Annotated in this window: 117 protein-coding genes (2 of these 117 cut by a window edge); 64 read left to right on the forward strand and 53 right to left on the reverse strand. The window is 48.6% G+C overall.

What is annotated here, in order from left to right; all coding sequences use genetic code 11:
- Positions 1–279: the final stretch of an acyltransferase gene (locus tag LRP49_RS12510; RefSeq protein ID WP_274142555.1), read on the forward strand. It extends 723 nt beyond the left edge of the window; 279 of the gene's 1002 nt are visible here — the last part of the coding sequence; its start codon lies off the left edge, out of view; the stop codon is at positions 277–279.
- On the opposite strand, the gene LRP49_RS12515 is transcribed toward LRP49_RS12510, so the two are convergent.
- A complete protein-coding gene (locus LRP49_RS12515; RefSeq protein WP_274142557.1) occupies positions 280–618 on the reverse strand; it encodes a DUF2500 domain-containing protein in 339 nt (112 codons plus the stop codon).
- 205 nt (positions 619–823) lie between these two features.
- On the opposite strand from LRP49_RS12515, the gene LRP49_RS12520 reads away from it, so the two are divergent.
- From LRP49_RS12520 to LRP49_RS12535, 4 genes are all read left to right on the forward strand, one after another.
- Complete coding sequence (locus LRP49_RS12520) at positions 824–1186, forward strand: DUF4145 domain-containing protein (protein ID WP_274142558.1); 363 nt, start codon at positions 824–826, stop codon at positions 1184–1186.
- 271 nt (positions 1187–1457) lie between these two features.
- Entirely contained in the window at positions 1458–2087 is a 630-nt protein-coding gene (locus LRP49_RS12525; RefSeq protein ID WP_274142560.1) for a lysoplasmalogenase, read from the forward strand.
- Between the two features lie 10 nt (positions 2088–2097).
- The gene (locus LRP49_RS12530; protein ID WP_274142561.1) at positions 2098–2412 is read left to right on the forward strand and encodes a putative signal transducing protein; all 315 of its coding nucleotides are present in this window, start codon (positions 2098–2100) and stop codon (positions 2410–2412) included.
- Between the two features lie 79 nt (positions 2413–2491).
- A complete protein-coding gene (locus tag LRP49_RS12535; RefSeq protein ID WP_274142563.1) occupies positions 2492–2734 on the forward strand; it encodes a YecH family metal-binding protein in 243 nt (80 codons plus the stop codon).
- A 50-nt stretch (positions 2735–2784) separates the two neighbouring features.
- Here LRP49_RS12535 and LRP49_RS12540 read toward each other — a convergent pair whose 3' ends face one another.
- Entirely contained in the window at positions 2785–3060 is a 276-nt protein-coding gene (locus tag LRP49_RS12540; RefSeq protein WP_274142565.1) for a DUF1145 domain-containing protein, read from the reverse strand.
- Positions 3057–3692 (reverse strand): 16S rRNA (guanine(966)-N(2))-methyltransferase RsmD, encoded by a 636-nt coding sequence (rsmD, locus tag LRP49_RS12545; RefSeq protein WP_274142567.1) that lies wholly within the window; start codon positions 3690–3692, stop codon positions 3057–3059. Before rsmD ends, LRP49_RS12540 begins: the two co-directional genes overlap by 4 nt.
- Positions 3693–3936: 244 nt before the next feature.
- On the opposite strand from rsmD, the gene ftsY reads away from it, so the two are divergent.
- The 8 genes from ftsY (at position 3937) to glpD (ending at position 12175) form a co-directional block, all read left to right on the forward strand.
- Positions 3937–5526 (forward strand): signal recognition particle-docking protein FtsY, encoded by a 1590-nt coding sequence (ftsY, locus tag LRP49_RS12550; protein WP_274142569.1) that lies wholly within the window; start codon positions 3937–3939, stop codon positions 5524–5526.
- Positions 5527–5531: 5 nt separating this feature from the next.
- The gene (gene ftsE, locus LRP49_RS12555; RefSeq protein WP_274142571.1) at positions 5532–6197 is read left to right on the forward strand and encodes a cell division ATP-binding protein FtsE; all 666 of its coding nucleotides are present in this window, start codon (positions 5532–5534) and stop codon (positions 6195–6197) included.
- A complete protein-coding gene (gene ftsX, locus LRP49_RS12560; protein WP_274142573.1) occupies positions 6190–7098 on the forward strand; it encodes a permease-like cell division protein FtsX in 909 nt (302 codons plus the stop codon). Before ftsE ends, ftsX begins: the two co-directional genes overlap by 8 nt.
- A 118-nt stretch (positions 7099–7216) precedes the next feature.
- Positions 7217–8077 (forward strand): RNA polymerase sigma factor RpoH, encoded by an 861-nt coding sequence (gene rpoH, locus LRP49_RS12565; RefSeq protein ID WP_274142574.1) that lies wholly within the window; start codon positions 7217–7219, stop codon positions 8075–8077.
- A gap of 323 nt (positions 8078–8400) precedes the next feature.
- On the forward strand, positions 8401–8733 hold the full coding sequence (glpE, locus tag LRP49_RS12570) for a thiosulfate sulfurtransferase GlpE (RefSeq protein ID WP_274142575.1): 333 nt from the start codon (positions 8401–8403) through the stop codon (positions 8731–8733).
- Between the two features lie 12 nt (positions 8734–8745).
- Entirely contained in the window at positions 8746–9591 is an 846-nt protein-coding gene (gene glpG / locus LRP49_RS12575; RefSeq protein WP_274142576.1) for a rhomboid family intramembrane serine protease GlpG, read from the forward strand.
- Positions 9592–9700: 109 nt separating this feature from the next.
- Positions 9701–10462, forward strand: a complete 762-nt coding sequence (locus tag LRP49_RS12580; protein ID WP_274142577.1) for a DeoR/GlpR family transcriptional regulator — start codon at positions 9701–9703, stop codon at positions 10460–10462.
- Positions 10463–10660: 198 nt separating this feature from the next.
- On the forward strand, positions 10661–12175 hold the full coding sequence (gene glpD / locus LRP49_RS12585) for a glycerol-3-phosphate dehydrogenase (RefSeq protein ID WP_274142579.1): 1515 nt from the start codon (positions 10661–10663) through the stop codon (positions 12173–12175).
- Between the two features lie 59 nt (positions 12176–12234).
- Here the strand turns inward: glpD and LRP49_RS12590 are convergent, their stop codons facing one another.
- Positions 12235–12642, reverse strand: coding sequence for a flagellar basal body-associated protein FliL (locus LRP49_RS12590; protein WP_274142581.1), 408 nt, complete (start codon positions 12640–12642; stop codon positions 12235–12237).
- Between the two features lie 157 nt (positions 12643–12799).
- Here LRP49_RS12590 and LRP49_RS12595 point away from each other — a divergent pair, with 157 nt between their 5' ends.
- Both LRP49_RS12595 and ubiA read left to right on the forward strand, forming a co-directional pair.
- Positions 12800–13336: a chorismate--pyruvate lyase family protein gene (locus LRP49_RS12595; protein WP_274142582.1), complete on the forward strand. Its 537-nt coding sequence runs from the start codon at positions 12800–12802 to the stop codon at positions 13334–13336.
- On the forward strand, positions 13337–14194 hold the full coding sequence (gene ubiA, locus LRP49_RS12600) for a 4-hydroxybenzoate octaprenyltransferase (RefSeq protein ID WP_274142584.1): 858 nt from the start codon (positions 13337–13339) through the stop codon (positions 14192–14194).
- A 57-nt stretch (positions 14195–14251) separates the two neighbouring features.
- Here the strand turns inward: ubiA and plsB are convergent, their stop codons facing one another.
- On the reverse strand, positions 14252–16681 hold the full coding sequence (gene plsB / locus LRP49_RS12605) for a glycerol-3-phosphate 1-O-acyltransferase PlsB (protein ID WP_274142586.1): 2430 nt from the start codon (positions 16679–16681) through the stop codon (positions 14252–14254).
- A gap of 243 nt (positions 16682–16924) precedes the next feature.
- On the opposite strand from plsB, the gene lexA reads away from it, so the two are divergent.
- The 5 genes from lexA (at position 16925) to LRP49_RS12630 (ending at position 22216) form a co-directional block, all read left to right on the forward strand.
- Positions 16925–17548 carry a transcriptional repressor LexA gene (lexA, locus tag LRP49_RS12610; protein ID WP_274142587.1) on the forward strand — a complete coding sequence of 208 codons (624 nt, stop codon included), beginning with the start codon at positions 16925–16927 and terminating at the stop codon, positions 17546–17548.
- Between the two features lie 435 nt (positions 17549–17983).
- Entirely contained in the window at positions 17984–19138 is a 1155-nt protein-coding gene (gene coxB / locus LRP49_RS12615; RefSeq protein ID WP_274142589.1) for a cytochrome c oxidase subunit II, read from the forward strand.
- Between the two features lie 12 nt (positions 19139–19150).
- The gene (gene ctaD / locus LRP49_RS12620; RefSeq protein WP_274142590.1) at positions 19151–20743 is read left to right on the forward strand and encodes a cytochrome c oxidase subunit I; all 1593 of its coding nucleotides are present in this window, start codon (positions 19151–19153) and stop codon (positions 20741–20743) included.
- An 8-nt stretch (positions 20744–20751) separates the two neighbouring features.
- The gene (locus LRP49_RS12625) at positions 20752–21303 is read left to right on the forward strand and encodes a cytochrome c oxidase assembly protein (protein ID WP_274142591.1); all 552 of its coding nucleotides are present in this window, start codon (positions 20752–20754) and stop codon (positions 21301–21303) included.
- Positions 21304–21319: 16 nt separating this feature from the next.
- Positions 21320–22216 (forward strand): cytochrome c oxidase subunit 3, encoded by an 897-nt coding sequence (locus LRP49_RS12630; protein WP_274142592.1) that lies wholly within the window; start codon positions 21320–21322, stop codon positions 22214–22216.
- A gap of 13 nt (positions 22217–22229) precedes the next feature.
- Here the strand turns inward: LRP49_RS12630 and LRP49_RS12635 are convergent, their stop codons facing one another.
- A complete protein-coding gene (locus LRP49_RS12635) occupies positions 22230–22436 on the reverse strand; it encodes a DUF2909 domain-containing protein (RefSeq protein WP_274142594.1) in 207 nt (68 codons plus the stop codon).
- On the opposite strand from LRP49_RS12635, the gene LRP49_RS12640 reads away from it, so the two are divergent.
- From LRP49_RS12640 to dinF, 6 genes are read left to right on the forward strand one after another with little or no spacing between them, the layout of a single operon-like run.
- Positions 22426–23202 carry an SURF1 family protein gene (locus tag LRP49_RS12640; RefSeq protein WP_274142595.1) on the forward strand — a complete coding sequence of 259 codons (777 nt, stop codon included), beginning with the start codon at positions 22426–22428 and terminating at the stop codon, positions 23200–23202. The two genes, LRP49_RS12635 and LRP49_RS12640, sit on opposite strands and share 11 nt — an antisense overlap.
- Complete coding sequence (locus LRP49_RS12645) at positions 23199–23732, forward strand: hypothetical protein (RefSeq protein WP_274142596.1); 534 nt, start codon at positions 23199–23201, stop codon at positions 23730–23732. The genes LRP49_RS12640 and LRP49_RS12645 overlap by 4 nt, the downstream gene beginning before the upstream one ends.
- A gap of 2 nt (positions 23733–23734) precedes the next feature.
- Positions 23735–24790, forward strand: a complete 1056-nt coding sequence (locus LRP49_RS12650) for a COX15/CtaA family protein (RefSeq protein ID WP_274142597.1) — start codon at positions 23735–23737, stop codon at positions 24788–24790.
- On the forward strand, positions 24783–25694 hold the full coding sequence (gene cyoE, locus LRP49_RS12655; protein WP_274142599.1) for a heme o synthase: 912 nt from the start codon (positions 24783–24785) through the stop codon (positions 25692–25694). The genes LRP49_RS12650 and cyoE overlap by 8 nt, the downstream gene beginning before the upstream one ends.
- Positions 25695–25722: 28 nt before the next feature.
- Positions 25723–26241 (forward strand): GNAT family N-acetyltransferase, encoded by a 519-nt coding sequence (locus LRP49_RS12660; protein WP_274142600.1) that lies wholly within the window; start codon positions 25723–25725, stop codon positions 26239–26241.
- Between the two features lie 39 nt (positions 26242–26280).
- Entirely contained in the window at positions 26281–27621 is a 1341-nt protein-coding gene (gene dinF, locus LRP49_RS12665; protein ID WP_274142602.1) for an MATE family efflux transporter DinF, read from the forward strand.
- A gap of 51 nt (positions 27622–27672) precedes the next feature.
- Here dinF and nfuA read toward each other — a convergent pair whose 3' ends face one another.
- The gene (gene nfuA / locus LRP49_RS12670; RefSeq protein ID WP_274142603.1) at positions 27673–28257 is read right to left on the reverse strand and encodes a Fe-S biogenesis protein NfuA; all 585 of its coding nucleotides are present in this window, start codon (positions 28255–28257) and stop codon (positions 27673–27675) included.
- Positions 28258–28336: 79 nt separating this feature from the next.
- On the reverse strand, positions 28337–29029 hold the full coding sequence (locus tag LRP49_RS12675; RefSeq protein WP_274142604.1) for a ComF family protein: 693 nt from the start codon (positions 29027–29029) through the stop codon (positions 28337–28339).
- A 39-nt stretch (positions 29030–29068) separates the two neighbouring features.
- Here LRP49_RS12675 and bioH point away from each other — a divergent pair, with 39 nt between their 5' ends.
- The 3 genes from bioH to LRP49_RS12690 all read left to right on the forward strand — a co-directional run bounded on the left by bioH (position 29069) and on the right by LRP49_RS12690 (position 30869).
- A complete protein-coding gene (gene bioH / locus LRP49_RS12680) occupies positions 29069–29848 on the forward strand; it encodes a pimeloyl-ACP methyl ester esterase BioH (RefSeq protein ID WP_274142605.1) in 780 nt (259 codons plus the stop codon).
- 101 nt (positions 29849–29949) lie between these two features.
- On the forward strand, positions 29950–30282 hold the full coding sequence (locus tag LRP49_RS12685) for a hypothetical protein (RefSeq protein ID WP_274142607.1): 333 nt from the start codon (positions 29950–29952) through the stop codon (positions 30280–30282).
- Positions 30283–30395: 113 nt separating this feature from the next.
- Positions 30396–30869 (forward strand): ATP-dependent Lon protease, encoded by a 474-nt coding sequence (locus LRP49_RS12690; protein ID WP_274142608.1) that lies wholly within the window; start codon positions 30396–30398, stop codon positions 30867–30869.
- A 74-nt stretch (positions 30870–30943) separates the two neighbouring features.
- Here the strand turns inward: LRP49_RS12690 and LRP49_RS12695 are convergent, their stop codons facing one another.
- A complete protein-coding gene (locus LRP49_RS12695; protein WP_274142609.1) occupies positions 30944–33277 on the reverse strand; it encodes a Tex family protein in 2334 nt (777 codons plus the stop codon).
- 41 nt (positions 33278–33318) lie between these two features.
- Positions 33319–33804 carry a transcription elongation factor GreB gene (gene greB / locus LRP49_RS12700; RefSeq protein WP_274142610.1) on the reverse strand — a complete coding sequence of 162 codons (486 nt, stop codon included), beginning with the start codon at positions 33802–33804 and terminating at the stop codon, positions 33319–33321.
- A 309-nt stretch (positions 33805–34113) separates the two neighbouring features.
- Between greB and ompR the strand changes: the two genes are divergently transcribed.
- The 3 genes from ompR to LRP49_RS12715 all read left to right on the forward strand — a co-directional run bounded on the left by ompR (position 34114) and on the right by LRP49_RS12715 (position 36708).
- Positions 34114–34830 carry an osmolarity response regulator transcription factor OmpR gene (gene ompR, locus LRP49_RS12705; protein WP_274142611.1) on the forward strand — a complete coding sequence of 239 codons (717 nt, stop codon included), beginning with the start codon at positions 34114–34116 and terminating at the stop codon, positions 34828–34830.
- A 3-nt stretch (positions 34831–34833) separates the two neighbouring features.
- Positions 34834–36180 (forward strand): two-component system sensor histidine kinase EnvZ, encoded by a 1347-nt coding sequence (gene envZ, locus LRP49_RS12710; RefSeq protein ID WP_274142612.1) that lies wholly within the window; start codon positions 34834–34836, stop codon positions 36178–36180.
- Between the two features lie 150 nt (positions 36181–36330).
- Positions 36331–36708 carry a GntR family transcriptional regulator gene (locus tag LRP49_RS12715; RefSeq protein ID WP_274142613.1) on the forward strand — a complete coding sequence of 126 codons (378 nt, stop codon included), beginning with the start codon at positions 36331–36333 and terminating at the stop codon, positions 36706–36708.
- A 45-nt stretch (positions 36709–36753) separates the two neighbouring features.
- On the opposite strand, the gene recG is transcribed toward LRP49_RS12715, so the two are convergent.
- The 6 genes from recG to LRP49_RS12745 all read right to left on the reverse strand — a co-directional run bounded on the left by recG (position 36754) and on the right by LRP49_RS12745 (position 43902).
- The gene (gene recG, locus LRP49_RS12720) at positions 36754–38835 is read right to left on the reverse strand and encodes an ATP-dependent DNA helicase RecG (RefSeq protein ID WP_274142614.1); all 2082 of its coding nucleotides are present in this window, start codon (positions 38833–38835) and stop codon (positions 36754–36756) included.
- A 38-nt stretch (positions 38836–38873) separates the two neighbouring features.
- Positions 38874–39566, reverse strand: coding sequence for a tRNA (guanosine(18)-2'-O)-methyltransferase TrmH (trmH, locus tag LRP49_RS12725; RefSeq protein ID WP_274142615.1), 693 nt, complete (start codon positions 39564–39566; stop codon positions 38874–38876).
- Positions 39567–39683: 117 nt separating this feature from the next.
- Positions 39684–41789 (reverse strand): bifunctional GTP diphosphokinase/guanosine-3',5'-bis pyrophosphate 3'-pyrophosphohydrolase, encoded by a 2106-nt coding sequence (gene spoT, locus LRP49_RS12730; RefSeq protein WP_274142617.1) that lies wholly within the window; start codon positions 41787–41789, stop codon positions 39684–39686.
- A gap of 22 nt (positions 41790–41811) precedes the next feature.
- Positions 41812–42087 carry a DNA-directed RNA polymerase subunit omega gene (gene rpoZ, locus LRP49_RS12735; RefSeq protein WP_067412613.1) on the reverse strand — a complete coding sequence of 92 codons (276 nt, stop codon included), beginning with the start codon at positions 42085–42087 and terminating at the stop codon, positions 41812–41814.
- Between the two features lie 103 nt (positions 42088–42190).
- The gene (gene gmk, locus LRP49_RS12740) at positions 42191–42814 is read right to left on the reverse strand and encodes a guanylate kinase (protein ID WP_274142618.1); all 624 of its coding nucleotides are present in this window, start codon (positions 42812–42814) and stop codon (positions 42191–42193) included.
- Positions 42815–43038: 224 nt separating this feature from the next.
- Positions 43039–43902: a YicC/YloC family endoribonuclease gene (locus LRP49_RS12745; RefSeq protein WP_274142619.1), complete on the reverse strand. Its 864-nt coding sequence runs from the start codon at positions 43900–43902 to the stop codon at positions 43039–43041.
- A gap of 192 nt (positions 43903–44094) precedes the next feature.
- On the opposite strand from LRP49_RS12745, the gene rph reads away from it, so the two are divergent.
- The 3 genes from rph to LRP49_RS12760 all read left to right on the forward strand — a co-directional run bounded on the left by rph (position 44095) and on the right by LRP49_RS12760 (position 46141).
- The gene (rph, locus tag LRP49_RS12750) at positions 44095–44811 is read left to right on the forward strand and encodes a ribonuclease PH (protein WP_274142620.1); all 717 of its coding nucleotides are present in this window, start codon (positions 44095–44097) and stop codon (positions 44809–44811) included.
- A 124-nt stretch (positions 44812–44935) separates the two neighbouring features.
- Complete coding sequence (gene pyrE, locus LRP49_RS12755; RefSeq protein ID WP_274142621.1) at positions 44936–45577, forward strand: orotate phosphoribosyltransferase; 642 nt, start codon at positions 44936–44938, stop codon at positions 45575–45577.
- 312 nt (positions 45578–45889) lie between these two features.
- On the forward strand, positions 45890–46141 hold the full coding sequence (locus LRP49_RS12760) for a hypothetical protein (RefSeq protein WP_274142622.1): 252 nt from the start codon (positions 45890–45892) through the stop codon (positions 46139–46141).
- A gap of 98 nt (positions 46142–46239) precedes the next feature.
- Here LRP49_RS12760 and slmA read toward each other — a convergent pair whose 3' ends face one another.
- The 3 genes from slmA to coaBC form a co-directional block, all read right to left on the reverse strand.
- Positions 46240–46830, reverse strand: a complete 591-nt coding sequence (gene slmA, locus LRP49_RS12765; RefSeq protein ID WP_078752121.1) for a nucleoid occlusion factor SlmA — start codon at positions 46828–46830, stop codon at positions 46240–46242.
- Positions 46831–47016: 186 nt separating this feature from the next.
- Entirely contained in the window at positions 47017–47472 is a 456-nt protein-coding gene (dut, locus tag LRP49_RS12770; RefSeq protein ID WP_274142623.1) for a dUTP diphosphatase, read from the reverse strand.
- Positions 47469–48710 carry a bifunctional phosphopantothenoylcysteine decarboxylase/phosphopantothenate--cysteine ligase CoaBC gene (gene coaBC / locus LRP49_RS12775; protein ID WP_274142625.1) on the reverse strand — a complete coding sequence of 414 codons (1242 nt, stop codon included), beginning with the start codon at positions 48708–48710 and terminating at the stop codon, positions 47469–47471. Before coaBC ends, dut begins: the two co-directional genes overlap by 4 nt.
- Positions 48711–48934: 224 nt before the next feature.
- Here coaBC and radC point away from each other — a divergent pair, with 224 nt between their 5' ends.
- The 5 genes from radC (at position 48935) to mutM (ending at position 51700) form a co-directional block, all read left to right on the forward strand.
- Positions 48935–49609, forward strand: a complete 675-nt coding sequence (gene radC, locus LRP49_RS12780) for a RadC family protein (RefSeq protein WP_274142627.1) — start codon at positions 48935–48937, stop codon at positions 49607–49609.
- A 188-nt stretch (positions 49610–49797) separates the two neighbouring features.
- Positions 49798–50034, forward strand: a complete 237-nt coding sequence (rpmB, locus tag LRP49_RS12785) for a 50S ribosomal protein L28 (RefSeq protein WP_078752150.1) — start codon at positions 49798–49800, stop codon at positions 50032–50034.
- A gap of 13 nt (positions 50035–50047) precedes the next feature.
- Entirely contained in the window at positions 50048–50215 is a 168-nt protein-coding gene (gene rpmG, locus LRP49_RS12790) for a 50S ribosomal protein L33 (protein WP_005371942.1), read from the forward strand.
- 164 nt (positions 50216–50379) lie between these two features.
- On the forward strand, positions 50380–50886 hold the full coding sequence (locus LRP49_RS12795) for a hypothetical protein (protein WP_274142639.1): 507 nt from the start codon (positions 50380–50382) through the stop codon (positions 50884–50886).
- A gap of 4 nt (positions 50887–50890) precedes the next feature.
- Entirely contained in the window at positions 50891–51700 is an 810-nt protein-coding gene (gene mutM, locus LRP49_RS12800) for a bifunctional DNA-formamidopyrimidine glycosylase/DNA-(apurinic or apyrimidinic site) lyase (protein ID WP_274142641.1), read from the forward strand.
- A gap of 42 nt (positions 51701–51742) precedes the next feature.
- On the opposite strand, the gene coaD is transcribed toward mutM, so the two are convergent.
- Positions 51743–52237: a pantetheine-phosphate adenylyltransferase gene (gene coaD, locus LRP49_RS12805; RefSeq protein ID WP_274142643.1), complete on the reverse strand. Its 495-nt coding sequence runs from the start codon at positions 52235–52237 to the stop codon at positions 51743–51745.
- A gap of 194 nt (positions 52238–52431) precedes the next feature.
- On the opposite strand from coaD, the gene LRP49_RS12810 reads away from it, so the two are divergent.
- Positions 52432–53469, forward strand: coding sequence for a glycosyltransferase family 9 protein (locus tag LRP49_RS12810; RefSeq protein WP_274142645.1), 1038 nt, complete (start codon positions 52432–52434; stop codon positions 53467–53469).
- 5 nt (positions 53470–53474) lie between these two features.
- On the opposite strand, the gene LRP49_RS12815 is transcribed toward LRP49_RS12810, so the two are convergent.
- Together LRP49_RS12815 and LRP49_RS12820 are read right to left on the reverse strand one after the other, a co-directional pair.
- Positions 53475–54260: a glycosyltransferase family 2 protein gene (locus tag LRP49_RS12815; RefSeq protein WP_274142647.1), complete on the reverse strand. Its 786-nt coding sequence runs from the start codon at positions 54258–54260 to the stop codon at positions 53475–53477.
- Positions 54257–55312 (reverse strand): glycosyltransferase family 9 protein, encoded by a 1056-nt coding sequence (locus LRP49_RS12820; protein WP_274142649.1) that lies wholly within the window; start codon positions 55310–55312, stop codon positions 54257–54259. Before LRP49_RS12820 ends, LRP49_RS12815 begins: the two co-directional genes overlap by 4 nt.
- A gap of 117 nt (positions 55313–55429) precedes the next feature.
- Here LRP49_RS12820 and LRP49_RS12825 point away from each other — a divergent pair, with 117 nt between their 5' ends.
- Positions 55430–56131 (forward strand): 3-deoxy-D-manno-octulosonic acid kinase, encoded by a 702-nt coding sequence (locus tag LRP49_RS12825; protein WP_274142651.1) that lies wholly within the window; start codon positions 55430–55432, stop codon positions 56129–56131.
- 13 nt (positions 56132–56144) lie between these two features.
- On the opposite strand, the gene waaA is transcribed toward LRP49_RS12825, so the two are convergent.
- The 5 genes from waaA to waaF form a co-directional block, all read right to left on the reverse strand.
- Positions 56145–57413, reverse strand: coding sequence for a lipid IV(A) 3-deoxy-D-manno-octulosonic acid transferase (gene waaA, locus LRP49_RS12830; RefSeq protein WP_274142653.1), 1269 nt, complete (start codon positions 57411–57413; stop codon positions 56145–56147).
- A gap of 77 nt (positions 57414–57490) precedes the next feature.
- Positions 57491–58780 carry a 3-deoxy-D-manno-octulosonic acid transferase gene (locus LRP49_RS12835; protein ID WP_274142654.1) on the reverse strand — a complete coding sequence of 430 codons (1290 nt, stop codon included), beginning with the start codon at positions 58778–58780 and terminating at the stop codon, positions 57491–57493.
- Between the two features lie 15 nt (positions 58781–58795).
- Positions 58796–59191 (reverse strand): GtrA family protein, encoded by a 396-nt coding sequence (locus LRP49_RS12840; RefSeq protein WP_274142656.1) that lies wholly within the window; start codon positions 59189–59191, stop codon positions 58796–58798.
- Positions 59188–60138, reverse strand: a complete 951-nt coding sequence (locus LRP49_RS12845) for a glycosyltransferase family 2 protein (protein WP_274142658.1) — start codon at positions 60136–60138, stop codon at positions 59188–59190. The genes LRP49_RS12840 and LRP49_RS12845 overlap by 4 nt, the downstream gene beginning before the upstream one ends.
- A 178-nt stretch (positions 60139–60316) precedes the next feature.
- Positions 60317–61360 carry a lipopolysaccharide heptosyltransferase II gene (gene waaF, locus LRP49_RS12850; RefSeq protein WP_274142660.1) on the reverse strand — a complete coding sequence of 348 codons (1044 nt, stop codon included), beginning with the start codon at positions 61358–61360 and terminating at the stop codon, positions 60317–60319.
- Positions 61361–61479: 119 nt separating this feature from the next.
- Here waaF and LRP49_RS12855 point away from each other — a divergent pair, with 119 nt between their 5' ends.
- Genes LRP49_RS12855 through LRP49_RS12865 form a run of 3 tightly spaced genes read left to right on the forward strand, consistent with a single transcriptional unit; the run spans position 61480 to position 64916 of the window.
- Positions 61480–62610, forward strand: coding sequence for a glycosyltransferase (locus LRP49_RS12855; RefSeq protein ID WP_274142661.1), 1131 nt, complete (start codon positions 61480–61482; stop codon positions 62608–62610).
- Positions 62603–63907, forward strand: coding sequence for an O-antigen ligase family protein (locus LRP49_RS12860; protein ID WP_274142663.1), 1305 nt, complete (start codon positions 62603–62605; stop codon positions 63905–63907). The genes LRP49_RS12855 and LRP49_RS12860 overlap by 8 nt, the downstream gene beginning before the upstream one ends.
- The gene (locus LRP49_RS12865) at positions 63888–64916 is read left to right on the forward strand and encodes a glycosyltransferase family 9 protein (protein ID WP_274142664.1); all 1029 of its coding nucleotides are present in this window, start codon (positions 63888–63890) and stop codon (positions 64914–64916) included. The genes LRP49_RS12860 and LRP49_RS12865 overlap by 20 nt, the downstream gene beginning before the upstream one ends.
- A gap of 35 nt (positions 64917–64951) precedes the next feature.
- On the opposite strand, the gene LRP49_RS12870 is transcribed toward LRP49_RS12865, so the two are convergent.
- The 3 genes from LRP49_RS12870 to rfaD all read right to left on the reverse strand — a co-directional run bounded on the left by LRP49_RS12870 (position 64952) and on the right by rfaD (position 68026).
- Complete coding sequence (locus LRP49_RS12870; protein ID WP_274142665.1) at positions 64952–65917, reverse strand: WaaS/CpsH family glycosyltransferase; 966 nt, start codon at positions 65915–65917, stop codon at positions 64952–64954.
- A 153-nt stretch (positions 65918–66070) separates the two neighbouring features.
- The gene (gene lpxM, locus LRP49_RS12875) at positions 66071–67015 is read right to left on the reverse strand and encodes a lauroyl-Kdo(2)-lipid IV(A) myristoyltransferase (RefSeq protein WP_274142667.1); all 945 of its coding nucleotides are present in this window, start codon (positions 67013–67015) and stop codon (positions 66071–66073) included.
- A gap of 66 nt (positions 67016–67081) precedes the next feature.
- On the reverse strand, positions 67082–68026 hold the full coding sequence (gene rfaD / locus LRP49_RS12880; protein ID WP_274142669.1) for an ADP-glyceromanno-heptose 6-epimerase: 945 nt from the start codon (positions 68024–68026) through the stop codon (positions 67082–67084).
- A 152-nt stretch (positions 68027–68178) separates the two neighbouring features.
- Between rfaD and LRP49_RS12885 the strand changes: the two genes are divergently transcribed.
- From LRP49_RS12885 to tdh, 3 genes are all read left to right on the forward strand, one after another.
- A complete protein-coding gene (locus LRP49_RS12885) occupies positions 68179–68826 on the forward strand; it encodes a TetR/AcrR family transcriptional regulator (RefSeq protein ID WP_274142670.1) in 648 nt (215 codons plus the stop codon).
- Positions 68827–69027: 201 nt separating this feature from the next.
- Positions 69028–70224 carry a glycine C-acetyltransferase gene (locus LRP49_RS12890; RefSeq protein ID WP_274142671.1) on the forward strand — a complete coding sequence of 399 codons (1197 nt, stop codon included), beginning with the start codon at positions 69028–69030 and terminating at the stop codon, positions 70222–70224.
- Positions 70225–70232: 8 nt separating this feature from the next.
- Positions 70233–71273, forward strand: a complete 1041-nt coding sequence (tdh, locus tag LRP49_RS12895) for an L-threonine 3-dehydrogenase (protein ID WP_274142672.1) — start codon at positions 70233–70235, stop codon at positions 71271–71273.
- Between the two features lie 178 nt (positions 71274–71451).
- Here the strand turns inward: tdh and LRP49_RS12900 are convergent, their stop codons facing one another.
- From LRP49_RS12900 to gpmM, 3 genes are all read right to left on the reverse strand, one after another.
- Positions 71452–72192 (reverse strand): divergent polysaccharide deacetylase family protein, encoded by a 741-nt coding sequence (locus LRP49_RS12900; protein ID WP_274142673.1) that lies wholly within the window; start codon positions 72190–72192, stop codon positions 71452–71454.
- Positions 72193–72208: 16 nt separating this feature from the next.
- Positions 72209–73348 carry a peptidoglycan DD-metalloendopeptidase family protein gene (locus LRP49_RS12905; RefSeq protein WP_274142675.1) on the reverse strand — a complete coding sequence of 380 codons (1140 nt, stop codon included), beginning with the start codon at positions 73346–73348 and terminating at the stop codon, positions 72209–72211.
- A 201-nt stretch (positions 73349–73549) separates the two neighbouring features.
- A complete protein-coding gene (gene gpmM, locus LRP49_RS12910) occupies positions 73550–75088 on the reverse strand; it encodes a 2,3-bisphosphoglycerate-independent phosphoglycerate mutase (RefSeq protein ID WP_274142677.1) in 1539 nt (512 codons plus the stop codon).
- Positions 75089–75521: 433 nt separating this feature from the next.
- Here gpmM and LRP49_RS12915 point away from each other — a divergent pair, with 433 nt between their 5' ends.
- The 4 genes from LRP49_RS12915 (at position 75522) to cysE (ending at position 78661) form a co-directional block, all read left to right on the forward strand.
- Positions 75522–75962, forward strand: coding sequence for a rhodanese-like domain-containing protein (locus LRP49_RS12915; protein WP_274142679.1), 441 nt, complete (start codon positions 75522–75524; stop codon positions 75960–75962).
- 99 nt (positions 75963–76061) lie between these two features.
- Entirely contained in the window at positions 76062–76532 is a 471-nt protein-coding gene (gene secB, locus LRP49_RS12920) for a protein-export chaperone SecB (protein ID WP_274142681.1), read from the forward strand.
- Positions 76533–76556: 24 nt separating this feature from the next.
- A complete protein-coding gene (gene gpsA, locus LRP49_RS12925) occupies positions 76557–77573 on the forward strand; it encodes an NAD(P)H-dependent glycerol-3-phosphate dehydrogenase (RefSeq protein ID WP_274142683.1) in 1017 nt (338 codons plus the stop codon).
- Positions 77574–77815: 242 nt separating this feature from the next.
- Positions 77816–78661: a serine O-acetyltransferase gene (cysE, locus tag LRP49_RS12930; RefSeq protein WP_274142806.1), complete on the forward strand. Its 846-nt coding sequence runs from the start codon at positions 77816–77818 to the stop codon at positions 78659–78661.
- A 75-nt stretch (positions 78662–78736) separates the two neighbouring features.
- On the opposite strand, the gene pfkA is transcribed toward cysE, so the two are convergent.
- The 3 genes from pfkA to LRP49_RS12945 form a co-directional block, all read right to left on the reverse strand.
- Entirely contained in the window at positions 78737–79699 is a 963-nt protein-coding gene (gene pfkA, locus LRP49_RS12935; protein ID WP_078751535.1) for a 6-phosphofructokinase, read from the reverse strand.
- A 263-nt stretch (positions 79700–79962) separates the two neighbouring features.
- Positions 79963–80859 (reverse strand): CDF family cation-efflux transporter FieF, encoded by an 897-nt coding sequence (fieF, locus tag LRP49_RS12940; protein WP_274142685.1) that lies wholly within the window; start codon positions 80857–80859, stop codon positions 79963–79965.
- Between the two features lie 143 nt (positions 80860–81002).
- Positions 81003–81470: a CpxP family protein gene (locus LRP49_RS12945; protein ID WP_274142687.1), complete on the reverse strand. Its 468-nt coding sequence runs from the start codon at positions 81468–81470 to the stop codon at positions 81003–81005.
- A gap of 185 nt (positions 81471–81655) precedes the next feature.
- On the opposite strand from LRP49_RS12945, the gene LRP49_RS12950 reads away from it, so the two are divergent.
- The 3 genes from LRP49_RS12950 to LRP49_RS12960 all read left to right on the forward strand — a co-directional run bounded on the left by LRP49_RS12950 (position 81656) and on the right by LRP49_RS12960 (position 85557).
- Entirely contained in the window at positions 81656–82351 is a 696-nt protein-coding gene (locus tag LRP49_RS12950; protein WP_274142689.1) for a response regulator, read from the forward strand.
- Complete coding sequence (cpxA, locus tag LRP49_RS12955) at positions 82351–83733, forward strand: envelope stress sensor histidine kinase CpxA (protein ID WP_274142807.1); 1383 nt, start codon at positions 82351–82353, stop codon at positions 83731–83733. The genes LRP49_RS12950 and cpxA overlap by 1 nt, the downstream gene beginning before the upstream one ends.
- A 153-nt stretch (positions 83734–83886) precedes the next feature.
- Entirely contained in the window at positions 83887–85557 is a 1671-nt protein-coding gene (locus tag LRP49_RS12960; protein WP_274142690.1) for a methyl-accepting chemotaxis protein, read from the forward strand.
- A gap of 54 nt (positions 85558–85611) precedes the next feature.
- Here LRP49_RS12960 and LRP49_RS12965 read toward each other — a convergent pair whose 3' ends face one another.
- Positions 85612–86076 (reverse strand): tRNA (cytidine(34)-2'-O)-methyltransferase, encoded by a 465-nt coding sequence (locus LRP49_RS12965; RefSeq protein ID WP_274142692.1) that lies wholly within the window; start codon positions 86074–86076, stop codon positions 85612–85614.
- Between the two features lie 129 nt (positions 86077–86205).
- The gene (tpiA, locus tag LRP49_RS12970; RefSeq protein ID WP_274142693.1) at positions 86206–86976 is read right to left on the reverse strand and encodes a triose-phosphate isomerase; all 771 of its coding nucleotides are present in this window, start codon (positions 86974–86976) and stop codon (positions 86206–86208) included.
- A 279-nt stretch (positions 86977–87255) separates the two neighbouring features.
- On the opposite strand from tpiA, the gene LRP49_RS12975 reads away from it, so the two are divergent.
- Positions 87256–87609 (forward strand): 5-carboxymethyl-2-hydroxymuconate Delta-isomerase, encoded by a 354-nt coding sequence (locus tag LRP49_RS12975; RefSeq protein ID WP_274142695.1) that lies wholly within the window; start codon positions 87256–87258, stop codon positions 87607–87609.
- A gap of 38 nt (positions 87610–87647) precedes the next feature.
- Here LRP49_RS12975 and LRP49_RS12980 read toward each other — a convergent pair whose 3' ends face one another.
- The 3 genes from LRP49_RS12980 to LRP49_RS12990 all read right to left on the reverse strand — a co-directional run bounded on the left by LRP49_RS12980 (position 87648) and on the right by LRP49_RS12990 (position 89651).
- Positions 87648–87986 carry a DUF3135 domain-containing protein gene (locus LRP49_RS12980; protein WP_274142697.1) on the reverse strand — a complete coding sequence of 113 codons (339 nt, stop codon included), beginning with the start codon at positions 87984–87986 and terminating at the stop codon, positions 87648–87650.
- 281 nt (positions 87987–88267) lie between these two features.
- Entirely contained in the window at positions 88268–89011 is a 744-nt protein-coding gene (locus LRP49_RS12985) for a ferredoxin--NADP reductase (RefSeq protein WP_274142699.1), read from the reverse strand.
- 19 nt (positions 89012–89030) lie between these two features.
- A complete protein-coding gene (locus LRP49_RS12990) occupies positions 89031–89651 on the reverse strand; it encodes a helix-turn-helix transcriptional regulator (RefSeq protein WP_274142701.1) in 621 nt (206 codons plus the stop codon).
- A 382-nt stretch (positions 89652–90033) separates the two neighbouring features.
- On the opposite strand from LRP49_RS12990, the gene LRP49_RS12995 reads away from it, so the two are divergent.
- Positions 90034–91059, forward strand: a complete 1026-nt coding sequence (locus tag LRP49_RS12995; protein WP_274142703.1) for an HlyD family secretion protein — start codon at positions 90034–90036, stop codon at positions 91057–91059.
- Positions 91060–91105: 46 nt separating this feature from the next.
- Positions 91106–92590 carry a DHA2 family efflux MFS transporter permease subunit gene (locus LRP49_RS13000; RefSeq protein ID WP_420791570.1) on the forward strand — a complete coding sequence of 495 codons (1485 nt, stop codon included), beginning with the start codon at positions 91106–91108 and terminating at the stop codon, positions 92588–92590.
- A 51-nt stretch (positions 92591–92641) separates the two neighbouring features.
- Here the strand turns inward: LRP49_RS13000 and glpX are convergent, their stop codons facing one another.
- Both glpX and glpK read right to left on the reverse strand, forming a co-directional pair.
- On the reverse strand, positions 92642–93649 hold the full coding sequence (gene glpX, locus LRP49_RS13005) for a class II fructose-bisphosphatase (protein WP_274142706.1): 1008 nt from the start codon (positions 93647–93649) through the stop codon (positions 92642–92644).
- Between the two features lie 164 nt (positions 93650–93813).
- Positions 93814–95319 (reverse strand): glycerol kinase GlpK, encoded by a 1506-nt coding sequence (gene glpK / locus LRP49_RS13010; RefSeq protein ID WP_274142708.1) that lies wholly within the window; start codon positions 95317–95319, stop codon positions 93814–93816.
- Between the two features lie 613 nt (positions 95320–95932).
- Between glpK and zapB the strand changes: the two genes are divergently transcribed.
- Positions 95933–96175 (forward strand): cell division protein ZapB, encoded by a 243-nt coding sequence (zapB, locus tag LRP49_RS13015; protein ID WP_274142710.1) that lies wholly within the window; start codon positions 95933–95935, stop codon positions 96173–96175.
- Between the two features lie 59 nt (positions 96176–96234).
- On the opposite strand, the gene rraA is transcribed toward zapB, so the two are convergent.
- From rraA to priA, 7 genes are all read right to left on the reverse strand, one after another.
- Entirely contained in the window at positions 96235–96720 is a 486-nt protein-coding gene (rraA, locus tag LRP49_RS13020) for a ribonuclease E activity regulator RraA (protein ID WP_274142711.1), read from the reverse strand.
- Positions 96721–96869: 149 nt separating this feature from the next.
- Positions 96870–97775 carry a 1,4-dihydroxy-2-naphthoate polyprenyltransferase gene (locus LRP49_RS13025; protein ID WP_274142713.1) on the reverse strand — a complete coding sequence of 302 codons (906 nt, stop codon included), beginning with the start codon at positions 97773–97775 and terminating at the stop codon, positions 96870–96872.
- 143 nt (positions 97776–97918) lie between these two features.
- Positions 97919–99253, reverse strand: coding sequence for an HslU--HslV peptidase ATPase subunit (gene hslU / locus LRP49_RS13030; RefSeq protein WP_274142715.1), 1335 nt, complete (start codon positions 99251–99253; stop codon positions 97919–97921).
- Positions 99254–99268: 15 nt separating this feature from the next.
- A complete protein-coding gene (hslV, locus tag LRP49_RS13035) occupies positions 99269–99793 on the reverse strand; it encodes an ATP-dependent protease subunit HslV (RefSeq protein WP_274142717.1) in 525 nt (174 codons plus the stop codon).
- 153 nt (positions 99794–99946) lie between these two features.
- Positions 99947–100507, reverse strand: a complete 561-nt coding sequence (locus LRP49_RS13040; RefSeq protein ID WP_274142719.1) for an SPOR domain-containing protein — start codon at positions 100505–100507, stop codon at positions 99947–99949.
- Positions 100508–100647: 140 nt separating this feature from the next.
- A complete protein-coding gene (gene cytR, locus LRP49_RS13045) occupies positions 100648–101679 on the reverse strand; it encodes a DNA-binding transcriptional regulator CytR (protein WP_274142808.1) in 1032 nt (343 codons plus the stop codon).
- Between the two features lie 153 nt (positions 101680–101832).
- Positions 101833–104028, reverse strand: a complete 2196-nt coding sequence (priA, locus tag LRP49_RS13050) for a primosomal protein N' (RefSeq protein ID WP_274142721.1) — start codon at positions 104026–104028, stop codon at positions 101833–101835.
- Between the two features lie 246 nt (positions 104029–104274).
- Here priA and rpmE point away from each other — a divergent pair, with 246 nt between their 5' ends.
- Both rpmE and LRP49_RS13060 read left to right on the forward strand, forming a co-directional pair.
- Entirely contained in the window at positions 104275–104487 is a 213-nt protein-coding gene (gene rpmE / locus LRP49_RS13055) for a 50S ribosomal protein L31 (RefSeq protein ID WP_274142723.1), read from the forward strand.
- 599 nt (positions 104488–105086) lie between these two features.
- A complete protein-coding gene (locus LRP49_RS13060) occupies positions 105087–106337 on the forward strand; it encodes a malic enzyme-like NAD(P)-binding protein (RefSeq protein ID WP_274142724.1) in 1251 nt (416 codons plus the stop codon).
- A 69-nt stretch (positions 106338–106406) separates the two neighbouring features.
- Here the strand turns inward: LRP49_RS13060 and metJ are convergent, their stop codons facing one another.
- Positions 106407–106724 carry a met regulon transcriptional regulator MetJ gene (gene metJ / locus LRP49_RS13065; protein ID WP_067412787.1) on the reverse strand — a complete coding sequence of 106 codons (318 nt, stop codon included), beginning with the start codon at positions 106722–106724 and terminating at the stop codon, positions 106407–106409.
- Positions 106725–106933: 209 nt separating this feature from the next.
- On the opposite strand from metJ, the gene LRP49_RS13070 reads away from it, so the two are divergent.
- The 3 genes from LRP49_RS13070 to metF all read left to right on the forward strand — a co-directional run bounded on the left by LRP49_RS13070 (position 106934) and on the right by metF (position 111635).
- Positions 106934–108100, forward strand: a complete 1167-nt coding sequence (locus tag LRP49_RS13070) for an O-succinylhomoserine (thiol)-lyase (RefSeq protein WP_274142727.1) — start codon at positions 106934–106936, stop codon at positions 108098–108100.
- Entirely contained in the window at positions 108097–110541 is a 2445-nt protein-coding gene (locus LRP49_RS13075) for a bifunctional aspartate kinase/homoserine dehydrogenase II (RefSeq protein WP_274142729.1), read from the forward strand. The genes LRP49_RS13070 and LRP49_RS13075 overlap by 4 nt, the downstream gene beginning before the upstream one ends.
- A gap of 203 nt (positions 110542–110744) precedes the next feature.
- Positions 110745–111635, forward strand: a complete 891-nt coding sequence (metF, locus tag LRP49_RS13080; protein WP_274142731.1) for a methylenetetrahydrofolate reductase — start codon at positions 110745–110747, stop codon at positions 111633–111635.
- 46 nt (positions 111636–111681) lie between these two features.
- On the opposite strand, the gene LRP49_RS13085 is transcribed toward metF, so the two are convergent.
- Together LRP49_RS13085 and ppc are read right to left on the reverse strand one after the other, a co-directional pair.
- Complete coding sequence (locus tag LRP49_RS13085) at positions 111682–112254, reverse strand: PadR family transcriptional regulator (protein ID WP_274142733.1); 573 nt, start codon at positions 112252–112254, stop codon at positions 111682–111684.
- A gap of 339 nt (positions 112255–112593) precedes the next feature.
- Positions 112594–113771, reverse strand: partial view of a phosphoenolpyruvate carboxylase gene (gene ppc, locus LRP49_RS13090; protein WP_274142735.1) — the 3' end only. The gene runs 1453 nt beyond the window's last position; 1178 of the gene's 2631 nt are visible here — the last part of the coding sequence; the start codon falls outside the window, past its right edge; the stop codon is at positions 112594–112596.

The raw sequence follows: 113771 nt of genomic DNA on the forward strand, positions 1-113771 counted from the left end.
AATACCGTGCTCATCGCGGCTATGATTTTTGCACTTTGTCAGTATTGGGCAGGAAAGGTCTCGGAAAAGGGGCAAAAAAGGGTGGCTGAAATTGCGCAGCATTCGTTGGGTATCTACTTAATTCATCCCGTATTTTTGTGGCCGATAAGGGAGTTGGGAATCGTGCTTCCATGGGCATGGCTGACGATTCCCCTCGTGACTTTTGCCGTCTTTATTCTGTCTTATTGGACGAGTAAATGCTTGGCAAAATGGCGCATGACAGCGTGGCTGGTGCCGTAATTACTGGCTACGTTGCCACTTGGCAAAATGAAGGAAATTCGACCCGCGGTAGCTCATGGTTCCGCAGTCACCTGGCTGGAGCGCGTGATAGTAATGCACGCCGACTTGAAACTCGCGTTTAGGGCCACCGTCGACAGGCTCAACGTAAATCCAGTATTCCTCTGGGTCTTCATGCATACCTGGGTTAGGAATGGCGACGGATTGTTTGTCGAGAATTCGAATATCGACAGTACGCTCTTCGGCACCTTTGCCCAGCGTGTGTTTTTGGAAAATAAAGAAAAAATATGCACCAGCGATAACGGCGAGCGCAACCACGAGTAAAAACAGCGAAATAGGCACGGGGTTCTCCTTGTTCCGGCCACAAACTATCGGAGCCAATACTACTTCAGACATTAAATTGGCAAACCTTCGCCCCGACGAATTCGTGATCGAAAGCACTTATCGACGTCAGAAATGACGCTAATGTAAACAAAATTAAAGACATTTCTCTTTTGTAAGCCTTTATAATTTAATAAGGGACGTTGAAGGCGTTACGGAGGTCTGCATGGATGACATTGGCAAAGTAGTGAGACAGAGTCGGCGTCTGGAGAGGCTTCTCAAAGAGCACTATCATGCTCAAGGACGCGGATTACATGAATTGGTGAGCAGCTGCCAAGAGCGGCTACCTCATGACGTGATCGCGAAACTGCGGTTTGTCGCCACCATCAGAAATAAGGCCGTGCATGAAGACGGCTACGAAGTCGATGATATGCGTGGCTTCTTGAGTGCGTGTAAACAGTGTGAAAAGGAGTTGCAGCCGCGCAGTAGTCGTATGATCTGGCGTGTTGCGCTATTTCTGATCTTTGCGGTGACCGCAGGGGCTGTTTGGTTCTATATCGAAAATTGGCGACACATTGTTGGGCAGTGACCCGCACGCGAGAAAAGCACCCAGATAGGTGCTTTTTTTGTCCCTCAATAATCTCACCCCTGCCTTTGCAGATTGCGTGGGTATACCAAGGCTTTTTCCGTCACGTCGCTGAAAAGAGACGATGAAACCGCTACAAACACCTAAGAATGTTAGGGTTAAGGTTGGCGTTTTAGTCGCATTTGGTGTGCGTTTCTCTTTCTGAGATCTGGGACGTGGACTTTATATGGTGCATCTCTAGACTTGGTTGGCTCGAAATGTAAGGGATTAAGTCATGTTGAGTTGGTTTGCTGTCTGTTGCTCAGGGCTTCTACATATCAATGCTGCCTACAAAGGTCCTCGTTGGCAGTTTTATCTTTTTAAACCATTGACCATTGCAATCCTCATCGCGATTGGACTCATGGGCGGGCAAGAGAGCAGTTACACCCACTGGATTGTGGCAGGGTTAGCATTTTCTTTGGTAGGTGACATTTTCTTGATGTTACCCAAAGACCGTTTTATTCCCGGGCTCGTCAGTTTTCTTGTCGCACATATTTTGTATAGCGTAGCGTTTTGGCAACAATTTGATGGCCCAATGGTATGGTGGTTACCCGCGTTACTTGGTGCGGCCAGTGTCTTAATTTTCCTCCTTTTACTTCCAAATCTTGGGGCACTGCTGATTCCTGTGGGCTTGTACATTGGGGTCATCGCGCAGATGGCGTGGGGGGCGGGTGAGTTTTGGATGGCAGAGCGCACACCAATGGCGGCCTACGCGTTTGGCGGTGCCTTGCTGTTTATGTTGTCAGACACTGTGCTTGCCTTTGACCGATTTAAAGGCCCTTTTCGCACGTCAGTGTTGTTAATCATGAGCTCGTACTTCTGTGCTCAAGGGCTGATTACTGCATCGGTATTGTTCGCCCAGTAAGGAGTTATTCATGTCATTGGTGCAAGTGTATAGTGCCAGTAATTCACTAGAAGCTCACAGCCTGAAAGGGATGTTGGAGACAGAGGCGATAGACGTGGTGCTTAAAGGAGAGACGCTCTCCAGTGCAACGGGAGAACTGCCAGCCGATGTATTAGCAGTCACACTGTGGGTTGATGTCGTGCAGGAAGCGGTGGCACGAAAAGTCTTAGCGCACTATGAAGCGCAGTCGAATGCCGTATGGTGGTGTTCAGCCTGTCAGGAAGAAAGTGGCGGAAATTTTGAGATCTGTTGGCAATGCGGTGTGCCACGGGCGGAAATCGAGTGACCATTGCGGCATATCAAAAATTTTAGTGCATGGCTGTGTTTGTATGTCCCCAGCGAACAACACAGCCACGGACAAAACTATGCAAGCATCTATTCATGTTCATCAGATCCTCAATCATTTAAAAAGTGAGCCGATGTCGGAGTACGCGTTAACCGATTGGGTTACTCGGGAGTGGGGAGATGAGGCGAGATTTCACACATGCAGCCAAAAAGACATGACGTTCAGTGATGTGTTAGTGTTTTTACGTCGTCGTAAGAAAATTCTCGAAAGTGCAGGTGCGCTGGTGGTCAATGAAGCGCGAATCTGCAATCACGGCGAATAATACGTACTAAAAAGGCCTCTAAGAGAGGCCTTTTGGCACTTAATTACGGGTTATTCTTTTCCGACCATGTATTTGCGGCGGATATCGAGAAGCGCAAAAATACCAAACAGGAGAATCGACCATTTCTCCCAGCGCGTCATGCTGATTTTGTCGCCGAAGGCACCAATGAAAATCAGCATTTGTAACCCATGCATACAGAACAGGAAAGCGGTCATGATATACAGTGCCATTGCCGCTACGCCTGGAAACGGTTGGACGATATTAGCAATCAACACGAACCAGACAAAACCAATGGCTGCTTTTGCTAATAAGATAAGTGCTCTCATTTTTCCTCTCTTTGATACAACCGAAAACTTACTTGTCCGGCGTGTTTTTCCTTAACCATGTCCCAGTGGTTTGGCACCACAGGAAGTCCAAACTCTTTCTCTGCTTCGATATAGATCAGTGCATTAGCACTTAACCAGCCATTTTTTTCTAGCTTGTCGATAGCATCATTCAGCAACTCTTTGCGAAAGGGTGGGTCGATAAAGACCACATCAAAGGCCTGCCCAGTTTGCGACAAGAACTGTAACGCATCGACGTTTTTCACCGTTGCATTTTCTGCTTTCAATGCCGACAGGTTTTGATTGATTTGCGCGGCTGCCCCTTTGTCTAGCTCCAGAAGGGTGACATGTTCGGCTTGTCGCGACAAGGCTTCTAACCCTAGGCCACCGCTTCCTGCAAAAACATCGAGGCACTTAGCGTCGTAAAGATCGGCAGCTAACCAGTTAAAGACAGTTTCCTTCACGCGATCAGTTGTTGGGCGCAGCCCTTCCACATTTTTTACCGGCAGTTTACGGCCACGCCATTTACCGGAAATGATGCGAACAAATCCTGAGCCACCCCCGCTATTTGCGGAAGATTGATTGCCCCGACCACTATTTTGCTTCACAGGGTTTTTTGGGTTACGTCGTACCATAGATTTTTTGACCGCCAAGAAGGTGTTAGACTATGCGAGTTCGGTAACTGGACTGCATATTCCTCAAATATTTTAAGGTTAGTGACGTTAGAGTGTATATCCTCTTTCGCCAGTATTTCTGCGTCATAAGCAATGCAGAAATAGTTTAGTTACCACACTGCATTTATAAGGCGCAGTGGCCACAGTTTTTGATCAGCTCGCTGTTATCGCGCCGATTGTACCAATCATGCTTTAGGATTTGCCAATGGCAGAAAAAAAGAAACGCGGATTTATGTCCTGGCTGGGTTTCGGCCGTAAGAAAGAAGATGAGCAACAGGCGGAGCAAGAACGCCTCCAAGCAGAAGCTGAAGCGAAAGCGGCGGCCGAAGAAGAAGCTCGTTTAGCTGCAGAAGCTGAAGCGCAAGCGGCAGCCGAAGAAGAGGCACGTTTAACTGCAGAAGCTGACGCAAAAGCGGCAGCTGAAGAAGAGGCCCGTTTAGCAGCGGAAGCTGGAGCGAAAGCGGCGGCAGAAGAACAGGCTCGCTTAGCAGCGGAAGCTGAAGCGAAAAAAGCGGCAGCCGAAGAACAAGCTCGTTTAGCTGCAGAAGCCGAAGCGGCAGCCGAAGAACAAGCCCGTTTAGCAGCGGAAGCCGAAGCGAAAGCGGTAGCTGAAGAAGAGGCTCGTATCGCTGCAGAAGCCGAAGCAAAAGCGGCAGCTGAAGAAGAGGCCCGTTTAGCAGCGGAAGCTGAAGCGAAAGCGGCAGCGGAAGCTGAAGCGAAAGCAGCGGCAGAAGAGCAAGCTCGTCTCGCAGCCGAAGCTGAAGCGCAAGCGGAAGAAGATCGTTTAGCCGCCGAAGCATTGGCCGCCGAAGACGCAGCGCGATTGGCAGAAGAGCAAGCGTCTGCGCAGGCTGAACAAGAAAAACCGAAACGTGAAGGCTTTTTTGCGCGTTTGAAGCGTGGCCTTCAAAAGACCAAAGCCAACCTGGGTGCAGGTTTCTTTAGCCTATTTAGCGGTAAAAAAATCGATGACGAGCTCTTTGAAGAGCTGGAAGAGCAATTGCTTATTGCTGATGTTGGTATGGATACAACCACCAAGATCATCGACAGTCTGACCGACAAGGCGTCACGTAAAGAGCTTAAAGATGGTGAAGCACTGTTTGGTCTTCTTAAACAAGAAATGGCAGAGATCCTGAGTAAAGTGGATCAGCCGTTGGAAGTGAAAACAGAAAGCGGTCCGTTTGTTATTCTGATGGTCGGCGTAAACGGTGTGGGCAAAACTACCACGATTGGTAAACTTGCCAAGCAATTCCAGCAACAAGGTAAATCAGTCATGTTGGCCGCGGGTGACACTTTCCGCGCGGCAGCAGTCGAACAACTCCAGGTGTGGGGTGATAGAAATAATGTCCCTGTTATTGCGCAGCACACAGGCGCGGACAGTGCATCAGTGATCTATGACGCGATTGAGGCAGCAAAAGCGCGTAATGTTGACGTGGTTATTGCCGATACGGCTGGTCGTCTTCAAAACAAAGCTAACCTAATGGAAGAGCTGAAGAAGATCGTTCGCGTGATGAAAAAGCTCGATGAAAATGCGCCGCATGAAATCATGCTAACGATTGATGCGGGGACCGGGCAAAACGCGATCAGCCAAGCACGACTGTTTAATGATATCGCGCCACTGTCTGGTATTACCCTGACCAAGCTGGATGGTACAGCGAAAGGTGGTGTTATCTTCGCTGTGGCTGATCAGTTCAACATTCCTATTCGTTACATCGGTGTCGGTGAAGGTATCGACGACTTAAGACCGTTTGTCGCGGAAGACTTTATCGAAGCTCTGTTTAGCCAAGAGGACTGATAAGCGTGATCCAATTTCAGCAGGTGAGTAAGGCCTACCGTGGTGGGCACCAAGCGTTACAGAAGGTGAATTTTCACCTACCCAAAGGGGATATGGCATTCCTCACCGGACATTCTGGTGCGGGTAAAAGTACCCTGCTGAAATTACTGTGCGCGATTGAGCGGCCGAGCGACGGGAAGATCCTGTTTAACGGTCATGATATATCGCGCATTGATCGCAAAGACATTCCTTTTTTACGTCGACACATTGGTATCATTTTTCAAGATCACAAGCTGTTGATGGACCGCTCAGTTTTCGACAATGTGGCGTTACCACTTCGAATCGAGCAGACCCCCGAGGCTGACATTAAAAAGCGTGTTTCGGCGGCGTTAGACAAAGTGGGCCTATTGGACAAAATGAACTGTTTGCCCATGCAGCTTTCAGGTGGTGAGCAACAACGCGTGGGCATTGCTCGCGCTGTGGTGAATCGACCTCAACTGCTTATTGCAGATGAACCAACCGGTAACCTTGATGCTGCTCTGTCTCAACAGATCATGGAGTTGTTCCGTCAGTTTAATCAGGTGGGTGTGACCGTGTTGATGGCTACACACGATACATCACTACTGAGTAAGTACGACATGCGTCGATTTGATTTGAATCAGGGCCATTTGTCGGAGGTGGCGCGTGGCTAATTTTCTTACATTGCATAAACAGCAAGGTGGTCAGGCTCTTCGTGATCTGCTTGCGCGTCCGCTTGGCAACTTGCTGACCGTGCTGGCTCTAGCATTTTCTCTGGCTCTGCCAGCGACACTCTTTATGCTGGCGAAGAACATTGTTGCTGTCACGGAAGAGTGGCAAGCACCGAATCAGATCACAGTTTACCTACAGCCGATGCAAGATGAGCGAGCGAAAGCGTTTTCTGACGAGATCAGTGAATGGCCGGAGGTGGCGTCGACCAGCTATATTTCGCCAGATGATGGCCTGCAGCAACTTCGTCAGATTCAAGGGTTTGATGCGGCAGTAAGTTTGCTTGACGATAACCCGTTGCCGTCAGTGATTGTGATTACACCGAGTGCTGATGATGCTGCATCGGCGACTGCCCTTGCTTCGAAACTTCGCACCGATAACAACGTTGACGAAGTTCGCTTAGACAGTGACTGGTTGCAACGCCTGGCGGCAATTGAAAGTCTGGTGCTAACACTCACGACGGTATTCTCTGCGCTCATGTTGATGGCGGTTTTTCTTATCATTGGCAATACCCTGCGTTTGCAGGTGTTGAACCAAAAAGAAGAAATTCAAGTCATGAAGCTGGTTGGGGCAACGGACAGTTACATCTTGCGTCCTTATATCTATACAGGCGTCTGGTTGGCACTTTCTGGTGCGGTTGTCGCGTGGGTTGTCGTGCAGGTGAATGCGTTAATGCTTGATACTGCAGTCGAAAAATTGGCTACATTATATAGCAGTGCTTTCCAACTTTCGGGACTGGGCGTAGAGGAAACCTTTCTTCTTCTGATGGTTACAGGTCTGATCGGACTGCTTGCAGCGCGTCTTGCTGCAGGAAAACACTTAAAAGAAATTGAACCTGTTTCATAGTTCAATGTCTCAAAAATGGTGATTTTGTGCTCAGGCTTGCAGTTTTTTTAATCTTGAGTAGAGTATTGCGAGAGCTGATCGCAGCTCACAAAGTCGATTTATTCGAAAAGAGGTGAAAATGACAACAGAGATGTATGCACTAGCCCCGATCTCTCAAGACAGTCTTGATAGTTATTTACGTCAGGTAAATAGCTACCCGATGTTGTCTGCTGATGAGGAACGAGAGCTGGCAGAACGTCTTCATTATGATGGCGATTTGGACTCGGCGAAAAGCCTGATCCTGTCACATCTGCGATTTGTTGTTCATATCGCCCGTGGTTATTCCGGTTATGGATTGCCAGTTTCTGATCTCGTGCAGGAAGGTAACATTGGCCTGATGAAGGCGGTTAAGCGCTTTAACCCTGAAGTGGGTGTGCGTCTTGTTTCCTTTGCTGTTCACTGGATTAAAGCCGAAATTCACGAATACGTCTTGCGTAACTGGCGTATCGTGAAAGTGGCAACCACCAAAGCGCAACGCAAGTTGTTCTTCAACCTGCGTAAGTCGAAAAAGCGTCTTGGTTGGTTTAATGCTGAAGAAGTAAACATGGTTGCTGAGCAACTGGGGGTTGATGCATCTGAAGTCCGTGAGATGGAGTCCCGTCTTGCCGCTCAGGATGCAGGTTTTGATGCCGGCGCAGATGATGAAGAGCGTGACGGCCCTGTCGCCCCTGTGTTTTATCTGGAAGACAAGAGTTCAGATATCGCCACCAACTTGGAATCAGAGAATTGGGAAAATCACGCTAATCACAGACTGGCAACTGCTATGTCAGGATTAGATGAGCGAAGCCAGCATATTATTCGTTCGCGCTGGTTGGATGATGACAACAAAGCAACGCTGCAAGAATTGGCGGATCAGTATCAGGTATCTGCTGAGCGTATTCGACAATTAGAAAAGAATGCGATGCGTAAGTTGAAAGAGGCAGTTGGCGACGTATTGTGATCGCTGTCCTGCTAAGATCGTAAAAACCGGCATGTTGCCGGTTTTTTTGTACCTGTAAAACCCTTGTGGTGATTGGGCTGAGATCAGTTTTCCACAGGTTTATTATGATCAACACTAGATGTTGTGGATCCAAAAGTCTGATCCTACCTTATCAACGCAATCCACAGACTTTTCCACAGGTGGTGTAAAAGTGTACAAATCCCATTATATTCCCATGGAATTACTCACGCTAATCTCAGGTACAATGCAGTTTTTCAGGCAGTTTTGCGGTGTGGCCTCGAGTCAGCTACACCTACTTTATTGATTAGGGAGTGGAATAACCCATGGAACAATTTGCGCATATCTCTGTAAATGACGCTTGGCAACTTCTTCAGAGCAAGGATCAGGAGGCGGTTTTAGTGGATATCCGGGATCCTCAGTCTTTTCAGCTATCTCATCCACAGGGGGCGTTTCACCTGACAAATGACTCGATTGTGCAGTTTACGCAAGCGGTTGATTATGAGCAGCCTATCTTGGTGATGTGTTACCACGGTGTCAGTAGCCAAGGTGCGGCACAATATTTAGTTAACCAAGGCTTCGAGCAGGTGTACAGTGTAGATGGCGGTTTTGAAGCTTGGCATCGACAAACACTTCCTGTTGAGTCTGGCGTTAATTAATTCAGAGGTACCATGATACGGCTGATCGCAATTCCCAACCCCAGAGCGGGCCAAGCATTTATAGATTATATGGCGTCAAGAGACATCGATATTCAGATGATGCCGGAAGGTGAGGGGCTATTTGCGCTCTGGCTTGTTGATGAACAGCATCAGATAGAAGCCGAGGCGGAGTTGAATACCTTTCTCAATAACCCTACGGCGCGTCAGTATCAGTCTGCCTCTTGGGATATGGCAGAAAGCCGCACAGCACGTTTTTATTACCCTCGCGAGGGTTTGATCGCGTCACTCAAACAAAACTCTGGCCCGTTTACACTATCGATCATGATCGTGTGTATCGTGGCTTATGCCGGTCTGATGCTTGGCTTTGGTAACGATGTCTTTTCGTTGCTTCACTTCCCTGCGACGGAAGAGCAGCAGTGGCAGATATGGCGTTTATTTACACACGCACTTCTTCATTTTTCGGCCATGCATATCGTGTTCAACCTACTGTGGTGGTGGGTGTTAGGTGGAAAGATAGAGAAACAATGTGGCAGTGCTAAGCTGGTACAGTTGTTTTTGCTGACTTCACTCTTTTCTGGACTTGGGCAATATGCTTTTGAGGGGCCAGCATTCGGAGGAATGTCGGGTGTGGTGTATGCCTTACTTGGTTACCTATGGTTAATGGGGGCATTGGCTCCACAGCGAGGCTTGTCGATTGAGACGGCCTATGTCGGCTTTATGTTGCTGTGGCTTGTGGTTGGCTTCTTTGAACCATTCGGTATGGCAATTGCCAACATGGCACATTTATTTGGCTTGATCTCTGGGTGTGCAATTGGTGTCTTTGATGCCAAGTTCTCGAGAGCAGCGAGACATTCTTAATGTGATGCACGACGTCGTTCACGGGCTTATCGTTGGCTTTAATGCTTGACGCCATTACACTAAAAACGTCCCAGATGGGGCGTTTTTTATTATGGGAGCCAAGGACGCCGTGAAACAGACCCAGCGACATCAGGAAATTCTCGATTTAGTGCGTAGCCAAGGGTATGTCAGTACCGACGACTTGGTGCTGCATTTTGATGTCAGTCCGCAGACGATTCGGCGTGACCTCAACGAATTGGCCGCTGACAACAAGATCCGGCGCCAACACGGTGGAGCCACATTGCCATCAAGCTCCGTCAATGCCGCATATGATGCGCGTAAAATCATGCAGCAGGAGGAAAAGAACCGTCTTGCACAGGCCCTTGCTGCCCATATCCCAGACGGTGCAACGCTGTTTATTGATATAGGGACAACACCTGAAGCAGTGGCTAGAGCGTTACTCAATCATCAAGACCTGCGTATTGTCACCAATAACCTCAATGCCGCGAGTATTCTGATGACGAAGGAGGACTTTCGGATCATCATGGCGGGCGGAGAAGTCCGTAACCGTGATGGCGGCATTATGGGTGAGGCGACCGTCGATTTTATTTCTCAGTTTCGTTTAGACTTTGGCATTCTCGGGATCAGTGGCATCGATCTTCAGGGCGGTCTGTTAGATTTTGATTACCACGAAGTGCGGGTGAAACAGGCAATCATGGAGAATAGCCGTTTGGTTATGCTAGCGGTTGATCACACCAAGTTCGGGCGAAATGCCATGGTAAATGTAGGGGATTTATCGCAGGTTGATATGCTCTTTACCAACGCCCCATTGCCGCCAGACATAGAAAAAACACGCCGTGACAGTGAGGCGCATGTGGAAATCATTTCCTAATTAAACCAATCAGTTGAAGAATGAAAACCGCCGATGGCGGTTTTTTTATGCGCGAATGGGACAACTTTTCATCACATTGCTATTTTGCCTGTGCACTTTTTGCACTAAACTGCTCGTAAACGAAAGTAAAATGTTCGAATGAGCATTTTAGGGTCCAGATACAGTTCGTCATGAATGAAAGGGATTGTGGGGGTTAGAATGAGCGACAATGTGTTTGACGTGTTGGTAGTCGGCGGCGGTATCAATGGTGCTGGCATTGCCGCAGATGCTTCTGGGCGTGGCCTGAAAGTTGGGTTATACGATGCAGCCGACTTTGCATCAGCCACCTCGTCAGCAAGCTCTAAACTCATTCATGGCGGGCTACGTTACCTTGAACACTATGAGTTTCGGCTCGTGAGTGAAGCGTTGGCAGAGCGCGAAGTGTTACTTAGAAAAGCCCCGTTTCTTGCCTGGCCAATGCGGTTTCGATTACCACATCGCCCTCATCTTCGCCCTGCTTGGATGATCCGTGCAGGACTATTCCTTTATGACCACCTCAGCACTCGCACGACACTACCGGCAAGCAAAGGAATACGTTTTGATCAGCACTCCGTCCTAAAACCTGAAATGACCAAAGGGTTCGAATATTCAGATTGTTGGGTAGATGATGCGCGTTTGGTGATTCTTAACGTGATGGATGCGGCGGAGCGTGGTGCGGAAGTGCGTAACCGCTGCAAAGTGGTGAGCGCAGAGTGTAAAGATGGGTTGTGGGAAATTGAAGTATTTGATGAGGTAACGCAAACGCAATTTACTCGTCAGGGTAGGGTTCTGGTCAATGCCGCGGGTCCTTGGGTAAAGCAGTTTTTCGATGAGAGTACGTCAGAAACCTCACCACGCAATATTCGTCTTATCAAAGGCAGCCATATCGTTGTTCCCCGTGTGCATGAAGAGAAGGCGGCTTATATTCTTCAAAATGAAGATGGGCGCATTGTTTTCGTTCTGCCTTATTTAGACCGCTTTTCGGTTATTGGCACGACGGACGTCGAGTTCAATGGCGATCCGAGAGACGTCGATATCGAAGACAAAGAAATTGCCTATGTTCTCGATGTCTACAACCAACATTTCAAAAAGCCGTTGAGCAAAGATGATGTGGTTTGGACTTATAGTGGTGTTCGCCCCTTGTGTGACGATGAGTCTGACTCTCCGCAGGCGATCACGCGTGATTACACTTTGGAGTTGAACGCGCAAGCGGGACGGGCTCCTATGCTGTCAGTGTTTGGTGGGAAATTAACGACGTATCGCAAGCTCGCTCAGGCGGCCGTTAATCAGTTGGCCCCGTTTTTTGCCGATTGCGGAGATGCGTGGACGACGACTCAGCCTTTGCCGGGAGGAGAAGATATCTCATCGTTTGAAGACGTTGAAAATGCGCTTCGCCTTCAATTTCCGTGGATGGACAATTTTATGGCCAACCGATTGGCGATCACATACGGCAGTCGGGTCTGGGTGTGGCTGGGTGATGTGAATGATTTGGACGATCTGGGGCAGCAATTTGGTGCTAGCCTGTCTCAGCGTGAGGTCGATTACTTGATGACTGCGGAGTACGCGCAGACGGCAGAAGACATTTTGTGGCGCCGAACCAAGTTAGGGTTGTATCTATCAGACGACGAGAAAGCGTCCGTGATTGCCTATCTTGCGCGCAAAGAGAAAGTGAATTCGAGCGTTGAGTTGGCGTAATCCTTTTCGAAGTCACGCAAAAAGGCGCATCTCAGCGCCTTTTTATTTTAACGTTGGGACTACTGATACAGATACTTGGTAAACAGCAAGTCAGCTAACACTTTTTGGTTGGTTTCTGCCAACAGCATCTCATTAACCTTCTCCAGGCATGCTTTACGTATGGCCTCTCGTCCAGCGAGCGACTTCACCCTGACTTCATTTTCCTGACTTAACACTTCAATAATAGTGTCGCGTATCAACGGCTGGTGGTACTCAAGTTGCTGTATCAATGAGGCGTCATCAACCATCAGGTCTACACGTACATTGATAAATCCGAGCTTACGTCCGTCTGTTATAAAGTTGGTTGTGATTTCAGGCTCTAGCGTAAAATAACTGAAAGCTGCGGCTGGCTCCTCCTTCGCAGAAGAAGGCATTGATACTAACAGTGTCATTATTAAGGTGAAAATGGCGGTAATGTTTTTTTTCATGGTTTTTGCCAAACCCCGGATTTAATGAATCTCTTATGGTAGTTTAGCTGCGCGTGAGTGAGCACAGCCGTGTACAATAGCGCACTATTAATACTAATCATTAATAGCCGATTCGGCGAAAGTTTTATGTTTTTTTTGCTCTTTGGCTCAGGATAAAATGTCAGAATTCAAACGATTACATGTATCAGCCCTGATGGAGGCAAACTGGGAGGCCCCTGATTGGCAACAGCTGGAAACAACAAAAGTCGGTGAATGGCTGCTTGAACGCCACTCAATGACTGAGCGCCTGAAAGCGTGTTGTGAAACGCTGACCGTTGAAGTGATTGGTTTGCACGACGTTGATAAAACCAGCTTGTCTGACTCGGAACGCGCTTTGCTGGGTGATGGGGCGTGTTTAGTGCGTGAAGTGGTTTTGTCAGGTGATGACTGCCCTTGGCTTTGCGCCCGAACCTTAGTGCCTATGTCGACACTGACAGAGCAGGAAAAAGACATTGCAGACTTAGGTGCGGTCCCCCTTGGACAGCGCGTATTCAATCAGGCGAACGCACGACGAGACGCAATCGAAATTGCGAGTCTTGTTGTTGATGGACAAGAATTATTGGCACGTCGCTCACGGTTGTGGGTGAACGATAAGCCTATGCTAGTTTCAGAATTGTTTTTACCTCATGCGCCGATTTATCAGGAGGAAGGCTAAATGGATGCGGCCAAAGCGAGAGCATTTTGGCAATTGACGCGTATGGACAGGCCAATCGGCAGTTTGCTGCTACTTTGGCCAACGCTATGGGCGTTGTTTTTGGCAGCAGACGGCATGCCAGATCCGCACGTGTTGGTGGTATTTGTTCTGGGTGTGGTGATGATGCGTGCGGCAGGGTGTGTGATAAACGACTTTGCTGATCGAAATTTTGATGGCCATGTAAAACGGACCAAAGCGCGTCCCCTTCCATCTGGCACGATTACCGCAAAAGAAGCATTGGCCTTGTTTGGCTTGCTTATTCTCGGTGCCTTCCTGCTTGTGCTGACGTTGGATATGCTGACGATTCAATTGTCGGTAGTCGCCGTTATCCTCGCCTCTGTTTATCCTTTCATGAAGCGGTATACCCACATGCCTCAGTTAGTACTGGGGATGGCATTTAGCTGGGCAATTCCTATGGCTTATGCGGCACAAGCGGGTGAGCTGCCGCCAGTCGCGTGGATGCTGTTTATTGCCAACGTTGCTTGGACGGTGGCGTATGACACCCTTTATGCCATGGTCGACAGAGATGATGATTTAAAAATTGGGATTAAGTCATCCGCCATTTTGTTTGGCAAATTTGATAAAGCGGCTGTAGGCGTGTTGCAACTGGTTACGCTATTGCTGTTGTTGCTGGTTGGGTATTTAAGCGAGCTCTCTACCGTCTACTATTGGTTTCTACTTGCTGCCTCTGCGTTGTTCGTTTATCAACAATGGTTGGCGAGAGCGCGTGAAAGGGATGCTTGTTTTAAAGCGTTTTTGAACAACAACTACGTAGGCATGCTGGTTTTTGTTGGTATTGCTTTTGCAGTGATGACCTAGACAGGATTTCTTTGCGCATGAGATAAAAAAATCCCCCGCCAAGGCGAGGGATTTTTTTTACTCTGCGGACTGGTTCAGAATCGCCTGGATGGTGAGCTGAACTTCCGGGGAAATCAGACCAAAGATACTTTCCAGTAATGCTTCAATCTGTTCAGTGCGCGCGTGATCATCATGATTGAGGTAACCTTGCTCACGGAGCGACGTCACCAGAGTGCTGAACACGCCTTTGTCGAAGAATTCCGGTGCATTGATACCGTGCAATCGACTTAGACGCTGCGCCATCATTTGGCTTTGTTGCTCAAGATCAGATCGTGAAACATCGGATTCGTGGCAGAACAGCGTCAAGGTGATCGCATAGCGTTGAAGCGTTTCAGCGATGGTGCGACCCAAAAGCTGAAGCTGCGTTAACTTCGCTGGGTTTCGGTGCAACATATCACCATCAACGGTCAGTAACTGTTGGCGATTCAATTCAACCACAACGGCATCAAGGTAGCTTTCCAGCGCAGCCTCATCAAAGCTCATGTAAAGCTCTGCTTTGAGTAGCGGGTAAAGCTGTTTCACCGTGTTATTGAGATCTTCACGACTTACGCTGTTTCTAAACACCAGCATCTGCGCCACCAAAGATGGGATAGCGAACAGGTGAATGATGTTGTTGCGATAGTAGGTCATGAAGATTGCCTGTTGGCGATCCAGTGAAATAACATCGCCTAGCGAATCTTTCTCGACAACAAACTTGTTCAGGCTAACGGCGTGCTCAACCAACTCTTTCGCGGAGTCTTCTGGCACTGTACTGGTCGATGAATACGGCACTGCACGGAGCATTTCCAGATAAATGGTTAGTTGCTCTTCCAATGCCTCTCGGCTCAGCGCACGTTGGCGTGAAGCGAGCAGAGCCGTTGCACATAAGGTCAAGGCGTTCGCGGCTGCAGCATCGTTAATTTTGGTCATCATGCGATCGGCCAGTTCATTCACGACCGGGTTTAACCATTCTGGACGCTGAGGCTCAATCGGATCAATGTCCTGATGCCACGTTGGGGCTTTTTCGTTCAGGAAGTGATTGACCGGAATAGGCTCACCAAAGTTCACGTAGCCTTTACCGTAGTTTCGAAGCTTGCGAACGATGCCCAATACCTGACCGAAGTTTTCTTTTTCTTTACGCTCGCCTTGTAGCTCTTTGGCGTAGGTGCTGACTTCCATTACGTGTTCGTAACCGATGTACACTGGCACCAGCGTAACAGGACGTTTGAGACCACGAAGCATGGCTTGAATGGTCATCGCCAACATACCCGTTTTCGCGGGAAGCAAACGCCCTGTGCGTGAACGGCCACCTTCAGAGAAGTATTCCACCGAATAGCCTTTGGCGAATAGCTCAGCTAAATACTCACGAAATACTGTGGAGTACAGGCGGTTACCTTTGAACGTACGGCGCAAGAAGAATGCGCCCCCACGACGGAAAATCGGACCGGCAGGGAAGAAGTTCAGGTTCACGCCCGCCGCGATGTGTGGCGGTACTAGGCCTTCTTTATACAAAATGTAGGAAAGCAGCAGGTAGTCCATGTGCGAGCGGTGGCAAGGCACATACACAATCTCGTGGCCGTCTTGCGCCAATTTGCGTACACGTTCTGAGTTGTTGACGTTAATGCCTTGATACAGCTTGTTCCACAGCCACGTCAGTACACGATCGCCATAGCGAATGAGACTTGGGGAGAAATCAGCTGCGATCTCCTCCATCATATCGATGGCTTCTTTACGCACTTTCTCTACTGGGACGTCGCGGCTTTCTGCTTCTTCTTGCACCACTTTGTCGATGGCTTTCGATGCCAACAAACGCTTAAACAAGGCTTGTCGATTTGGCAGGCCAGGGCCGGATGCCGCCATTTTTTGGCGAGAAAAGTGAATTTTCGCGACGCGAGCGAGTTTGTTCGCGATGGTGGTATCCGTGCCATGCTTGTCCGCCATGTAACGCAGTGATACGGCGTTGCTAAAGCGAACCATACTGTCTCGACCTAAGGTCAAAATCGTAAAGCATTTTTGAATGCCATTCATTGCAGTCAATGCTGGCATTGCAGGGCGAGATTCGTTACCTGGGTCGCGGTTCCAGACGACAGACGCCGGTACGAGCTGGATATCTAACTCAGAGTCACGTTTGTGCAGTTCCAACAACTCGGTGAACACTTCGATAGATTCGAAGGGGACAGGGTCGCTGTTGTTGAACATACGCTTGCCTTGGGAAATAAAGACGTAGCGTGGCAACGACTTTCCGCCAAGCTCAAGCGGCTCTAAAGGATCGGGTAACCCCAATTGCAAGCAGCTGTTACGCAGTGTCAGCAAGTCAGAATGAGAGCGAAATGGTAATACGTATACGATTGGACGATTTAGGTCGAAACCTAACTGGCCAACGGGATCTGACGGAATACTGATGGTTTTCACCAGTACCGACAGCGGTAAATTCAATAATTTATGATAGATCGATTGGCAAGCAGACATCTGATCGCGGCCTCTTATATTTTGTGCGTGGCAAGTCTAGCAGAAAACGTCTTTGAACTTGCAGCGAAATGACACTATTGCGCACGGTTAAGAGAAGTTTTGCAGCTATGCACCCGTCAAATGTAAACCGAAAAGTGTGAACTGTGTACGGCTTGTTAGCCTCTCGGATTCGATCTGTGCCTTTTCAAGTGGTTAAACACTGGATATACTCACAGTTAACTGTATAAAAAGACAGGTCTGATTATGAAGCCGTTAACCGCGAGACAACAGCAAGTCTTTGATCTTATCAAAGCAAAAATCGACGACACCGGTATGCCGCCAACGCGTGCTGAGATCGCGAAAGAACTGGGTTTCCGCTCTGCGAATGCTGCGGAAGAACACCTAAAAGCGTTGGCGCGTAAAGGCGTGCTTGAAATCGTACCTGGCGCGTCGCGTGGTATCCGTCTGTTAATTGACACGGAAGCTGCGAACGACGACGTAGGTTTGCCATTGATCGGTCGTGTGGCCGCAGGTGAGCCTATTCTGGCGCAGGAACACGTTGAAACCCATTACCAAGTCGACCCGTCACTGTTTAAACCGCATGCGGATTTCCTGCTGCGAGTGAATGGGATGAGTATGAAAGACATTGGTATCATGGATGGCGATTTGCTGGCCGTGCATAAAACTCAGGATGTGCGCAATGGGCAAGTGGTTGTCGCGCGTGTAGAAGATGATGTGACCGTTAAGCGTCTTGAGCGAAACGGGAATCAAGTTCTACTGCATGCAGAAAATGAAGAATTTTCACCGATTGTTGTCGACCTGACGCAACAGCACCTCACCATTGAGGGTATTGCAGTGGGTGTGATCAGAAACACTGACTGGATGTAATACGTTACATCCATTCATCAAACTCCAAAAAAAGATGACTTCAGTGAAAAAGCTGAACGTTATCTTTTTTTTGGGGTATTTTATGTGCCTCAAGCCCTGATAGACGCCTACCTATACATTCTTTTCGTTTCACATTTCTTTCTGTATTAAGCGATAAAGTCACCATGTTTGCCTTTCTTTTACAAGGCTTAGCGCGGGCAGAAAAAGATTTTTGCATCAGCTAAATTCATCAAAATCTCACATCCTGAAACAGTTGTCTTTATCTCGTAAATTCGTGGATGGGTTCATGTTTTAGTGCATTTTGCGGTTCATTTTTTGTTCTTTTACCATTCTTTGCCTAGCTTTATTTGTAAACAAAGTGTTAATCGCTGTTTCTGAATATTTTCTGCAGCTACTGGCTCACTGCATAGCGTAGAGATTTTGAGGAGGGATCCGGTGAAGAATCGCCAACTTCTATCCACGCTCGCACTACTTTCCATGTCTTCGTTTGCCGCTCAGGCGTCAAGCGAAGCGTCCGCGTTTAATTTAACGCCGGGTGTCACGGAAATAAGTGCCAAGGTTTATGACCTTCACATGACCATCCTTTGGATCTGCGTCGCCATTGGCGTTGTGGTGTTTGGTGCTATGTTTTGGGCCATTATCCACCATCGCAAATCGAAAGGCGCCGTTGCTGCAAATTTCCACGAAAGTACCAAAGTGGAAATCCTCTGGACGCTTATACCTTTCTTAATCCTCATCAGCATGGCGGTCCCTGCCACTCAGGTGCTGCTAGAAATGGAGGATCCGACCGACTCGGAACTTACCATTCAGGTCACTGGCTCTCAGTGGAAATGGCATTACCGCTATTTCGACCACGACGTTGAGTTTTTCTCTTTGCTGGCGACATCCGCTGCACAAATCGATGGTGATGCGAAGAAACGTGAAACCTATTTGCTCGAAGTCGATAGACCTTTAGTCGTGCCGATCGGCCAGAAAGTGCGTTTCCTTATTACCTCGGAAGACGTGATTCACTCTTGGTGGGTTCCCGATTTTGCAGTGAAGAAAGATGCTAACCCTGGCTTTATTAATGAAGCGTGGACGCGTATCGACAAACCGGGAATCTATCGTGGGCAATGTGCAGAGCTTTGCGGAAAAGACCATGGCTTTATGCCGATTGTGGTTATTGCCAAACCGGTTGATGAGTTTGAAGCTTGGGTTCAAAAAACTGCCTCTGAGCAAGCACAGGTTCGTGAAGAAGAGCAAAAACTTCTGGCAATGAACATGGACATGGAAGAGCTGATGACGCTGGGTGAGGAAGTGTATAACTCGCGTTGTGCAGCATGTCATCAGGTCAATGGGTTGGGTTTACCCGGTGTGTTCCCTGCACTTGCGCAGCAAGGTATTTCGGCTGACCCCGAGAAGGTGCTCGAACACCTCAATATTGTTATTCACGGCAAACAAGGCACCGCAATGCAGGCGTTTGGCGCACAGTTGGGCCTGAAAGAGTTGGCTGCGGTTATTACGTATGAGCGTAATGCGTGGGGGAACGATACCGGAGACACGATTCAGGCTTCCCAAATCAATGCAGTGCTTAACGGCGATGATCTTTAAGGAGAGATGGCAATGACAGATATGACGCCAGATCAGGTAGGTCACGACGACCACGACCATGATCATAAACCCCGAGGGTTGATGCGTTGGCTGTTAACAACCAACCATAAAGACATTGGTACCATGTATCTGGTCTTCAGCTTCACCATGTTCTTGGTGGGTGGCGCGATGGCACTGATCATTCGTGCTGAGCTATTCCAGCCGGGGCTGCAACTTGTTGATCCAAACTTCTTCAACCAGATGACGACGGTGCATGGGTTGATCATGGTATTTGGTGCTGTCATGCCGGCCTTTACCGGGCTGGCCAACTGGATGGTACCCATGATGATTGGTGCGCCTGATATGGCATTGCCTCGCATGAACAACTGGAGCTTTTGGATTCTGCCGTTTGCCTTCTTCATGCTGCTGATGTCGCTATTTATGGAAGGGGGCGGGCCTAATTTTGGTTGGACCTTCTACGCGCCGCTTTCAACCACGTATTCACCTGACAGTACTGCTCTGTTTGTCTTTGCTGTGCACATTATGGGTATCAGCTCCATCATGGGGGCGATAAACGTTATCGTTACCATCATGAACCTGCGCGCGCCGGGCATGACGTACATGAAGATGCCCCTGTTTGTGTGGACATGGTTTATTACCGCCTTCTTGCTGATTGCTGTAATGCCAGTGCTCGCTGGGGCGGTCACCATGGTATTGACGGACAAATACTTTGGTACCTCTTTCTTTGATGCGGCGGGTGGTGGCGACCCTGTGATGTTCCAACACATTTTCTGGTTCTTTGGTCACCCAGAGGTGTACATCATGATTTTGCCGAGCTTCGGCATTGTATCCGCGATTATTCCTGCGTTTGCACGTAAACCTCTGTTTGGTTATGCCTCCATGGTATACGCCACAGCCTCCATCGCTGGTTTGAGCTTTGTCGTTTGGGCACACCATATGTTCACTACGGGCATGCCTGTGTTTGCTGAACTCTTTTTCATGTATTGCACCATGCTTATCTCGGTGCCGACTGGGGTGAAGGTATTTAACTGGGTAGCCACGATGTGGCGAGGCTCGATGACATTCGAAACGCCGATGCTGTTTGCGTTGGCCTTTATTGTCCTGTTTACGATCGGGGGTTTCTCTGGGCTGATGCTGGCAATCACGCCGGTGGACTTCCAATACCATGATACCTACTTTGTGGTGGCGCATTTCCACTATGTGTTGGTGTCGGGAGCGATTTTCTCCATCATGGCGGCAGCCTATTATTGGCTGCCTAAATGGACGGGTCACATGTACAACCAGAAGCTGGCGAACTGGCATTTCTGGTGCTCACTGATTTCGGTCAACATCTTGTTCTTCCCTATGCATTTCCTTGGCTTGGCAGGTATGCCTCGCCGTATTCCAGACTACGCGCTGCAATTTGCTGACATCAATGCGATCGTCAGTGTTGGTGCGTTCTTGTTTGGTTTCTCTCAGCTCATCTTCTTGGTGCTGGTGGTGAAATGCGCACGTGGTGGCGACCCTGCACCTGCGAAACCTTGGGATGGTGCGGAAGGTCTGGAGTGGACAGTACCGTCTCCCGCGCCTTACCACACCTTTTCTACGCCACCAAAAATCGATTGAGGTAGGCCATGGGTGAAAGTCACGAGCAACAATCACAACGTTCGAGTCGCTCCGCAGCCAAACTAGCAGGAATGGCGGTGCTGATGTTTGGTTTCGCTTTCGCCCTCGTTCCACTCTATGACGTGTTCTGCGATATCACAGGCATTAACGGTAAAACCAGTGATGTCGCGGCGGAGCAAAGTGAGCAAGTCGACTTCTCTCGTACCGTGACGGTCGAGTTTGTGTCTTACATTAATCCCGGCCTAGGCTGGGATTTTGTGCCAGAAATAAAACGCATTTCTGTCCACCCCGGTGAGACACACACGATTGCGTATCGTGCGACAAACAACACAGCGGTCAACTCTATTGGTCAGGCCGTGCCATCGGTTAGTCCAGGGCTTGCCGCGCAGTATCTCAATAAAATTGAGTGCTTTTGCTTTAATCGACAACCACTGGACGCAGGGAAAGATGCGGAATTGCCTTTGGTATTTTACGTTGACCCTGAATTACCAGACGACATCAACACTCTGACGCTGGCGTACACCTTGTTCAGTGTCAAACCTGAGCCTGTGACTCAATAACTGCAGTGAGGTCATCATGACAACAACGCATACCAACACAGATGCCCAACAGGATTATGAAAGCTACTACGTGCCAGCCCAGAGCATATGGCCGATCGTAGGTGCTGTGGCTCTGTTCTTTATCGCTATGGGGGCTGGGTCGACCGTCGCGGGTCTATTTGGTGGCAATGGCCCTTGGATGCTGCTGGCCGGGATTGGCATCTTACTCTTTATGCTGACGGGCTGGTTTCGTGATGTGATTCGAGAGTCGATGGGTGGCATGTACTCTTCACAAATGGATCGCTCCTTCAGGCAAGGTATGAGCTGGTTTATCTTTTCTGAAGTGATGTTCTTTGCCGCATTTTTTGGCGCGCTGTTTTATGCACGAATGATTGCAGTGCCTTGGCTTGGTGGTGATAGTAACAACGCCATGACGGCAGAAGTGCTGTGGCCGGACTTTATTCCGACTTGGCCGTTGGAGAAAACGCCGGGTGGTGTTGAAACCACTGCGATGGGGGCGTGGGGATTGCCCCTTATCAATACCATCATTCTTTTGACATCATCTATCACTCTTCACATCGCGCATGTGGCAATGGAAGAAGGCAACCGCCAGAAACTCAAAGTGTTCTTGGGCGCAACTGTCTTGTTGGGTTGGATATTCCTCGGTCTTCAGGTTGAAGAATATGTGCACGCGTACCAAGAGTTGAACCTCAGGCTGGACTCTGGCATTTACGGCAATACCTTCTTTTTATTGACGGGCTTCCACGGCATGCATGTGTTCTTGGGGTCGATCATTTTGTTCATTATTTTGCTGCGCGTATTGCGAGGGCACATGACGCCTGACAGCCATTTCGCATTTCAGGCAGGTGCTTGGTACTGGCACTTTGTAGATGTGGTATGGCTGTGCTTGTTTGTGTTCGTTTACATCTTATAGCTTAAGATACTCCTCAGTAAGGGCGGCTGTTGGGTTCGATAACCCCGGTCGCCAATGCAATGAGTAAGATTACGAAAGCAATCACAGAGAAAAGAACACGTCTACCGAGGTAGCGAGACAAAGGTACATCGGACTGGCCTTTGACCAAAATGGGCAACGCGCGAAACAGATTAAAAACGATAAATATCAGCAAGCATACAAGGATCCCTTTGAGCAGCATATTGCCTCCTGTTGACCAAAATGATGATCAGAACGTGGATAATTTGTCTTCTTCCAAAGTACGCCGAATCAGAAGAATTGGTTTCCTTGTCTTTACTTTGGCGATGACTGCGCTGCTGGTCAAGTTAGGTTCATGGCAGATGTCACGGGCTGACGAAAAAGCCCAGCTTTTAGCCCAGCTCGATATTCGGCAACAAACGGTACTAACCGACGTGGATGCGCGCAATGTGGACTTAAAAGGGTTTGGCGTTGCGATAATAGGGCAGTTTGATGATGAAAAAAGCATCCTGCTTGATAATCAAACCCTAAATGGACAAGTCGGTTACCGTTGGATAGTGCCATTTCATCATCAAGGTCAATGGATACTGGTGGAATTAGGATGGATAGCCGCTCCTGCACGACGCGATGAACTGCCAGTGCTGCCATCAATTGGTAACACGTTGCTTGTCAAAGGGGTGTTGGATACACCTTCTGACAGGGTGGTATTAAAACAGGAAAACACCGACGTTAGGTGGCCGCTTCGCATTCAGTCTGTGGACATTGATGCGTTATCGGAAAAAACAGGACAAGCCTTGTCGCCATGGATAGTGCGTTCAGCAGGCCTTGAAGATACACAAGGAAGCCAGGTAGATGTTGGCGTCATCCCCGTTTGGAATCCGGTGGTGATGTTACCCGAAAAGCACTATGCCTATGCTGCACAATGGTTTGGATTAGCCCTTGTTGTGGTGATTGGATTTTTGGTTTGGTGGAGAAAGGGGCATTTATGACAGGGAAGAAAGCAGTGCTATTTGTGACCATCGCCTTTTTGCTGCCGGTTTTAGCAGCCAAGTTGGTGCTGGAAATGGGCTGGTATAATAAAGGCGTGACTAACAGTGGCGAGTTGTTGTCCGGACAAACACAAACGGAATGGCTTCAGCATCAAGGGCAGTGGCGGCTGATTTATACCTTGCCGGATAACTGTGATGAACAATGTGAAAGTGCGCTTTTTCAGCTCAATCAAATTCCGGTTGCTGTGGGACGAGAGCGTGAACGCGTAGCCAGTATTTTGCTCGTGCCTGAAAACAGGGCGGATGATGAGCCTGCCCAGCCTGAAGTGACTGAGCAGACAATCGACGCTGCCCAGTTGCAAACATTGTCGGCATTGCCTCACGCTGGCGAAGCCATTTATCTTGTCGACCCTCTGAATAACCTCATATTGGCGTACCCCATTCCTCACAGCAAAGATGCGCAAATTAGTCAAAGCAAAGGGCTTTTGAAAGATCTGCGTAAGCTCATGAAGCTCTCGAAGGTGGGGTGAATATGGATAAAGAAAAACGCTACCTTGCCCTGATTTACGGCGCGCTATTACTGGCAATCGTGGTGGTTGCACTTGGGGCGTTTACTCGCTTGACCGAAGCGGGACTTGGCTGTCCAGACTGGCCAGGGTGCTATGGCTTTCTGACGGTGCCTCAATCCGCAGAACACATTGAGCAAGCCTCGTTAGCTTTTCCTGATGCCCCTGTGGAAATTCAAAAAGCATGGAATGAAATGATCCATCGCTATGTAGCAGGCACCTTAGGGTTGGTGATTGCGGCGATTGCCTTTTTAGCATGGCGTAGTCCGTCACGAAACCGCCTATTACCGTCCATCCTTTTAGCTGTAGTGACATTTCAGGCCGCGCTTGGCATGTGGACAGTGACCATGAATTTGATGCCCATTGTGGTCATGGGGCACCTTCTCGGCGGGTTTACCACGGTGACTTTACTGTTTCTTCTCGCGTTGACCGAAAGACGCAGGCTGAGCACGGCGACAGTATCCGCTCAGGCTGAGAAACGAGAGGTATCGGGAAAAGTGAAGGTGTTAGCCGTAGGGGCATTCGTTGCCGTTGTGCTTCAAATTGCTTTGGGTGGATGGACATCAGCCAACTATGCCGCTGTCGTCTGTACCGAATTGCCGGTGTGTGAAGCAGACTGGATAAGCAAGTACGACGCTGACGCTTTCCACCCCATTAGCCCGGCAAATGAAACCTATCAATATGGCGTGCTTAACTTCGATCAGCGCGTCACCATCCATGCGACACATCGCATTGGTGCCATGTTGGTTACTTTGCTTGTTCTCGCGTTGGCGTGGTCCGTTCGAACACCTCTGGGCTCTCGTACGTCTTTTATGTTGACCGCAGCGTTGGCTCTGCAAATTACGTTGGGCGTGACCAATGTCGTCGCCTATTTACCGCTTTCCGTCGCCGTCGCACACAACCTTTGCGGCCTGCTTTTATTGCTTGTGATGGTGAAAACCACCGTACAGATATTTTCGCCTGCATCCGTGTCCGTTAAGCAGGTGCCTTCAGGGGATACAGGGAGGTTAAGTCATGGCTAAACTAACACAAACGCTGGTAAGAGATACCACAACAGACACACCGCAATGGCGAGACTACCTCGAACTGACCAAACCAAAAGTTGTTGCTATGTTGCTGCTGACAGCGATGGTGGGAATGTGTCTGGCTGTGCCCGTGTTACCACCGGCAAAAGCGGTGATACTGGGTTTGCTCGGGATTGGTATGCAAAGTGCGGCCGCCGCCGTGTTTAATCATGTGATTGATCAGCGTATTGATAGACAGATGCAGCGCACCATTCATCGACCTGTTGCCAAAGGAAGGGTTGGTACCGCTCAGGCACTTACCTTTGGTGTGGTACTGATGGTTGCTGGGTTTGCATTACTCTGGATGCTCAATGCCCTTGTCGCTTGGCTAACATTTGCCAGCCTGATTGGCTATGCACTGGTCTACACGGTATGGCTCAAGCACGCTACCCCACAAAACATCGTGATTGGTGGTCTTGCTGGTGCAATGCCGCCGTTATTGGGGTGGGTTGCTGTGACCGGACAACTTGACCCGCATGCGCTTTTGTTGGTCGTGCTTATCTTCACGTGGACACCGCCACACTTTTGGGCTCTCGCTATTCACCGCGAGAAAGACTATGCCAAAGCGGGTGTGCCTATGTTGCCTGTGACGCATGGTATCGATTTCACCAAAACCATGATTTTGCTGTATACCTTGCTGCTTGTCGTCGTGGGCTTTTTGCCATGGCTCTCCGGGATGAGTGGACTGATATATCTCTTTGGTAGCCTAGCGTTAAACCTTGGTTTTGCTTGGTATGCGTGGTGCCTAAAGTTTGCCGATAAAAAAGGTCTGGCTTGGCAAACCTTTAAATACTCCATCTGGCATATCTTCGGCTTGTTTGTCGTGCTGTTGGCCGACCATGCATGGAATGCGTTAGCATAAGGACATCACATACAGCCTGAGTAGTGAGATGCCGCTTTCTCGTCTTCAATTTTCCACGCCACGGCTAGATGCCGTGGCGTTTGGTTCTTCCAGTGATATTACCGATGACGTCTCACGTCGTATTGCCAATATTCTGAGCCCGTCAGTTAAACAGCATCTGCCACCCGATATGTCAGCGGTGGTTGACCCTGTATCTGCTGCGCATTGGCTGTCGGAAATCCTATCTGAGGCCACGTTTGTGTCTGTTTCCTTGAAAGGGACGAAAGAGTTAGTGGGCTTTGTCTTGCTGTATGCCATTAATGATACGCCTGAGAAAATGGCATTGCGCATTGGCTATGTTGTGTCGGAAGAGCATCAGGGTAACGGGTTTGCCAGTGAAATTATCGAAGGGGTAGTCGCATGGTGCCGCGCGTCGGGATGTGTTTCGTCGCTGGCGGGTGGGGCCGAGCAGGCAAATGCGGCATCCATAAGGGTATTGATGAAAAATGGCTTTACATTGGAGGCTGAGTCAGGGAGCGATACCGTCTTTCTCTCGCTCACTTTCTGATACACTTCGCCCACTTGTCCCTCGTCGAATTAACGGATTATGCTCCCGGCTCTTCAACAAAAAGCACTGCATCTTCGGGTGTTCTCTCTCGCGTTTCCTATGGTTCTGTCCAATATCACCGTGCCTTTACTTGGGCTGGTGGATGCGGCAGTCATCGGTCACCTTGAACATGCATGGTATTTAGGCGGTGTTGCCGTAGGCAGTACCATGATCGCGGTTACCTTTTGGTTGCTTGGCTTCCTGAGAATGGCAACGACAGGCCTGACGGCACAGGCGTGGGGGGCAGAAAACAAAACCGGCTTGGCAAATGTATTCCTTCAGGGCTTATCACTGGCTTGGCTACTCGCGCTGGTAATCGTGGTATTACATCCTTTCATTGCAGACGCAGTATTTAGCGTAAGTGATGCCAGTGAACAAGTGAAATACTACGCGGAACAATACTTTTCCGTTCGTATTTGGAGTGCACCTGCTGCCCTGACTAATTTGGTTATCATGGGTTGGTTACTGGGCGCACAAAACGCCAGAAAACCAATGACATTGGTGATTGTGGTCAATGCGGTCAATATCGTGCTTGATCTGCTGTTTGTAGTTGGGTTTGGCTGGAAAGTAGAAGGTGCGGCCGCGGCAAGTGTGATTGCGGATTACACGGGTATGGTTCTTGGGCTGTATTTTGTCGCAGGGACTTGGAAAGCATCGTCTCTGCCGTCACCGCTTGCGCAGTGGAAAAAGGCATCTTCCGGTATGGGACGTCTTCTCAAGCTGAATCGCGATATTTTCCTGCGAAGCCTTTGCCTTCAGTTAGCGTTTACCTTTATGACCTTTCAAGGTGCGACACTGGGTGATGATGTTGTTGCCGCCAATGCGGTGTTGATGAACTTTCTGATGCTGGTGTCCTTTGCGATGGATGGTTTCGCGTACGCCATGGAGGCAATGGTTGGCAAAGCCGTTGGCGCGAAGAATCGGGAAGAACTGCTCACGTCACTTGCCGCAACAACGCTATGGAGCTTTGTGATTTCCCTGCTTATCACCTTGGGATTTTTACTGGGCGGGCAAGGCATTGTCGGGCTCATATCGGATATTCCGGCAGTTAGAGAGCAAGCATTTATCTACCTCCCATGGTTAGTGGCGATGCCGCTGGTTTCAATGTGGTGTTTCTTGTTAGATGGCGTGTTTATCGGAGCCACACGAGGCAGGGAAATGCGCAATACCATGTTTATGTCGATGGGCGGATTTTTTTCAATTTGGTGGTTATTGAGTGGCTATGGTAACCATGCGTTGTGGGCAGCGATGCTTGGATTTATGGCCTTAAGAGGACTAACACTGGCCCTGTTGTTTACGTATCAATGGCGTCGAAATACCTTTTTAGCTGCGCACGCTTGATACGAAAAAGGCACCCACGGGTGCCTTTTCTTGTTCGACAGACGCTTACGATTAGTAGTAAGAGTGGTCGCCGTGCGCGTGCTCAGTCATGTCGCGCACGCCATTCAATTCGCCGCTGAACTCTTCTAGCAGCTGCTTTTCGATGCCATCTTTCAACGTAACATCAACCATTGAACAACCATTACAACCGCCGCCAAACTGAATCACAGCCACGCCGTCTTCGGTGATTTCAACCAAGCTGATGTGACCACCGTGGCCAGCCAACTGTGGGTTAACCTGCGTTTGGATAACGTACTCTACGCGTTCCATCAATGGAGCGTCATCAGACACTTTACGCATTTTTGCGTTTGGTGCTTTCAGGGTTAACTGAGAGCCCATTTTATCCGTGACAAAATCAATCTCAGCGTCTTCCAAGAAAGGCAGGCTTAGCTCATCGATATACGCTGAAAAACCGGCGAAGGTGATTTCAGTATCGGTTGCCTCAATGGCATCTTGTGGGCAGTAGGACACGCCACACTCTGCATTTTGAGTACCAGGGTTTACGACAAAAACTCGGATGTTGGTGCCTTCTGGCTGCTGTTCCAGCAGCTTAGCGAAATGGCTTTGTGCATTTTCTGTAATAGTAATTTGAGACACGGCTTCTTACCTGAATGATCCAGTACTTGTTTATATTGTACGCTTGTTTTGTTCCGCTATCACCCCTGAAGCGGTGCGGTTAATTTTTGCGTCCCGCTTGAGGAGGTGGCGTGCGGCATACACAGTAAATATCGATATGCTTTACACCATTACTTCTCAGTAAATCACAAACCTGCGAAAGGGTTGCTCCTGTTGTGACGACATCATCGACCAGCGCAAGACGTTTAGGAAGTGTGCCTGACACGGTAAACGCATTGTCGAGATTAGTGAGACGAGATTGTCTATCTAAACCCTTTTGTTGACGAGTCGCACGTACGCGTTTTAGGAGATTGGGCTCACAATCAACGTTAAGTTGCTTAGCAAGTGAGCGCGCTAACACCTGGCTATGGTTGTATCCGCGCCACATGCGGCGACGCCAATGCATTGGAATGGGTGTAATGACTGACGCGGGCTCATCGATTCGTGTCGCGATCAACGAGGCTAACTCATCGGCAAGCCAGTACTGTCGTTGATATTTAAAGCGGTGCAATAGGGTTGTGTAAGGGAAGGTGTAGCTTCCGATGCACGTGAGCGAGTCCCACTTTGGTGGCGTTGTTAAGCAGCGTCCACATAATTCTATCTCATAGGGTGCAGGTAGCCCGCACCGCAAACATCTTGGGCTTTGAGGCAATGTGCTATGACAAGCTTCACACCAAGATGTTCTGTGCTCCTCCAACCTGTGATGGCAAAGCTGACACCGCAATGGCAGGGCGCGTAAGATAGAGCGAAACATAGGGACAGTGACATTCTTCAATATTTTCAGGCAGTTTAAATGACGACACCTCTCTACTGGCACACGGAAGGCCAAGGCTACGATCTGATTCTCATCCACGGATGGGGGATGAACAGCGCGGTATGGAAAAACCTCCTGCCAGGTCTCACTGAGCACTTCCGAGTACATTGCGTCGATCTTCCCGGATACGGGTATAGCCAGCCGACCGATGATCTTTCGTTAGAGCAAATGGCACGCACTTTGCTTAAAGATCTACCGCAAAGCGCGATTTGGGTCGGATGGTCACTGGGTGGCTTAGTTGCAACGCAAGCAGCCCTAATGGCTCCTGAGCGAGTAACAGGCTTGGTGACAGTTTCCAGCTCTCCACGCTTTGCGGCAGAACATGGATGGCGAGGGATAAAACCCGAGGTATTGGAAGCGTTTACGAAACAGTTGGCTGAAGATTTTAGTGCTACAGTCGAGCGTTTCATGGCACTTCAAGCGATGGGAAGCCCAACAGCAAGGCAAGATATTAAGTGGTTGAAAGAGGCGGTCCTCTCTCACCCGTCTCCTCAACCTGAAGTGCTTCAGGCCGGTCTTAATATCCTTGCTGATGCTGACTTGAGGCCTCGGTTGCGTGAAATTTCAATGCCTTGGCTGAGAATGTACGGTCGGCTTGATGGCTTAGTACCTGTGAAAGTGGCGCAAGAATTGGATATTTTGGTGCCTCGGTCGCAGCGGCAAATCTTTGCCAATGCATCTCATGCCCCGTTTATCTCGGATCCTCAACACTTTACGCAGGAACTCTTGGCTTTCTGCGGACAGTGTTTGCCATCCTGACGTGACGAAGTGGTTAAATAAAGTGAAATAGGGCTAAATTTTAAACAATGTTGGCCGATACTTTATTCATCTCACTTGCTATGGCAACAGGAGAGACCATAATGAATATAGGTAACGTTGGGTATTCTCAGCACACTTATGCTAAGCCGGCCTCTGTGAATCAGGAGGCAAAGGCGAATCAGGCAAAGGAAGTGGCAGAGGGTGCAAAGCAGTCTTACGAGCAAGTCGCCAAGGATGTGTCTGAAGGTAAGGCTGTGAATAAAGCAACGGAAGCCGAAGGAAAAACTTCGTCTGGCGTTGAATCTTTCACTTACGGGGCACTGGGCATGGACCACCCTGAAGAAGTGAAAAGCAACGATGATGCTGCGTATTCAGCAGGTCAGGTATTGTCAGCTTTGGGCACCATTGGGGGTCTAATCGCAGTCTTGGTCTAAACGTAGTACCTAACAAATTTCGCTGTAGAGATACAGCACGTGCATACGCGGGGTAATCCCGCGATATGCTCGCAGGCGGCAAGGCCTTCGGTCGATGTTGGGAGAACATTGGCATGAATATTTCGCCCGCAAACGTCAGCATACCCGCTGTCGTACCATCAGTTAACCCGCCTACCGAACAGGTCGCGCGGGAAAATCGCGTGCGCGAAAAAATTGTCCCTCCGAAGCAGCCTGGAGCCAGTGCAGAGGAGCGGCCTGTCGCGCAGGAAGAGAAGCAACTCAAGAACCCTTCGTGGGATCCTTCTGAACATCCTAACTATGCTGACATCACTCAAAACCAAAATGAATTTTCAGGTGGACAGTTTGCCGCGCATGAAACACTGAGCCAGCTATCTGCCATGCTTTCCAGCAACTCGTATGTGCCACAAGACGAAAATGGCTATGCGATGAAGATAAAGCTGCCGAAAGAGATTCTGGACAAGATTGATGAGCTGAAAGAGTCTCAGCGAACGGGCGCAGTTGTCGCGATGCGATACCAGCAATCGTCTGCCGCGAACGTGCCGTCAGAAGTGCTTATCGTCATTTGACACGAGCAAGTCAAAAAGAAAAACAGCACCATTTGGTGCTGTTTTTGGTTTGGCAGTGAGTTTGGGTTTAGCAATTAGTTTCGCTTTGCTTTGGCAAACGCGTCCGCAAATGCACCGCCAAAGGCTGATTGGTTTCCACCGCGATTGTCGCGACTACCTTTGTCCTTGCCAGAAAAGCTGCGTTCTTGATTGCGAGCAGGGCGAGACTCACGAGTCGGTTTATTGTCTGCTCCAGGCTCATCGGTAAGGCGCATTGATAGTGCGATACGCTTGCGCTGTAAGTCCACTTCCATCACTTTGACTTTCACCACGTCACCAGCCTTCACCACTTCGCGTGGGTCAGAGATGAATTTGTCGGAAAGTGCTGATATGTGCACCAAACCATCTTGGTGAACGCCAATATCAACAAACGCACCGAATGCGGTCACGTTGGTGATTGAGCCTTCCAGCACCATGCCTGGTATCAGGTCTTTCACTTCGTTGACGCCTTCTGCAAAGGTCGCAGTCTTAAATTCAGGGCGAGGGTCGCGACCTGGCTTGGCAAGCTCAGAAAGAATGTCCGTCACCGTTGGGATACCAAAGGTATCGTCGGCATAATCTGCCGCTTTCAAACCGCGCAGGAAGTCGTGGTTGCCAATCATTGCATCGACACCCTTGCCAGATTGTTCGGCAATACGCTTAACGACAGGGTAGGCTTCTGGGTGAACAGATGAGCCATCTAGTGGGTTCTTGCCATTCATCACGCGCAGGAATCCCGCACATTGTTCAAAGGCTTTAGGGCCAAGGCGTGGCACCTTAAGCAAGGTTTTGCGGTCTCCAAATCGACCATTCTCATCACGGAATGCCACAATGTTGGCGGCCATGGTGGTTGAAAGGCCTGCAACACGGGTCAGCAGAGCCGCTGAAGCACTGTTAACGTCAACGCCGACGGCGTTTACACAGTCTTCGACCACGGCATCCAGACGTTTTGCGAGTTGGCTTTGGCTAACGTCGTGCTGGTACTGACCCACACCGATAGATTTCGGATCGATTTTCACCAACTCTGCCAGCGGATCTTGCAGGCGACGCGCGATAGACACCGCGCCACGCAGTGACACGTCTAGCCCTGGAAACTCAGCAGCAGCGAGCTCAGACGCTGAGTAAACGGATGCACCGGCCTCACTCACCATGACGGTTTGAATTTTTTCACCCGCGTCTTTAAGCATGCCCGCGACAAACGCATCAGTTTCGCGCGAAGCGGTGCCGTTGCCAATCGCAATCAAATCCACGCCGTGCTTTTTCACCAGTGCCATCACCACGCGCGCCGACTCTGCAATCTTGTTCTGTGGTGGCGTTGGGTAGATGGTGGCGGTATCCAGCAGCTTACCCGTGTTGTCGACTACCGCGACCTTACAGCCCGTACGTAAACCCGGGTCGATACCCAAGGTGCAACGCGGGCCAGCAGGGGCTGCCATCAGTAAGTCTTTCAGGTTGTCCGCAAACACTTTGATTGCGTCGGTCTCGGCGATTTCACGCAAATTGCCCATCAACTCGGTTTCCATGTGCATCAAGATTTTGATACGCCATGCAAAGCTGACAACTTGCTTACGCCACTTATCTGCTGCTGCAGAACCCAAAGAGATGCCGTAATGGTTGGTAATGATTGTTTCGCAGTAGGAGCCCGTAACACCTTCTTCCTGACCAGGATCGGCGTTCAGTGACAGCTGCAATATGCCTTCGTTGCGGCCACGGAACATAGCCAGTGCGCGGTGAGACGGTACTTTGCTCAGCAATTCATCATGTTCAAAGTAGTCTTTAAATTTCGCCCCTTCGTTTTCTTTACCAGACACAACACGGGATTGGATTTGTGCTTGTTGGTTGAGGTGACGACGGATTTTATCCAACAGTGCAGCGTCTTCTGCAAATTGCTCCATCAAAATCGCACGTGCACCGTCCAAAACAGCCTTAATGTCAGCAAAGCCTGCGTCGACGTTTAGGTATTTTTCGGCTTCGTTTTCTGGCTCATGATCCGGCTGCTCCCAAAGAAGTGCCGCCAATGGCGCAATGCCTGCTTCGATAGCAATTTGACCTTTAGTGCGACGCTTAGGTTTGTAGGGCAGGTATAAATCTTCGAGACGGTTTTTGCTGTCTGCATCAAGGATGTCTTTTTTCAGCAAATCGGTCAGTTTGCCTTGCTCATCGATGGACTTCAGGATCACCTGACGGCGGTCTTCTAACTCACGCAGATAGCCTAAACGCGATTCCAGATTACGCAGTTGGGTGTCGTCGAGGCCGTTGGTGACCTCTTTACGGTAACGCGCGATAAAAGGGACGGTATTGCCGTCATCGAGCAAATTTACTGCAGAAGTGACTTGCGCTTCGCGGACATTCAACTCGGTCGCGATTTGTTGATAGATAGAATTAGTCATGATGTTCCTTTACGTGACACCTCGCCTTAGACGGCGCGGTGTTAAAGTTCGTCTTGTTGATAGGTGATGGTATTGATGTACCAGACCTTTGGCCCTTCCGGTGTGTTCACCACGGCTTCGTCATCCACTTCTTTTTTAATCAGGGCGCGAGCCATTGGGCTATCAATAGAGATGTAATCTTTGCGGCCGTAGATTTCGTCTGGCCCGACGATGCGGAATGTGAGGGTGTCGCCGTCTTCGTTTTCAATATCCACCCAGGCCCCAAAGAACACCTTGCCATCTTGTTGTGGGTTGTAGTCGACGACACGAAGAATTTCGAGACGCTTTCGCAAGTAGCGCACTCGGCGGTCGATTTCTCTCAACAAGCGTTTATTGTATGTGTAATCGGCATTCTCGGAGCGGTCGCCCAGACTTGCAGCCCAAGAGACAATCTTGGTGATTTCAGGACGTCGCTCTTTCCAGAGGTAGTCGAGCTCTTGCTTGAGTTTGTTATAGCCTTCTCGGGTGACCAAGTCGGTTTTCTTCATTACGTTTTCCGAGGATGAATGTCATTTTCGACACGTGTTATAACCGCTTTGGCGCGCGGATTAAAGGGAACAGACACGGCAACGTTAACCCGGTATATGAAATGGATTGTTGATCACCACATCTAGGAGTATAAAACGGAGGACGCGAACCCGTTACAACTCGTAACAGTTTTTGGTAGCGCAGACGGTAACTCTGATGTTTCATAGCATGGTGAGGCTATACAATCGACGATATACCCAAGCAACTTGGCGATGTCAGGTGTGAGGTTGTTTGGGTATATAACTGCCGTCAGATGAGAAAGGTTAGTCATGCAAGAAAATTACAAGATCCTGGTTGTTGATGATGATATGCGTTTGCGCTCGTTGCTGGAGCGTTATTTGTCTGAGCAAGGTTTTCAGGTTCGCAGTGTGGCGAATGCTGAGCAGATGGACCGCTTGCTGGCACGCGAAAATTTCCACCTGATGGTGTTGGATTTGATGCTGCCGGGTGAAGATGGCTTGTCGATTTGCCGCCGTTTACGTCAGGCAAATAACCAGCTTCCAATTCTGATGCTGACGGCCAAAGGTGACGAGATCGACCGTATTGTGGGTTTGGAAGTGGGTGCGGATGATTACCTACCAAAACCGTTTAACCCTCGTGAGTTGCTAGCACGTATCCGTGCAGTGCTGCGTCGTCAAACGATCGAAGCACCTGGTGCGCCATCAAGCGAAGAAAAAATCGTTGAATTTGGTCAGTTCCGTTTGAATCTGGGTACCCGCGAAATGTTCCGTAACGACGAGCCACTGACACTGACGTCAGGCGAGTTTGCGGTACTGAAAGCACTGGTGACCAATGCGCGAGAGCCAATGTCTCGCGACAAGCTAATGAACATGGCGCGTGGCCGTGAGTATTCCGCGATGGAGCGTTCAATTGACGTTCAAATTTCGCGACTTCGCCGCATGATTGAAGAAGATCCGAGTAAACCGCGTTATATTCAGACCGTTTGGGGTCTGGGTTATGTGTTCGTTCCTGACGGGGAAGCATAATTCATGCGCTTTTCCCCACGAAGTAACTTCGCGCGTACACTCGTGGTTCTGGCTGGCTTGCTTATCGCCAGCCAGATATTCTCCTACCTGACCATCCTCAATTACGCCCTTCTGCCAAGTATTAAACAGTTCAATAAGATACTGGCACATGAAATATCCGTGATTTTGGAAGATAACGTCACGCTGGGTGATGGCAAGGTGTACCACCTTGATGAAGCCTTACGTCGTCAATTGTTGGCGAAGCTTGGTGTCACACTGCATGAGGCGTCAGAGCCTGATGTGATGCATGAGTTTGACCAAGCTGCCACGATCGACCTACTCAGCGAAGACATGACAGAAAAGCTGAATGCGCCAACTGAAGCGCGTATCAGTTTGGATGACAAGAGTTACGTTCTCTGGCTTGAAAGCAAAGCCTTTCCGGGGCTTGTGATGCGCATTCCGCTGTCGGAATTGCATCAGGATGATTTCCAACCGCTATTTTTGTACTCCATGGTGATTGCACTCATGGTGATTGGCGGCGGCTGGATGTTTATTAAGATGCAGAACCGTCCACTTGCGGTATTGGAAAAAGCGGCATTGGATGTGGGACGGGGCACTTTTCCGCCACCGTTACCCGAGCGAGGAGCCTCTGATATCCGCGCCGTGACCAAAGCATTTAATCAGATGAGTGAAGGTATTCGTAAGCTTGAAGAAGACCGCGCACTTCTGATGGCGGGGGTCAGCCACGACTTGCGCACACCACTAACGCGTATTCGCCTTGCGACCGAGATGATGTCTCCGGAAGACAGCTATCTCGCTGACAGCATGATTAAGGACACGGAAGAGTGTAACGAAATCATCAACCAATTCATGGATTATCTGCGATCAGTTCAGTTGCAGGACATGGATCAGATTGATTTAAATGCGTTAGTGGATGATGTCTCCGTTGCTGATGGTGCGACGGGCCATGAGTTAGAACTCAGTAAAGGTGAGCTCATCGGCGAGCTTGAAGCCAATGAAGTGGCGATCCGCCGCGCTGTGACGAACTTAGTCGTGAATGCTGTTCGCTATGGTGGTGGCTGGGTGAAAATCAGCACTGGTAGTACGGCAGACAGACGTCATCAATGGATTGCGGTTGAGGACAATGGTCCGGGAATTGCTCCCGATCAGGTCGAGACAGTCTTGCAGCCCTTCACTCGCGGTGATACCGCACGTGGCAGTGAAGGTACGGGGTTGGGCCTTGCCATTGTGAAGCGCATAGTTGAACAACACAAAGGTGCGCTTCGACTGACGCAACGCTCTGAAGGTGGTTTGCGTGCGCAAATTGTCTTACCGACGAAGAGAAAATCGCCGCGTAATAGCCGCCACTAGGTTTATTACTCACCCCACTGAAAAAGCAGGCCATTGGTCTGCTTTTTTTCTGCCTATCAAAATTGAGAAAAAATCCCGCGCTATTTTTGTCTCATTTGTGAGTCATCTGCTAATACTGTAATAAAGCTCCAATACAGCAGGGATGAAAACATGAAAGTGGTAATCGATCCGCAGGACCCATCACCCAAGTTTCGTCAACTGATCACACAAATCCAACGACAGATAGTTGCAGGCACCTTGATGCCGGGCGAAAAGCTGACTTCTGTTAGAAAGTTAGCGGTAGAGCTGAATATCAACCCTATGACCATTTCTCGTTGCTATCAAATCATGGAAAAGTTGGGATGGCTTGAGCGTCGACGGGGTATTGGGATGATTGTTGCTCGTGAAGGCCTCAACGACAGAATGGAAGACCGATTTGGTTTTGTTGAGTCCAAGCTGAAAACGCTGATCACCGACGCGAAAGAGGTAGGGTATAGCCGCTCTGAAGTGATGGCATTGGTCATGCAATACTGGGAAGAAGAAGAGTAACGGAGATACGCACCATGCGATGATGCATATCTCAACGTCGAGGTATCAGGCGTTGCTGTATCTGTCTTTGTTGCCCAGCCAACGTTCAATAATGGCTTTGGCATTTTCGGGATAGCTTTGGTGAAGGTACAACGCCAATTTTTGCACCTCAGGGATCATTTTCTGATCGCGCACCAGATCGGCGATTTTAAATTCGGCCATGCCCGTTTGCTTGGTGCCCAGTAATTCCCCTGGACCGCGAATTTCCAAATCTCGCTGCGCAATCACGAAACCGTCACTGCTTTCACGCAGTACGCCCAATCGCTGGGTTGCGGTTTTAGACAGCGGCGCGTGATACAACAAAACACAATGGCTCGCGACTGAACCTCGTCCCACTCGTCCTCGAAGCTGGTGAAGCTGTGCAAGGCCCAAGCGTTCCGGGTTTTCGATGATCATCAGGCTGGCGTTAGGAACATCTACCCCCACCTCAATCACTGTAGTAGCAACAAGCAGGTGTAATTCGCCGGATTTGAATGCCTGCATCACGGCCTGCTTTTCCGCTGCTTTCATTCGACCATGCACCAAGCCAATGTTGAGGTCGGGCAGGGCGCGGGACAAATCATCCGCAGTTTCTGCGGCGGCTTGCGCCTCCAGCACTTCTGATTCATCAATCAATGTACACACCCAGTAGGCCTGACGGCCTTCTTCTAAGCAAGAGGCATGAACGCGGTTGATAATGTCGATACGGCGGGTATCCGGCACGGCAACAGTCTGAATAGGCGTTCGTCCGGGCGGAAGTTCATCGATAATCGAGGTATCTAAATCTGCGTATGCCGTCATGGCGAGGGTACGCGGGATCGGTGTCGCTGTCATGATGAGTTGATGCGGGTGGACACCTTGTTTCATGCCTTTTTCGCGAAGCTCTAAACGCTGGTGGACACCGAAACGGTGCTGTTCATCAATGATGACTAAGGCAAGTTTGTCGAATTCGACGTGTTTTTGGAACAGGGCGTGGGTGCCGACCACCATTTTGGCTTCGCCACTGGCAATCTTGGCTAGCTCTGCTTCTTTGGCTTTTCCGGTGAGCTTGCCCGCCAGCCAGCCGACGGAAATCCCTAGAGGTTCCAGCCAGTTAGCAAAATTGATGGAATGCTGCTCTGCGAGAAGCTCGGTCGGTGCCATCAAGGCAACTTGATAGCCCTGCTCGATGGCTTGTAATGCTGACAGCGCAGCCACTAAGGTTTTACCTGAGCCTACATCGCCCTGCACCAATCGCATCATGGGCTTGCTTAACCCCATGTCGCGCTCGATTTCAGCGACCACGCGAGATTGTGCCCCAGTTGGACTGAAGGGGAGAGATGCCAATAACTTCGGCTTCAAGTCAGTGGATGGCGGCAAAGAATAGGTGGGATCTTGCTGTAGCTTGCTACGCACGGCGAGCATCGACAGGTTTTGCGCCAATAACTCTTCGAGAATTAATCGCTTTTGCGCGGGGTGTTCACCCGCTTCCAACTGCGTGACAGAGATATCTGGTGTTGGGCGGTGCAAAATTTTCAACGCATCGCGCAGGGTAATTTGTTTGTTATACAAGCCGTCGGGCAGTAATTCCTGAACGGCTGCGCCATCGAGGAGTGCCAATGCTTGATCCGTCAGACTTCGAAGTGTCAGTTGGCGCAAGCCTTCCGTTGTAGGGTATACGGGCGTCAGGGTTTCTTCTAATGCCAATTCGGTAGGCTCGGAAAACACCTTGTATTCGGGATGAATGATTTCCAATCCCCCCTGACCACGCTTGATTTCCCCATAGGCTTTAACACGCTTACCTTGTTCGAGGCTGTTTTTCATTGCGGCATTGAAATTGAAAAAACGCAGGGTCAACGAGCCGTTGCCATCGGTAATCTTCACGGTCAGCATACGGCGGCGGCCAAAGGTGGTGTTATTACTGACGACTTCGCCTTCAACCGTTGCATGTTGGCCCGGCATCAAGCTCATGATGGGCCAGATACGGGTTCGGTCTTCGTAGCGATAGGGGAGATGAAACAATAAATCTTGGACCGTAAACAGGCCCAGTTTTTCTAGCTTCTCAGCCATTTTTCCACCGACACCTGTCAGTGACGTGACGGAAACGGCGTCTAACATTGAAGCGCGCATGGCGTTCTCATCTCTCCTAAATCAATACGGCGACAGTCTTATTTAGCTGCCTGCATTTTTGCCCACCAAGCTTCGTCTGCCACGATTTGGCCTTCATCATCCAAATCGGGGTAAGGCAAGCCTTTACGTTTTGCCACTTTCGCCAGAACAGGGTGACCTCGCTCGAAGATGATGCGGCCTACTTCATCTTGAGGGATCAGGGTGCGTGTACGTTGATACATGCCTGCGTTTTGACGTTGACGTTGCGCTTCGTAAAGAATTAAAGCACTGGCAACCGATACATTCAGCGACTGTACCATACCTAACATGGGAATGATGATGTCTTGATCTGCCAATTCAAGTGCTTGCTTGCTGATCCCCGTTTTTTCTTGGCCCATAACAATCGCGGTGGGTTTGGTGTAATCAATGTCACGAAAGTCGACGGCGGTGTCAGACAGGTTAGTCACAAGAATCTGCATGCCTTTTTCTTTTAACATGGTAAAGGCGTCGGGTGTGTTGTCATGAGTGACGACATCAACCCAGTTTCGTGCGCCCGCTGACGTGCCGCCTAAGGTGCGCATTTTGCTGTTTTTGGGCCATACCGCGTGTACCTGATGTACACCGACAGCATCGGCAGTACGTATGATGGCCGAAATGTTGTTTGGCTTATGGACTTCTTCCATGCACACAGTAAGGTCCGGTTGACGGGTCGCCAACACTTCGTGAATGCGTGCAAAACGTTCTGGTGTCATGGTGTTTTTTCTCGTTTAAATACCCAAGCTATTCGACGGTGCTTGAATCTTGGATTCTTCAGTATGAAAACGCCCGCAATAAAGCGGGCGTTGAACATTGTTGCCTAAGCGACAGAATCAATTTTTCTGACGGCTGACTTTAACCACATTTGGCATCACGCGAATACGTCGCATGATATTGGCTAAATGGACACGGTCCTTGGTCGTCAACTTGACGTAGATGGTGTAAAGACGCCCATCTCGCTCTTCTGTGGTTAGACCCAATATATTGGAGCCCGTTGCCGCAATCGTATTGGTCAAATCCGCCAGTGCACCTTGGTGATTCAGCATGTCCACGCGAAGACCAGTGGTGAAGTCTTGATCGATATCATCACCCCACTCCACAGACATGTACTTGTCTGGCTCTTGGCTGTAGCCGCGAACGTTAGCACATTCTTCACGGTGAATAACCAGACCTTTACCCGGGCTGACGTGCGCAACGATATGGTCGCCTGGCAACGGTCGGCAGCAGTTTGCATAGGTCAGCAAAATACCTTCCGCACCGCGGATAGGTAGGCAACCGCCTTGCTCTTCTAAGCTGTCGGCATCACCCAGTAAACGCTTGGCAATCACCACGCTCATCAATTCGCCAGAACCAATATCTGCAAGCAAGTCTTCTAATGTCGCCAATTTCAGATCTTGCAGAACCTTGTTCAGATTCTCTTTCTCGACATCTTGAACATTCATCGCACCCAGTGCGTGATTGAGCAGACGTCGACCTAAAATAACAGACTCTTCACGACGCTTGGTTTTCAGAACCTGACGGATTTTGGTCCGCGCGCGTGATGTAACGACATAGTTCAGCCATGCGGCATTCGGACGTGCACCCGGTGCGGTGATGATCTCAATCGTCTGGCCATTTTTCAGGGCCTGACTGAGTGGGTAAGACTGGCGATTGACGCGCGCGCCCACACAAGAGTTACCGACATCGGTATGCACGGCGTAGGCAAAGTCTACCGCCGTTGCACCAACAGGCAGTTCAACAATACGACCTTTAGGTGTAAAGACGAACAGCTCATCGGGGAACAAATCTGATTTAACGCTTTCGATAAATTCAAACGAACTACCGGCACTTTGCTGAAGTTCGAGCAAGCTCTGCATCCAACGCTGTGCACGGACTTGAGCAGTGGTACCGCCACTTGCCCGATCGGAACCATCTTTGTATGCCCAGTGTGCAGCAACACCTTTGTCCGCCATTTGATCCATGTCTTCAGTACGAATTTGTACTTCAACAGGGACACCATGAGGACCAATCATTGATGTGTGCAGTGACTGGTAGCCATTAGCTTTTGGTACCGCGATGTAGTCTTTCATGCGACCTGGACGTGGTTTGTACAGATTGTGCATTTGACCCAGTACGCGGTAGCAGGTATCCAAGTCATCGACGATGACACGGAAAGCGTAAAGGTCCATGATGGTATGAAAGCGCTGCTCCTTGTTCTTCATCTTGTTGTAGATGGAGTACAAGTTTTTTTCTCGACCTAGCACACGTGCTTTGATGCCGGCATCTTCAAGACGACCTTCAATTTCCGCATGGAATTTCTGGATCATTTCTTTGCGATTACCGCGGGCTTGGATAACGACCTCTTTCAACACGCGATAGCGCGTTGGATACAACGCCTCAAAGCCCAACTCTTCAAGTTCAACTTTGATATTATGAATACCGAGGCGGTGCGCCAGTGGTGAGAAAATCTCAAGGGTTTCGCGAGCGATACGACGGCGTTTATCTGGACGCAGAGCACCGAGCGTGCGCATGTTGTGCGTACGGTCAGCGAGCTTGATCAGAATGACGCGAATATCATGGGCCATGGCCATGATCATTTTGCGGAAGTTTTCTGCCTGAGCTTCTTTGCGGTCGCGGAACTTAAGCTTATCGAGTTTGGACACGCCATCGACCAGATCGGCGACGTTATCGCCAAATCGCTGCTGGAGGTCTTCTTTGGTTACGTCAGTGTCTTCGATAACGTCGTGCAGCAGGGCTGCCATCAAGGTTTCGTGGTCAAGACGCATTTCCGCAAGAATACGGGCAACGGCGATGGGGTGGATAATGTAAGGTTCACCGCTTGAGCGGGTTTGCCCTTCGTGGGCGTCACGCGCGACCAAATACGCTTGCCGGAGTGCCTCTAAGTGCGACTCCGGCAAGTATTGTGCTGCGACTTCTCTCAGGCTATCAAAGAGATACAAACGGCCTGTTTCCTGAAGTTAATTAGCGAAGAGAACCTGTGATGGTGCTTACAGCTGCCATCTCAGCAGCTTCTTGCTCTTGCTGCTCTTGACGAGCACGCGCATCCAGGATTTCTTTAGTGATCAGGCCTTCTTCGATTTCACGCAGAGCGATAACGGTTTGCTTATCGTTCTCTTCCTGAACCAGTGCGTCTTTACCACCAGTTTGCATTTGGCGTGCGCGACGAGCTGCTACCAATACTAGATCGAAACGGTTGCCAATTTTTTCAACAGCGTCTTGAACGGTTACGCGTGCCATGAAGAAACTCCAGTAAGTGTAATAAAGTCAAAATGACCGAAAATTATACAAAAGCGATTGGATCTTAACAACCAACAAGTGGTTGGCGGCGCAAGTTTCGTAGTTATTGCGCCAGTAGTCTGTCCAGCATATCGTGATATTTGCTGGCTTGCTTGTCTTGTTTCATTCGCTCGGCGCGAAGGATGGCCTTCATGTCCATCAGAGCCATGTCGAAATCGTCATTCACAATAACGTAATCGTACTCGTTATAGTGAGAGATTTCAGAAACGGCTTCTTCCATACGCTTAGCGATGATTTCCTCAGAGTCCTGACCGCGCGCATTTAAACGACGCTCCAGTTCTTCGCGGCTTGGTGGAAGAATGAAAATGCTTTTTGCTTTCGGCATCTTCTTGCGGATTTGCTGGGCACCTTGCCAGTCAATATCCAAGAAAATGTCGACGCCTTTTGCCAGCATTTCTTCAATCCACAGGCGTGAAGTTCCATAGAAGTTGCCGAAAACTTCTGCATGTTCCAAAAACGCATCTTGCTCGATCAGGGCTTTAAAGTCGTCAACTGACACGAAATGGTAGTGAACACCGTTCTCTTCACCTGGGCGGGTCGCGCGTGTGGTGTGAGAAACAGACACTTTCATGTCATAACGAGGGTTGTCTTTTAACAGTGCCGAAATCAAGCTGGATTTACCGGCACCGCTAGGCGCTGAAACGATGTAAAGCGTACCTTGGCTCATGGTCTAGATCACTGTGAGGTTAAAGGGCGCGCAGAGTATCACGGACCGCTTAAAAATTGAATTACCATTTAGAATAACCTAATACCCGCTGGATTGGGTATATCCTGCGCTATCTTTGGCTAAATACCCAACCCGACGGACATATAGGGTATAAATCTCATCAAACCGATTGCCTATTAAAAAAGCCCGGCACGATGGCCGGGCTTTCTATATCGAAGAGGCAATTATTCGATGTTCTGAATTTGCTCGCGCATTTGCTCGATAAGCACTTTCAGTTCAACGCCTGATGCGGTGATATCAGTGCTGATAGATTTCGATGCCAAGGTGTTCGACTCGCGGTTGAATTCTTGCATCATGAAATCCAGACGGCGGCCACACGCGCCACCTTTGGCAATGATTTTCTTGGTCTCAGTAACGTGAGAGTCCAGACGGTCAAGCTCTTCAGCAACATCTGACTTTTGAGCCAGCAAAATGATTTCTTGCTCAACGCGGTTGGCATCCAACTCCAGCTTGGCTTCTTCCAGCTTGGTGATCAGGCGCTCGCGTTGCCATTGCAGGATCTCTGGCATACGTGTGCGTACTTTCACCGCTTCAGCAGCAATCGCGTCTAGGCGCGTTTCAATCAACGCCTTCATGTTGTTGCCTTCGCTTGCGCGTGCGGCGATGAAGTCGTTAACGGTTTCATCAAAGCCTTCCAATAGAGCTTTGTTGATCACGTCCATATCTTGCTCTGGGGTTTCCATTACACCAGGCCATTGCAGGACTTGGAATGGACCAATGTTGCCTTCACCTGACATTTCTTTGATCCACTTCGCCGCGTGAATCACTTGTTTTGCCAACTCTTCATTGATTTTCAATTCAGTGTTGTTGGAAGGGCTTGCTTCAAAGCGCAGGTTACACTCGACTTTACCGCGAGCAAGACGCTGGCGGAAACGCTCTCGAATGATTGGTTCAAGGCCACGGAACTGCTCTGGCATACGAATGTAGGTTTCGAGGTAGCGTTGGTTCACCGAGCGGATTTCCCATACCGCTGTTCCCCATAGGCCCTTTATTTCGCGGCGGGCGTAAGCAGTCATACTGTGGATCATTGAAGTGCACTCTTTAAATAATGTTGCATTGATTATACGCAGTTGCTGCGGCGTGTGTAGTCTCCTCGTATCACGGCGTGAGAAAAAGAACAGCGATCGCGGTAAGTATTAGCACGATAAGGACGAAATCGTTATAATCGCCGGTTAGCGAAAATCAGCAGTGTTTAAACTCATACAACAGGTGGAACCCCTATGCGCCCAAGCGGAAGAGAAGTAGGTCAAATTCGTCCGGTCACCCTTACTCGTCATTTTACTGCCCATGCAGAAGGTTCTGTATTGGTGGCGTTTGGTGACACCAAAGTGATCTGTACCGCGACAGTTGAAGAAGGCGTGCCTCGCTTCTTGAAAGGTAAAGGCCAAGGTTGGATCACTGCTGAATACGGCATGTTGCCACGTGCGACCCACACCCGTAACCGTCGTGAAGCGGCAAACGGCAAACAAGGTGGTCGCACCATGGAAATCCAGCGCCTTATCGCTCGTAGCCTTCGTGCAGCGGTTAACCTCGACAAGCTGGGTGATTACACCATCACGGTTGACTGTGACGTTATTCAAGCAGACGGCGGTACACGTACGGCTTCTATTACTGGTGCAAGCGTGGCGATGGCCGATGCACTGAACAAGCTGGTTGCTGATGGCAAACTGAAAGAGAACCCAATGAAGGGTCACGTTGCTGCGGTATCTGTTGGCATCTTCGAAGGCACGCCGATTTGCGATCTGGAGTACGTTGAAGACTCGCAAGCAGAGACTGACATGAACGTCGTTATGCTGGAAGATGGCCGCATGATTGAAGTGCAGGGCACCGCAGAAGGTGAACCGTTCACCGCTGATGAACTCAATGCCATGTTGTCTTTGGCAACCAAGGGTATTCAGGACATCGTTGCTATTCAGAAAGCATCATTGATTGATTGATAAGAAAGCGGCTTCTATTGGAGCCGCTTTTTTTTGACGTGTTATTTGTGGGGCTAGGCCCGACAGGGCGAGTCTCAGGCTATTCCGGCATGTAAGCCGATTTGTAATATCGACAGGAGAGAAAATGAAAGCGTATCAGCGTCAATTCATCGAGTTCGCATTGGAAAAACAAGTACTGAAATTCGGTGAGTTTACTTTGAAGTCTGGCCGTAAGAGCCCTTACTTCTTTAATGCTGGTCTTTTCAATACTGGCCGCGACCTTGCGCGTTTGGGGCGCTTTTACGCAGAAGCATTGGTTGATGCGGGCATTGAATATGACCTGTTGTTTGGCCCTGCGTACAAAGGTATTCCAATTGCTACCACCACTGCGGTAGCACTGGCAGAGCACCACGATGTCGATACGCCTTACTGCTTCAATCGCAAAGAAGCAAAAGACCACGGTGAAGGCGGCAACCTAGTAGGTAGCGCGCTGGAAGGTCGTGTCATGCTGGTGGATGACGTGATCACTGCGGGCACGGCAATTCGTGAGTCGATGGAAATTATCCAAGCGAACGGTGCCGATCTGGCGGGTGTTTTGGTTGCGATTGACCGCCAAGAGCGCGGTAAAGGTGAGCTTTCTGCGATTCAGGAAGTTGAGCGCGACTTTGGTTGTAAAGTGGTGTCTATCATTAGCCTAGGCGACTTGGTGACATATTTGGAAGAGCAGGGCACCAACCCTGAGCATCTGGATGCGGTGAAAGCATACCGTGCGGAGTACGGCATCTAGTCACTCGCGACCCTATCTTGAGAAGAGCCCGCCAAGATTGGCGGGCTTTTTTGTTTGTTTACGCTAAACCCCTCGTCTTTTTCTTCTCTGTTGAAGAGCATTTCTTTATTGAATTCCCATCAGTGATTCACGGCGTGAATCACTTTTTAGTTGCTTGATCAAAGCGTTATTGCATCTTGTTGTGTGATTAATGTACGGATTGTTCAGTATTTGTTCAGTGGCGATGGGTATTATGAATTCAACGAAACGGCAGGAGTGAACAACGAAACATTCTTGCCAAACCCTACACACTGTTAAGTCGGAGAAGAAATTATGAAAAAAGTAATGATGGCGACACTGGTGACTTTCGGTTTGTTTACTGCTGGAGCGCAGGCGGGGTATACATTGGACGAGACGCAAGCTTGTGCTACTTCGAACCAGTTCCAAGATTGTGTGATGCAGTTAAGTGAGCGAGATGCTTCGCCGTCACTGACTCATATCGATACGGCTTACACAAAAGATGAAGTGCGTGCATGTGGTACGGCGAGTGACTTCCCCGTTTGCGTCGATAACCTAAATGCGTAATGCATGAGTAATGGTGCATAAACACGCCCGATGACAATAATCCGGGCAGATAGAGAAAAGGCTGCAATTTGCAGCCTTTTAGCGTCAATATTGAACCCTTAGTCCAACTGCGCACTCAACAATTGCCAGTATTGGTCAAATTCCGCTGTTGGCGGATATTTGAAGCTGGAGCGAACAAAGCGATTCAAGCTACCTTCTACTTGCCCCAGTAATTGTGCGGCAAGAATGGTTTCCTCAACAGGGAAGCCTTTACCTTCGCGCAAACGACGTTCACGCAAAACTTGGCGTAACTGACTTTCGATTTTTTCGAACAGTTGGTTGATGCGGCCTTGAAGTCTGTCTTGTTCAAACATAAGGGCATGGCCGGTCATGATGCGGGTCAAGCCAGGATTACGCTCTCCGAACACCAACAGAAGCTGAAGGATGAGACGCAGACGTGTCAACGTGTCTTTCTCTTCATTCTGAATACGGTTAATACGTGTGATGAGCGACTCTTCGATGAACTCGATCAAGCCTTCAAACATACGCGCTTTACTCGGAAAGTGACGGTAAAGCGCGGCTTCAGATACCCCTACCTGCGCGGCAAGCTTTGCCGTAGTGATGCGTTGACTGCCCTGATTGGACTCTAGCATTTGAGCAAGAGCCTGAAGGATTTCCTCGCGGCGGTTCTGCTTTTTTTGGCCAGCCATGAATAGATGGTTCCTTTGTTGTATTAGCTAATGTCGGCTGAAGAGGCGCTATCTTAACGGTGCTCCCTCTGTATTAAAAGGATAATGCACCTTCCCCATCAAAGAAGCCTACTGGAATTTTCTAAATCGTGAATAGCGCAAGAAAAACGCCACTATTTAGCGGCGTTTTCGAGACATTTACTGTGATTATTTTGTGCCTGAGTGTCCAAAACCGCCTGCACCACGGTCGGTAGCATCGAAGTCTTCGACGATATTGAATTCGGCTTGAATCACAGGCACGAAGACCAATTGCGCAATACGCTCGCCCGGTTCAACCGTGAATGTGGTTTGACCGCGGTTCCAGCAAGACACCATCAATTGACCTTGGTAGTCTGAGTCAATCAAACCCACAAGGTTACCCAGTACGATACCGTGCTTGTGGCCAAGACCTGAGCGCGGAAGAATGGTTGCAGCCATTGAGGGATCGGCAATGTGAATTGCCATACCCGTCGGAATTAGGTGCGTTTGGCCAGGCTCAATGGTTAACGCCTCGTCCAGACATGCGCGCAAGTCCAAACCTGCCGACCCTTCGGTTGCATATGCTGGAAGCGGGAATTCGTTACCTACACGTGGGTCGAGGATTTTCAGGTCGATTTTTTTCATGACTTTTCCACTTGGTTCTTGGCGTTATACAACGCGGTAATTTCGCTGACTAATTGATTGCCGATATCGGCTTTGCTGGCTTGAGCTAGCTGCTTGTCTCCGTCTGACCAATAAAGATGGAGTGCATTCTGATCGCTGTTAAAGCCCAATCCTTCGATGGATACATCGTTCGCACAGATAAGGTCGAGGTTTTTCTTTGCAAGCTTGGTGCGTGCGTAGTGTTCCACATCCTGTGTCTCAGCAGCAAACCCTACCGTGAAAGGGCGCTCCGCTTTCATTGCCGCGACAGACGCGACGATGTCTGGGTTTTTCACAAGACGGATGGTCATGTCGTCTTTACCGTCCTGCTTTTTCATTTTCTGTTCGGCAACCGTAGCCGGTCTGAAGTCTGCCACGGCAGCGCAGGCGATAAAAATGTGGTGCGCATTGGCTTGCGCTTGAACGGCGTTGTGCATCTCTTCGGCACTTTGCACGTCAATACGGGTGACATTGTGAGGTGTTGGCAAATTAACTGGGCCACTCACTAGGGTAACGTTGGCACCGCGTTTTGCAGCAGCTTCAGCAATGGCATAGCCCATTTTGCCAGAGCTGTGGTTTGACAGGTAACGAACCGGGTCAATGGCTTCGCGAGTTGGCCCTGCGGTAATCAGAAATGAGGTGCCTTCGAGATCGCCGTCCGCGAAATGGTCTTCGACTAACGCAACCAATTGAAGCGGCTCCAGCATGCGACCTGGGCCGATGTCACCACAGGCTTGCTCGCCACTTGCAGGTCCCCAAATTGGGTAGCCACGACGTTTTAACGTTGCCATGTTTTCTTGTGTCGCGATGGCGCGATACATCTGTTGATTCATCGCGGGTGCAACCGCGATCGGCGCGTCTGTCGCGAGACAAAGCGTGGAAAGTAAGTCGTTGCCCATGCCCGCAGTGACGCGAGCAATCAAATCTGCTGTTGCGGGTGCTAGCAATACTAAGTCAGCCCATTTCGCAATCTCGATGTGTCCCATCGAGGCTTCCGCAGCAGGGTCAAGCAAACTCTCCGCAACAGGATGGCCAGATACCGCCTGCATTGTCAGCGGGGTGATGAATTCTTTTGCCGCATTTGTCATGACCACGCGCACATCGGCTCCGCGCTCAATCAATCGACGGGTGAGATCGGCACACTTATACGCAGCGATACCGCCGCTGATGCCCAACACGATACGCTTTCCAGCGAGTGTTTGAGTGAATTTTTGAACCATAACCAAATCAATCAATGAGGTAATGGAAGGAAAGATAACACAAAATATTCACTGGTCACGCTTTGGTCGTTGCTGAATGTGAAAGCAGAGGTATCCCAAACCGATATGTAACAAAGAAGCTTCTCAAAAGTTGTGGGCTTGGCGTTCCCCCAAGATTTTCACACCTTTATTTGAACCTGATTGGCCGACAGGCAAGTATGGCGACTTTTTAACGAGTTTGGCGTATGTCACTAAAACAGCTTCCTGAACAGAGTCGACCGAGAGAGAAATTGTTAGCAAGAGGCGCAGAGTCCTTGTCTGATGCAGAACTGTTAGCGATATTTTTACGAACCGGTGTTTCTGGCATGAATGCGATTGAGCTTGCTGGCTACCTTTTATCGGACTTCGGTTCATTAAGAGGCTTAATGCAAGCTAACCAAGCGCAGTTCTGTGAAAGAAAAGGTCTGGGAGCTGCTAAATACGCGCAACTCCAAGCGGTGCTAGAACTCAGCAAGCGTCATTTAAGCGAAGTGATGACGAAGGAAGATGCCTTAACCAGCCCCTCTCACACCGCGCGATATCTCTCTGCAAGGCTTAGAGATAGGCCGCGTGAGGCCTTCTTGGTTCTTTTCTTGGATAACCAAAATCGGCCCATTGCGGACGAGATTTTGTTTGAAGGAACCATTAACGCAGCAGGGGTGTATCCGAGGGAAGTGGTAAAACGCGCACTGGAAATGCATGCAAATGCGGTGATTTTGGCGCATAATCACCCATCAGGTATTGCCGAGCCAAGTCCTGCTGACCGTCATATTACGGCGCGTATTGCTGATGCGCTGTCTTTGGTCGACATCCGGTTGCTTGATCACATGGTCATAGGAGATGGAGACATTGTCTCTTTCGCTGAACGCGGCTGGATATGAGCGTTTCAAAGAAAAGTTGCTAAAAAACGATCAAAAAATGACAAAAGGATCTGCTCGGGACTTGAGCAATGGAATTACAGTTAGTATAATGCGCCACCTTTGATAGCCTTGACCTAGAGCCTGACCAAGTTTGCAGGACTATTTCGGACAAGGTTGATATCGAGCTGAAACGATTTGGAGAGACATTCATGTCACGAGTATGCCAAGTAACTGGCAAGCGTCCTGTAACGGGTAACAACCGTTCTCACGCACGTAACGCCACCAAGCGTCGTTTTCTGCCGAACCTGCAAACTCATCGTTTCTGGGTAGAAAGCGAAAACCGCTTCGTTAAACTGCGTCTAACCCCTAAAGGTATGCGCATCATCGATAAGAAAGGCATTGATTCTGTTCTTACAGAAATGCGTGCCCGTGGTGAGAACGTTTAAGAGGATTTAAAGAATGGCTAAAGGCATTCGCGAGAAGATCCGTCTAGTATCATCTGCTGGTACAGGCCACTTCTACACTACTGACAAAAACAAACGTAACATGCCGGGCAAATTTGAGATCAAGAAATTTGATCCAGTTGTTCGTCAACACGTTTTGTACAAAGAAGCAAAAATCAAGTAATTGGTTTTATACTTCTTCAAAAGAACCCGGCTTTGGCTGGGTTTTTTTATACCTCAATTTTGTGCAATCCCCACAAGGCATTCAATCAGCGTTCGCTTAAAAGCTATAAATCAGAGACTTCCGGATATAAACTGAACATATTGTTGGTTTTTTGGGATTCACAGATGGCATTACCTTCCCGCCGCGGTTTTAATAACATCCTTATCATTGGTATTTTGGTGTTTATCGCCCTGATGAATTTGCCTACGTACTTACGTAGTAAAGTGGCGGAATACGATGCTGCGCAGCAGTCTCAGCAAGCGATACCAGAAAGCGTGATTGCTCTATTACCATCAAATTTAAACGTGAAAGCTCTGCAGTTTCCGAATTTTACTTTAACGCAGGGGTCGCCATGGCAAACGGATATCGCACTGGATATCTCTCCGACAGAGTTGGCGGGACGGTGGATGAACCTGTCTGGGACAGAAATCGATAAAGCCACTTACGATAAACTGAAGCCGAGTTTACGATCGCCATCGACATTGGTGGTGGATTTAGGGCCGGAGATTGAGCCCTTGAGACTGACCTATTTTCAGCTTCCCCAATTTTGGCTGATTCAAAATGCCGAAAACCATTGGCTTGCCGTGTCGGTTGATCCACACTACTTGTTCCCGTTAGCGAACCAGAATTGATGTAATGCCAGAATTACCTGAAGTCGAAGTGAGCCGCATGGGGATCAAGCCGCATGCGGAAGGGCAAACCGTTTCCAAGTTAGATGTCAGACAACCTCAGTTACGCTGGCGTATTCCCGACGAACTTTATGACATTGAAGGGCAAGTTATCCGCGCGGTGAAACGCCGAGCTAAATACCTGATATTGGAAACTGATATTGGTTATGCTTTGGTTCACTTGGGCATGTCGGGCAGTTTACGGGTGTTGCCTTCGGGAGTGCCGCCGGATAAGCATGATCATGTTGATCTGCATTTGGCCACAGGTGTGATGATCCGCTATAACGACCCAAGGCGTTTTGGTGCTTGGCTTTGGCAACCGAATGACGGTGCGCACCCTGCACTGGAAAAGCTGGGGCCTGAACCGTTAACGGATGATTTTACGGGTGACTACCTGTTCGAAAAAAGCCGAGGCAAGCGCACGGCAATCAAGCAGTTCATCATGGACAATGCTGTGGTGGTTGGTGTTGGCAACATCTACGCCAATGAATCCCTTTTCACGTCGCACATTCACCCAAAAAGACAAGCGGGTCAGTTAACCTTGGAAGAAACTAAGGTGCTGGTAGCTGACATCAAAGACGTGCTTGCAACCGCGATAAGGCAAGGTGGCACCACGTTGAAAGATTTCACACAAACGGACGGGAAACCAGGCTATTTTGCGCAAGAGTTGTTGGTGTACGGTAAGCAGGGGCAACCTTGTCCTGTTTGTGGCTCTGAGCTTGAAAGCGCAAAGATAGGGCAGCGAAATACGGTTTTCTGCGCCGCCTGCCAAAAATAGAAAAAGCCCGCTATCGCGGGCTTTTTAGTGTAATTCAGAGTCTTATTTTTTCAGACGTTCTTTCAGCGCAGCCAGAATCGTTGGGTGTACAAATTGGCTGGTATCCCCACCATGCAGCGCAACTTCTTTGACCAGTGTGGATGAGATAAAAGAGTTTTCTTCAGAGGGCGTCAGGAAAACACTTTCCAGCTCAGGCATCAGGCGGCGGTTCATGTTGGCCAACTGAAATTCATACTCAAAATCAGACACGGCGCGAAGGCCACGAACCAAAATGTTCGCATCGTATTTCTTCGCAAAATCGACCAGTAGGCCTGAAAAACCCACAACGCTGACATTGTCCAAGTGAGCGGTCACTTCTTTTGCAAGTGCCACACGCTCTTCTAATTCAAACAATGGCTTTTTACTCGGGCTGGCAGCAATACCCACAACCACTTCATCGAACATGGAAGCTGCACGCTCTACCAAATCAACGTGACCGTTGGTGATAGGATCAAAAGTGCCCGGATAGATTACTCGGGTCAGTGCTTTTTTATTCACAGTGAAATCCTGCCATAAATTTATCTGGCGACATGCTATCAAAAACTTGTCGAAAATTATTGTTTCTTGCTACAAGGTCGAATGAAAAAAGCTACCCAAATAGCATTTATTCTCTCATCACCTTAGTCAGAGACTTAGCGCCTGTTCCATCATCCGGTATGATCGGTGGCAAGAACCGTAAACAGGTACACAGAATGAAAAAAATCCTTGTCATCAGAAACGACAAAATCGGCGACTTCATGCTGGCATGGCCTGCGTTTGCCATGTTAAAGCTATCGATGCCAGACTCGGAGATCACCGCGTTAGTGCCGTCTTACACAAAAGCATTGGCAGAGCTTTGTCCGTCCATTGATAAGGTGTTGGTAGGTTGTGGGAAAGATGCGGATAAGCTGAGGAAAAAGGCGTTAATCGACGCGATAAAAGCAGAACGGTTTGACGCATCTATCTGTCTTTTTTCAGACAGTTACAATGCTATGTTGGTATGGCGATCGTCGATTCCCTTTCGATTGGCACCTGCAACCAAAATTTCTCAATTTCTGTATAACCACCGTATCAAGCAGCGTCGCTCACAATCGGCTAAACCAGAGTACGAATACAATATCGACTTGGTACGTGCATTTCTCGACACACTGGCTGTCACTGCGATTGAGCCTGCTGCGCCGTATCTGGCTTTCAGTAATGATGTGAAAGCTGCGCAAAAAGCCAAACTTGCGGAAGCTTTGTCGATTCAGTCTGGCGTGCCTTGGCTTTATGTGCATGCAGGGAGTGGAGGCTCTGCCAATAACCTTTCTTTAACGCAATATGCGGACTTGGTGTCAGGCATCGTTGCAGAAAAAACGATGGAAGTGGTATTGACGGCAGGGCCGGGTGAGGAGGAAAAAGCGGCAGAGCTTCAAACGTTATTGGGTAAGAAGCAGGTCTCTTCGGTGGTGTATGACAAAAACGATGGCTTGCAGGATTTCACCCGCTCGATTGCGTGTGCCGATGCCTTTATCGCAGGCTCAACCGGACCGCTGCATATCGCAGCGACGGTAGATGTGCCGACCATTGGCTTCTTTCCTGCTAAGCGCAGTGCCACGCCCCTTCGTTGGCAGCCAATTAACAGTGCAGGCAAGCACCTTGCCTTTGCGCCACCAAAGGACAAAGACAAGGAAGTGGCGGCAGACATGTCGAAGGTTGATATCGACGCGATTCTGCCGGACGTTAACGCGTTTTTGGCTCGTGTGATTTAACGGACTCAGTCCTTGCTCGCGCGGCTGTCGTTAGCGCGAATCCAAAGGTCAGCGTATTTCACAAAGGTGGAGTGCGCTGACAATACCGCAATCAAGAAACCTTGCTTGCCATCGAGAAAGCCGCGTTTTAATACGTACATCTTTAAGAAGCAGCCCAGCGCATGGGTAATGCCTTGGCTGATACTGCTTTTCTTGCCTCTTGCCTGACGACCGTCTGCCCATGATTTTGCGTAGAAGGCCGACTTCACCAAATACTGATGTAAGTCGCGATAAGAGTAATGCAGCATGTCGCCGTTGAGTGTCTGTTTCTTTACGCCATCCGGCTCAATGATTTTTTCATGTACCAGCGCATCGTTGTAGCCTGTCAGCTCACGCGGGTAGAAACGCACAATTTTGTCATACCAGCCTGAGTGCTTCAGGAAGCGACCGAAGACCCAGGTTGTGCGGCGTAAGATGAACAACGTGTCGTTAGGTGGATTGTTAAGCACCTCAAGAATGCTGCTTTTCAGTGCGTCAGTGATCACTTCATCAGCATCGATGGCCAACACCCAATCTTTGGTAGCGAGGCTCTGTGCCAGCTGTTTCTGCTTTCCAAACCCTGGCCATTCAGCGTTCACATGCACCTTGGCACCAGCCGCTTCAGCAATAGTGACCGTGTTGTCTGTACTGCCTGAATCAACCACCACAATTTCGTCAACCCAATCGAGAGAGGCCAAGCACTCTGGCAAAATCTGCTCTTCGTTCTTGGTGATGATGATGGCGCTAATTGTCGCGCGCGGTGCCTGACTCATAGGAGCTCCTCTTTTTCGGTGACTTCATCGAATCGCGCAATCACCGACTCGGTTGTAATGCGTTGCATGGCGTGTTCGTCTTTGACACGGGTACGCCATGAGACCTGCTCAACAGCTTTTCCTGTTTCTGCTTCTATGGCTTCGGCATAAGCACTGACCACATATTTCCTCCAGTTGTAAGGGCCAGTTCGCGCAGGGTTATGGTGTGCGTATAGGCCAATCACTGGTGTATTGACGGCATTGGCTAGATGCGCAGGGCCACTGTCTGGAGCCAGTACCAACGCCGCTTCTTTTTCCAATGCCAGCAACTGCAGCAGGGTGGTTTTGCCAATCAGGTTTTTTACCTGACGAGAAATCTGGTTTTCAATGGCATGACCTAAGTCGATTTCAATTTGCCCTGGACCACCCGCCAAAATCACATCAAATCCCTTGTCGATGGTATGTTCGATAACAGCGGCATACCCTTCAGCCGTCCAGTTTTTAAACGCTTTGCTGGCGGCGGGTGCCACGACGAGTGTTGGTTTGTCTCCTAGTTGGGCTTTTGCCCATGCGGTGTCTTCATCACGAATAGGCAATGTCCACGTAGGTTTTTGCGGCTTCAATCCCAGCGTTTCGGTAAACGCCATAAAGCCATCAAGAACATGCAATGATTGCGGGGAGGGGACTTTCACATTGGTGAAGTATTGTTGTAAGTCACTGACGCGTGTTTTATCAAACCCGAGCTTGAATTTGGCTTTGATGCCTAGGGACAAGAGGCTGGCACGGATGGCGGTCTGCATATGAAGCAGGGCATCGAAGTGCTTTCCATCAAGGGCTTTCCACACCGCTTGCATACCTTTAAAGCCCGCTTTTTTATCAAAAGGGATGACAGTGATCGTAGGCAAAAGCGGTGTAAGCAGCGCGGCCTCGGCCTTTCCTGCAATCCAGGTAATGTCGGTGTCTGGCCATTGCGTCTTGATAGCCTGAACGGCTGCTATCGCGTTGCACACATCGCCAATGGCGGAAAGGCGAAGGACGCAAATGGATTGAGGTGGTGTGGAAAATAGGGCCATGATGCTGCTTTTGTGGTTATCTTGGGTGAAATTATGCAGTTGCCGATCCGCAATGTAAAATGCAACAACCGCTCAGAACGAAATACTGAGAGGATTTAAATCTGAAAAGGAGTGCGCGTGGAGCAATTGGCGGATAACAATACCCGTATTTGGTTTGATGAAACATTGTTGAAAGAAGATGCATCTCACTGTTTTGATGTCGAATTCTGGCAACAAAAAAACGCAGTACTGGGGTCGGCAACCGGACGAGGCACCACATGGTTTGTTCAAACACAAACCGTTCCAGCGGCATTGCGTCATTATCGTCGTGGTGGCCTTTTCGGCAAGCTCGTCGCGGACAGCTACCTGTTTACGGGGTGGGAAAACACACGCGCGGCACAAGAATTTAATTTGCTACATTACATCAAAGAGCAGGGCATTGCTGTGCCTCGCCCTCTTGCAGCCCGTGCTATCAGGGACGGCATGACTTACCGAGCAGATCTTTTGGTGGAAAAAGTCGATGGTGCGAAAGATTTGGTCGATATCTTGATGCAATCACCATTGTCTGCTGAAAAATACCAAGAGATTGGTGCATTGGTGAAAAAGCTTCATGATGCCGGGGTGTGTCATACCGACTTAAACATCCACAACATTTTGTTGGATGACAAAGGTGAGTTTTGGCTGATTGATTTTGACAACTGTGGTCGCCGCAAAGGCGATAGCTGGAAAGCAGCAAACTTAAGTCGCTTGCTGCGTTCGTTTAGAAAGGAGCTGGGTAAGCGCGCCATCAACTGGCAAGAGTCAGATTGGACTGAACTCCTGAAAGGCTACGAGGGCTAAGGCCCATCTCACGTTAGCGGTTGACCCAAGGGGCGATAGTCGACAATGTTTTTGACACCGCGCCACGGTTTTTCTCGACAACTGTCAGTGCAGCTTGTCCGGATTGCGCTTTCCGTTCGGGGTCGTTGAGTAAGGTTAAAACTGCTTCGCAGATGGTCTCTGGTGAGTCTTTTACCTCGCAAGCACCAGAGCCAATGAGCTGCTCCGCGATCACTTGAAAGTTAAAATAGCTAGGGCCTGTAATAAGCGGCAGACCTAAAGATGCAGGCTCCAAAAGGTTGTGTCCACCCACCTTGTCACCTATCAAGCTTCCCGCCATAAAAGCGACGTCTGCGGCGGCAAACAAGGTCATCATCTCGCCCATGGTGTCGCCTAGGTACACCTGAGTATCGGCTCCAATCGTCTCTTGCAGGCTACGTCGAGATACCGAGAGGCCATTCTCTTTTATGCGCGTTGCCACATCGCTGAATCGTTCAGGGTGGCGGGGTACTAACATCATGAGTGCGGTGGGTTCGTGTTTCAGAAGTGCTTTGTGCGCTTGGAGCAGGATGTCATCTTCACCGGGATGCGTGCTTGCAGCAATCCAAACTGGGCGTCCGGCAATCGCTGCTTTTAATGTGGTCACAGCATCACTTTGAGTATCAAAGGAAGGCAAATCAAACTTCACGGAACCGGAGACCGACACCTTATTTTTGTTTACGCCCAACTCAAGGAAACGGCGAGCATCATCGTCAAACTGGCAAAGAATGTGGTCGATATTGCGCGAAAGCAAATTGAAAAATGGTTTTACGCGTTGGTAGCCGCGCTGTGAGTTTTCAGACAAGCGTGCGTTCATCACAATGATTGGGATACCTGCTAGGTGAACACTGTGTAAGGTGTTTGGCCACAGCTCGGTTTCCATGATGAGCATGACTTTTGGGTGGGTACGCTTTAGAAAGCCTTTCACCGCAAAGCCAAAATCAATCGGCATGTATCTATGCTCAATGCCCTCACCTAAGGTTGCTGCAATGGCGGCACCGGTTGCTGTGGTGGTGGTCACTACAATCGGCGTGTCAGGGTAGTTTGCTTTCAATGCAGCAATCACCGGTTTGGCGGCGATGACTTCCCCAACGGACACGGCGTGAACCCAAATCGGTTGGGTATTAGATGTTAGATGCGGCGTGCGACCAAAGTGTTCGACCCAACGTTTACCGACCTTTGGTTTTCCATCTTTTGCTCTGTACAAGCCTATCAGCAGAAAAGGTGCCACAAGGGCGAGCAATAAGGTGTAAATAAAGCGCACAACGCATCCTTCTGGAGTGATTTTGGAGCTAGTGTACAACAAAGGGCTCCAAGAGGAGCCCTTTTCGTGCCAATGCCCTAGCGGTGTAGCCCTTCTTTTTGAAGATAAATATCAACCTGCTCGGCATAGTTCACTTTGTGAGAATATTTTTCGCTGTCGCAGGCAGCGATGAGGTTCACGACAAGGAAGAAGGCAGTGAGTCCCAACAAGAGCTTGGTAAATTTATCGGCATTGTCCTGCTGCCAACGGTCGACCGCGACAAGAATAGGGATAAGTGCAATAGGGAAGGTCATGATCAAATGCCAATAGGAAAACGTAATGGGCGCGAGCATGGCGTTGATAATAATTGCTAGCACAGTGGCGGCTGCGTAGAGCAGAAGCCAATGGGTAGTATCGGGTATGGCGATATTACGCTTAATCAGCGGCTTCACGGTTTTCCACGCGCGCCAGTTTATTTTGGCGGCTATCACGACAGTTGCTGCGCCAACCAGATACAGCGTGGCTTGCCAAAGGTATTGGAAGACCATTTGCAGCCAACCAGTCGTTGTCAGCCAATCAAACGTGGTGTCTGTGATAATGCGGTTTGAAAAGAGCGTCGAGGCATAGCGCAGCCAATAGAGGATGGCTTTCAGCACTGGATAAACATGAACAAGGCCATAGCCGATATAGCGGTCGCTTTCGCGGCTTATCGCTTCATTGTTGGCGTATTCCTGAAAGTAGGGAACAAGAGATGCCAAAATCACCGAGCCGGCGACAACAACGCCCCACCAATTTGGCTGTGACATTTTTCGGTAGAGCAAGTAGCACGAGATAACGGCCAGAATTGGCCAAGAGTAGTGAAACTGCATGGCACCGCCAATGGCCAAGACATGCAAAAAACTGAAGATGAAATCTGGTTTGTCCCGGAGTTTAAACGCCGACCAAAAATGCAATGCAGCAAAAAAGCAAAGGTAAGCCGGATTATACAGTTGGCTGTCATACAAGAGCCAAGGGTTGAGCCAGTATGCCACCATAAAGAAAAGACGCACTTGCTGACTAAATACCTGTTTGATGACGGCATCCAGCATCAAGTAAGAGAGCACTCGTAAGCCGATTAACAGCAGCATAGGAGCCCAAGGGTTATCCCAGATCAGCAGTGGTCCACCTACAATCCACGCTGACAAAGACCCCGGCACATTGCCGACTGTACTTGCTGCATTGCCATAAGCCAACCACGTATCTTGGTAGGCACCTAAATAGCCCTTGAGTAGCATTTGCTCCTGATCGCCTGTCATGATTTGGTAGTTGGCATAAAAAATGGCTAACAGCAAACCAAGAAGAAATCCTGAGTTCTGAAGTAACGCGAAGCGACGTTCTAAAAAATGCATAGGCAAATCCGAGAATTAAGGTTTGGCGGGCTCTGAAAATGTCCAGACTTTATGGATGATGTAGGTGACCAAGGGAATGAGGACAACAACGATAAGGACTCTGAGATAAGGGCTCGCCCCTTGAAATGCTTCGCTAATAAGCTGAGAAATGAGAAGAGCGGAAAATTGCACGATGAAAAAGCGAAAAGCATTATTGAGAGAAAGACGCTGTTTGAAGACGAAGGTCGATTGTAAAAAATAAGAAAGAAAAAACGCACAGACGAAGCCAACCACGTTAGCTACGAACACAGGAGTCGTGAAAAAATGGATCATCGCAAAGGCGGCAACAACATGTGTTAATGTTGCCAACCCTCCCGTTAGCGCAAAACGAACAATCCGAATGTTGAGTAAGTTATTGGGCAAGATATTCACGGCGTGTCATTCTGCTCTGCATCAGAGTCACTTTCAACAATGTATACAGGGCGTCCTTTGGTTTCCATGTAAATCCTGCCGATGTACTCCCCCATCACCCCAAGCCCAATAAGTTGAATGCCACCAAAAAAGAGAACGGCACTTAAAATAGATGCATAGCCGGGCAAGTCTACGCCATGCCACATCGTACGAATGATGATGGCACTGCCATAGACAAAGGCGATCAGGGATACGATAACGCCCAGATATAACCAAATCCTTAGGGGAGCAGTGCTAAAGCTGGTGATGCCTTCAAGTGCGAAGTTCCACAGTCGCCAACCGTTAAAGCTGGTTTCACCTGCAGCGCGGGGCTGGCGGGTGTACTCGACGACCGAGGTTTTGAACCCCACCCAAGAAAATATCCCTTTCATAAAACGTTGGTTTTCAGGAAGCAGTTGAATAGCGGTGACAACCCGACGGCTGATGAGTCGAAAATCGCCCACATTATCGGGGATTTCAGGATGGGCAATGCTGTTGTGAAATCGATAAAACAAGTTCGCTGTGACGCGTTTTGAAAAAGTATCGGTGCTTCTGTCTACCCGTTTTGCGACGACAACATCAAAGCCCTTTTGCCATTCTCGAATAAAGTCGCGAATGAGTTCTGGCGGGTCTTGGAGGTCTGCATCGATAGGGATGATGGCCTCACCTTTAGCCAAGTCTAAGCCCGCGGTAAGAGCGGCTTCTTTGCCGAAGTTTCGAGAGAGGTTGATAACCCGAACCTGCTTGTGAATTTTCGATAGTGAGTTAATTTCATCCAGTGTTGTGTCGGTACTACCGTCATTAATGAAAATAATCTCGTAGCTGTAAGGAAGGTCGAAAAATATTTTTTCTATTTCGGCGAAAAATCGCGGAATAACATCCTGTTCGTTATGACATGGGCAAACCACTGAAATGTCGGGTTTATTCATAAGCTTTTACCGCCTCAAACTACTTGGTATTGTCATATACGCTAGCAATATTCGAGAGAGGTTTCGCTCTGTAAACGAAAAAAATGTTAGTGGCGTGATCTATGCCCTAGCTGGGTGGCAGTATAAGTAACTCCTTGCTTAATTTAAGTTTAATTGAGACATCCTTGTCTTACAAAGCCTACAGTTTTTTGTATGCTGCCATCGCTTCCTTGGGAAGTAACTCATTCAGGCACTTAAGGTGACCTAATGGGCATTGACGTTTAAAACAAGGCCTGCAATCAGCATCGGTGTTCACGATAGCTACCTTCTCGGATAAAGGCGGCGTGTAAAGCGGAGAGCTAGAGCCATAAATCGCCACAATTTTTGCACCTACCGCAGCTGCGACATGCATAAGCCCAGAATCGTTAGAAAAAACCGTATCACATGACGCCAGCATATCGACAGCGTCGTTCAACGATGTCTCGCCCGCTAAGTTAAAGCAGTGTTTTTGCAGGTCGAGAGGAAGTAACGCAATAATTTGATTGGCAACATCTCGGTCTTTAGGGCCGCCGAATAAACAAATTTGCTTGCCTTCTACAATGAGTTGCTCAGCAACCGCTGCATAATGTTTCTCAGGCCACCGTTTGGCTGGGCCGAACTCTGCGCCGGGGCAGATTCCTATAATCTCTTGTTCTCTGTTTATGCCGAAGCGTTGAAGGCAGTTGGCTTGATTGTGTTTATCAACAGAGAGCGAAGGCTTAGCAATTCCATCCAAATGTACGTCGTTGAGCATTTGCTCCTTCGGATGAGCAAGAGCCACATAACGTTCCACCATATATTGGAATACTTTACGGTTCGGTCTTAAGTCATTCAACAGACCATAACGCATTTCGCCTTTCCAGCCAGTTCGGTGCGGAATACCTGCAAACAATGGAATGAGTGCAGATTTGGCAGAGTTTGGGAGGACTATAGCGTGGGTGTAGCCTTGTGATTTCATGGTACGACCAAGCTTCCAGCGCCCACTGAGGTTGAACTCGCCATGTCCAAACGGCATTTCTAGTGCTTTGTCTATTTCTGGCATGCGTTCGAGAATAGGTTTGCACCATGCCGGTGCTAAAACGTCAATTATCGAGTTGGGAAACTGGCGTTTAATTGTTTTGTACAAGCTTTGAGACATCACCATATCGCCAACCCAAGAAGGACCTATGATTAGCCATCGTGATGTATGTTGTGATGAATGCATAACAGTAGTTAAACCTGTACCTGTAGAGTTAGATGCTAGGAAGTATTGTACTTAGATTGAGCAACGCTTCCTAGGTGCAAAATAGAGCCGATAGAGTCCTAGCAATTGAGAAGCGAAGTGTGGATGCTTATAATCGGTCGAAGAATTACACAACGGTTGTACAGGCAAGTTACAGCCCAACAGAAGGCATATTTATGAGCGCAACCTCGAAGATCGCTGTTTTGTGTTTATCTCATTTTCGAGGAGGCATGGAGCTTGATGCATTAAAGCAAACCAAGCTGTTTCGAAACCAAGATATCGACGCGATGCTGATTTGTAGAGAGGGTACATTCCTCGAGCAAGTGGCTGAAGAGCAAAACGTTCCTGCGCAAAGCATTAAGTTTAAATCTAAGCTAAGTATTTCGCTGATTCGTGGTTTGAGGGAGGCTATTCGAGAGCACGATATCGATACACTGATATTTTTTGGTGCGTCCGAAATCAAGTCAATTTACTTCGCTGTAATGGGATTGAATTGCCGAGTCATTGTAAGGCATGGGACTACAAAATCTTCCTCTAAAAAAGATCCCATTCATCGTCTGTTCTACAGTTGTGTTTCTGATTATGTCGGCATCAGTCAGCACCTTTCGAAAAACGTATTAAAGATTCTCCCGTCAAATGAAAAAAATGTACATACTATATACAACTCACCAGCTTTTGACGGCACCGAATACAATAAAAATGCACCTTTAACGTTTCTTCATGTTGGCAGAGTGGAGGAAGGAAAAGGCGTTTTAGATGCTGTAAAAGCCTTATGTAATGCTAGTATTCCGTCTGATAGCAAAGTCATTACTTATGTTGGTGATGTTGATAAAAGTCAAATCAAAGAGGAAATTGAAGAAATCGCTGAAAAAGGAGATGTCAAAGTAATATTCAAAGGCTTTTGCAGCAATGTTACGCCTTTTTATAAAGAAAATAGCTTTCTTCTCTTTCCTAGCTATGGAGAAGGTTTACCGAATGTCATGTTGGAAGCCATTTCAAAAGGGCTGAGTTGTATCACCTATGATAACACTGTGTTCCCAGAGTTCTCGCATCTTGGCTTTCAAGGCGTTTATTCTGCTGCGGATAAAGATATAGATGCGTTAGCTCGGATGATAGAGAAAGCTTACGAAGAACGACAGAACTTGAATTTGGAAGACAATATGGTTCTGTTTGACAATATATTTTCTACAGATTGTAATGTGAAAAATTGGTTGGGTTTAATTAATGGCTAATGCTGTTGTTTCGCAAAATGTTGGCGAGTTTTTTGGAAAGAAGCCCATTTATAACATGGTTCTTTTCTTTTTCTTTATTTTTGTTGTTTCACTGGTGACATCAAAACCAGGTATGAATATATCTGCGGCTGTACTTGCTATAGTGTCACTGTCGATGTTTACACTTAATTACAGAAAGATTGCAAGTACCAAATATCTCAATGCAACATTTTATATTTCATTCGGTGTTTATTTTCTCTTTGCAGTCGTTAGTTTTTTTCACCCTAGCATTGTTGACTTTGAAGAGTACCTTTATAAAGATTTGTATTTATTGGTTATCCCGATTGCCACACTCTTATTGATGGAGGACGATACAAGGCGGAAAGCCACTCTTTTACTGGTTATTGCAAGTCTGATTGCATCTATTTACAGCATATACAATTTTGTGACAATAGCGGACTTTAATATCATGATTAGAACAAGTGGGTTCTTGTCCTCTGATAGACATCTTAATTGTGTTATTTTGTCTTCGTGCATTTGCCTCCATTACTTACTCAGTAATAATCTTGAAACAAAGTTAAAAGTTTTGATCTTATTCACTCTTGTTGTGTTTTTAACCAGTATTGTGGTTTCAAGTACTCGTGGGGGGTGGTTGGCGGCAGCGGTATCCTTCGCTTTTTTAATCGTAAAATACCATCGACGATTGATTCCCTATATTGCAGTTGCATTGTTCGCATCTGCTCTACTGTTTAGTGTAATTGGCGGGAATGCGTACAAAGAGGTAGCCAACCGCTTTACCTCCATAGGAAATGTGACAAGTGATTACTCAAACACATCTAGAATTAATATGTGGAAAGGTGGTTTAAGTTACCTAACGCATCTCTCTGAGACACAGCCAGAAACAGTTGTTTTTGGTGGGGGTATGGAAAGTTCAGCAACTAACTATTTTAAGTACCTTGACTCATTGACGGAAGAAGAGCGTCTTTCGTATGGTAAAGATGGACATAGGCTCGGTGGTACAGATTTCCATATGACGTTTATCGACATGAGCGTTAAATCTGGTGTGTTATTTACTGTCACGATCCTTAGTTTATTTTCTATCGTTGCCTGCTATGCAATATTTAGTTATGAAAATAATGATGTAATTAAATACATGGGCGCTTACTTAATTGGCGTGTTTGTATGGCTTCCTTTTTACAGCATCATGCAGAGCTATTCTGCATATATATTTACTTTTGCAATCGCAATAGTTTTGGCTGAGTATGTGAAAGCAAAGAAAATTAAAAGCGAGAGAGTTGATGAAATATCGTTGGTTTGAAAAGGGAGCTTACGCCAGTTCAGACGCTAGAAAATATTTAGCGTCTGAGTTTGACCCCAAAAAAGTCAAGAAAGTTGCGGTTATTCGACATGCAGCTTTAGGCGATCTTGTCATCGTCCGTCCTTTTATTATTGAGACGAGGAAGTTTTTCCCTAACGCAGAGATCACGCTGGTTGGTGTGACGAATTACCAATATGGCTTGCCAAGTGATTTAGCAGACTCAACATACATCACATTTGGAAAGGATGTTAAAAGTAAACACTCTTTTTCTGAAAAGCTAAAAAATATAAAAGGATTAGGCGAGCAGGACATCATCTTTGATTTGTCTTGTACTAACCGTACTCATTGGCTAACTGCACTAAATAAAGCCAAGTTAAAGTTTGGCTTTCCCTACAAACCAATGCTTAACGGCACTATTTATAACGTATCAGTACTCCGCTCGGACTTCCAGCATGAGATTGATTGTATGCTCGATATGCTGAGATTTCTTGGGCATGTGCCTGCTCACGTACCTGATTTTGGCTACCCTGATAACCGATGCTTCAGGCCACAGTCTGAGCAAAATTTTGTTTATTTCAATGGTGCATCTACTGAGTCAAAAATTTTGCCGGCAGAGCAAATGTATCAGCTAATGAAAGAAGCGTCTGAAGCATTTCCAAATATCAAACATTGCTACCTCGAAGGTGTGCATGATCGCGAGAAAGGGGGCTTCCTTTCGTCGTTAGTAGAGGAAAAGGACAACGTTGAGATCATTGCAACCAAGCCTCTAGAAGAGCTTACAGAGTATATTGCTCGCTCGACAATGATTATTGCACCGGATACTGGAATTCGAAACTTAGCAGTTTCTACACATACGCCAACTGTGGGAATTTTTTATTCCACGGTGCCTTTTAGATATACACCTAAGTATGAATCTGGACATAAAATTGTGATGAATGCTGACAGTTCAATTCCGACCAATAGCCAGATCGTTGATGCAATGAGAGAGAATTTAGAAACCCTAGCTTGATGTGATAAAACGCTGGCGCGTCGCGCCAGTGCTTTTTAATGGTTTAGAACTTTGTCAATCCAGCTCGGTATGCAGCTTGGATTTTTTGAAAGAGTGTACTCTTTTTCAACGAATTCAAGTGGAGCATTCATACATTCCTTTGTGAAAACGTGAGTGTTTTCCGAAAACCAACCCGACTCTAACGCAGTTTTATTGTTGGTAATGAGCTTTCGTTTACTCTGGTAGGCGTTACCGATTCTTGGGGATAGCCCTGTTTGTCTTTCGTCAACGATATCGAGTATGCATTGTGCATCGAGTATTTGTTTTTGTAGTTCATCTCCAATTAAACGTCTATTAGACTGTACTATCTTTGTTTGGTTGATGAAGTATTGCTTCGTTTCCAGTTTTTCTGAAACTAGATAGACGAGTCCAATGAGGTTTGGGTTTGATTCAGCAAAATCTTTGATAGTCTGAAATCGTTTATCTTGCTCATTTTCAATTCCAAAAACACCAAAAAAGTGCCTTTTTGGTTTGAAAACGTCGTCTTTTGTATTTTCTGAGTCTTCCTGAATAAAGGTGGGTAAATATTTAACCCCAGGATAATTACAATCGTCTTTATCAAAACTAAAAAAGTTGTTACAGAATTTTAGGGCAGTTTTTCCAGACGGTGCTTTGTTGAGTGAGTCCCAAAATACGCATGTGAATTTTTCACTAAATGCAGATTTTAGTGTGATGAAGGCTGGCTCTGTGAGCATTGCGGGTATAAGTACAATAATATGGTCGAATTTTTCTTCGCACAATTTGTTAATGTAACACTCTCTACCCCAATTTCGCTTTCTGCGAAAAAATAATTCATCAACAAGCTTTGCTTTGACGCGATGGAAAATCGTTGGATATTTTTTTAACGCACACAAATCGCTAGCATCTACATAAGTAGTATCCAAGTCCATTTCAGCCATTTGTTTTAGCAGGGGCGTTATTAAATTGGTTCTGTTGTCCGCTAACAGAAGAATTCGTTGCATTCGGTACCTAGTCGATTTAGTCACAAACTCATATAAAAATTAGCATGAAGTGGGAGGTGGTAGTTTAGAGTGCTCAAATTAATGTGACATGTGACAATAAAGTGAGAGATGCACGATTCATCTGAAAGGTGCACCTACCGAGGAGTAAACAGATCAGTAACGCTGGCTTCCATCAGGTTTTGAGCGTAACAGGTTCATGATCCACATGTATTGGCCTGGGTCACTCTCTAAGAATTGCTCAATACGCGCATTCATCATGCGTGCATCATCTTCCTCACTGCCTGTTGGAAATGGTGCAAGAGGAGGTTGAACAATGACTTCGAAATCACCCGTTTCGCGATTGTAGACTGGCATCAATGGGACGATTTTCGCACGGCTGAGTTTAGATAACTTGCCTAAACCTGACAGTGTGGCTTTCTGCGTGGCAAAGAAAGGGACAAAGACACTGTAATTCGGACCGTGATCTTCATCTGGCAAGTAATACCCTAGATAGCCTTCACGTACCGATTTAATAAACGGTTTAACGCCGTCCGAACGCTCATGAATGCGACCGCCGTATTTAAGGCGCTGAACGTTCATCAGCCAATCGACGACTTTGTTTTTCTGCTTTTTCACCATGGCTGCGACAGGTAAGCCTCGCGAGGCAAGCTGTACGGCAGGGTAGTCAATCGGCCAACTGTGCGGCACTAACAGAATGACTTTCTCGCCTTGCTCAACGAGATCAGTAAGGATCTCTTCGTTGCGAAATAGCGTACGAGATTCTAGGTACTTTTTGCTGCGCATCATGATGGTCGCAAAGCCCAGCATCACACAACCTGCATTAATGTAACTTTGTTCTAGAATCGCAAAACGCTCTTCGTCTGACTTTTCAGGAAAACACTCTTGAAGGTTGATGACGGCACGCTTTTTCGCGCGGTTGTTCATTTTAACCAGTCGTTTGGCGAGAAACGCGGCGAATTTGTCACGGAGTCGAAAAGGAACAAATGCAAGGATGGCGACCAGGAACATACCTAACCATGTTCCCCAGTAACGAGGATGCAAGAAGGCCCACTCGAAAGTCGGAAGATAAGAGGAGTTGGTGTTTGAATCTTGGCTCATAGGATTAGAACTACAAATCAATCAGACGTTACAAGAAAAACGGGCCTGAGCCCGTTTTTCTGCCCATTACTTATTGAGGATTGCCATGTACTCGGCAACGCCTTCAGCAACAGTTTTGAATTCTTCTGGGTAACCCGCTGCACGCACCTTGGTCAGGTCTGCTTGAGTGTAGGCTTGGTATCGACCCTTCAGGTGATCTGGGAATGGGATTTCTTGCACTTCACCTTTACCGTGATGTGCGATCACTGCATTGGCTACTTCGCGGAACGGCTCCGCGCGGCCGGTACCACAGTTAAAGATGCCTGATTTACCATTCTGCCAGAACCAGATGTTCATTTTGCACACGTCACCCACGTAAACGAAATCACGCTTAAATGTGTCGCTACCTTCGAACAGTTTCGGGTCTTGACCGTCTTTGATTTGGTTGTTCAGGTGAAATGCCACTGACGCCATGCTGCCTTTGTGATTTTCACGTGGGCCGTACACATTGAAGTAACGGAAACCTGTGATTTGAGACAAGGTCTCACCGTGCGCTTCAGCGTCGGCCCATAGGCGACGAACGTAGTTGTCGAACAATTGCTTCGAGTAACCATAGACGTTCAGAGCCCCTTCGTATTGTGGCTCTTCGATGAAGTCATGGTCACGGCCACCGTACGTTGCTGCAGAAGACGCGTACAAGAATGGAATTTCACGCTCAAGACAGTAGTGCAGAAGCTCTTTAGAGTACTCGTAGTTGTTGAGCATCATGTACTTGCCATCCCACTCTGTGGTGGCAGAACATGCACCTTCGTGGAATATCGCTTCGATTGGGCCAAAGTCATCACCCGCCATGATTTGCGTGATGAAGTCTTCTTTGTCCATGTAGTCTGCAATATCCAGATCAACCAGATTAACGAACTTAGTACCGTCTTTCAGGTTATCAACAACCAGAATATCGTTAATACCTTGCTCGTTAAGTGCTTTAACCAGATTGCTGCCGATCATGCCGGCGCCGCCAGTCACTATAATCATATTTCTACCTAATATCAGACATTGAGAAGACCCCGCCATCAAACTTGCGGAGGCTATGGTAATATGGGTACCTGACGGATTAACTCTCTAAAAAATGAGCGAATCCGACAAGTATTGTTCCCCGTATTGGGCTTGAGGATAGCAGTTTAACCATGAAAACCCGTGATCGCATTATTCATTCTGCATTGGCGTTATTTAATGAGCAGGGTGAGCCTAACATCACTACCAATCATATCGCTGCGGATCTCGGTATCAGTCCGGGAAACCTGTATTATCACTTCCGTAATAAAGAAGAGATTATACACAGTATTTTCGATCAATACGCCCTCGATCTTTCTATGGGGTTCCAGCCAGAATTGACAGCAGACTCTGACCAGAAAAGGTTGCTGTCCTATTTGGATGCCACATTTCAATTGATGTGGCGCTACCGTTTTTTCTACGCCAATTTGCCCGATATTTTAAGCCGCGATGCGGAGCTTCAGTCGAAATACCTGAATGCCCAACAAGAACTCAAAACCAACATGTTTACCATGTTGAGCCAGTTCCGAGATACGGGGTGGGTTGAAATGACGAATGACGAGTTGGAATCGCTATGCGGAACATTGAAACTTGTTGCTTCGAGTTGGATTTTCTACCAAAGCGCGCAGGCTCCCGAGACGAAAATTACGCCAGCTGTGATCTATCAAGGGGTTCTTCAGATCCTGAATATGGTCTCTCCGATGACAACACCAAAAGGCCGCTTGGTCGTTGCTGAATTGATCGAGCACTACCGCGCTCAGATGGCGAGCACGGTTGCGTGATCCACTGCAATAAGATGTGCTAATTAAGTAGACTCAACCTTCCTCAGAACTCTATCATCAGCCTCCAAATTAATATGTCATACTGTCGTTAGATTGTCCGACGGACATATCAGCTTCACATGTGAATAACAATCAGCATGAAATCAATGTCCTAGGTTTCATGCTGCAATCCTGTTCCTGTTTCCGTTTATGGAGTAAGCGATGACTGCCGCTTTTTACCAGCAAATTCGCCAGCAGCTTGAAGAAGTAAAAGCTGAAGGTCTGTACAAAGATGAACGCGTGATCACGTCTGCTCAGCAGGCAAATATTTCCGTTGCATCTGGTGCTGAAGTATTGAACTTTTGTGCCAATAACTATCTGGGTCTGGCTAATCACCCTGCGCTGATCGAAGCGGCGCAAAAAGGTATGGATGATCATGGCTTCGGCATGGCCTCTGTGCGTTTTATTTGTGGTACGCAAGATGCGCACAAGGCTCTGGAACAGAAACTATCTGCGTTTTTGGGTATGGAAGACACCATCCTGTATTCATCATGTTTTGATGCCAATACTGGCTTGTTTGAAACCATTTTGGGTGCAGAAGACGCCATCATTTCTGATGCGCTGAACCACGCATCTATTATCGACGGTGTTCGTCTGTGTAAGGCCATGCGTTTCCGCTACTCCAACAACAATATGGAAGAGCTGGAACAGCAACTGATCGCGGCAAAAGAGAAAGGCGCGCGCAACACATTGATCGTCACCGATGGTGTGTTCTCAATGGACGGTGTGGTGGCGAATCTGCCTGCTATCTGTGATTTGGCCGAAAAATATGGCGCACTGGTGATGGTTGATGACTCTCATGCGGTAGGCTTTATGGGCGCAAATGGTCGTGGTACTCACGAGTATCATGATGTGATTGAGCGTATCGATATCATCACGGGTACTCTGGGCAAAGCCATGGGCGGCGCATCAGGCGGTTACACCTCAGGTAAAAAAGAAGTGATCGATTGGCTGCGTCAGCGTTCACGTCCGTATCTGTTCTCTAACTCACTCGCTCCAGCCATTGTTGCGGCGTCGACCCGAGTGATTGACCTATTGGCAGAAAGCGGCGATCTACGTGACCATCTATGGGATAACGCAAACCACTTTCGTGCACGCATGAGCGAAGCAGGTTTCACTCTGGCTGGTGCTGATCACGCTATCATCCCAGTGATGCTAGGTGATGCAAAAGTGGCAGGCGAGTTCGCTGAACGCATGATGAAAGAAGGCATTTACGTAGTGGGCTTCTCTTTCCCTGTTGTGCCGAAAGGTCAAGCACGTATCCGTACACAAATGTCAGCTGCACACAGCCGTGAGCAACTGGACAAAGCAATTGATGCCTTCATTAAAGTAGGCAAAGAAATGAGCCTTATTGGGTAAGTAAGACGATGACGAACAAAATGAAAGCACTGGCGAAACTGAAAGCTGAACCGGGCATTTGGATGACCGAGGTTGAGTTGCCGGAGCTGGGTCATAACGACCTGTTGATCAAAATCCGCAAAACCGCAATTTGTGGTACTGATGTTCACATCTACAACTGGGATGAATGGTCACAAAACACCATTCCTGTGCCTATGGTTGTGGGCCACGAGTATGTGGGTGAAGTGGTCGGCATTGGTCAGGAAGTCCGTGGCTTCAACATTGGCGATCGCGTATCAGGCGAAGGTCACATCACCTGTGGTCACTGTCGTAATTGTCGCGCTGGCCGCACTCACCTTTGTCGCAACACCATTGGTGTAGGCGTGAATCGTGAAGGTGCGTTTGCTGAATATCTAGTGATCCCTGCATTCAACGCATTCAAAATCCCAGAAGATATCTCTGACGATCTGGCGTCAATCTTTGACCCGTTTGGTAACGCAGTGCACACCGCGCTGTCGTTTGATTTGGTGGGTGAAGACGTGCTGATCACGGGTGCAGGCCCAATCGGCATCATGGCGGCTGCGGTAGCGAAACACGTTGGTGCGCGTCACGTAGTGATCACGGATGTGAACGAGTACCGTCTGGAGCTCGCGCGCAAGATGGGTGTGACTCGTGCGGTAAACGTGGCAGAAGAGAGCCTGGAAGATGTCATGGCTGAGCTTGGCATGCGCGAAGGTTTTGATGTGGGTCTGGAAATGTCAGGTAACCCATCTGCGTTCAACGCTATGCTGAAAACCATGAACCACGGTGGTCGCATTGCGCTGCTGGGTATTCCGCCATCAGATATGGGTATTGATTGGAACCAAGTGATCTTCAAAGGTCTGGTTATCAAAGGTATCTACGGTCGCGAAATGTTTGAAACCTGGTACAAGATGGCGAGCTTGATCCAGTCTGGTCTGGATCTGAGCCCAATCATCACACACCACTACAGTGTAGATGCGTTCCAAGAAGGCTTTGACGTGATGCGCTCTGGTCAGTCGGGTAAGGTTATTCTGGACTGGACCAAGTAAGCCTTTAGCTTTGTCATTTGGGCGTTGATACGGCGTTATCGTTCGGCTTACATAGGCATACTATGCTTCGCGAACTCTGCCTTGTCTAAACGCCCAACTGACGAAAGCTTAGTTTTAAGCAAATATTAAAAACCCGCTTCGGCGGGTTTTTTTATTACGTGGGTATTTTGTGTTTTGGCTATTGGCGAAGCGCGGCTGAGATCGGGACCAGCTCGACTTCCTGCAGAAGCTTAGGTAATACAGCTTTTAGCGTTTCCAATGTGACAGGAAGCGGATGCGCAATCACCACGGCCGTACCGCGCTTTTTGGCTTGCTCAATAGCAAGTTCAAGCTGATTGAGGATAAAGGCTTCATTGGGGTAGTGGTCAAGAAAGACATGGCGACGATTGTTGGCGAGGCCGTGTTCTTTTGCTACACGCTGAGCGACAGTGCGTGGTGTGGTTCGGCTGTCGACAAAGCCAATGTTTTGAGATTCGAGTAACTCCATGAGCCAGTGCATTGGTTCTTTATGCTGCGTAAGCAAACTTCCCATATGATTATTGACGGCAACGACTTGTGGAACCCTGTAGAGAGCTTCTTGAATGCGGGACTGCATTTCTGCCTTGGTCATAGACAATGTTAGAGAATTAGGCTCTTGTGGCGTACCAGCAGGGCTTTGCATTGGAAGGTGCAGGAGAACTTCACGATGTTGGCTTAGTGCCGACAAGGCGACCGCTGTATCGAACTCCGTAAAAGGAATGACAGACACACTGATCTCTGGGGGAAGGGCTGCGACCTCTCTGGGCATCATGTCATAGCCGAGGTCATCAATAATGAGTGCGAGCCGAGGCTTTGGCGCATCAGCAGGTGTCGGGCTGGCAAGCACAGGCTCTGCCAATGTCAAAATAAGTAGGGTGGTTACAGCGACAATCCTTTGCATCTGAAACCTAACTCAACTACCGCTTTAACCAAGGGCTGGGGTTCGTTGCATTGCCCTTGCGCCGTATTTCAAAGTAGAGCGCAGGGTCTGACTGACCGCCACTGTTACCGACGAGTGCAATCGGCTCGCCAGATTTCACTGTATCACCGACGTTTTTGAGTAGAGCCTGATTGTAGCCATAGAAACTCATGTCTCCCTTGCCATGGTCGATGACGACCATCAAGCCATAACCACGTAACCAGTTAGACAATACGACAGTACCGTCGTGAGTCGCTTTGACTTCACTGCCTTCTTTGGCAGAAATAACCATACCGTTCCACTTTAGCTGCCCAGATTGCGCGCTACCAAAGCGATGGAGAATGCTGCCTTTGACCGGCCATTGCAAACGGCCCTTATATTTGCCAAGGCCATCCATTTTTACACGTGCTTGCTCTGCTGCAATGCGGGCCTGTTCGGCGGCTTTTTCCAGTTCGACCTTGAGGCGTTTTTCGTTGTCTCTTAGCTCCGTTAGGTAGCCTTTGTCATTGCGTATTTGACGTTGAATTGCGGAAGCCGTTTTTTTCTGGCTACGCTGCTCAGACTCAAGTTTTGATTTGTCGGCACTGAGTGTAGATAACAGATCACGCTGTTTATCCACCTGTGTGTTCAGCGCATGGCGTTTAAGCTGAAGTTCCGTATCAGTTGCTGACAGTTCATTGATGGCATCGGTTCTGGCTTTTGAGAGTTTTTCCGCATACACCGTCATGCGGTCAATGTCTTGTGAATCTTTACCACTGAGTAGAGCATTCAGTTGAGAGTGTTGGCCTTGACGATACTGGCTGTTTAACAGTTCTTTGAGCAGTTCAACTTGACCAAAACGGAGTTGTTCTAGACGCTTACTTTCAGCGTTGAGCGTCGCAATCTCGTTTTCTGTGACGGCAAGTGTGGCTCTGGTTTCTCGCATCTGGCGGGCAATTTTGGCAATGGATTGTTCTTGCGTTTTTAGGTCAGATTGCAAGGCATTCAGCTTTTTAGTGTGCGAGGTGAGTTGTTGCTCCTGGCGAGAAATTTCATTTTTCATGCCGGACAGTTGTTCATCGCTTGCAAACGCTTGAACGCTAAATAGCAGGCACAATAAAAAGCCAGCACTCAACGCACTGACTTGGTTACGATTCATAACGCGCAAAACTCTTTCCCACATGCAGAGCAGTATATCAAGGAGGTCAGTAAGCTGCACCCGCCGATGTACGGCAAAGCTTGCAGAAAGTGGCTGGTGCGATCCCAATTTGGTGGAAATTCGATCATTAAGCTGCCGAGGGCGTAAACGTCAGAAACAAAAAACGCGCCCTTAGGCGCGTTTTGTCATCGGTTCACGATATTACTTCGCCGTGAACAGAGGCTTACCTGTCATCTCTTCTGGTGCTTCAACGCCAGTCAGTGCCAGCATAGTCGGTGCCAAATCAGACAGCTTACCGCCTTCGATAAGGTCGATCTCTTTGCTACCCACGTAGACCAGTGGAACTGGCAGGCTAGTGTGTGCAGTGTGGATACCGCCCGTTGTTGGGTCAACCATCATCTCTGCGTTACCGTGGTCAGCAGTGATCAGCAGTTGACCGTCAACTTCTTTGATCGCTTCAACAACACGGCCAATGCAGTGGTCGATAGCTTCAACCGCTTTTACTGCTGCATCGTATACGCCAGTGTGGCCAACCATGTCACAGTTAGGGTAGTTACAGATGATTTGGTCGAACTTACCGCTCTTGATTGCGTCAACCAGCTTGTCAGTCAGCTCTTCAGAGCTCATCTCAGGCTGCAGGTCGTAAGTTGCCACTTTTGGAGAGGCAACCAGTGCGCGCTCTTCGCCAACGAATACGTCTTCAACACCGCCGTTAAAGAAGAAAGTAACGTGTGCGTACTTTTCAGTTTCAGAAATGCGCAGCTGCGTCTTACCTTGTTTAGACAGCCACTCACCTAGGGTGTTGGTCAGGTTGTCTGAAGGGTAAGCACAAGATGCATCAATGTCTGCTGCGTATTCAGTTAGCATCACGAAATCAGCCAGTGCAGCCACTTTCTTGCGTGCGAAACCGTCAAACTCCGGCAGGAAGGTGCGAGCGATTTGACGCGCGCGGTCAGCACGGAAGTTCATGAAAATCAGGGTGTCGCCGTCATTGATAGACGCAACAGGCTGACCTTCAGCACGGATTTCAGACGCTTTAACGAATTCATCGTTTTCTTCGCGCGCGTAAGCGGCTTCCAGTGCTTCAACAGCAGAGTCGTAAGTGAACTCACCTTTTGCTTCAGTCAGCAAGTCATATGCTTTTTCTACGCGGTCCCAGTTGTTGTCACGGTCCATTGCGTAGTAGCGACCTACGATAGATGCGGTGCGACCTTTACCCAGCTTCGCGAACAATTCATCGAAATGCGCCAGTGAGTTTTTCGCGCTGCGTGGTGGTGTATCACGGCCGTCTAGGAAGCAGTGCAGGTACACCTCTTCTGCGCCGCGTTGTACTGCCATTTCAACAGCCGCTGCAATGTGGTCTTCGTGGCTGTGAACGCCACCTGGAGACATCAGACCCATGATGTGAACCGCTTTGCCTGCTTTCGCCGCTTTGTCGATAGCATTCGTCAGAACTGCGTTATCGAAAAACTCACCATCTTGGATAGCTTTGGTGATTTTAGTCAGGTCTTGATACACGATGCGGCCTGCACCGATGTTGGTGTGGCCAACTTCTGAGTTACCCATTTGACCGTCAGGTAGACCAACATCCATGCCTGATGCAGAGATAAGGGTGCTGGTGCCCGCCATCAAGCCATCAAGAACAGGCGTTTTCGCGTTAGCAACTGCGTTGTCGCTGTTGTCTTCGCGGTAACCCCATCCGTCCAGAATAACGAGTGCCAAAGGCTTCTTAGCAGACATACGGTGTCCTCTTTATGTCGATATCTTAAAAATGATTAGCGTAACTTTACTACATTTTGTTGGTTAAGCAGTAGGCAAACTTTTTCGCTAAAATTTCAACAAATCTTGCAATGGCAAGCGGTTAGCGCAGTCATAGCCTGCATTCTTCGATTACCTGTTTCCCTTCGAAACGCACTTTACCGGAAGATGCGCGGCAAAAACCTGTAGTAAGTCAACAGCCTCTGAGATGTTGAAAGCGGTGATGCGTATTTACCGGTGCCAACATCCGGTTCTCATGCGATTAAAATGGAGGCGAGTGTGACCAAATTCAAGGTTTACTGACGTTCCTACAGTGAGCGAGGGCATGTAAATCTAAGGCTATGCTGTATTTGATGGCGCGGAAGGTTATACTCGGGGTCGTTTTTTTGTGCCGACATACTTGTAGAAGCTAACTATGCAGCAGTTTATTGAATTTGTTCAAAGTAACTTGATTTTGTCTCTGGTTTGGGTGGGTTTGGTTGTTGCACTGATCCTGTCAGTCATCAAACAGAAAACCGCCGCGTACAAAATCGTAACGCCAACCGACGCAACTGTACTTGCAAATCGTGAAAACGGTGTGTTCGTTGATATCCGTAGCCGTGATGACTACCGAGCAGGCCACATTGCTGGCGCACTTCACGTTTTAGCGAAAGACATCAAAGCTGACGCGTTTGGTGAGATTGAAAAACACAAGTCTGACCCAATTATTGTGGTATGCAAAACGGGTCAAACAGCAATCGAAAGTGCTAATGCGCTCGCCAAAGCTGGCTTTGAGAACGTAAATGTTCTGAAAGATGGCCTGATTTCGTGGAACGAAGCGAATTTGCCACTGATCCGCAGCAAAAAGAAAAAGTAATTGCACGCGGATAAGCGATTTAAGGGCAGCCACGCAGGCTGCCTGACTCATTTTAAAATGCGTGAAAGCATTTGTTTTATATAACAAGGATTTAATACCATGGCTGAAGCAGCAAACAACCCACAAGCGCAACAGAACTTTGCAATTCAACGCATCTTCCTGAAAGACCTGTCTTTTGAAGCACCAAACTCTCCAGCAGTATTTCAGCAAGAATGGCAACCAGACGTTAATCTGGATCTGGATACGCAAAGCCGTGAGCTGGGTGAAGGTGTATACGAAGTTGTTCTGCGTCTGACCGTAACGGTAAAAAACGGCGAAGAAAATGCGTTCCTGTGTGAAGTTCAGCAGGGCGGTATCTTTGCGGTTGCAGGTATGGAAGCTCCTCAATTGGCACATTGCCTAGGTGCATTCTGCCCGAACATTCTGTTCCCGTACGCACGTGAAACTATCTCTAGCCTGGTAGTGAAAGGTACGTTCCCACAACTGAACCTGGCGCCAGTAAACTTTGATGCGCTGTTCATGAACTACCTGCAAAGCCAGACTCAAAATCAAGAAAACGCTGACGCATAATCGCAGCAAATAAGGTCGACACGAATGTCAGATAACGCTAAAGCCAATGTTGCCATGACCGTATTGGGCGCAGGCTCATACGGGACATCTCTTGCTATCTCTTTGGCGCGTAATGGTGCCAATGTGGTGTTGTGGGGGCATGAACCGGAACATATGGCGCAGCTGGAAATTGATCGCTCTAATGAAGCGTTTCTGCCGGGTGTCGCTTTTCCAGACTCACTGATCTTGAGTGCTGATCTTGAAGAAGCCATTCAAGTCAGCCGTGACATTCTTGTGGTCGTACCAAGCCATGTATTTGGTTTGGTCTTGTCACAAGTAAAACCCTTCCTGCGTGATGATCAGCGTATTTGCTGGGCGACCAAGGGCCTTGAGCCAGAAACCGGTCGTCTGCTGCAAGACGTGGCGAAAGAGCAACTTGGTGAAGATGTGCCATTAGCGGTGCTGTCTGGCCCTACGTTTGCCAAAGAGCTGGCGGCAGGCATGCCAACCGCCATTTCAGTCGCCTCGCCTGATGCGGAGTTCCTTGCCGATCTTCAAGATAAAATCCACTGTAGTCGCACATTCCGTGTTTACGGTAACAGCGATTTTGTCGGCATACAGCTTGGCGGAGCGGTGAAGAACGTGATTGCGATTGGCGCAGGCATGTCTGACGGCATAGGCTTTGGTGCAAATGCGCGTACCGCATTGATCACGCGCGGTCTTGCTGAACTTACCCGATTGGGTGTTGCTCTGGGTGCAGAGCGTGACACCTTTATGGGTATGGCAGGGCTGGGTGATCTTGTGCTGACGTGTACCGATAACCAATCGCGCAACCGTCGCTTTGGCTTGGCTCTGGGTCAAGGTAAAGGCGTTGATGAAGCGCAAGATGAAATTGGTCAGGTGGTTGAAGGCTATCGTAATACCAAAGAAGTTCGCGCTTTGGCGAAACGCACAGGCGTGGAAATGCCAATTGTGGAGCAAATATATCAAGTGCTTTATGAAGGTAAAGATGCGCGACTTGCGGCTCAAGATTTGTTAGCACGTCAACGAACCTCTGAATAGTTAACGAGTAACGTCGAGTCTGAAAAAACGCGGGAATGACTCCCGCGTTTTTTATTTTTGCGACACATAACGAGTCAACGGCTGAACTTCCCCTTGCTACACTGGCAGAATATTGGGTTGTTTAGCTATCTATGTCACACTGAGTAAAACGTCTCATCAAGACTCCATTAAAATCTCAGGGATAGAGTGATAAACGATGAGAAGAGTGAGTAATGTAACAACGGAATTTAATGGGTACGAACATGTATAGGGTGTGCGGAGAAGGCAACGCCAAAAAGTGTCAGCAAGATAAAGTCTGGAAAGCGATTAAGCGAGAAGCCAAAGAGCATAGCGAGCGTGAGCCTATGTTGGCGAGCTTCTTTCATGCCACTATCATCAAGCACGACACGCTTGCTGGTGCGCTGAGCTATATTCTTGCTAACAAACTGGCGACGCCAAGTATGCCAGCGATGGCAGTACGCGAAGTTGTCGAAGAGGCGTATGCGGGCGATATTGGAATAGTGAATGCGGCAGCTTGCGACATTTGTGCAACGGTTGAGCGCGATCCCGCTGTTGAGCTTTATTCTACGCCACTGTTGTACTTGAAAGGCTTCCATGCATTGCAGGGCTTTCGTGTTGCCAATTGGCTATGGCACCAAGGCCGTCGTGAGCTGGCAGTCTACTTACAAAACCAAATTTCTGTGGCGTGTCAGGTGGATGTTCACCCTGCTGCGCGCATTGGCTGCGGTATCATGTTTGACCATGCTACGGGCATTGTTGTTGGTGAAACGGCCGTTATTGAAGACGATGTTTCTATCCTTCAGGACGTCACGTTAGGCGGTACGGGTAAAGAGTCGGGTGATCGTCACCCTAAAATTCGTACTGGCGTTATGATTGGCGCAGGGGCGAAGATTCTTGGCAATATTGAAGTAGGCGAGGGGGCGAAAGTCGCCGCGTGTTCTGTGGTATTGATTGATGTTCCTCCGCACATGACGGCGGCAGGCGTGCCAGCAAAAATCGTCGGCGCACCGAGCAGTGATAAACCCTCGCTGGACATGGACCAGAAGTTTAAGTGCGGGCAGAGTTTTAGCGAAGGTGATGGTATATAGCGATGTACCAAACGAACCTGAGACAGACAAAAAACGGAGCCATAGGCTCCGTTTTTTTATCGTGGCAACGCTGAATTAGAACAGCTTGGTTGCTACGTCATACAGATCTTTGCGGAAAGGACGACGCATGTTGTCGATCGCATCAATGATATCGTGGTGAACCAGTTGTTCATTCTGGATACCCACACAGCGACCACCTTCGCCTTGCATCAGCAGATCAACGGCATATGCACCCATGCGCGACGCCAAGATACGGTCGAAGGCACGAGGCTGACCACCGCGTTGGATATGACCCAGAATGGTTGCGCGGGTTTCGCGGCCAGTTTCTGATTCAATGTACTTTGCCAACTCGTTGGTGTCTGTCATCAGTTCAGTGATAGTGATGATCGCGTGCTTCTTACCCTTGTAGATACCTTCTTTGATCTTTGAAATCAGGTTCTCTTTGTCCAGACCGATTTCAGGCGTAATGAAGTACTCACAGCCGCCTGCAATAGACGCTGCTAGAGTCAAGTCACCGCAGTGGCGACCCATGACTTCCACGATAGAAATACGCTGGTGGGAAGAAGATGTATCACGCAGACGGTCAATGGCTTCGACAACGGTGTTCAGTGCGGTCAAGTAACCGATGGTGTAGTCGGTGCCTGGGATATCGTTGTCGATAGTGCCTGGCAGACCGATACATGGGAAGCCCATTTCAGTCAGTTTCTTCGCACCCATGTATGAACCGTCACCACCGATAACAACCAGTGCGTCGATGCCGTGCATTTTCATGTTCTGGATGGCTTGCTCACGTACTTTCTCGTCTTTGAACTCAGGAAAACGTGCTGAGCCTAAGAAAGTACCGCCTTTGTTGATAATGTCTGACACGCTGGTGCGGTTCAGCTTCTCAATGCGGTTCTGATGAAGACCCTGATAGCCGTCGTAAACACCATATACTTCCAGACCTTCACTCAACGCAGCGCGAACAACGCCACGAATCGCTGCATTCATACCCGGGGCGTCGCCGCCACTGGTCAAAACACCAATTTTACTAACCATGGTTACCCTCTGACTTTGGGAATTGAAATTTCAAATCCATTGATCGCATGTCCAGACATCGAGCCTCACACCCAGCTTCCCTAAGAAAAGTCTTAATGGGTAACGCGGGTTTGCCTCAGTCATGCGTGACGTGCAAGTTTAGCTCGCATGCACCGTCTTTAAAACTGTAACTTTCCTACTTATGAAAGACTATTACAATTTTGCTAACTATTTTCGTTGATAGAAATCAGTAAGCGTTACAAATTTCCGCGACACAACAAAGATTAATTGTGTACGTGCGACGATTTACCCACGACCGAAACGGGATCTTGGTGGATGATAATATCTGCGCCCGGGAACGCAACTTCGAGCCGATTTTCTACCTCATCCGCGATGACATGGGCATCAACAAGCTTGAGTTCATCATCTAGCTCTAAATGCAATTGAATGAATTTCGTAGCACCAGCTTGACGGGTTCTTAAATCGTGCACGCCATGCACACCTGCCACCGTCGATGACAAGAGCATGATTTTTTCTTGTTCTTCTGTTGGAAGCTGCCTATCCAGCAGCGACTGTACGGCCTCATGTGCCATTTTGACCGCACTATAAAGAATGAAGATACCAATACCGATAGCAAAAATCGCATCTGCCATCTTGATGCCATACCAAGCAAGGCCGAGAGCCGCCATGATAGCAAGGTTCATCAGTAAGTCGGATTGATAGTGGAGAGAGTCAGCAGAAATGGCCTGACTGCCGGTTTTGCGCACCACCCATTTTTGGAAGAGAACTAAGACGCCAGTAAAAACAGTGGCGATTGCACTGACTGCCACACCGACACCTGGGTTGTGTAACTCTGCGGGATTATAAAGGCGCTCGAAACCGCTTAACACGAGGAAGAAAGCAGAGCCGACGATAAATGCAGCCTGCGCAAGTGCGGCGAGTGATTCGGCTTTTCCGTGTCCAAACTTATGCTCCTCATCTGCAGGTTGGAGCGCATAACGCACCACAATCAGATTGGTAACTGACGCCAAAAGGTCAATCATGGAGTCAACGAGTGAAGCAAGTAAGCTGATGGAGTCGGTATACCACCACGTGAACACCTTCATCAGAAGAAGTACAGTGGCTGTGATGGTGGCTGCCCATGCCGCCATTTGAACTAAACGGGCGTATTTCTGAGTCATATTTGGAACGTGGTCAAAATAAGTTCAGAGAGTATAACGTTTTTTCAACACGATAGGCTGTGTTGTATCAAGAGATGTAATACAAAATGCAACACGCCGGCAGCAGCCGGCATGAAGGGATAGCTCTCAGCAGAGGTTGGCGATTAGCCGTGGTGAGACATGCGCTTTTGATGACGCTCGGCCATTTTTGCCATGTTTTCTTTCACCTGCGCTTTTTGCTCTGGTGTCAGAATACTCATCATCTCGTGGCGTTTTTTCGCCATCTCAATGCGACGCTCTACTTGTTGTTGTGACATTTTCTCTGCCAGTCCACGCACTGCGGCTTCATCAAAGTTGTCAGCCAGCATCAGATCTTGCATTTGTTGACGTTCAGCCATCATCTGTGTACGGAAGTTGTCTTTACCAGCGCGCATTTCTTCGCGGTTTTCTTCTCGTAGAGTGCGAAGCTCATCTTTTTGAACGTCAGTCAATTCAACACCGCGAAGCAGGTGTTTACCACCCATCATGCCTTTACCTTCATGATGACCGCCGCCAAACGCCATGGCAGACATAGAACCCATCATCAGTGGAAGTGCAATAACAGTAGCAGCAATACGTTTTGAAAATTTCATGGTGTGTTCTCCGGTTCATGTGTTTGTTGCGTCGTTTGTTGGGAGTAACTTTACCCATTGGGATGTAAACCGGTGTGGGAGTTAGGTAAAGCAATGTAAAGGCCAGTAAACCTGTGATTTACGCATGGAATCCAAAAGGCGATTGGCTGATACTAGATTCAACCAACACTCTATAGGCACACCCCATGGCGAACATTCTTCTTATTGACGATGACACTGAATTGACGAGCTTATTGAAAGACTTGCTTGAGCTTGAAGGCTATGACGTAGACATCGCCAATAATGGTCAACAGGGTCTCGAAAAGATCAGCGAAAACGTTGACCTTGTCTTGCTTGACGTGATGATGCCCGTTTTGAACGGTATGGAAACATTGCGACGATTGCGGGACCAATGGGAGACCCCTGTATTGATGCTGACGGCAAAAGGCGAAGAAATCGATCGCGTGATGGGGCTAGAGCTAGGCGCAGATGACTACCTGCCAAAACCGTTTAGCGATAGAGAACTTCTTGCTCGTATGCGAGCTATTTTACGCCGAACCGCGAAAAACGCCGATGACAAACGCACTGATGAGGCTCAGGACAAGCTCGAGTATCAGGATATAACAGTCTATCCCGGGAAAATGGAAGTGTACTGCCAGTCGCAATTGGTTGATTTGACAGGGACAGAGACCGCGCTTCTTATTTATCTCGTCAAGCAGCCGGGAAACATTGTTGCGAAAGCGGACATTAGTCTGAACGTGCTAGGGAAGCGCTTGGCTCCATTTGATCGCGCAATCGACATGCATATCTCAAACATCAGGAAAAAACTGCCTGAGCGTGGAGATGGCAAACCGCGCATCAAAACCTTGCGTGGTCGTGGCTACTTGCTCGTGGAGGCATGATGAAGCTGCCTACGATTAAAAGCCTCTATGGCCGAATATTTGCCATCTTCTGGCTGACACTGTTACTGGTACTTATCGCGGTGCTTGCAGCGCAGCAAGCGGATCCTCGTCAGCAACACGAGCTACCTGTGTCGTCAAAAATAAAGCTACAGAAGATGGCGGACAATATCTCAAACAGGTTGTTCTCTATGCATGGAAGCTTGGAAGATAACTTGGAGAAGGTGCAGCGAAACCTGTCTGAACGCGGCGGCATAAAGCTGTACTTTACTAACCTTGAGGGGGAAGTCTACAACCAGAGGCAGCATCATGGTGGAAGTCGAACATTAAAGAATTTCACGTCGATAGCGGATGACCCTAATAATCCGCAACAACGTCTTTACGGGCGATGGATGTTGGCGGGGCCATTTTTGGTCGATGACGGTCAATCGGAAGCATTAATGTATGTAGGACGTATGTGGCGAGAAGCCCCACCGTTCTATGCTCAGATTTTGGATAAACCTTTTCAGTTGCTACTCGTGACCATGGTGGTAAGTACACCACTGTTGCTTTGGTTGGCGTGGGCATTGAGTCGCCCTGCTCGCAGAATGCAGGCTGCTGCTGAGCGGGTGGCTGAAGGTCGCTTGGACATTGATCCTAGTCTAGAAAAAGGCCCGCGAGAGTTTCGGCAAGCGGGAGCCAGTTTTAACCAAATGGTGACGGCACTAAATCAAATGATAAGCGGTCAGCAACGATTGCTGTCAGACATATCTCACGAGCTACGCTCCCCGTTGACACGCTTACGTATGGCGAATGCATTGGCCATTCGCAAGCAAGGTGAGAGTCCGGAACTTTCACGTATTGATACTGAAGCCGAGCGCATGGAGCAGATGATTGCTGATTTGCTTGCACTCTCGCGTATGCAGCTAAACAGTCACGCAGGGCGTGAAACCTACACGCTTGAAGAGCTTTGGTTGACCTTGCTGGAAGATGCAGAATTTGAAGCCGAGCAACATAACAAGGCATTGACCTACCAAGCCATTCCATCGGCCAGCATTGAGGGCAATGGCCCATTGCTTTGCAGCGCATTAGAGAACGTGGTGCGTAATGCAATAAAGTACGCTAACCATAATGTCGACGTCGTTTTTACGGTGTCGGGGCGCGAGCTTAAAGTGGTGGTCAGCGACGATGGTGAAGGCGTGCCGCAAGAAATGCTAGCAGACATATTCAGACCGTTTTATCGCGTATCGACGGCGCGCGATCGCGCGAGCGGTGGCACGGGGCTTGGTCTTGCCATTACAGATAGTGCCATGCGGCAACATAACGGGAAAGCGGAAGCCAGCCTCAATGACAAAGGTGGGTTGACGGTTACTTTGGTGTTTGGGCTGATCAATACAGCTAAATAACGGTACAAAAAAAGCGGTTAAATTTCTAAAAAAACTCAAGAAATATCTCACTTTTAAGAGTTATTGCTAACCTTAGAGAAGCGGCTGTGTCTCGTTGACACAGAACTCTCGACTTTAACGCGCAGACCGCGTTTTTTAGGAGCAGGTTAGCTTATGTCCTCTCAGATGACCATCAAACAACGACTTACTCTGTTCGTGGCTTTGGTGTGCGGTATACAAATTTTTGTTGGTGCTTTTGTCTTCTACAAACTGGCTTACATTGAAGGCCACGTGGGAGGTGTAGCACAGCGAGATATCCCTGTTCTTGCGGCCATTAGCCGCGCGACAGAACATCAGCTTGAGCAGCGAATTCACTACAACAAGGCATTTCGCTATGCGCTTGAAGTCGGCCAAGAACCCAATGCTGAAGCGAATTATGCCAAGGAAAAAGCTTATTTCTACGAGCTTGGTGAAAAAGTAGGGAAAGATAAAAAAGAGATTAAAACACTGCTTTCTGAGGGTGTAGAAAGAGGAACAGAAGAAGAAAAACGCGCGTTTTCGGCTGCCAACAGTAAGCTAAACGACATAGTCGCAATGCATGAAAAGTGGGTGGTACATGTCGAAAATGTTTTCAAAGAGCTCGAAGGCAAGCATTTCCACGACGCTGAGGTGCTTGATGAAGTCGTCGGTGAAGAGGCAGAAACCACGACCAAAATGGTTGATAGCCTATTAACGGATATCGGTAAATTTACTGAAGCCGCAGTCACTGACATCGAAAAACGTGCTGTTGTCTTGGAAATCACCCTGCTTGGTTCCGTAGTGTTGGCGCTCATTGTCGCCATCATCATGTCCAAAATCATCCTCAGTCGCATTTATGCAGGTCTTAACAAAGTATCAGATGCTCTGGCCGTTCAAGCCTCTGGGGATTTTAGCCAAGTAGGCGTTATCGACGAGCCAGGTATTATTGGCGAGCTTCAAAAAAACATGGAAGGCACACGAAAGAGCACGAATGCCATGATCGCTAAAGTCGCAGCTGAAGTGTCTGAAGCGGCAAATGCGCTGAACATTGCGTCACAAAGTGTAAAAAGCAACAGCGATGCTCAAAGCGGAGAGATAATGCAGGTTGCAACAGCCGTTAATGAAATGTCCGCGACCGCACAGGAAATTGCAAATAGCTCATCTCGGACGCAGAAAGCCACGGAAAATGCATCGTTGCAATCATCCGAGAGTATGCGCGTAAATGGGGAGGCGATGAAGCAGACTCAAGCTCTGATTGAAAGCCTAACCCAGTCCAGTGATGCATTGACTGAGCTGGAGAAAAACAGTGGCAATATTGCGTCAGTGCTAGATGTTATTAAAGGCATTGCTGAGCAAACTAACTTGCTGGCATTGAATGCGGCAATTGAAGCCGCGAGAGCGGGTGAGCAGGGAAGAGGCTTTGCTGTCGTTGCTGATGAAGTACGGAGCCTGGCGCAGCGCACGCATGATTCAACGTCTGAAATTGAATCTATGATTGCTCAACTTAGCGCTGTGACAAAAGAAGCCGTTGATACCATGGAGAAAAGTTGTGAAATCGGTGATAAGACCATTCAACTGGCACGTCAGTCAGGGGATTATTTGTCTAAGGCCGGTGAAGCGACAACCGAAGTGACAGACATGAATTTACATGTGGCGAGTGCCGCTGAACAACAAAGCAGTGTCGTCGAAGAAATCAATATTAACGTGAATAAAATTAGTGAGATGGCAGAACAGAGTGCACATGAAGTGGAAAGTTTGGTGCAAGCGACGGGCAAACTGAATCAAATTGCCTCAGAGCTTCAGCAGTCTGTTGGGCAGTCGCGTTAAGTTAAATTACGCAGGTAAATACGAAAAAAGCAGGCGATGGCCTGCTTTTTTTAATTAGATACCACCTTGGAACCCGAGTTGTCGCCACGCTTCATAGCAAATGATGGAGACCGAGTTAGAAAGGTTTAAACTGCGACTGCTTGGCACCATAGGTACGCGAATGCGGTGATCGGCAGAGAACGCATCGCGGACGAGATCGGGTAAACCGCAGGTTTCTGAGCCAAACAAAAACACATCCCCCTCTTGGTAGCTAACGTCAGCATGTGGACGGCTGCCCTTGGTGGTGCAAGCAAAAATGCGGCGTTCGCCCATAGCTTCCAGAAACGCACCGTAGTTCGGATAGCGCGTCACATTGGTGAGGTCATGGTAGTCCAACCCAGCCCGGCGCAGTTTCTTTTCCTCAAAGTCGAACCCGAGAGGTTCAATAAGGTGAAGCTTGCAGCCTGTATTGGCAGCAAGGCGGATAATATTGCCAGTATTGGGCGCAATTTGAGGTTCGTACAATGCAATATGAAACATGGTCTACCGTGGCGTAGTCAGAACAAAGACGCAGTATAGCCGTCAGTTGATTTTGCCTTCAAGGTGCTAAAAAACAAAAAGGAGAAGCCTTGGCTTCTCCTTTGGTTTTTCAGACTTAGCTGAAAGATATTAGTTTTTCGCTTTTGCAGCTGCTTTCGCGATAGCGGCAAAGCTGTCTGCAACCAGTGCAGCACCGCCAACCAGCGCACCATCGATGTCTGGCTGTGCGAAGTATGCTTCCGCGTTTTCAGGCTTAACAGAACCGCCGTATTGAATAACAACGTTCTTCGCCACTTCTTCGCTCTTCGCTGCAATGTGAGCACGGATCGCTGCGTGAATACGCTGTGCGTCGTCTGCAGTTGCTGCTTTACCCGTACCGATTGCCCAGATTGGTTCGTACGCGATTACTGCGCCGTTCAGAGCTTCAACACCTTGAGTGTCAATTACTGCGTCCAGCTGGCGTGCACAAACCGCAACGGTTTCGCCTGCTTCGTTTTGTGCTTCAGACTCACCGATACACAGAACAGGAACCAGACCGTTCTCTTTCAGGAATGCGAATTTCTTAGCAACAAACTCGTCAGACTCAGCGTGGTATTCACGACGCTCAGAGTGACCGATGATGATGTGAGTTGCACCGAAGTCTTTCAGCATTTCCGGAGAAATGTCACCTGTGAACGCACCGCTCGCGTTCAGGTCGACGTTCTGTGAACCCAAAATGATTTTGCTTTCCGCTTTACCTAGCAGTTGTTCTGCCAGATCCAAGTACATAACAGGTGGCGCGATAGCAACATCAACACCTTCTACACCATTAAGTTCAGCTTCAAGACCTTTGATAAGCTCAGCTACCATTGTCTTGTTACCGTTAAGTTTCCAGTTACCCATTACTAGTGGACGGCGCATAGGAATTTCTCCGTAATCCAATTATCAAAATCAATTGCTGGGAACGATAGCAGCAGACCTACTCCCGTTTCCTGCTCAAAATCATAAATGCCATCGTTTTTACGCGTTTTACGCTGAAATGTGAACCTTTGAGTAACAAATTTTCGTAATTTATTTTCGGAACCGCTTGAAAAATATAACGCCAGCACGATGTGATCTGATGGGAATAATCACCCCACCAGTAACATTCGCTCGAATGGATAGAGTAAAGTGGCTCATTATCGTAACAAGGAGCAAGTTATGCCTCATATTGTCATGGAGTACAGTGACCCGGTCTCTGAGCGTGTAAATGTCGGTCAGTTGCTGGAAGATTTGCATAAAGCAGCGATCGGTAGTGGAGAATTTAACCCTAGCGATGTCAAATCACGTGCGTATGCATCGCATGAGTGGTTGGTTGCGCAGTTGGATAATCAGGCAGACTTCATTCACGTCACGTTATGGCTGCTTTCGGGGCGCGATGAGAAACAAAAGCACAACCTTAGCCATGCCTTGTTAGATGTGATGAGTTTTCACGCGCCAGAAGTGGCGAGTTTATCTGTCGATGTGAGAGACATGGATAGGCGTTGGTACGCCAAAATAAAACGAGAAGAATGAAAAAAGCGGCGGTGGCGAACCACCGCTCAAAAACTGAGTTAGCCCTCAGCAGCCAGAGAATCTCTGCCTTGCTTCGGATGCAATGTAGTGACGGTTGCGCTTTTCTCAGTTAAAGCTGATGGGTCATTGATAGCGGTTGCAAAGCGATCAAATTGGCGCATGAGCTCTTTCATTAATAATGCATTGACGTGGTTAGGGTTTTTCCCAGTTTCAATGACACGGTTAATGTGGCTCATTTGAGCGCGCAGTTTGGGCTGCATGCTCTCACTGGCACTTTGAATGATCTCTTCACTCATCTCGATACGCAGTGTTTCCAGTGCTTGTGGGTCCTTTTCCGCTAACGCTTTTAATTCATCAAATGAAGGCAACGTTTTCATGGCATTACTCCTCTGTCTGCGCATGACTTGCCTTTGACTATACGGTTAAAAAGTGAGCGATCAATCACATTGGTGGCTCATATATGAGACAGATAATGTCAACTGATTAGGTGTGTTTTGGGCTTGATACAGATAATTATCTGATCGCTTACAAAAACACGCCGTTCGGTAACGCAAAGTCTCATTTGCGAGAATGAGTGAAAAACTTTGTGATTTATCTTGGTGGCAGTAATTGGGCAGAAAAAAACGAGCCTTCGGCTCGTTTGATGTCGTAAAAACGTTTACCAGTATTGTTCGACGGTGATATTACCTGGCTTTTTACGAAGGTTCTTCTGAAGGCCTTTTTCGAGTAAGAGAGCTTTAACATCTTTGACCATCTGAGGATTTCCGCACAGCATAACCTGACTTTGCTCTGCACTCAAAGGAAAGCCAACCACCCGTTCTAACATACCATCTTCAAGGGCATGGGTTATGCGACCAGACAGCGCGCCTGCTTTGGGTTCTCGGCTGACAAACGGCTGAACAATCAATTGGTCACTGTATTTTTTCTTCAGCGCATTGATCTCCGCTTGGTAACTGAGATCGGCTGAGAAACGCACTGCATGGACGAGAACGACTTTTCTAAAGCGCTGCCATACATGGTCTTCTTGAAGGATAGAGAGAAAAGGTCCGAGTGCTGTTCCAGTCGAAAGCATCCAAAGGTGCTCGCCTTGTGGAATTTCATCGAGCGTGAAAAACCCCGCTGCATCTTTGGTTATCATTACGGTATCGCCGGCTTCAAGTTCGTGAAGGCGAGGAGAGAGCAGTCCGTCGGCGACGCGAGTGGCGTAGATTTCCAAGTGTTTGCTAGAAGGCGCATTGACATAAGAGTAAGCTCGCTGAACTAACTTACCGTCTATTTCGAGGCCAAGCTTGGCAAATTGACCTGCGGTAAATGCATCGACATCCGCGTCGAGAGTGAGGCTGAACAGATCTTTATTCCAGCGTCTGTTTTCGATAACTTCTGCTTTGATCCATGTTGCCATACACCCTCCTTAAGCGTTTTTAATCGCGAGCTTGTACCTTATATGTGCAGCGTCGCTGCCCTTCGATAATATGTTCATCTCTCGTCACTTTGTATTCACTGCCGAGTACGGTTTTGAAAATGTTCTTTTCGGATTTACACAGTGCAGGACAACGTTTCGCAGCCTGACAGATGGGGCAGTGGTTCTCGATCAGCAGGAATCCATCGTCGGCTTCCTGAAGTTCGGCCATATAACCTTCGCTCTCTCTAAGATACGCCAAGGTTTCCAATTTAGCCTTTAAATTGTGGCAATCTTTGAGCGCTTCGCGGTATTGGTGCAACGTTTTCTCTTCCCGTTGCTGGATCACTTTTGCCAGCCCATCTTCACCAAATAGGCTTGCAACGGAGTCAATCACTGAGATAGCAAGGTCACCGTGGCTGTCAGCAAAGCGGCGATGCCCTTCGGCTGTGAGAGCCCAATGGCGAGTCGGACGACCAACTTTGACGCGAATATCACTGAAGTCGACCAACCCATCCTCTTCCATTGTTTGCAAATGTTGGCGAATACCCATTGTGGTCATTCCCATTTCATCTGCCAACGTGCGGGCACTAATCGCGCCTTCACGTTTTATTTTGTGTAGGATTTTATCGACTGTTTTCATCGCGCTTTGGTCACTCCTTTTGATTCCTCACAACACACTGTAATGCACCCTTTCGGATTTCAGCCTTCATCTATCGAGACAGACTCACATCGCCTTACAGGGGGTTTCTAACATTATGGCTGGAGGTGGCTAAATAAAGCAATATCTTTACTAACTTATTATTGGCCATCCCTCACATCATGTTTCATTAACGGTTAAATACATTTCACTTTTAGATGTTTGCAAAAAATGAGCTGGTGTCACAATGGTAAGCCCCATCAAAAAAATCGTCCTGATATCAGCAGTTGCCGCACAAACTACAAACTGATTACTAGACTTGTTGCTATTCAAGCCTTCGGTAAGGCTGCTGATTAAAGACGTCTGACGGCCATCAGGAGGTCGCATGGAAGAAAAAAAATCTTTGTCGATTAAAAACCTCGTTATCTTTGCAGCGATTGCCGCTGTACTCATTTCGGCAGGCTATTTTTACGTTCGACATCAAGAGCAATACCCAAGTACCGACGACGCCTACATTCATGGCAACATTCTTTATCTCGCTCCTCAAGTCAGCGGCCAACTGATCGAAATGAATGTGGTGGACTTCCAGCATGTGGACAAAGGCATGGTGATTGCGCGTATAAACCCAGCCCCTTATCAGGCCCGCTACGAGCAAGCAAAAGCGGTCTATGAAAATGCCACTTCTGCCAACAAAGCAACCAGTGACGCCATCGTTGGAGCCAGTGCACAAATCAAATCTGCTACGGCACAGTTGCTTGATATTCAAGAAAAGTATCGTCGCAACATGGCGTTGGTAGAACGCGGGTTGTTGCCACGACAACAAGGTGACGATTTAAAAGCTGAGCTTGCTGCAGCGAAGAATAATTTGGATGTTGCTCGTGCACACATGTCTCAGTTGATCAGTGAGCAAGGCGCAACAGGTGATGAAGCCCCTGCGGTTAAGCAAGCGGCTGCGGCGTTGTCAGAAGCGTCTTTGAATCTGTCTTACACCGAAATCATTGCTCCATCCTCAGGCAAGCTCGGTGATGTCAATGTGCGTCCAGGCAGTGTGGTGGCGACAGGGCAGTCTATGATGCCGCTGGTGGAAGATAATTCATTCTGGGTGCAGGCCAATTACAAAGAAGGGGACATTGGCTACATCAAACCCGGTATGACAGCCACTGTCGTATTGGATATGTATCCTGATACTGCGTTTAAAGGGTCAGTAGAGGCCATTTCTCCGGCGAGTGGATCGTCGTTCTCTTTGCTTCCGCCCGAAAATGCAACAGGGAATTGGGTGAAAGTCCCGCAGCGTTTCCCTGTTAAATTGTCAATTTCACCAGAGGCGGGAGAGCCGCCGCTTCGTGTGGGGGCCAGTGCCACAGTCACTATTGATACGCTGACTAAGGCGACTAAAGATGGTAGCCAATAACGACAACGGCGGAGCCATCGCGCTGCCTCCAGGTGGCAACCGTTTGATGATCACGGTCGCGGTCATGCTGTCCGCGATCATGGTGCTTCTCGACATGACCATCGCCAATGTGTCCCTGCCGCATATGATGGGGGCACTCGGTGTCACGTCTGAGCAAGTGACATGGGTTTTGACGTCATATTCTATGGCGGAGGCGATCTGCATCCCCCTTGCGAGCTATTTGAGTCTCAAATTTGGCGTCAGACGATTGCTGTTAGTCTCGGTTGCTGGCTTTATTGCGACGTCTGCACTTTGTGGTCAAGCGGATACGCTTACCGAGATGATTGTATTCCGAATCATGCAAGGTGCGTTTGGTGCCTCTGTCATTCCGCTGTCTCAGTCCATCATGGTGCAGATTTACCCACCGGAAGAGCGTGGCAAGGCGATGGCTCTGTTTTCCGTCGGTGTGTTGCTAGGGCCGATACTGGGCCCAACGGTTGGCGGCGTGATCACTGAGAACATGGACTGGCGCTGGATATTCTATGTGAATGTGCCAGTTGGCATTTTGTGTCTGACCTTGCTTGCCGTGTTTGTTCACCTCGATGGCCGTGGAAAGCACTCTGTTGATTGGCCGCTCGTATTTGGCATGGCAATAGGGATTGGCCTGTTGCAAATGGTGCTTGAGCGTGGGAATCAAGATAACTGGTTTGCCTCAAATACCATTCTGTTCTCGTTAGTGATCGCGGCGATCGCGTGGGCATTTTTCCTGATACGGTCTTTTCGAACTAAAGGCGACATCGCTCCGATGTGGTTGTTAAAAGACAGGAACCTGTTGTTATCGTGCATTGTGATGATGGGTTTCTCTATGGGGATGTTTGGTATCACGCAATTGCAGCCAATGATGCTGGAGCAGTTGCTGGGTTATCCTGTGGACACGACCGGTTTTGTGATGGCTCCCCGAGGGCTTGCTTCCGCCATTGTGCTGCTATCCATATCACGTTTTATTGACAGGCTAGACCCAAGAAAGCTGATCGTGATTGGCTTGCTGCTTAATGGTATCGGCAGCTTTATCATGATGCGCTATTCACTGGATATCGATGTCTATTGGGTGCTTTTACCAAGTATTATCCAAGGGGCAGGAATGGGGCTTGTCTTCGCGCCGCTGAGCCAATTGGCGTATGCGACGCTTGCACCAAATCAGGCAGTTGGCGGTGCTGTAGTGTTTAACCTCTGCCGAACCTTGGGTGGCTCATTTGGTATTTCGATCGTGAATACCTATTTCAGTCAGATACAGCAAAAAGAGTGGCATGCATTAGGCGGAGGTCTCACGCCAGACAATCCTTTGGTTCAGCAATTTGCTGCCTCCCAAGGGAAAGCGGTGACAGACCCAAGCTTTATTGCCCACCTGACACAAATGCTGCACCAGCAGTCAACATTGTTGGCCTTTGTGTATACCTTCGGCTTTATCATGGTGTCGTACTTTGTTTTGATCCCGTTACTGGCTTTGTTTAAAAAGCCGGTCAGGAATAAAACGCCCGCGAAAAGTACTTAACGCGTAAACAAAAAAAGCACGCCATGGCGTGCTTTTTTGAACCTCGCTCCCTTAGAGGATGAGCTCTTTCACCGCATCGTCTTTACGATCTAGGTAATGGGTCGATTTAATACGACGGATGGTGCGGCACTTGCCACGGATTAACAACGTCTCCGTGGTCGCGATATTGCCTTTACGCGCAATGCCTTCAAGCAGATCGCCTTTAGTAATGCCCGTCGCGGCGAAAATCACGTTGTCGCTGCTCGCCATGTCTTCCATTTTCAGGCGAATATTGGTCTCGATGCCCATTTCTTTACAGCGTGAGATTTCCAACTCGCCCATGCGGCGGTTTTCTTCGTTGTCTTCTTTCACTTCGTGGCGAGGAAGCAAACGACCGTTCATGTCACCGCCCAATGCGCGGATCACAGCTGCAGATACGACACCTTCTGGTGCACCACCAATGCCGTACATGACATCGACTTCGCTGTCAGGCATACACGTCAGGATAGAAGCGGCAACGTCGCCATCTGGGATCGCGAACACCTTGATACCCATTTCCTGCATTTCACGGATGGTGTCATCGTGTCGTGGCTTAGCCAGTGTGGTGACAACCAATTCATCCAGTGTCTTGTTTAGTGCCTTTGCAATGTTGATTAAGTTGTCACGCAGGGGCAGTTCTAGGTTGATCGCGCCTTTTGCTTCAGGACCGACAACCAGCTTTTCCATGTACATGTCTGGTGCTTTCAGGAACGAGCCTTTTTCGCCAGCTGCCAAAACAGCCAGTGCATTCGACTGACCCATTGCTGTCATGCGGGTGCCTTCGATAGGATCAACTGCGATATCAACCGCGTCACCACCCATACCTACTTTTTCACCGATGTAGAGCATTGGCGCTTCGTCAATTTCGCCCTCACCGATAACAATTTCACCTTCAATCTCAGTCTTGTTAAGCAGAATACGCATAACCTCTACAGCTGCACCGTCTGCTGCGTTCTTGTCACCGCGGCCAAGCCACTTGTAACCCGCCAGTGCTGCGCCTTCTGTGACGCGTGAAAAAGCCATCGCTAAATCGCGTTTCATCCTAACTCCAGAGAATGTAATACATGAAAGTGGGGCGTTGCCGACACCATACGTCGACAACGAAAAAGCTCGGCGCGGATTCTACCATAAGCCAAAAGTAAACGTTTGCGTTTTTGGAGATCGAAGCACGACGACGTGATATTGCACATCGTCGTGACAAGGGGTTAGTGCTGCTCCCAGCCTTTTGAACATTCAACGGCGCGTTGCCAACCGCGATGACGACGTTCGCGCTTGCCGTCATCTTCACAAGGCGTAAAGACACGGTCGATTTCCGACTTTCCTCGTAGCTCATCAATGCTGCCCCAAAAGCCTACGGCGAGACCTGCAAGGTAGGCCGCTCCCAATGCAGTGACTTCTGTAACTTTTGGTCGCTGTACTTCTGTATTAAGCACGTCAGATTGGAATTGCATGAGGAAATTATTCGCCACGGCACCCCCGTCGACTTTCAGGAAATCGAGTTTGATACCGGAGTCGGCTTCCATTGCGGTCAACACATCTAAAGATTGATAAGCGATGCTTTCTAGGGTTGCGCGAATAATGTGGTTCGCGTTGACACCTCGCGTGATCCCAACGATGGTGCCGCGCGCGTACGGATCCCAATGCGGTGCCCCGAGACCCGTGAAAGCAGGCACAACATACACGCCGTTACTGGTGGCGACTTGGGTGGCGAAATATTCTGAGTCTTTGGCATCTCGAATTAACTTCATTTCATCACGTAGCCATTGAATCGACGCGCCGCCCATAAACACCGCACCTTCCAGTGCGTATGCGACTTCACCTTTTGGACCGCAGGCGAGGGTAGTGAGAAGACCATTTCGCGACGTGACCTTCTCTTTGCCCGTGTTCATCAAAAGGAAGCATCCCGTGCCATAGGTGTTCTTGGCTTGACCCGCTTCTACACACATCTGACCGAATAGTGCCGCTTGTTGATCGCCAGCGATGCCTGCGATAGGTATACGCGTACCCCCTTTACCGCCAATATTGGTTTCACCGTAAACCGTAGAGGAGGCTTTGACCTCAGGCATCATGGAGGCGGGGATGTTCAGCGCACTAAGCAGGGTTGGATCCCACTCCAGTGAATTAATGTTAAACAGCATGGTGCGGCTGGCATTGGTATAGTCAGTGACGTGGATGCGCCCTTGCGTCATTTTCCAAATCAGCCAAGTATCGATGGTACCAAAGAGCAAATCGCCTTTTTCGGCGAGTTCCTGCGCGCCTTCTACATGATCGAGTATCCATTTGATTTTGGTGCCAGAGAAGTAAGGGTCAACCACTAGGCCTGTATTCTCGAGGACATAATCCTCATAGTCGTCTGCCTTTAGTTGCTCACAGATAGGGGCGGTTCGTCGACATTGCCAGACGATGGCGTTGTAGATGGGCTTACCGGTATGGCGGTTCCACACCACGGTAGTTTCACGTTGGTTGGTAATACCTATGGCGGCGACTTGGTCAGAACGGATACCCGCTTTTCCGAGAGCCTCTACCAGGGTGGCACTTTGTGTGGCAAAAATTTCTAACGGGTCATGCTCTACCCAGCCAGATTCAGGGTAAATCTGGGTAAACTCCCGTTGCGCTGCTGTGACGATATTCGCGTCATGATCTAGGATCACCGCACGAGAGCTGGTGGTTCCCTGATCCAAAGCAACGACATATTTTTGCTCGGTGCTCATAAGGTATCCTCTTCATATTGTTACTTAAAGCGTAGTGCCGAGTAAGACTGGCTGTAAGGTGCGCTAACGCTTTCGTGATTATTGCACGAAATATAAAGCGTCTCGGGCATTGAAACGAACTTCATATAAACGTAGAACATTGAAATGTGCGTTCGCGCATTTATTGACTATTTTTTGCTCGTTTGAGCATTAAAGTCTTTCCCAAAAATGACAATCGACGCATTCAGGTGTGTTGAGATAACAAAAAAGAAAAAAGGCTGACAGAAAACTGTCAGCCCGGCCTAGAGTGGCAAATCTTGGAATACTCCAAGAGAGATACGATCCTATTTACACTATCATGCCAAAAGTGAATAAAAATTGAATGGGATCGCATTATTAGTCACTTTGTGCTATCGAATTGCTTAGATTCGTAAAAGATGAGATTTAAGAAGGTGTTAGCGATGGTGCTTTTTTGTTCGCTTGTGATCTAAAAGTGTATAAGGAAGGTGCGACCATCGCCGTGCGCCGTTAGAATAGGATCTTCGGGACGCGTGAGGCAATCATGCCTGTTGGCGCAAGCCTTGGTAAGGTTCGCGTATTACGCTTACAACGTTGGAATATATAGGTGGCCTTGATGTCATTGGAAATTTTAGAGCAGCTTGAAGCCAAAGTTCAAATGGCTGTAGACACGATTTCGTTGCTGCAAATGGAAATCGAAGAATTAAAAGAACAAAATGAATCACTGGGCCGTGAATCTGATGCAGTGCGCGAAAACCGCGATGCGTTGGAACAAGAAAACGCGCGCTTGAAAGCGGACCACGATGCATGGCAACAACGTATTCGTAGCCTGCTGGGCAAAATCGAAGAAGTTGAATAACAAAAAACAGAGCCGAATGGCTCTGTTTTTTTATTGGCGTATACCTACGTCGTTTCAGACTATTCGATATCAATCGGCTCTTGCGACAGGATAACGCCCGTGGTGTCAGCGTATAGGTGATCTTCTGGAATGAAGGTAACACCACCGAAGTTCACTGGCACTTCGACTTCACCAATACCTTGACTGTCTGCGCCGACAGGAATAGAAGCAAGTGCCTGAATGCCGATATCAAACTCATCCAGCGCATCCACATCGCGTACACAGCCGTACACTACGATGCCTTCCCAATTGTTCTCAGCAGCCATGGCAACGATGTCAGCGTCAATAAGCGCGCGTCGTAATGAGCCACCACCGTCAACGAGCATGACGCGGCCTTCGCCTTCCTGCTCTGCAACTTGACGGATCACACCATTGTCTTCGAAGCATTTCACTGTGGTGATCTTGCCGCCAAACGAGCTTCGTCCACCGTAAGAGTTCATCATTGGTTCAAGTACATCAACCTGATCCAGGTACATGTCGCACAGTTCGGAGGTATTGTATTCCATAATCAGACTTCTTCTTGAGACGTATAAATGCCGGGAGGCAAGACAGTAGCTGCCGAAAAGGTAGCAGCTACCCTATGCAAAAAAGTATAACGAGACGCAAGGGCTTTGCAATGACTCAAAACACAAATCGTCTGCCTTTCTTCGCTGTATTATTGCAGCAGGATTCCAGCCGCAAACAAGATGTTAGTCAATAAGGCGACTTTCACCATATCACCCATCATTGGGCGCAGCGTTTCTCCATCTCTTGCACGCCAAACGGCTAAACCATGTTTGATGGCCATTGGCAACGACAGGGCGAATATCCAGCCCAGTAGGCTAAGGTGCTCCATTGCGGCAAATGCGGCAAAACAGAAAAATGCGCCTGATAACAACAGTTGATGGTAAATACGACCCCATCTCGGCCCCATGCGCACCACTAACGTGTGCTTACCACACGCGCGATCGTTGTCGATATCGCGAAGGTTATTAATGTTCAGCACCCCAACGGCCAGTAATCCGCATGCGGTGGCGGGCAGTAATACGGAAGAATCCAGACCGCCTGTTTGCAGGTAGTACGTCCCTGCAACACCTAACCAACCGAAGAAAATTAGAACGGACAGATCACCAAGTCCTTGGTAACCATAGGGCTTGTTGCCGACGGTGTAGCAAATGGCAGCAACAATCGCTAATGCGCCTAGGCCGATGAAGCTGAGTATGTCCGTGGGCTTATCAAAGGCCGTGAATACCAGTGCAGCGCCCGCTGCCATGGTCAGAATGACATTGAAGAGCATGGCACTTTTCATGGCTTTAGGTGTGACTAAGCCTTGTTGAATAGCCCGTTTGGGGCCTAAGCGGTCTTCATTATCTGTCCCTTTGACGGCATCGCCGTAGTCGTTGGCAAGATTGGACAAAATTTGCAGCAGTAAAGCGGTAACCAACGCTAGCAGAGTAATAGACAGGGAAAAGGCCGAAGTCTGCGCAGCAACAGCACTGCCTGATAATATACAGGCAATCGCGAGTGGCAGGGTTTTCGGACGTGCGGCTTCAAGCCAAATTTTAAAGGTGGACACAGACATAGCCTTGGCAAACCAAAATAACGCAGGTGACATTATTGGTGTTTTTGTCACGTTGAGCAATGTCGATACTGAATCCCCCTCATAGGAAAATGAAAACTGAAAAAAAAACGGGCAACCTATGGCTGCCCGTTTTCGTTTATCCGTTAAAGGATAAAGCGGCTCAGATCTTCGTCATCAACCAATTCTTCAAGGTGGCCACGAACGTAGTCTGCGTTGATTTCGAAAGCGTCACCACCACGCTCACTCGCGTCGTAAGAGATTTCATCAACCAGACGCTCCATCACAGTGTGAAGACGACGTGCACCGATGTTCTCAGTTCTTTCGTTCACACGCCATGCCGCGTTTGCGATCTCTTCGATGCCGTCTTGAGTGAAGGTAAGACTGACGTCTTCGGTACCCATCAGTGCAGAGTACTGTGCAGTCAACGACGCATTTGGCTCAGTCAGAATGCGTTGGAAGTCAGATGCAGTCAGTGCTTCAAGCTCAACACGGATTGGCAGACGGCCTTGCAGTTCAGGGATCAGATCGGACGGCGCAGCTACTTGGAACGCACCCGATGCGATAAACAGGATGTGATCTGTTTTCACCATACCGTGTTTGGTAGATACGGTGCTGCCTTCAACCAGCGGCAGCAGATCGCGCTGAACACCTTCACGAGACACATCTGGGCCCGAGCTTTCACCGCGCTTACAAATCTTGTCGATTTCGTCGATGAACACGATACCGTTATTTTCCACCGATGCGATTGCTTGCTCTTTCAGCTCTTCTTGATTAACCAGTTTTGCAGCTTCTTCTTCAGTAACGGCTTTCAGTGCATCTTTCAGCTTCATCTTGCGCTTTTTCGATGCGCCATTACCACCAAGATTTTGGAACATGCTTTGCAACTGGTTGGTCATTTCTTCCATACCAGGAGGTGCCATGATCTCCATGCTCATCTGAGGTGCTGCAACATCGATTTCGATGTCTTTGTCATCCAGCTGGCCTTCACGAATTTTCTTGCGGAAGCTTTGGCGGGTAGAAGAATCTGTTTTTGACTCCTCGTTCTGGCCCCAAGCGTCGCGAGGTGGCGGTAGCAGCACATCAAGGATACGCTCTTCTGCCAGCTCTTCTGCGCGGAATTTTACTTTTTCCATCGCTTGCTGGTGGGTCATCTTGATAGCCACATCGGTCAGGTCGCGGATGATAGTTTCTACTTCCTTACCAACGTAACCCACTTCGGTGAATTTGGTCGCTTCGACTTTGATGAAAGGTGCATTCGCGAGTTTAGCCAAGCGACGTGCAATCTCGGTTTTACCCACACCAGTAGGGCCGATCATCAGAATGTTCTTAGGGGTTACTTCGGCGCGCAGATCGTCATTGAGCTGCATACGGCGCCAGCGGTTGCGCAGTGCGATAGCAACAGCACGCTTAGCTTTGTGCTGACCAATGATATGGCGGTCAAGTTCGGAAACAATTTCGCGTGGGGTCATTTCAGACATGATCTGATTCCTGCCTTAGTAATCTAATTCTTCGATGGTGTGGAACTGGTTGGTGAACACGCATATGTCACCAGCAATTGTCAGCGATTTTTCAGCAATCGTGCGTGCGTCCAGTTCGGTATTTTCCAGCAGGGCTGTCGCTGCTGCTTGGGCAAAGTTACCGCCCGAGCCAATAGCAATCAGATCATGCTCAGGCTGAACGACATCACCGTTACCTGTGATAACCAGTGATGCGGTTTCATCAGCAACTGCCAAGAGTGCTTCTAGTCGGCGCAAAGCGCGGTCGCTACGCCAGTCTTTAGCCAGTTCAACAGCTGCTTTGGTCAAGTGACCTTGGTGCATTTCAAGCTTACGCTCAAAACGTTCGAATAGGGTGAAAGCATCTGCGGTGCCGCCAGCGAAACCAGCCAGTACTTTGTTGTTGTACAGGCGGCGAACTTTACGGGCATTGCCTTTCATTACGGTATTACCCAGTGACACCTGGCCATCACCGGCGATCACTACTTTGCCGTTGCGGCGAACAGAAACGATAGTTGTCACGGTAGAACCTCTACTTTTCTTTCTGGTTTTTACCAGTATGGGTTGTTAAAAGAGGAGGTGGGGATGATAGGAAGGCAATTCAAGGGCAAAGTAGTGCATGGTGACTACTTTGCCTTAATTTTAAGCGGGTTATTTGGGGATATTTCGGAAAGTTTAATTCCAATACCAAATTGCGCACGGCTCGATACCCGCTCGCTTAAGCATGTTTCGGTCTTTTTCAGCTTCTCGCTTGAGCGGATACGGTCCCAACACGACGCGATACCATATCCCTTTTTCGCCTTGGCTGGTCTTGATGTGGCTTTCTAGCCCTTGGAACGCAATCATTGCCTTGCGCTCGTCAGCTTGGCTGGCACTGCGGTAGGCACCACACTGCATGAGGTACGGGCGAGTAGATACTTCCTGCTCGTTGGCTTCGACCGTCACCTTTTTGTTTTCAAGCTCTTCGATGTAGGTCCACTCTTCAACAGGTTTAGGCGGAATCACATCTTCTTTCTTGGGTGTCGATGGCTTGGTAGGGGCCACTTTTTCTGGCTGAGGTTTTGCTGGTGGCTCAGAGGTTGCTAAGTAGTAAAGGCCGTAACCAAATCCTGCAAGCAACACGAAAGCGAGCAGTGCCCACTTGAGGGGAAATGCTGACTTTGGAGGTTGTTTCTTTGTTGCCCGGGTTGGTTTTCGCGGTGATTTTCCGCGCTTGACATAGTCTCTGGTTGCCACTGATTTACGTATCTTTTTCGTCGAGTCGTTGGCTATATGGTACTGGCTTGATTGAAACTACGCCAGTGCTCAAGGGCGATTGATCTTCCAGTGTGTTGCGTTGCTGCAATTTTCTGGAAGCTCAATTGCCCCTTCGCGCTCTAGCGTGACGGTGGTGCCACACTCTCTCGAATGACGAGTTGCGCATCCAGCAAGCGAGAACCTGCTTGGACATCATTCCCTTTGAGGATTTTCAATAGCATTAACATGGCTTGTCGACCAATGTCATAGCGTGGTTGAGATACCGTCGTCAATGCTGGGTCGCAGTATTCGGCAAACTGAATGTCATCAAATCCAACAATGGAAATGTCGTGCGGTACACGGAAGCCAAGGCGCTTCGCTTGCTGCATCGCACCAATGGCCATGACATCTGAGTGGCAGAATACGGCAGTAGGAGGTGTCGGCAGCGACAGCAATGTGGTCATTGCACGCGCGCCTGCAGAAAATGTAAAGTCACCAGCAACGGTATAGGCGGGGTTAATGATCACACCACCTCGACGTAACGCTTGTTGATAGCCTTGTACGCGGAACTGGGTCAGAGCAGCATCTGGCGCACCTGTTATTTGCGCAATTTGCTTGTGACCGACTTGAGTCAGATAGTTCACAGCTTCAAAGGCGGCCGTCAGGTTGTCGATATGGACGGTCGGTAACTCCAACTCGGGCGCATATTCACAAGCCATGACAAGAGGCGGCAAATTCTTCTGTTCAGGTTTACTGACATCAAAGGGAAGATCGGTGCCGAGCAGCAGCATACCATCGGCTTGCTTGGTGAAGACGAGATTTACGAAAGAGCTTTCTCGACTTTCCTGTTGCCCACTGTCCCCAAGTAACACCAGATACCCGTGTTCCATCGCAGCTTCTTCGATGCCGCGAATGATCTCTGTAAAGTAAGGGTCACAGATGTCTGGCACGATCGCTACAATGGTCTTTGACTCATTGCGTCTTAGGTTTCGAGCGAGAGAGTTCGGGCTATAACCCGCTTCCATTACCGCTTGTTCGACTTTTTTTCGCGTAGACGCCGACACCTTCTCTGGGTTCATCAGCGCGCGGGATACCGTCGCCGTAGAGACGCCAGCCAGATGGGCAACATCCTTCATTGTCGCCATAGTAGTTTTCCTCTTGCTTGTTTTTATTGGCAAATGCTTCCCGTTAGGGACCTACAGCAATGAGACAACTATTGTCTACACCCTCTATCTTAATCTTATGGGGCTGTATTAAACATGGTCATGTTAACAGTTATTTCAAGAATACCGTGATGTCGATCGGTTTAGTTGAATGAAATTTGCTCAGCTCATGTCTTGAGGTTCGATATCGAGAGACCAGCGTACTTTTTTAGACAGCGGTAACTGACGAATGGCTGGCAAGGCAATTGACAATCGTTGTTGCAAAATCCGGCGATTCGGGGCTTGGTAAATCAACTGCCAACGATAACGGCCAGAACGTCGATGCAAAGGTGCCGGAGCTGGGCCCATGACGGCACACTCATCATTGTCTAGTGGACTGGCCTCAAATACCGTTCGAGCTTGATAGAGAAACTGTTCAACCATCTCGCTCTGGTGGCCCTCTGCGCGAATAAGCGCAAAGAAGCTGTATGGTGGCAATTGAGCCTGTTTTCGCTCCAATAAGGCAGCGCGCGCAAAGCTGTCATAACCTTGACGCGTAAGCGATTGCAGCAGCGCATGCTCGGGGTGATGTGTTTGTAGCAACACAAAGCCAGGTTTGCTTGCACGGCCTGCGCGGCCAGCAACTTGCACAAACAACTGTGCCAGTCGCTCTGGCGCGCGAAAGTCGTTACTGAATAACGCACTGTCGACATCGACCAAGGCAACCAGAGTTACATCCGGGAAGTGGTGGCCTTTTGCCAGCATCTGAGTACCGATAAGAATTTGATACTCTTTGTTGTGAATGGCATTGAGGTAGCTTTCCAGTGCCCCTTTGCGTCGAGTGTTATCCCGGTCGATACGAATGGTTTTGAATTCAGGGAATAGCGTTGTCAGTTGTGACTCTAACTGCTCAGTCCCTACGCCAACACTGATAAGTTGGGTAGAGCCGCATCCGCCACATTGATGTGGGATAGGGCGCTGAGAGCCACAGTGGTGGCAGCGCAATTCGCCGCTTTGTTGGTGCAGTGTGAAGTAAGCGTCGCATCGCTTACATTCGGCTAACCAACCGCACTCGTGACACATCAAAGCCGGGGCATAACCGCGTCGATTTAAAAACAACATTACCTGATTGCCGTCATTGAGGTGCTTTCGCATCTCCGCAATTAATGGGGCAGACAGGCCAGCTTCTAGGTAAAGGCCACGAATATCGAGTATGCCATGTTTAGCTTTGACAGCATTACCCGCTCGCTTAGACAGGGTGAGGTGATGATATTTGCCCGTCGTGGCGTTATGCAGGCTTTCTAGAGACGGTGTGGCTGAGCCCAAAATGACAGGGATATTTTCTTCGTGCGCACGCATGACCGCGAGGTCTCGTGCGTGATAGCGGAATGAATCTTGTTGTTTGTACGAGGCGTCGTGCTCTTCATCAACAATAATGATGCCAAGCGATTGGCATGGTGAGAAGAGTGCAGAGCGCGTGCCGATAATAATGGCCGCTTCATTGTCTCTAGCTGCAAGCCAGGCGTTTAAACGTTCGGTATCGTTAAGGCCAGAGTGAAGCACTTCAACGGGCACATTGAATCGGCGTTTAAAGCGGTTAATGGTTTGCGGTGTCAGGCCTATTTCGGGTACGAGGATCAATGCTTGTTGTCCACGTGCAAGGACGGGCTCCAACAGGTTCAGATACACCTCGGTTTTACCGGACCCCGTGACCCCCTCAATCAGATAGCAACCGAACTCAGGGTTGGCATTGATAGTGGCAACGGCCATCGCTTGCTCATGATTGAGCGTCGGTTTGTCCTCAATGACGTCGTAGTGGCGTCGCCAAGGCTCAGACGGATGATCCACGCTCGCAGCAACCCAACCTTTTTCTTCGACGGTTTTAAGGATAGGGGCCGTGACTTCTTGTTCCAATAAATCACTGTGATTCATTGCGCCTGCACGAAGTAATTGAAGAACACGTGCCTGCTTTGGTGCGCGTGTGAGCGCGGAAAGAGGCTGTTCACGCCCTGAATCGGTCAAAGACCACTGTTTTTCTCGTTCGCGAAGCGCGGGCTTTCCTTTTCTAAGGTGGCCGGGCATGACGGTTGCGAGTGCGTCACCTAATGGGTACTGATAATAACGACTCGCCCAGTTCAATAGCTTATATAAGGAGGGACGCCAAAGAGGCGCAGTATCCAAGACGGTATTGATAGGTTTAATTTGGTCGAGTGGAAATTCAGAGGTGCTGACTAACGCGGTGACAATCCCCACTTTATATTGCTTACCAAATGGCACACGCACGCGACCACCCACAACTGGGATATCATTCGTGATGCGATAGTCGAACGTCTTGTGCAGTGGTACAGGCAGGGCAACCTGCGCAATGGTAGGGGTCATTCAGTGCGCACACATTGATTAAAGTGGATAGCCGACAGTGTACCTATGACGAGCAAGAGCGAAAAGCTCACAGCGAAAAATTCTTGCGTGACGAGTAGATAGCAAGCGGTGAAAATGAGTTGAACAAAAAAGTTGCGATTCGCGGTCACCTTGATTAGAATTTCGCGCCTTACAATTGTTTGTTAACGACGTGTGGTGCCCGATAGGCTCGGGAGAGCGACACGGCCTTTATTAGAGGTTATCCCTATGAAAGCTGGTATCCATCCAGAATACAAAGCTGTAACAGCAAAATGCTCTTGCGGCAACACTTTTGAATTCCGTACTACTCTAGGTAAAGACATCAACCTGGACGTATGTGACAAGTGTCACCCATTCTACACTGGTACTCAACGTGTTGTTGACACCGGTGGCCGTGTTGACCGCTTCAACAAGCGTTTCGGCATGCTGGCTAGCAAGTAATCTTGCCAGAATCCAAAAAAAGGGGTGCGAAAGCACCCCTTTTTTTTATGCCGTACAGCTAGTAAGACCTTTTACATGGTTCAGTATAGGTAGACTATTACGCTTATACCAATCGAATGAAACAGTAAGCCGTTGAACACGCTGAAAGTGCTATTTCTCTTTCCACTACAGCAGTCTCTTGTTTGTCGGCAGAATATGCCTAGAAGTGCACGATTTCAGTGGCCTGATATTCCACTGGGTCATATATTCTGGGTTTTTTATTCCAATTGGTATTATCCATGTGAATGGCTGGTTCATTTAACCTCACTGCGTTAACATCTCGTCATTCCTTTTTATACTTAAGCACCTTCGAGTTGCTTGGGTATATACCGCCTATGCTTGACCTCTAAGCGTCATAGTCAGTGTGTACACTTACCGTGTTATTTGTCAGCTAAACTCAAAGAATTAGCGGCACAATACTTAGATACAGTCGGGCGTTCTGCGGTGTTGAAATGCACTCTTTGGCATTTCCAATAAACAGCTGTTTGTCCTTTTTCGCTTGCACGTTAGGAAGCAGCAAGGTTACTTCGCCAATAACAAATAAAGTCAGGAACACATACATGTCTGAAGACAAGCGCCAACAGGCACTGGACTACCATGCTTACCCAGTGCCAGGCAAAATTTCTGTAGAACTAACAAAACCCGCGGATACCGTTGAAGATCTTGCATTGGCATATAGCCCAGGTGTGGCAGAGCCAGTGCGTGAAATTGCGCAAGATGCAGATAACGTTTACAAATACACCGCAAAAGGCAACATGGTTGCTGTTATCTCTAACGGTACGGCTATTTTGGGACTGGGTAACCTTGGTCCACTGGCCTCTAAGCCTGTCATGGAAGGCAAAGCTTTGCTGTTCAAGCGTTTTGCTGGTTTGGACTCTATCGACATCGAAGTGAAACACCGCACGATTGAAGAGTTTGTTGATACCGTCGCGAACATCTCTGACACCTTTGGTGGGATCAACCTCGAAGACATTAAAGCACCAGATTGCTTTGAAATTGAAAAGCAACTTATTGAGCGTTGCCATGTGCCTGTCTTCCACGACGACCAACACGGTACAGCGATTGTGACAGCGGCAGGTATGCTAAATGCGTTGGAGCTGCAAGGTAAGGCCATTAACGAGGCTGTGATTGTATGCTTGGGCGCCGGCGCGGCAGCGGTTGCGTGTATGGAACTGCTGATCAAATGCGGTGCGCAGCGTGAGAAAATCTACATGCTGGATCGTAAAGGTGTGATCCATACTCGCCGTGATGACATCAACGAATATAAGCAACTGTTCGCGAACAATACCGACAAGCGTACACTTGAAGATGTGATTGAAGGGGCTGACATCTTTTTGGGTGTATCTGGCCCAGACTTGTTGCCGCCAGACGCATTGAAGTTGATGGCAGACAACCCCATTGTGTTTGCGTGTTCTAACCCAGACCCAGAAATCAAACCGGAACTTGCACACCAAGTGCGTGACGACCTGATCATGGGTACCGGCCGTTCAGATTATCCGAACCAGGTAAACAACGTGTTGTGTTTTCCGTTTATCTTCCGTGGTGCGCTGGATGTCCGAGCGAGTCGAATCAATGACGAGATGAAACTGGCAGCGGTTGAAGCAATTCGCTTATTGGCCAAAGAGCCTGTGCCCGCTGAAGTCCTGAAAGCTGCCCGAGTGGATTCACTGACGTTTGGTAAAGACTACATCATTCCAAAACCGATGGACCCGCGTCTTTTGCCACGTGTAGCAAAAGCCGTTGCGGACGCTGCTGTAGAATCTGGTGTGGCGCGGATTGAAATGCCGGAAAACTACATGGAAGGTAAGTAAACCTTCTGTTAGGCGAGATAAAGAAAAACCAGCCATTTGGCTGGTTTTTTTGTCTCTGCGCTGACGAAGTTAATATTCTTCTTCGTTAAACTCTATACCGAGTTCTTTCATAATGCGCTTCGCTTCCACAGGCACGCTGTCTGCTTTGTCCTTGCGAATATCATCATCCGTTGGCAGTGGCTGGCCGGTATATGCGTGTAAAAACGCTTCACACAGCAGTTCACTGTTGGTGGCGTGGCGCAGGTTATTTACCTGACGGCGAGTACGCTCATCGGTTAAGATTTTAAGCACTTTCAGCGGGATAGAAACGGTGATTTTCTTTACCTGCTCTTTCTTTTTTCCGTGCTCAGCGTACGGGTTAATGTATTCGCCATTCCAGTCTGCCATTGGTCACCTTCTTAGCAGGTTATTTATACAAGTTGCTGTTAAGGCGGGAAACAACTCGCCCAAGTTGGATGAAGTTCAAATTCTAGCGATATCGACCGCTATATGTAAAGACATATAGACGTCCAGAAGGATTGACGTCTCATTGTTTAATGGTTAAGGTTGGGGTTATTCTGCTCGAAATACGAACATCTAAGACAGGGAAGCACGCAATGAGTGACAAGAAGTCAGCAACCATCGCAGTACGTACAGGTATCACCACCGACTCACAACATCATGCCGTGGTTCCACCTATTTATCTATCTACAAATTACGAATTTCCTGAGTTTGGTGAAGTACCTACCTACGATTATGCCCGAGGTGGTAACCCAACGCGCAGCCTGCTTGAGAATGCACTTTCAGAACTAGAGCATGGTGCGGGTGCTGTGGTCACCAATTGTGGTATGTCTGCCATCAATCTTCTGCTGTCGTTGCTTTCACCTGACGATCTGATCATTGCGCCGCACGATTGCTACGGCGGGACTTACCGTTTGTTTGACTCTCGTGCGAAGAAAGGTGCATTTAAGGTGGAGTTTGTCGATCAGGCAGACTGTGACGCATTGGCGCTTGCGTTAGAGAAGAAACCTAAACTGGTGTGGATTGAGACGCCGTCGAATCCCCTGCTTCGTGTGGTTGATATTGCCGAAATCTGTCAGAAAGCTCACGCAGTGGGTGCCAAGGTGGGCGTGGACAATACCTTTTTGTCACCCGCACTTCAGCAGCCAATAACATTGGGTGCTGATTTTGTCGTCCATTCGACCACAAAATTTATTAATGGCCATTCAGATACGGTTGGCGGTGTTGTGGTTGCCAAAGATGCTGAGCTTGCTGATGAGCTCAAATGGTGGGGGAATTGCATTGGTGCGACCGGAAACGCGTTTGACAGCTACATGACCCTGCGTGGATTACGCACATTGAATGCCCGAATGCGCCAGCATGAAGAAAACAGCGCGGCTGTTTTGGATTACCTAAAGCAAGAGCCGTTGGTCGATGTCATTTACCATCCGGCATTGCCAACGCACCCAGGTCATGAGATAGCGAAGAAACAACAGTCAGGTTTCGGTGGAATGTTGAGCTTTGAGCTTAAAGGTGGTGAAAGAGAGCTGAAACTTTTCCTGACCTCACTTAAGCTATTCTCTTTGGCCGAATCATTGGGCGGTGTGGAGAGCTTAGTGACTCACCCAGGCTCGATGACCCATCGTGCCATGTCTGACGAAGCACAAGCGGAAGCGGGGATTGCCGCGACGCTATTGCGTTTGTCTATTGGTCTGGAGGATCATAGTGATCTGGTCGCAGACCTAAAATATGCATTTGATATAGTAAGAGAGAGCCAGCAATGAGCGCGGTTGAAGTAGTATCCCCTCAGCAGTTGCATTCCCGTCAGTTACATAAGTTCGGCGGCAGTAGCCTTGCCGATCCAGATTGTTTTCGCCGCGTGGCAAAAATTTTGGAGCAGTACAGTGGTGCGACTGACATCATTGTGGTGTCAGCAGCAGGCAAAACCACAAACAGACTGATTGAATGGCTATCTCTGCTTAGTCAGGATGGTCGCCTTGCTCATGAGAGCTTCCAGAACCTGCGTAAGTACCAGCAAGATCTGATCGAGAACTTGATTGAGGGAGATCAGAAGCAAGACTTGGTGGACTTGCTATACAACGATTTCAGTGAAATGGCCAAAGTGTCAGAGAGCCCGCTCTCTGAAGCCCAACGAGCTTGGGTTCAGGGTTTCGGAGAAATCTGGTCTGCACGTCTTTTATCTTCCCTGTTGACGCAGCTAAACCTGCCGGCCGTGAAACTGGATTCGCGTTCGTTTTTGCGTGCGGAACGTGGTGCTCAACCTGAGGTGGATCGTGCCAGTTCATGGCCACTCCTTAAAGAACAACTTATTCAGCACACGCAGCGACGTGTCGTGATCACAGGCTTCATGGCACAGAACAAAACCGGTGAAACCGTGCTGCTAGGACGCAACGGCTCTGACTATTCCGCCACTATTATAGGGGCGTTAGCAGACGTTTCACGCGTAACCATTTGGAGTGATGTCGCTGGCGTTTACAGTGCAGATCCCCGCGTAGTAATAGATTCTTGTTTGCTGCCGTTGCTGCGTCTTGATGAAGCGGCGGAGTTAGCTCGCCTTGCCGCACCTGTGCTGCACACTCGTACACTTCAGCCTGTTGCACAAAGTAATATCGACTTGAATCTCCGTTGCAGCTATGACCCTGAGTCGGGGTCGACACGCATTGAGCGTGTGCTGGCATCTGGCCGTGGCGCGAAGATCATCACGTCACTCAATGATGTTTGCGTATTGCAGTTAGATATTCCTCGCTCACATGACTTTGCCGCGGCGCAACGTGATGTAGAAAGTCTGCTAAGTAAGAAACAAATTCAGCCGCTTGCCGCGTCCTCCAGTGCAGATCAGCACCGTATTCAGTTGGCCTACACAGCAGAAGTCGTGAACAGCGTATTGGAACAAATACAAGACGCAGGGATTCCGGCAGATATTCGTTTGCGTGAAGGCTTCAGTATGGTTGCAGCCGTCGGTGCTGGCGTGACAGCGAATCCTGTGCATTGTCACGGCTTCTATCAGCAATTGCGCGGTCAACCGATGGAATTCATCTGTGAGTCATCTAATGGCCTCAGCATCGCTGCCTTGCTTCGTAAAGCCAACACCTCTTCACTGGTTGCTGATATTCACCGCCAATTGTTTCAGGCTCAACGTCGCATCGGTCTGGTATTGCTTGGGAAAGGCAATATCGGTAGTCGCTGGTTGTCGCTATTCAACGAGCAAAAGGCGGCATTGGAAAAACGCCATGGCATGAATTTTGAACTGATTTCAGTTCAGGACAGTGATGCGCAATGGGTCGATTTTTCGGGCATCGATAGCTCAGTTGTCATGGAAAAATTTGCTGAAAAAGCGACGGCATACAAAGAGTCTGAATGGATTGGGCGCCTGCTTAATCATCCGTTTGATGACATCGTGGTATTGGATGTGACGGCCAGTACGCCGCTGGCAGCGCAGTATACCGAACTGGCAGAACATGGCTTTCACCTGATCTCAGCGAATAAAGTGGCAGGTTCTGCGAGCGCGGAGTTATACCATCAAGTTCAAGATGCGTTTTCTAAAACAGGCCGTTATTGGCTTTACAACGCGACGGTCGGTGCAGGACTGCCTATTAACCATACCGTACGTGATCTTCGCGAAAGCGGTGACCAAATTATGGCATTGTCAGGCATTTTCTCTGGCACGTTGTCATGGCTGTTTCAGCAATTTAATGGTGAAGTGAAATTTAGCGAGCTTCTCGAACAGGCATGGCAGCAAGGACTGACTGAGCCTGATCCGCGTGAAGATTTGAGCGGCGCAGACGTGATGCGTAAGCTGGTCATTCTCGCTCGCGAATCGGGCCTTATTCTGGAACCTGAGCAGGTTCAAGTACAGTCATTGGTGCCTGAGGAATTATCGACCTTGTCGTTAGATGGCTTCCTCGACCAGAGCAAAAAGCTTGATGAAGTGCTTGAAGATTGGCTCGAGAGAGCGAAAAAAGAACAAGGGGTATTGCGTTACGTTGCGCGCTTGACGCGTGAAGGTAAAGCGCGGGTAGGTATTGAAGTATTGCAAGAAGAGCACCCACTCGCGAATTTGCTGCCATGTGACAATATCTTTGCCATTGAAAGCCAGTGGTACCGTGAAAATCCCTTGGTGATCCGCGGACCTGGAGCAGGACGAGATGTTACGGCGGGCGCATTGCTTTCTGATTTGAATCGCATTGCCTCACTGCTGAAATAGCAGAAATACCGAGCGAGAAAAAGCGGGACGATGAGTCCCGCTTTTTTTGTATGTGAAGAATTCACATAAAGAACATGAAGAAAATTCACGTTAACCAAGTTGACTTTGATTTGTTCGCAATTCATTATTTGGACATATAGACGGCTAGACGTGCTGTCTGAAAAAGGAATTTTTCGGCGAGGATGCCGAGGTAGGGAGACATTATGGGTTATTCACACGCGAGCCATTTGGACGCACTCAATCAAAACCTTTCAGATCTGAATGGCGACATCAACGTGTCATTCGAATTCTTCCCGCCGAGCACCGAGTCGATGGAGCAAACGTTGTGGGCGTCGGTTCAACGCTTGAAAACCCTGCAACCTAAGTTTGTGTCTGTGACCTACGGGGCGAACTCTGGCGAGCGTGATCGTACCCATTCCATCGTTAAGAGCATCAAGCAGGAAACAGGCATTGAAGCAGCCCCGCATTTGACCTGTATCGATGCCACGCGCGATGAACTGAAAGTTATTGCCCGAGACTACTGGGAAAGCGGAATACGCCATATCGTCGCGCTGCGTGGCGATTTACCTGAACAAAGCAAAAAGCCGGATATGTATGCCTCTGATCTGGTGGCACTGTTAAAAGGCGAAGCCGATTTCGACATCTCTGTGGCGGCATACCCTGAAGTGCACCCAGAAGCAAAAAGTGCTCAGGCAGATCTGATTAACTTGAAGCGAAAAGTAGACGCTGGGGCTAACCGCGCCATCACCCAGTTCTTTTTTGATGTAGAAAGCTACCTGCGCTTTCGTGACCGCTGTGTGGCGGCAGGTATTGATGTGGAAATCATTCCGGGGATTTTGCCCGTATCAAACTTCAAACAGGCATCGAAGTTCGCCAAGATGACCAATGTTCGAATCCCGCATTGGATGAATAAGCAATATGATGGGTTGGAAGAGGATCCGGTGACGCGCCAAATGGTAGGTGCAAGCAATGCCATTGATATGGTGCGCGTACTAAGCCGTGAAGGCGTAAAGGACTTTCACTTCTATACGCTAAACCGTGCTGAGTTGACGTATGCGTTGTGCCACACGCTAGGCATTCGCCCATCGCTTTAACGTTGCAGAGATAAAAGGAAAAGCCGTCATTACGACGGCTTTTTCATTATCGGGAAGCGACGCGAGGAAAGCGTTGTTCACTTTCCATCATGTTTAATTGCATCAAAACTTCTTCTGCCCATGTCAGCCAAGCTTCTTTTTGCAAGATGTTGCGTCGCAATGTCAGACGCTCAAGGCGGCCTTCACGGGTCAGAATGGCAGATTCGCTGTACTGACTTCGCTCGACATCACGATGTTGGCTCAGTTCAATGCGCGCTTCATCCATCAAGGCGTGCATGTGCTCTATCATCGGCGTAGCTTCGAAGATGCTGCATGTGAGAAGTTTTGCAGAAATCTCATCACGGTCGGTGGGGTGCTTGGCTGGCAGTAAAAACCATTCATAGAGGCTTTGTCTGCCAATCTCAGTAATGGAATAGACTTTACGGTCCGGTTTTCCATCTTGAGGTTCCAGTCGACAACTAACCGCGCCTTGATCGGCAAGCTTATTCAATTCTCGATAAACTTGTTGATGACTGGCTTTCCAAAAGTGTCCGATAGCGTTAGAAAACTCTTTGGTTATATCGTAACCCGTTGCGTCTCGGTGGCTAAGCACCGTCAAAATTACGTGTGGTAGTGACATCTCTTCTATCCAAAATCGTAAAAGGCGATCCGTTGCCCGGGGATGTCGCTCTGCGGCGAGTATTTTGTTCCACTGCTCAGGGAGGATCGACACGCCGTTACCTATTGAGCGTTAACCATGCCAACAAACACCTAATCTTAAGGTGCAAAGGGTTAACGTAATGAATAACAAAGCGATTAGTTATATTCGATGCTGTCTGCTCAAAGTGGCATAGCCAGCTTAATGTTGCAGAACAACATATTAATAACATTATCAATGCAACCACAATTGAAAAAGCATTAAAGAGACAAAAAAGGCCGCAACATGGCGACCTTTCTTATTTTTGAACCGATTTCTCACTTATCCGGTGTTACGCATACCTGCTGCAATACCCGCAATTGTCACCATCAATGCATCATCAAGCGGTGTATGCTCTTCTTCTGACGCACGAGTACGGTGAAGTAGCTCAGCTTGTAGCATGTTGAGAGGCTCAACATAGATATTACGTAGACGAATGGCTTCGGCACCCCACGGGTTTTGTTCCATCAGGTGATCGCTATTTTCGACCATTAGCACCGCTTTGATGTCCTGTGCCAGGCGTGTGCGAAGTTGCTCACCCAACGGCCATAACTCTTCGGCAACCAGTTGCTCGTCATAGTATTTAGAAATCGAGGCATTGGACTTGATGTAAACCATTTCAAGCATGCCCAGACGGGTAGAGAAGAATGGCCATTCACGGCACATCTCTTCCAATTGCTTCAGGTGACCGTGGTCAATAGAGAATTGGATTGCCTGACCTGCACCCAGCCATGCTGGCAGTAGAAGACGGTTTTGACTCCATGCGAAAATCCATGGGATAGCACGTAGGCTTTCTACGCCGCCATTTGGGTTTCGCTTCGATGGACGAGAGCCCAATGGCAGTTTACCCAGTTCCAATTCAGGGGTAGCTGAACGGAAGTACGGCACGAAGTCTTTATTGCCGCGCACAATGTCGCGGTAGGCTTCGCAAGACACTTCGCTCAACGTTTCCATCAGATCGCGCCATTCTTGTTTTGGCTCTGGTGGCGGTAACAGGTTCGCTTCCAAAATCGCACTGGCGTATAGGTTGAGGCTATTGATGGCCACATCTGGCAAGCCGAGCTTAAAGCGGATCATTTCACCTTGCTCTGTCACACGCAGGCCACCTTTCAGGCTGCGAGGTGGCTGAGAAAGTAATGCTGCGTGTGCTGGTGCACCACCGCGACCAATGGAACCGCCACGGCCATGGAACAGCACCAGATCCACACCTTGTTCTTCACAAAGACCTACCAGTGATTCCATTGCTTGATACTGTGCCCAGCCTGCTGCCATAACGCCAGCATCTTTCGCCGAGTCAGAGTAACCAATCATGACCATTTGGAAGTTCTGAATGAAGCCACGGTACCAGTCGATGTTCAGCAATTGGCGGATAACGGCTTCTGCGTTGTTCAAATCATCAAGTGTTTCGAACAGTGGACATACGTCCATGCGGAACGGACAGCCCGCTTCTTTAAGAAGCA

The sequence above is a fragment of the Enterovibrio qingdaonensis genome (genome assembly GCF_028683135.1).
Classification (GTDB): domain Bacteria; phylum Pseudomonadota; class Gammaproteobacteria; order Enterobacterales; family Vibrionaceae; genus Enterovibrio; species Enterovibrio qingdaonensis.

What these genes read in the sequence shown, in the direction of transcription:
- LRP49_RS12520 (WP_274142558.1), top strand. Translation starts at nt 824, where the DNA reads ATGGATGACATTGGCAAAGTAGTGAGACAGAGTCGGCGTCTGGAGAGG.
- LRP49_RS12525 (WP_274142560.1), top strand. Translation starts at nt 1,458, where the DNA reads ATGTTGAGTTGGTTTGCTGTCTGTTGCTCAGGGCTTCTACATATCAAT.
- LRP49_RS12530 (WP_274142561.1), top strand. Translation starts at nt 2,098, where the DNA reads ATGTCATTGGTGCAAGTGTATAGTGCCAGTAATTCACTAGAAGCTCAC.
- LRP49_RS12535 (WP_274142563.1), top strand. Translation starts at nt 2,492, where the DNA reads ATGCAAGCATCTATTCATGTTCATCAGATCCTCAATCATTTAAAAAGT.
- LRP49_RS12540 (WP_274142565.1), bottom strand. Translation starts at nt 3,060, where the DNA reads ATGAGAGCACTTATCTTATTAGCAAAAGCAGCCATTGGTTTTGTCTGG.
- rsmD (WP_274142567.1), bottom strand. Translation starts at nt 3,692, where the DNA reads ATGGTACGACGTAACCCAAAAAACCCTGTGAAGCAAAATAGTGGTCGG.
- ftsY (WP_274142569.1), top strand. Translation starts at nt 3,937, where the DNA reads ATGGCAGAAAAAAAGAAACGCGGATTTATGTCCTGGCTGGGTTTCGGC.
- rpoH (WP_274142574.1), top strand. Translation starts at nt 7,217, where the DNA reads ATGACAACAGAGATGTATGCACTAGCCCCGATCTCTCAAGACAGTCTT.
- glpE (WP_274142575.1), top strand. Translation starts at nt 8,401, where the DNA reads ATGGAACAATTTGCGCATATCTCTGTAAATGACGCTTGGCAACTTCTT.
- glpG (WP_274142576.1), top strand. Translation starts at nt 8,746, where the DNA reads ATGATACGGCTGATCGCAATTCCCAACCCCAGAGCGGGCCAAGCATTT.
- glpD (WP_274142579.1), top strand. Translation starts at nt 10,661, where the DNA reads ATGAGCGACAATGTGTTTGACGTGTTGGTAGTCGGCGGCGGTATCAAT.
- LRP49_RS12590 (WP_274142581.1), bottom strand. Translation starts at nt 12,642, where the DNA reads ATGAAAAAAAACATTACCGCCATTTTCACCTTAATAATGACACTGTTA.
- LRP49_RS12595 (WP_274142582.1), top strand. Translation starts at nt 12,800, where the DNA reads ATGTCAGAATTCAAACGATTACATGTATCAGCCCTGATGGAGGCAAAC.
- ubiA (WP_274142584.1), top strand. Translation starts at nt 13,337, where the DNA reads ATGGATGCGGCCAAAGCGAGAGCATTTTGGCAATTGACGCGTATGGAC.
- plsB (WP_274142586.1), bottom strand. Translation starts at nt 16,681, where the DNA reads ATGTCTGCTTGCCAATCGATCTATCATAAATTATTGAATTTACCGCTG.
- lexA (WP_274142587.1), top strand. Translation starts at nt 16,925, where the DNA reads ATGAAGCCGTTAACCGCGAGACAACAGCAAGTCTTTGATCTTATCAAA.
- ctaD (WP_274142590.1), top strand. Translation starts at nt 19,151, where the DNA reads ATGACAGATATGACGCCAGATCAGGTAGGTCACGACGACCACGACCAT.
- LRP49_RS12625 (WP_274142591.1), top strand. Translation starts at nt 20,752, where the DNA reads ATGGGTGAAAGTCACGAGCAACAATCACAACGTTCGAGTCGCTCCGCA.
- LRP49_RS12630 (WP_274142592.1), top strand. Translation starts at nt 21,320, where the DNA reads ATGACAACAACGCATACCAACACAGATGCCCAACAGGATTATGAAAGC.
- LRP49_RS12635 (WP_274142594.1), bottom strand. Translation starts at nt 22,436, where the DNA reads ATGCTGCTCAAAGGGATCCTTGTATGCTTGCTGATATTTATCGTTTTT.
- LRP49_RS12645 (WP_274142596.1), top strand. Translation starts at nt 23,199, where the DNA reads ATGACAGGGAAGAAAGCAGTGCTATTTGTGACCATCGCCTTTTTGCTG.
- LRP49_RS12650 (WP_274142597.1), top strand. Translation starts at nt 23,735, where the DNA reads ATGGATAAAGAAAAACGCTACCTTGCCCTGATTTACGGCGCGCTATTA.
- cyoE (WP_274142599.1), top strand. Translation starts at nt 24,783, where the DNA reads ATGGCTAAACTAACACAAACGCTGGTAAGAGATACCACAACAGACACA.
- LRP49_RS12660 (WP_274142600.1), top strand. Translation starts at nt 25,723, where the DNA reads ATGCCGCTTTCTCGTCTTCAATTTTCCACGCCACGGCTAGATGCCGTG.
- dinF (WP_274142602.1), top strand. Translation starts at nt 26,281, where the DNA reads ATGCTCCCGGCTCTTCAACAAAAAGCACTGCATCTTCGGGTGTTCTCT.
- LRP49_RS12675 (WP_274142604.1), bottom strand. Translation starts at nt 29,029, where the DNA reads ATGTTTCGCTCTATCTTACGCGCCCTGCCATTGCGGTGTCAGCTTTGC.
- bioH (WP_274142605.1), top strand. Translation starts at nt 29,069, where the DNA reads ATGACGACACCTCTCTACTGGCACACGGAAGGCCAAGGCTACGATCTG.
- LRP49_RS12685 (WP_274142607.1), top strand. Translation starts at nt 29,950, where the DNA reads ATGAATATAGGTAACGTTGGGTATTCTCAGCACACTTATGCTAAGCCG.
- LRP49_RS12690 (WP_274142608.1), top strand. Translation starts at nt 30,396, where the DNA reads ATGAATATTTCGCCCGCAAACGTCAGCATACCCGCTGTCGTACCATCA.
- LRP49_RS12695 (WP_274142609.1), bottom strand. Translation starts at nt 33,277, where the DNA reads ATGACTAATTCTATCTATCAACAAATCGCGACCGAGTTGAATGTCCGC.
- greB (WP_274142610.1), bottom strand. Translation starts at nt 33,804, where the DNA reads ATGAAGAAAACCGACTTGGTCACCCGAGAAGGCTATAACAAACTCAAG.
- ompR (WP_274142611.1), top strand. Translation starts at nt 34,114, where the DNA reads ATGCAAGAAAATTACAAGATCCTGGTTGTTGATGATGATATGCGTTTG.
- envZ (WP_274142612.1), top strand. Translation starts at nt 34,834, where the DNA reads ATGCGCTTTTCCCCACGAAGTAACTTCGCGCGTACACTCGTGGTTCTG.
- LRP49_RS12715 (WP_274142613.1), top strand. Translation starts at nt 36,331, where the DNA reads ATGAAAGTGGTAATCGATCCGCAGGACCCATCACCCAAGTTTCGTCAA.
- recG (WP_274142614.1), bottom strand. Translation starts at nt 38,835, where the DNA reads ATGCGCGCTTCAATGTTAGACGCCGTTTCCGTCACGTCACTGACAGGT.
- trmH (WP_274142615.1), bottom strand. Translation starts at nt 39,566, where the DNA reads ATGACACCAGAACGTTTTGCACGCATTCACGAAGTGTTGGCGACCCGT.
- rpoZ (WP_067412613.1), bottom strand. Translation starts at nt 42,087, where the DNA reads ATGGCACGCGTAACCGTTCAAGACGCTGTTGAAAAAATTGGCAACCGT.
- gmk (WP_274142618.1), bottom strand. Translation starts at nt 42,814, where the DNA reads ATGAGCCAAGGTACGCTTTACATCGTTTCAGCGCCTAGCGGTGCCGGT.
- LRP49_RS12745 (WP_274142619.1), bottom strand. Translation starts at nt 43,902, where the DNA reads ATGATCCACAGTATGACTGCTTACGCCCGCCGCGAAATAAAGGGCCTA.
- rph (WP_274142620.1), top strand. Translation starts at nt 44,095, where the DNA reads ATGCGCCCAAGCGGAAGAGAAGTAGGTCAAATTCGTCCGGTCACCCTT.
- pyrE (WP_274142621.1), top strand. Translation starts at nt 44,936, where the DNA reads ATGAAAGCGTATCAGCGTCAATTCATCGAGTTCGCATTGGAAAAACAA.
- LRP49_RS12760 (WP_274142622.1), top strand. Translation starts at nt 45,890, where the DNA reads ATGAAAAAAGTAATGATGGCGACACTGGTGACTTTCGGTTTGTTTACT.
- slmA (WP_078752121.1), bottom strand. Translation starts at nt 46,830, where the DNA reads ATGGCTGGCCAAAAAAAGCAGAACCGCCGCGAGGAAATCCTTCAGGCT.
- dut (WP_274142623.1), bottom strand. Translation starts at nt 47,472, where the DNA reads ATGAAAAAAATCGACCTGAAAATCCTCGACCCACGTGTAGGTAACGAA.
- coaBC (WP_274142625.1), bottom strand. Translation starts at nt 48,710, where the DNA reads ATGGTTCAAAAATTCACTCAAACACTCGCTGGAAAGCGTATCGTGTTG.
- radC (WP_274142627.1), top strand. Translation starts at nt 48,935, where the DNA reads ATGTCACTAAAACAGCTTCCTGAACAGAGTCGACCGAGAGAGAAATTG.
- rpmB (WP_078752150.1), top strand. Translation starts at nt 49,798, where the DNA reads ATGTCACGAGTATGCCAAGTAACTGGCAAGCGTCCTGTAACGGGTAAC.
- rpmG (WP_005371942.1), top strand. Translation starts at nt 50,048, where the DNA reads ATGGCTAAAGGCATTCGCGAGAAGATCCGTCTAGTATCATCTGCTGGT.
- LRP49_RS12795 (WP_274142639.1), top strand. Translation starts at nt 50,380, where the DNA reads ATGGCATTACCTTCCCGCCGCGGTTTTAATAACATCCTTATCATTGGT.
- mutM (WP_274142641.1), top strand. Translation starts at nt 50,891, where the DNA reads ATGCCAGAATTACCTGAAGTCGAAGTGAGCCGCATGGGGATCAAGCCG.
- LRP49_RS12810 (WP_274142645.1), top strand. Translation starts at nt 52,432, where the DNA reads ATGAAAAAAATCCTTGTCATCAGAAACGACAAAATCGGCGACTTCATG.
- LRP49_RS12815 (WP_274142647.1), bottom strand. Translation starts at nt 54,260, where the DNA reads ATGAGTCAGGCACCGCGCGCGACAATTAGCGCCATCATCATCACCAAG.
- LRP49_RS12820 (WP_274142649.1), bottom strand. Translation starts at nt 55,312, where the DNA reads ATGGCCCTATTTTCCACACCACCTCAATCCATTTGCGTCCTTCGCCTT.
- LRP49_RS12835 (WP_274142654.1), bottom strand. Translation starts at nt 58,780, where the DNA reads ATGCATTTTTTAGAACGTCGCTTCGCGTTACTTCAGAACTCAGGATTT.
- LRP49_RS12845 (WP_274142658.1), bottom strand. Translation starts at nt 60,138, where the DNA reads ATGAATAAACCCGACATTTCAGTGGTTTGCCCATGTCATAACGAACAG.
- waaF (WP_274142660.1), bottom strand. Translation starts at nt 61,360, where the DNA reads ATGCATTCATCACAACATACATCACGATGGCTAATCATAGGTCCTTCT.
- LRP49_RS12860 (WP_274142663.1), top strand. Translation starts at nt 62,603, where the DNA reads ATGGCTAATGCTGTTGTTTCGCAAAATGTTGGCGAGTTTTTTGGAAAG.
- LRP49_RS12865 (WP_274142664.1), top strand. Translation starts at nt 63,888, where the DNA reads ATGAAATATCGTTGGTTTGAAAAGGGAGCTTACGCCAGTTCAGACGCT.
- LRP49_RS12870 (WP_274142665.1), bottom strand. Translation starts at nt 65,917, where the DNA reads ATGCAACGAATTCTTCTGTTAGCGGACAACAGAACCAATTTAATAACG.
- lpxM (WP_274142667.1), bottom strand. Translation starts at nt 67,015, where the DNA reads ATGAGCCAAGATTCAAACACCAACTCCTCTTATCTTCCGACTTTCGAG.
- rfaD (WP_274142669.1), bottom strand. Translation starts at nt 68,026, where the DNA reads ATGATTATAGTGACTGGCGGCGCCGGCATGATCGGCAGCAATCTGGTT.
- LRP49_RS12885 (WP_274142670.1), top strand. Translation starts at nt 68,179, where the DNA reads ATGAAAACCCGTGATCGCATTATTCATTCTGCATTGGCGTTATTTAAT.
- LRP49_RS12890 (WP_274142671.1), top strand. Translation starts at nt 69,028, where the DNA reads ATGACTGCCGCTTTTTACCAGCAAATTCGCCAGCAGCTTGAAGAAGTA.
- tdh (WP_274142672.1), top strand. Translation starts at nt 70,233, where the DNA reads ATGACGAACAAAATGAAAGCACTGGCGAAACTGAAAGCTGAACCGGGC.
- LRP49_RS12900 (WP_274142673.1), bottom strand. Translation starts at nt 72,192, where the DNA reads ATGCAAAGGATTGTCGCTGTAACCACCCTACTTATTTTGACATTGGCA.
- LRP49_RS12905 (WP_274142675.1), bottom strand. Translation starts at nt 73,348, where the DNA reads ATGAATCGTAACCAAGTCAGTGCGTTGAGTGCTGGCTTTTTATTGTGC.
- gpmM (WP_274142677.1), bottom strand. Translation starts at nt 75,088, where the DNA reads ATGTCTGCTAAGAAGCCTTTGGCACTCGTTATTCTGGACGGATGGGGT.
- LRP49_RS12915 (WP_274142679.1), top strand. Translation starts at nt 75,522, where the DNA reads ATGCAGCAGTTTATTGAATTTGTTCAAAGTAACTTGATTTTGTCTCTG.
- secB (WP_274142681.1), top strand. Translation starts at nt 76,062, where the DNA reads ATGGCTGAAGCAGCAAACAACCCACAAGCGCAACAGAACTTTGCAATT.
- gpsA (WP_274142683.1), top strand. Translation starts at nt 76,557, where the DNA reads ATGTCAGATAACGCTAAAGCCAATGTTGCCATGACCGTATTGGGCGCA.
- cysE (WP_274142806.1), top strand. Translation starts at nt 77,816, where the DNA reads ATGTATAGGGTGTGCGGAGAAGGCAACGCCAAAAAGTGTCAGCAAGAT.
- pfkA (WP_078751535.1), bottom strand. Translation starts at nt 79,699, where the DNA reads ATGGTTAGTAAAATTGGTGTTTTGACCAGTGGCGGCGACGCCCCGGGT.
- fieF (WP_274142685.1), bottom strand. Translation starts at nt 80,859, where the DNA reads ATGACTCAGAAATACGCCCGTTTAGTTCAAATGGCGGCATGGGCAGCC.
- LRP49_RS12945 (WP_274142687.1), bottom strand. Translation starts at nt 81,470, where the DNA reads ATGAAATTTTCAAAACGTATTGCTGCTACTGTTATTGCACTTCCACTG.
- LRP49_RS12950 (WP_274142689.1), top strand. Translation starts at nt 81,656, where the DNA reads ATGGCGAACATTCTTCTTATTGACGATGACACTGAATTGACGAGCTTA.
- cpxA (WP_274142807.1), top strand. Translation starts at nt 82,351, where the DNA reads ATGAAGCTGCCTACGATTAAAAGCCTCTATGGCCGAATATTTGCCATC.
- LRP49_RS12960 (WP_274142690.1), top strand. Translation starts at nt 83,887, where the DNA reads ATGTCCTCTCAGATGACCATCAAACAACGACTTACTCTGTTCGTGGCT.
- LRP49_RS12965 (WP_274142692.1), bottom strand. Translation starts at nt 86,076, where the DNA reads ATGTTTCATATTGCATTGTACGAACCTCAAATTGCGCCCAATACTGGC.
- tpiA (WP_274142693.1), bottom strand. Translation starts at nt 86,976, where the DNA reads ATGCGCCGTCCACTAGTAATGGGTAACTGGAAACTTAACGGTAACAAG.
- LRP49_RS12975 (WP_274142695.1), top strand. Translation starts at nt 87,256, where the DNA reads ATGCCTCATATTGTCATGGAGTACAGTGACCCGGTCTCTGAGCGTGTA.
- LRP49_RS12980 (WP_274142697.1), bottom strand. Translation starts at nt 87,986, where the DNA reads ATGAAAACGTTGCCTTCATTTGATGAATTAAAAGCGTTAGCGGAAAAG.
- LRP49_RS12985 (WP_274142699.1), bottom strand. Translation starts at nt 89,011, where the DNA reads ATGGCAACATGGATCAAAGCAGAAGTTATCGAAAACAGACGCTGGAAT.
- LRP49_RS12990 (WP_274142701.1), bottom strand. Translation starts at nt 89,651, where the DNA reads ATGAAAACAGTCGATAAAATCCTACACAAAATAAAACGTGAAGGCGCG.
- LRP49_RS12995 (WP_274142703.1), top strand. Translation starts at nt 90,034, where the DNA reads ATGGAAGAAAAAAAATCTTTGTCGATTAAAAACCTCGTTATCTTTGCA.
- LRP49_RS13000 (WP_420791570.1), top strand. Translation starts at nt 91,106, where the DNA reads ATGATCACGGTCGCGGTCATGCTGTCCGCGATCATGGTGCTTCTCGAC.
- glpX (WP_274142706.1), bottom strand. Translation starts at nt 93,649, where the DNA reads ATGAAACGCGATTTAGCGATGGCTTTTTCACGCGTCACAGAAGGCGCA.
- glpK (WP_274142708.1), bottom strand. Translation starts at nt 95,319, where the DNA reads ATGAGCACCGAGCAAAAATATGTCGTTGCTTTGGATCAGGGAACCACC.
- zapB (WP_274142710.1), top strand. Translation starts at nt 95,933, where the DNA reads ATGTCATTGGAAATTTTAGAGCAGCTTGAAGCCAAAGTTCAAATGGCT.
- rraA (WP_274142711.1), bottom strand. Translation starts at nt 96,720, where the DNA reads ATGGAATACAATACCTCCGAACTGTGCGACATGTACCTGGATCAGGTT.
- LRP49_RS13025 (WP_274142713.1), bottom strand. Translation starts at nt 97,775, where the DNA reads ATGTCTGTGTCCACCTTTAAAATTTGGCTTGAAGCCGCACGTCCGAAA.
- hslU (WP_274142715.1), bottom strand. Translation starts at nt 99,253, where the DNA reads ATGTCTGAAATGACCCCACGCGAAATTGTTTCCGAACTTGACCGCCAT.
- priA (WP_274142721.1), bottom strand. Translation starts at nt 104,028, where the DNA reads ATGACCCCTACCATTGCGCAGGTTGCCCTGCCTGTACCACTGCACAAG.
- rpmE (WP_274142723.1), top strand. Translation starts at nt 104,275, where the DNA reads ATGAAAGCTGGTATCCATCCAGAATACAAAGCTGTAACAGCAAAATGC.
- LRP49_RS13060 (WP_274142724.1), top strand. Translation starts at nt 105,087, where the DNA reads ATGTCTGAAGACAAGCGCCAACAGGCACTGGACTACCATGCTTACCCA.
- metJ (WP_067412787.1), bottom strand. Translation starts at nt 106,724, where the DNA reads ATGGCAGACTGGAATGGCGAATACATTAACCCGTACGCTGAGCACGGA.
- LRP49_RS13070 (WP_274142727.1), top strand. Translation starts at nt 106,934, where the DNA reads ATGAGTGACAAGAAGTCAGCAACCATCGCAGTACGTACAGGTATCACC.
- LRP49_RS13075 (WP_274142729.1), top strand. Translation starts at nt 108,097, where the DNA reads ATGAGCGCGGTTGAAGTAGTATCCCCTCAGCAGTTGCATTCCCGTCAG.
- metF (WP_274142731.1), top strand. Translation starts at nt 110,745, where the DNA reads ATGGGTTATTCACACGCGAGCCATTTGGACGCACTCAATCAAAACCTT.
- LRP49_RS13085 (WP_274142733.1), bottom strand. Translation starts at nt 112,254, where the DNA reads ATGTCACTACCACACGTAATTTTGACGGTGCTTAGCCACCGAGACGCA.